The 115,343-nt window shown below is 49.5% G+C and carries 103 protein-coding genes, 6 tRNA genes and 2 pseudogenes (1 of these 111 running past the window's edge); 51 read left to right on the forward strand and 60 right to left on the reverse strand.

What is annotated here, in order from left to right:
* On the reverse strand, positions 1–964 hold a 964-nt coding region (locus LVQ77_RS16100; protein WP_232904970.1), incomplete at its 3' end, for a retention module-containing protein.
* A 947-nt stretch (positions 965–1,911) separates the two neighbouring features.
* Between LVQ77_RS16100 and LVQ77_RS16105 the strand changes: the two genes are divergently transcribed.
* Entirely contained in the window at positions 1,912–2,709 is a 798-nt protein-coding gene (locus LVQ77_RS16105; RefSeq protein ID WP_232865929.1) for a MipA/OmpV family protein, read from the forward strand.
* Positions 2,710–2,762: 53 nt separating this feature from the next.
* Here LVQ77_RS16105 and LVQ77_RS22485 read toward each other — a convergent pair.
* Together LVQ77_RS22485 and LVQ77_RS16110 are read right to left on the reverse strand one after the other, a co-directional pair.
* A pseudogene (locus tag LVQ77_RS22485) lies at positions 2,763–2,828 on the reverse strand (multiple stress resistance protein BhsA); the annotation flags it as partial.
* 84 nt (positions 2,829–2,912) lie between these two features.
* Positions 2,913–4,115, reverse strand: coding sequence for a multidrug effflux MFS transporter (locus tag LVQ77_RS16110; protein ID WP_232904972.1), 1,203 nt, complete (start codon positions 4,113–4,115; stop codon positions 2,913–2,915).
* Between the two features lie 206 nt (positions 4,116–4,321).
* Here LVQ77_RS16110 and LVQ77_RS16115 point away from each other — a divergent pair, with 206 nt between their 5' ends.
* Complete coding sequence (locus tag LVQ77_RS16115; RefSeq protein ID WP_232865927.1) at positions 4,322–5,230, forward strand: SDR family oxidoreductase; 909 nt, start codon at positions 4,322–4,324, stop codon at positions 5,228–5,230.
* Positions 5,231–5,273: 43 nt separating this feature from the next.
* Here LVQ77_RS16115 and LVQ77_RS16120 read toward each other — a convergent pair whose 3' ends face one another.
* Genes LVQ77_RS16120 through LVQ77_RS16135 form a run of 4 tightly spaced genes read right to left on the reverse strand, consistent with a single transcriptional unit; the run spans position 5,274 to position 8,654 of the window.
* Positions 5,274–5,720, reverse strand: coding sequence for a DUF421 domain-containing protein (locus LVQ77_RS16120; protein ID WP_232865926.1), 447 nt, complete (start codon positions 5,718–5,720; stop codon positions 5,274–5,276).
* 12 nt (positions 5,721–5,732) lie between these two features.
* Positions 5,733–6,284, reverse strand: a complete 552-nt coding sequence (locus LVQ77_RS16125) for a hypothetical protein (protein WP_232904973.1) — start codon at positions 6,282–6,284, stop codon at positions 5,733–5,735.
* A gap of 55 nt (positions 6,285–6,339) precedes the next feature.
* Entirely contained in the window at positions 6,340–7,107 is a 768-nt protein-coding gene (locus tag LVQ77_RS16130; protein ID WP_232904974.1) for a LamB/YcsF family protein, read from the reverse strand.
* Between the two features lie 47 nt (positions 7,108–7,154).
* Positions 7,155–8,654 (reverse strand): MDR family MFS transporter, encoded by a 1,500-nt coding sequence (locus tag LVQ77_RS16135; protein WP_232865923.1) that lies wholly within the window; start codon positions 8,652–8,654, stop codon positions 7,155–7,157.
* 82 nt (positions 8,655–8,736) lie between these two features.
* Between LVQ77_RS16135 and LVQ77_RS16140 the strand changes: the two genes are divergently transcribed.
* The 3 genes and pseudogenes from LVQ77_RS16140 (at position 8,737) to ypdK (ending at position 10,197) form a co-directional block, all read left to right on the forward strand.
* A complete protein-coding gene (locus tag LVQ77_RS16140; RefSeq protein WP_232865922.1) occupies positions 8,737–9,432 on the forward strand; it encodes a TetR/AcrR family transcriptional regulator in 696 nt (231 codons plus the stop codon).
* 148 nt (positions 9,433–9,580) lie between these two features.
* A pseudogene (locus LVQ77_RS16145) lies at positions 9,581–9,760 on the forward strand (hypothetical protein); the annotation flags it as partial.
* Positions 9,761–10,122: 362 nt separating this feature from the next.
* On the forward strand, positions 10,123–10,197 hold the full coding sequence (ypdK, locus tag LVQ77_RS22385) for a membrane protein YpdK (RefSeq protein WP_115631778.1): 75 nt from the start codon (positions 10,123–10,125) through the stop codon (positions 10,195–10,197).
* 52 nt (positions 10,198–10,249) lie between these two features.
* Here ypdK and alaC read toward each other — a convergent pair whose 3' ends face one another.
* On the reverse strand, positions 10,250–11,488 hold the full coding sequence (gene alaC / locus LVQ77_RS16150) for an alanine transaminase (protein WP_232865920.1): 1,239 nt from the start codon (positions 11,486–11,488) through the stop codon (positions 10,250–10,252).
* Between the two features lie 242 nt (positions 11,489–11,730).
* On the opposite strand from alaC, the gene LVQ77_RS16155 reads away from it, so the two are divergent.
* From LVQ77_RS16155 to LVQ77_RS16165, 3 genes are all read left to right on the forward strand, one after another.
* Positions 11,731–12,972, forward strand: a complete 1,242-nt coding sequence (locus tag LVQ77_RS16155) for a DUF1479 domain-containing protein (RefSeq protein ID WP_232904975.1) — start codon at positions 11,731–11,733, stop codon at positions 12,970–12,972.
* 111 nt (positions 12,973–13,083) lie between these two features.
* Positions 13,084–14,790, forward strand: coding sequence for a LytS/YhcK type 5TM receptor domain-containing protein (locus LVQ77_RS16160; protein ID WP_232904976.1), 1,707 nt, complete (start codon positions 13,084–13,086; stop codon positions 14,788–14,790).
* A complete protein-coding gene (locus LVQ77_RS16165) occupies positions 14,787–15,518 on the forward strand; it encodes a LytR/AlgR family response regulator transcription factor (RefSeq protein ID WP_232865918.1) in 732 nt (243 codons plus the stop codon). The genes LVQ77_RS16160 and LVQ77_RS16165 overlap by 4 nt, the downstream gene beginning before the upstream one ends.
* Before the next feature lie 30 nt (positions 15,519–15,548).
* Here the strand turns inward: LVQ77_RS16165 and glk are convergent, their stop codons facing one another.
* Positions 15,549–16,514, reverse strand: a complete 966-nt coding sequence (glk, locus tag LVQ77_RS16170) for a glucokinase (protein ID WP_232904977.1) — start codon at positions 16,512–16,514, stop codon at positions 15,549–15,551.
* A 222-nt stretch (positions 16,515–16,736) separates the two neighbouring features.
* Here glk and LVQ77_RS16175 point away from each other — a divergent pair, with 222 nt between their 5' ends.
* Positions 16,737–17,972, forward strand: a complete 1,236-nt coding sequence (locus LVQ77_RS16175; protein ID WP_232904978.1) for an ion channel protein — start codon at positions 16,737–16,739, stop codon at positions 17,970–17,972.
* Here the strand turns inward: LVQ77_RS16175 and LVQ77_RS16180 are convergent.
* Complete coding sequence (locus LVQ77_RS16180) at positions 17,969–19,627, reverse strand: alpha-keto acid decarboxylase family protein (protein WP_232904979.1); 1,659 nt, start codon at positions 19,625–19,627, stop codon at positions 17,969–17,971. The two genes, LVQ77_RS16175 and LVQ77_RS16180, sit on opposite strands and share 4 nt — an antisense overlap.
* Positions 19,628–19,809: 182 nt before the next feature.
* Between LVQ77_RS16180 and mgrA the strand changes: the two genes are divergently transcribed.
* A complete protein-coding gene (gene mgrA / locus LVQ77_RS16185; RefSeq protein ID WP_232865914.1) occupies positions 19,810–20,799 on the forward strand; it encodes an L-glyceraldehyde 3-phosphate reductase in 990 nt (329 codons plus the stop codon).
* Between the two features lie 152 nt (positions 20,800–20,951).
* The gene (locus LVQ77_RS16190) at positions 20,952–21,308 is read left to right on the forward strand and encodes a DUF2502 domain-containing protein (protein ID WP_151995189.1); all 357 of its coding nucleotides are present in this window, start codon (positions 20,952–20,954) and stop codon (positions 21,306–21,308) included.
* A gap of 41 nt (positions 21,309–21,349) precedes the next feature.
* Here the strand turns inward: LVQ77_RS16190 and LVQ77_RS16195 are convergent, their stop codons facing one another.
* From LVQ77_RS16195 to LVQ77_RS22490, 5 genes are all read right to left on the reverse strand, one after another.
* Complete coding sequence (locus tag LVQ77_RS16195) at positions 21,350–22,189, reverse strand: bestrophin family protein (protein WP_232865913.1); 840 nt, start codon at positions 22,187–22,189, stop codon at positions 21,350–21,352.
* Between the two features lie 56 nt (positions 22,190–22,245).
* Positions 22,246–22,665 (reverse strand): hypothetical protein, encoded by a 420-nt coding sequence (locus LVQ77_RS16200; RefSeq protein WP_151995191.1) that lies wholly within the window; start codon positions 22,663–22,665, stop codon positions 22,246–22,248.
* A 76-nt stretch (positions 22,666–22,741) separates the two neighbouring features.
* Positions 22,742–23,647 carry a LysR family transcriptional regulator gene (locus tag LVQ77_RS16205; protein ID WP_151995192.1) on the reverse strand — a complete coding sequence of 302 codons (906 nt, stop codon included), beginning with the start codon at positions 23,645–23,647 and terminating at the stop codon, positions 22,742–22,744.
* 479 nt (positions 23,648–24,126) lie between these two features.
* A complete protein-coding gene (locus LVQ77_RS16210) occupies positions 24,127–25,365 on the reverse strand; it encodes an Nramp family divalent metal transporter (RefSeq protein WP_151995193.1) in 1,239 nt (412 codons plus the stop codon).
* On the reverse strand, positions 25,346–25,435 hold the full coding sequence (locus tag LVQ77_RS22490) for a hypothetical protein (RefSeq protein ID WP_420535613.1): 90 nt from the start codon (positions 25,433–25,435) through the stop codon (positions 25,346–25,348). Before LVQ77_RS22490 ends, LVQ77_RS16210 begins: the two co-directional genes overlap by 20 nt.
* 289 nt (positions 25,436–25,724) lie before the next feature.
* On the opposite strand from LVQ77_RS22490, the gene LVQ77_RS16215 reads away from it, so the two are divergent.
* Complete coding sequence (locus LVQ77_RS16215) at positions 25,725–26,912, forward strand: NupC/NupG family nucleoside CNT transporter (RefSeq protein ID WP_232865911.1); 1,188 nt, start codon at positions 25,725–25,727, stop codon at positions 26,910–26,912.
* Between the two features lie 69 nt (positions 26,913–26,981).
* Here the strand turns inward: LVQ77_RS16215 and LVQ77_RS16220 are convergent, their stop codons facing one another.
* From LVQ77_RS16220 to LVQ77_RS16235, 4 genes are all read right to left on the reverse strand, one after another.
* A complete protein-coding gene (locus LVQ77_RS16220; RefSeq protein WP_232865910.1) occupies positions 26,982–28,622 on the reverse strand; it encodes a diguanylate cyclase in 1,641 nt (546 codons plus the stop codon).
* Between the two features lie 36 nt (positions 28,623–28,658).
* Complete coding sequence (locus tag LVQ77_RS16225) at positions 28,659–30,893, reverse strand: EAL domain-containing protein (RefSeq protein WP_370645050.1); 2,235 nt, start codon at positions 30,891–30,893, stop codon at positions 28,659–28,661.
* Between the two features lie 247 nt (positions 30,894–31,140).
* A tRNA-Ala gene (locus LVQ77_RS16230) sits at positions 31,141–31,216 on the reverse strand.
* A 46-nt stretch (positions 31,217–31,262) separates the two neighbouring features.
* A tRNA-Ala gene (locus tag LVQ77_RS16235) sits at positions 31,263–31,338 on the reverse strand.
* A gap of 220 nt (positions 31,339–31,558) precedes the next feature.
* On the opposite strand from LVQ77_RS16235, the gene LVQ77_RS16240 reads away from it, so the two are divergent.
* The gene (locus LVQ77_RS16240; protein ID WP_064512886.1) at positions 31,559–31,912 is read left to right on the forward strand and encodes a YfeC-like transcriptional regulator; all 354 of its coding nucleotides are present in this window, start codon (positions 31,559–31,561) and stop codon (positions 31,910–31,912) included.
* Positions 31,913–31,975: 63 nt separating this feature from the next.
* Here the strand turns inward: LVQ77_RS16240 and gltX are convergent, their stop codons facing one another.
* The gene (gltX, locus tag LVQ77_RS16245) at positions 31,976–33,391 is read right to left on the reverse strand and encodes a glutamate--tRNA ligase (protein WP_232865908.1); all 1,416 of its coding nucleotides are present in this window, start codon (positions 33,389–33,391) and stop codon (positions 31,976–31,978) included.
* Positions 33,392–33,651: 260 nt separating this feature from the next.
* On the opposite strand from gltX, the gene LVQ77_RS16250 reads away from it, so the two are divergent.
* The 6 genes from LVQ77_RS16250 (at position 33,652) to LVQ77_RS16275 (ending at position 35,676) form a co-directional block, all read left to right on the forward strand.
* Positions 33,652–33,727 (forward strand) — tRNA-Val (locus LVQ77_RS16250).
* Positions 33,728–33,770: 43 nt separating this feature from the next.
* Positions 33,771–33,846, forward strand: a tRNA-Val gene (locus LVQ77_RS16255).
* 33 nt (positions 33,847–33,879) lie between these two features.
* Positions 33,880–33,955: transfer RNA gene (locus LVQ77_RS16260), tRNA-Val, on the forward strand.
* A 3-nt stretch (positions 33,956–33,958) separates the two neighbouring features.
* A tRNA-Lys gene (locus tag LVQ77_RS16265) sits at positions 33,959–34,034 on the forward strand.
* 428 nt (positions 34,035–34,462) lie between these two features.
* Positions 34,463–35,230, forward strand: coding sequence for a nucleoside-specific channel-forming Tsx family protein (locus LVQ77_RS16270; protein WP_232904981.1), 768 nt, complete (start codon positions 34,463–34,465; stop codon positions 35,228–35,230).
* 101 nt (positions 35,231–35,331) lie between these two features.
* Positions 35,332–35,676, forward strand: coding sequence for a FlxA-like family protein (locus LVQ77_RS16275; protein WP_232904982.1), 345 nt, complete (start codon positions 35,332–35,334; stop codon positions 35,674–35,676).
* On the opposite strand, the gene LVQ77_RS16280 is transcribed toward LVQ77_RS16275, so the two are convergent.
* Positions 35,673–36,602, reverse strand: coding sequence for a LysR family transcriptional regulator (locus LVQ77_RS16280; RefSeq protein ID WP_232904983.1), 930 nt, complete (start codon positions 36,600–36,602; stop codon positions 35,673–35,675). The two genes, LVQ77_RS16275 and LVQ77_RS16280, sit on opposite strands and share 4 nt — an antisense overlap.
* Before the next feature lie 90 nt (positions 36,603–36,692).
* Here LVQ77_RS16280 and LVQ77_RS16285 point away from each other — a divergent pair, with 90 nt between their 5' ends.
* Complete coding sequence (locus tag LVQ77_RS16285) at positions 36,693–37,682, forward strand: bile acid:sodium symporter family protein (protein ID WP_232865904.1); 990 nt, start codon at positions 36,693–36,695, stop codon at positions 37,680–37,682.
* Here the strand turns inward: LVQ77_RS16285 and LVQ77_RS16290 are convergent, their stop codons facing one another.
* The 3 genes from LVQ77_RS16290 to zipA all read right to left on the reverse strand — a co-directional run bounded on the left by LVQ77_RS16290 (position 37,683) and on the right by zipA (position 40,973).
* Complete coding sequence (locus LVQ77_RS16290) at positions 37,683–37,898, reverse strand: DUF3820 family protein (protein ID WP_034459012.1); 216 nt, start codon at positions 37,896–37,898, stop codon at positions 37,683–37,685. It lies immediately after the preceding gene.
* A 1-nt stretch (position 37,899) separates the two neighbouring features.
* Complete coding sequence (ligA, locus tag LVQ77_RS16295; protein WP_232904984.1) at positions 37,900–39,918, reverse strand: NAD-dependent DNA ligase LigA; 2,019 nt, start codon at positions 39,916–39,918, stop codon at positions 37,900–37,902.
* 68 nt (positions 39,919–39,986) lie between these two features.
* A complete protein-coding gene (gene zipA / locus LVQ77_RS16300; protein ID WP_232904985.1) occupies positions 39,987–40,973 on the reverse strand; it encodes a cell division protein ZipA in 987 nt (328 codons plus the stop codon).
* 230 nt (positions 40,974–41,203) lie between these two features.
* On the opposite strand from zipA, the gene cysZ reads away from it, so the two are divergent.
* From cysZ to crr, 5 genes are all read left to right on the forward strand, one after another.
* Positions 41,204–41,965 (forward strand): sulfate transporter CysZ, encoded by a 762-nt coding sequence (gene cysZ, locus LVQ77_RS16305; RefSeq protein WP_232865901.1) that lies wholly within the window; start codon positions 41,204–41,206, stop codon positions 41,963–41,965.
* A 152-nt stretch (positions 41,966–42,117) separates the two neighbouring features.
* Positions 42,118–43,089: a cysteine synthase A gene (cysK, locus tag LVQ77_RS16310; RefSeq protein WP_232904986.1), complete on the forward strand. Its 972-nt coding sequence runs from the start codon at positions 42,118–42,120 to the stop codon at positions 43,087–43,089.
* 395 nt (positions 43,090–43,484) lie between these two features.
* A complete protein-coding gene (ptsH, locus tag LVQ77_RS16315) occupies positions 43,485–43,742 on the forward strand; it encodes a phosphocarrier protein Hpr (protein WP_034459025.1) in 258 nt (85 codons plus the stop codon).
* Positions 43,743–43,786: 44 nt separating this feature from the next.
* Entirely contained in the window at positions 43,787–45,514 is a 1,728-nt protein-coding gene (gene ptsI, locus LVQ77_RS16320; RefSeq protein WP_151995202.1) for a phosphoenolpyruvate-protein phosphotransferase PtsI, read from the forward strand.
* 40 nt (positions 45,515–45,554) lie between these two features.
* Complete coding sequence (gene crr, locus LVQ77_RS16325) at positions 45,555–46,064, forward strand: PTS glucose transporter subunit IIA (RefSeq protein ID WP_034459029.1); 510 nt, start codon at positions 45,555–45,557, stop codon at positions 46,062–46,064.
* 62 nt (positions 46,065–46,126) lie between these two features.
* Here crr and cysM read toward each other — a convergent pair whose 3' ends face one another.
* The 9 genes from cysM to LVQ77_RS16370 form a co-directional block, all read right to left on the reverse strand.
* Positions 46,127–47,038, reverse strand: a complete 912-nt coding sequence (cysM, locus tag LVQ77_RS16330; RefSeq protein WP_232866677.1) for a cysteine synthase CysM — start codon at positions 47,036–47,038, stop codon at positions 46,127–46,129.
* Between the two features lie 71 nt (positions 47,039–47,109).
* Positions 47,110–48,195 carry a sulfate/thiosulfate ABC transporter ATP-binding protein CysA gene (gene cysA, locus LVQ77_RS16335; RefSeq protein ID WP_151995204.1) on the reverse strand — a complete coding sequence of 362 codons (1,086 nt, stop codon included), beginning with the start codon at positions 48,193–48,195 and terminating at the stop codon, positions 47,110–47,112.
* Positions 48,185–49,060, reverse strand: coding sequence for a sulfate/thiosulfate ABC transporter permease CysW (gene cysW, locus LVQ77_RS16340; protein ID WP_151995205.1), 876 nt, complete (start codon positions 49,058–49,060; stop codon positions 48,185–48,187). The genes cysA and cysW overlap by 11 nt, the downstream gene beginning before the upstream one ends.
* Positions 49,060–49,893, reverse strand: a complete 834-nt coding sequence (gene cysT / locus LVQ77_RS16345) for a sulfate/thiosulfate ABC transporter permease CysT (RefSeq protein WP_034497495.1) — start codon at positions 49,891–49,893, stop codon at positions 49,060–49,062. Before cysT ends, cysW begins: the two co-directional genes overlap by 1 nt.
* On the reverse strand, positions 49,893–50,909 hold the full coding sequence (locus LVQ77_RS16350) for a sulfate ABC transporter substrate-binding protein (protein WP_232866681.1): 1,017 nt from the start codon (positions 50,907–50,909) through the stop codon (positions 49,893–49,895). The genes cysT and LVQ77_RS16350 overlap by 1 nt, the downstream gene beginning before the upstream one ends.
* A gap of 444 nt (positions 50,910–51,353) precedes the next feature.
* Positions 51,354–52,253 carry a Dyp-type peroxidase gene (locus LVQ77_RS16355; protein WP_232904987.1) on the reverse strand — a complete coding sequence of 300 codons (900 nt, stop codon included), beginning with the start codon at positions 52,251–52,253 and terminating at the stop codon, positions 51,354–51,356.
* A 103-nt stretch (positions 52,254–52,356) separates the two neighbouring features.
* Positions 52,357–52,932, reverse strand: coding sequence for an RpoE-regulated lipoprotein (locus tag LVQ77_RS16360; RefSeq protein WP_232904988.1), 576 nt, complete (start codon positions 52,930–52,932; stop codon positions 52,357–52,359).
* Positions 52,933–52,996: 64 nt separating this feature from the next.
* On the reverse strand, positions 52,997–53,443 hold the full coding sequence (locus LVQ77_RS16365; protein WP_232904989.1) for a DUF2919 domain-containing protein: 447 nt from the start codon (positions 53,441–53,443) through the stop codon (positions 52,997–52,999).
* On the reverse strand, positions 53,443–53,868 hold the full coding sequence (locus LVQ77_RS16370) for a GNAT family acetyltransferase (protein WP_034459050.1): 426 nt from the start codon (positions 53,866–53,868) through the stop codon (positions 53,443–53,445). Before LVQ77_RS16370 ends, LVQ77_RS16365 begins: the two co-directional genes overlap by 1 nt.
* Before the next feature lie 206 nt (positions 53,869–54,074).
* Here LVQ77_RS16370 and amiA point away from each other — a divergent pair, with 206 nt between their 5' ends.
* On the forward strand, positions 54,075–54,947 hold the full coding sequence (gene amiA / locus LVQ77_RS16375; RefSeq protein ID WP_232866691.1) for an N-acetylmuramoyl-L-alanine amidase AmiA: 873 nt from the start codon (positions 54,075–54,077) through the stop codon (positions 54,945–54,947).
* Positions 54,948–54,952: 5 nt separating this feature from the next.
* Positions 54,953–55,858, forward strand: coding sequence for an oxygen-dependent coproporphyrinogen oxidase (gene hemF / locus LVQ77_RS16380; protein ID WP_232904990.1), 906 nt, complete (start codon positions 54,953–54,955; stop codon positions 55,856–55,858).
* Position 55,859: 1 nt separating this feature from the next.
* Here the strand turns inward: hemF and maeB are convergent, their stop codons facing one another.
* Positions 55,860–58,139 carry an NADP-dependent oxaloacetate-decarboxylating malate dehydrogenase gene (gene maeB, locus LVQ77_RS16385; protein WP_034459057.1) on the reverse strand — a complete coding sequence of 760 codons (2,280 nt, stop codon included), beginning with the start codon at positions 58,137–58,139 and terminating at the stop codon, positions 55,860–55,862.
* Between the two features lie 280 nt (positions 58,140–58,419).
* On the opposite strand from maeB, the gene tal reads away from it, so the two are divergent.
* Together tal and tkt are read left to right on the forward strand one after the other, a co-directional pair.
* Positions 58,420–59,370: a transaldolase gene (gene tal, locus LVQ77_RS16390; RefSeq protein ID WP_232866695.1), complete on the forward strand. Its 951-nt coding sequence runs from the start codon at positions 58,420–58,422 to the stop codon at positions 59,368–59,370.
* 21 nt (positions 59,371–59,391) lie between these two features.
* On the forward strand, positions 59,392–61,389 hold the full coding sequence (gene tkt / locus LVQ77_RS16395; RefSeq protein ID WP_232904991.1) for a transketolase: 1,998 nt from the start codon (positions 59,392–59,394) through the stop codon (positions 61,387–61,389).
* Positions 61,390–61,537: 148 nt separating this feature from the next.
* On the opposite strand, the gene LVQ77_RS16400 is transcribed toward tkt, so the two are convergent.
* From LVQ77_RS16400 to aegA, 8 genes are all read right to left on the reverse strand, one after another.
* Positions 61,538–62,581 carry a DUF1176 domain-containing protein gene (locus tag LVQ77_RS16400; protein WP_232904992.1) on the reverse strand — a complete coding sequence of 348 codons (1,044 nt, stop codon included), beginning with the start codon at positions 62,579–62,581 and terminating at the stop codon, positions 61,538–61,540.
* A 272-nt stretch (positions 62,582–62,853) separates the two neighbouring features.
* A complete protein-coding gene (gene nudK, locus LVQ77_RS16405) occupies positions 62,854–63,429 on the reverse strand; it encodes a GDP-mannose pyrophosphatase NudK (protein WP_232904993.1) in 576 nt (191 codons plus the stop codon).
* Between the two features lie 206 nt (positions 63,430–63,635).
* Positions 63,636–64,238, reverse strand: a complete 603-nt coding sequence (napC, locus tag LVQ77_RS16410) for a cytochrome c-type protein NapC (protein WP_232904994.1) — start codon at positions 64,236–64,238, stop codon at positions 63,636–63,638.
* Positions 64,239–64,246: 8 nt separating this feature from the next.
* The gene (napB, locus tag LVQ77_RS16415; protein WP_151995217.1) at positions 64,247–64,684 is read right to left on the reverse strand and encodes a nitrate reductase cytochrome c-type subunit; all 438 of its coding nucleotides are present in this window, start codon (positions 64,682–64,684) and stop codon (positions 64,247–64,249) included.
* Between the two features lie 10 nt (positions 64,685–64,694).
* Positions 64,695–67,181, reverse strand: coding sequence for a nitrate reductase catalytic subunit NapA (gene napA / locus LVQ77_RS16420; protein ID WP_232904995.1), 2,487 nt, complete (start codon positions 67,179–67,181; stop codon positions 64,695–64,697).
* Complete coding sequence (napD, locus tag LVQ77_RS16425; RefSeq protein WP_232904996.1) at positions 67,178–67,441, reverse strand: chaperone NapD; 264 nt, start codon at positions 67,439–67,441, stop codon at positions 67,178–67,180. Before napD ends, napA begins: the two co-directional genes overlap by 4 nt.
* A complete protein-coding gene (gene napF, locus LVQ77_RS16430) occupies positions 67,431–67,922 on the reverse strand; it encodes a ferredoxin-type protein NapF (RefSeq protein ID WP_232904997.1) in 492 nt (163 codons plus the stop codon). Before napF ends, napD begins: the two co-directional genes overlap by 11 nt.
* Before the next feature lie 229 nt (positions 67,923–68,151).
* Positions 68,152–70,149 carry a formate-dependent uric acid utilization protein AegA gene (gene aegA, locus LVQ77_RS16435; protein ID WP_232904998.1) on the reverse strand — a complete coding sequence of 666 codons (1,998 nt, stop codon included), beginning with the start codon at positions 70,147–70,149 and terminating at the stop codon, positions 68,152–68,154.
* 324 nt (positions 70,150–70,473) lie between these two features.
* Between aegA and narQ the strand changes: the two genes are divergently transcribed.
* From narQ to acrD, 3 genes are all read left to right on the forward strand, one after another.
* Positions 70,474–72,189, forward strand: a complete 1,716-nt coding sequence (gene narQ / locus LVQ77_RS16440; RefSeq protein WP_232904999.1) for a nitrate/nitrite two-component system sensor histidine kinase NarQ — start codon at positions 70,474–70,476, stop codon at positions 72,187–72,189.
* Positions 72,190–72,221: 32 nt separating this feature from the next.
* On the forward strand, positions 72,222–72,866 hold the full coding sequence (narP, locus tag LVQ77_RS16445; protein WP_232905000.1) for a nitrate/nitrite response regulator protein NarP: 645 nt from the start codon (positions 72,222–72,224) through the stop codon (positions 72,864–72,866).
* Positions 72,867–73,002: 136 nt separating this feature from the next.
* A complete protein-coding gene (gene acrD, locus LVQ77_RS16450) occupies positions 73,003–76,119 on the forward strand; it encodes a multidrug efflux RND transporter permease AcrD (protein WP_232905001.1) in 3,117 nt (1,038 codons plus the stop codon).
* A 100-nt stretch (positions 76,120–76,219) separates the two neighbouring features.
* Here the strand turns inward: acrD and ypfM are convergent, their stop codons facing one another.
* Positions 76,220–76,279 carry a protein YpfM gene (gene ypfM / locus LVQ77_RS16455; RefSeq protein WP_087867655.1) on the reverse strand — a complete coding sequence of 20 codons (60 nt, stop codon included), beginning with the start codon at positions 76,277–76,279 and terminating at the stop codon, positions 76,220–76,222.
* 411 nt (positions 76,280–76,690) lie between these two features.
* On the opposite strand from ypfM, the gene LVQ77_RS16460 reads away from it, so the two are divergent.
* From LVQ77_RS16460 to LVQ77_RS16470, 3 genes are all read left to right on the forward strand, one after another.
* Positions 76,691–77,047: an ArsC family reductase gene (locus LVQ77_RS16460; RefSeq protein ID WP_232905002.1), complete on the forward strand. Its 357-nt coding sequence runs from the start codon at positions 76,691–76,693 to the stop codon at positions 77,045–77,047.
* Positions 77,048–77,051: 4 nt separating this feature from the next.
* Entirely contained in the window at positions 77,052–78,179 is a 1,128-nt protein-coding gene (dapE, locus tag LVQ77_RS16465) for a succinyl-diaminopimelate desuccinylase (RefSeq protein ID WP_034459089.1), read from the forward strand.
* 146 nt (positions 78,180–78,325) lie between these two features.
* A complete protein-coding gene (locus LVQ77_RS16470; RefSeq protein ID WP_034459091.1) occupies positions 78,326–78,517 on the forward strand; it encodes a YpfN family protein in 192 nt (63 codons plus the stop codon).
* A 175-nt stretch (positions 78,518–78,692) separates the two neighbouring features.
* Here LVQ77_RS16470 and LVQ77_RS16475 read toward each other — a convergent pair whose 3' ends face one another.
* Positions 78,693–79,211 (reverse strand): phosphoribosyltransferase, encoded by a 519-nt coding sequence (locus LVQ77_RS16475; RefSeq protein ID WP_232866735.1) that lies wholly within the window; start codon positions 79,209–79,211, stop codon positions 78,693–78,695.
* Between the two features lie 320 nt (positions 79,212–79,531).
* On the opposite strand from LVQ77_RS16475, the gene LVQ77_RS16480 reads away from it, so the two are divergent.
* Positions 79,532–80,332, forward strand: coding sequence for a Cof-type HAD-IIB family hydrolase (locus LVQ77_RS16480; protein ID WP_232905003.1), 801 nt, complete (start codon positions 79,532–79,534; stop codon positions 80,330–80,332).
* A 62-nt stretch (positions 80,333–80,394) separates the two neighbouring features.
* Here the strand turns inward: LVQ77_RS16480 and LVQ77_RS16485 are convergent, their stop codons facing one another.
* The 7 genes from LVQ77_RS16485 to dapA form a co-directional block, all read right to left on the reverse strand.
* A complete protein-coding gene (locus LVQ77_RS16485) occupies positions 80,395–81,159 on the reverse strand; it encodes a DeoR/GlpR family DNA-binding transcription regulator (RefSeq protein ID WP_232866740.1) in 765 nt (254 codons plus the stop codon).
* Between the two features lie 154 nt (positions 81,160–81,313).
* Positions 81,314–82,012, reverse strand: coding sequence for an esterase (gene ypfH, locus LVQ77_RS16490; RefSeq protein ID WP_232905004.1), 699 nt, complete (start codon positions 82,010–82,012; stop codon positions 81,314–81,316).
* A gap of 74 nt (positions 82,013–82,086) precedes the next feature.
* Positions 82,087–84,102: a tRNA(Met) cytidine acetyltransferase TmcA gene (locus tag LVQ77_RS16495; RefSeq protein WP_232905005.1), complete on the reverse strand. Its 2,016-nt coding sequence runs from the start codon at positions 84,100–84,102 to the stop codon at positions 82,087–82,089.
* A 24-nt stretch (positions 84,103–84,126) separates the two neighbouring features.
* A complete protein-coding gene (gene ypfJ, locus LVQ77_RS16500) occupies positions 84,127–85,002 on the reverse strand; it encodes a KPN_02809 family neutral zinc metallopeptidase (protein WP_232866761.1) in 876 nt (291 codons plus the stop codon).
* A gap of 131 nt (positions 85,003–85,133) precedes the next feature.
* On the reverse strand, positions 85,134–85,847 hold the full coding sequence (purC, locus tag LVQ77_RS16505; RefSeq protein ID WP_034459103.1) for a phosphoribosylaminoimidazolesuccinocarboxamide synthase: 714 nt from the start codon (positions 85,845–85,847) through the stop codon (positions 85,134–85,136).
* A 107-nt stretch (positions 85,848–85,954) separates the two neighbouring features.
* A complete protein-coding gene (gene bamC, locus LVQ77_RS16510; RefSeq protein WP_232905006.1) occupies positions 85,955–86,989 on the reverse strand; it encodes an outer membrane protein assembly factor BamC in 1,035 nt (344 codons plus the stop codon).
* Positions 86,990–87,005: 16 nt separating this feature from the next.
* Positions 87,006–87,884 carry a 4-hydroxy-tetrahydrodipicolinate synthase gene (gene dapA, locus LVQ77_RS16515; RefSeq protein WP_151995231.1) on the reverse strand — a complete coding sequence of 293 codons (879 nt, stop codon included), beginning with the start codon at positions 87,882–87,884 and terminating at the stop codon, positions 87,006–87,008.
* 145 nt (positions 87,885–88,029) lie between these two features.
* Here dapA and LVQ77_RS16520 point away from each other — a divergent pair, with 145 nt between their 5' ends.
* Together LVQ77_RS16520 and bcp are read left to right on the forward strand one after the other, a co-directional pair.
* Complete coding sequence (locus LVQ77_RS16520) at positions 88,030–88,587, forward strand: glycine cleavage system transcriptional repressor (protein ID WP_226812155.1); 558 nt, start codon at positions 88,030–88,032, stop codon at positions 88,585–88,587.
* A 14-nt stretch (positions 88,588–88,601) separates the two neighbouring features.
* On the forward strand, positions 88,602–89,072 hold the full coding sequence (gene bcp / locus LVQ77_RS16525) for a thioredoxin-dependent thiol peroxidase (RefSeq protein ID WP_064512983.1): 471 nt from the start codon (positions 88,602–88,604) through the stop codon (positions 89,070–89,072).
* Positions 89,073–89,126: 54 nt separating this feature from the next.
* On the opposite strand, the gene LVQ77_RS16530 is transcribed toward bcp, so the two are convergent.
* Positions 89,127–90,197, reverse strand: a complete 1,071-nt coding sequence (locus LVQ77_RS16530; protein WP_151995234.1) for an AI-2E family transporter — start codon at positions 90,195–90,197, stop codon at positions 89,127–89,129.
* 211 nt (positions 90,198–90,408) lie between these two features.
* Between LVQ77_RS16530 and bepA the strand changes: the two genes are divergently transcribed.
* Together bepA and arsC are read left to right on the forward strand one after the other, a co-directional pair.
* Positions 90,409–91,872 (forward strand): beta-barrel assembly-enhancing protease, encoded by a 1,464-nt coding sequence (gene bepA / locus LVQ77_RS16535; RefSeq protein ID WP_232866748.1) that lies wholly within the window; start codon positions 90,409–90,411, stop codon positions 91,870–91,872.
* Positions 91,873–91,883: 11 nt separating this feature from the next.
* A complete protein-coding gene (gene arsC, locus LVQ77_RS16540; protein ID WP_232866751.1) occupies positions 91,884–92,240 on the forward strand; it encodes an arsenate reductase (glutaredoxin) in 357 nt (118 codons plus the stop codon).
* A gap of 40 nt (positions 92,241–92,280) precedes the next feature.
* On the opposite strand, the gene LVQ77_RS16545 is transcribed toward arsC, so the two are convergent.
* The 3 genes from LVQ77_RS16545 to upp form a co-directional block, all read right to left on the reverse strand.
* Positions 92,281–92,982 carry a DnaA inactivator Hda gene (locus LVQ77_RS16545; RefSeq protein WP_226812157.1) on the reverse strand — a complete coding sequence of 234 codons (702 nt, stop codon included), beginning with the start codon at positions 92,980–92,982 and terminating at the stop codon, positions 92,281–92,283.
* A gap of 99 nt (positions 92,983–93,081) precedes the next feature.
* Positions 93,082–94,368 carry a uracil permease gene (gene uraA, locus LVQ77_RS16550; protein WP_232905007.1) on the reverse strand — a complete coding sequence of 429 codons (1,287 nt, stop codon included), beginning with the start codon at positions 94,366–94,368 and terminating at the stop codon, positions 93,082–93,084.
* Positions 94,369–94,451: 83 nt separating this feature from the next.
* The gene (gene upp, locus LVQ77_RS16555) at positions 94,452–95,078 is read right to left on the reverse strand and encodes a uracil phosphoribosyltransferase (protein WP_034459132.1); all 627 of its coding nucleotides are present in this window, start codon (positions 95,076–95,078) and stop codon (positions 94,452–94,454) included.
* A 214-nt stretch (positions 95,079–95,292) separates the two neighbouring features.
* Between upp and purM the strand changes: the two genes are divergently transcribed.
* The 4 genes from purM to ppx all read left to right on the forward strand — a co-directional run bounded on the left by purM (position 95,293) and on the right by ppx (position 100,783).
* On the forward strand, positions 95,293–96,330 hold the full coding sequence (gene purM, locus LVQ77_RS16560; RefSeq protein WP_064512995.1) for a phosphoribosylformylglycinamidine cyclo-ligase: 1,038 nt from the start codon (positions 95,293–95,295) through the stop codon (positions 96,328–96,330).
* Positions 96,330–96,971: a phosphoribosylglycinamide formyltransferase gene (gene purN / locus LVQ77_RS16565; RefSeq protein ID WP_232905008.1), complete on the forward strand. Its 642-nt coding sequence runs from the start codon at positions 96,330–96,332 to the stop codon at positions 96,969–96,971. The genes purM and purN overlap by 1 nt, the downstream gene beginning before the upstream one ends.
* Before the next feature lie 169 nt (positions 96,972–97,140).
* The gene (gene ppk1 / locus LVQ77_RS16570) at positions 97,141–99,201 is read left to right on the forward strand and encodes a polyphosphate kinase 1 (protein WP_232866133.1); all 2,061 of its coding nucleotides are present in this window, start codon (positions 97,141–97,143) and stop codon (positions 99,199–99,201) included.
* A gap of 40 nt (positions 99,202–99,241) precedes the next feature.
* Complete coding sequence (ppx, locus tag LVQ77_RS16575; protein WP_232905009.1) at positions 99,242–100,783, forward strand: exopolyphosphatase; 1,542 nt, start codon at positions 99,242–99,244, stop codon at positions 100,781–100,783.
* 36 nt (positions 100,784–100,819) lie between these two features.
* On the opposite strand, the gene LVQ77_RS16580 is transcribed toward ppx, so the two are convergent.
* On the reverse strand, positions 100,820–103,063 hold the full coding sequence (locus tag LVQ77_RS16580; RefSeq protein WP_232905010.1) for a sensor domain-containing phosphodiesterase: 2,244 nt from the start codon (positions 103,061–103,063) through the stop codon (positions 100,820–100,822).
* 348 nt (positions 103,064–103,411) lie between these two features.
* Between LVQ77_RS16580 and LVQ77_RS16585 the strand changes: the two genes are divergently transcribed.
* Complete coding sequence (locus LVQ77_RS16585) at positions 103,412–103,600, forward strand: YfgG family protein (protein WP_072009456.1); 189 nt, start codon at positions 103,412–103,414, stop codon at positions 103,598–103,600.
* 73 nt (positions 103,601–103,673) lie between these two features.
* Here LVQ77_RS16585 and LVQ77_RS16590 read toward each other — a convergent pair whose 3' ends face one another.
* Positions 103,674–104,585 carry a LysR family transcriptional regulator gene (locus LVQ77_RS16590; protein WP_134184977.1) on the reverse strand — a complete coding sequence of 304 codons (912 nt, stop codon included), beginning with the start codon at positions 104,583–104,585 and terminating at the stop codon, positions 103,674–103,676.
* A 101-nt stretch (positions 104,586–104,686) separates the two neighbouring features.
* Between LVQ77_RS16590 and LVQ77_RS16595 the strand changes: the two genes are divergently transcribed.
* The 3 genes from LVQ77_RS16595 to LVQ77_RS16605 all read left to right on the forward strand — a co-directional run bounded on the left by LVQ77_RS16595 (position 104,687) and on the right by LVQ77_RS16605 (position 107,362).
* Positions 104,687–105,796, forward strand: a complete 1,110-nt coding sequence (locus tag LVQ77_RS16595; RefSeq protein ID WP_232905011.1) for an alkene reductase — start codon at positions 104,687–104,689, stop codon at positions 105,794–105,796.
* A 64-nt stretch (positions 105,797–105,860) separates the two neighbouring features.
* A complete protein-coding gene (locus tag LVQ77_RS16600) occupies positions 105,861–106,421 on the forward strand; it encodes a DsbA family protein (RefSeq protein ID WP_232905012.1) in 561 nt (186 codons plus the stop codon).
* A gap of 38 nt (positions 106,422–106,459) precedes the next feature.
* Positions 106,460–107,362, forward strand: a complete 903-nt coding sequence (locus tag LVQ77_RS16605; protein ID WP_232905013.1) for a DHHA2 domain-containing protein — start codon at positions 106,460–106,462, stop codon at positions 107,360–107,362.
* A 72-nt stretch (positions 107,363–107,434) separates the two neighbouring features.
* Here the strand turns inward: LVQ77_RS16605 and guaA are convergent, their stop codons facing one another.
* Positions 107,435–109,012, reverse strand: a complete 1,578-nt coding sequence (guaA, locus tag LVQ77_RS16610) for a glutamine-hydrolyzing GMP synthase (protein WP_064513022.1) — start codon at positions 109,010–109,012, stop codon at positions 107,435–107,437.
* 192 nt (positions 109,013–109,204) lie between these two features.
* Positions 109,205–110,671 carry an IMP dehydrogenase gene (gene guaB, locus LVQ77_RS16615; protein WP_151995780.1) on the reverse strand — a complete coding sequence of 489 codons (1,467 nt, stop codon included), beginning with the start codon at positions 110,669–110,671 and terminating at the stop codon, positions 109,205–109,207.
* A 169-nt stretch (positions 110,672–110,840) separates the two neighbouring features.
* On the opposite strand from guaB, the gene xseA reads away from it, so the two are divergent.
* Positions 110,841–112,223, forward strand: coding sequence for an exodeoxyribonuclease VII large subunit (xseA, locus tag LVQ77_RS16620; RefSeq protein WP_232905014.1), 1,383 nt, complete (start codon positions 110,841–110,843; stop codon positions 112,221–112,223).
* A gap of 3 nt (positions 112,224–112,226) precedes the next feature.
* Here the strand turns inward: xseA and LVQ77_RS16625 are convergent, their stop codons facing one another.
* On the reverse strand, positions 112,227–112,448 hold the full coding sequence (locus LVQ77_RS16625) for a zinc ribbon domain-containing protein (protein ID WP_232905015.1): 222 nt from the start codon (positions 112,446–112,448) through the stop codon (positions 112,227–112,229).
* Positions 112,449–112,716: 268 nt separating this feature from the next.
* Here LVQ77_RS16625 and eat point away from each other — a divergent pair, with 268 nt between their 5' ends.
* Positions 112,717–114,096 carry an ethanolamine permease gene (gene eat, locus LVQ77_RS16630; protein ID WP_232905016.1) on the forward strand — a complete coding sequence of 460 codons (1,380 nt, stop codon included), beginning with the start codon at positions 112,717–112,719 and terminating at the stop codon, positions 114,094–114,096.
* 9 nt (positions 114,097–114,105) lie between these two features.
* Positions 114,106–115,343, forward strand: the 5' portion of a protein-coding gene (locus tag LVQ77_RS16635) for an ethanolamine ammonia-lyase subunit EutB (RefSeq protein WP_232905017.1). 136 nt of this gene lie beyond the right edge of the window; 1,238 of the gene's 1,374 nt are visible here — the first part of the coding sequence; it begins with the start codon at positions 114,106–114,108; the stop codon falls past the right edge of the window.

Raw genomic sequence — 115,343 nt, forward strand, 5'->3', positions numbered from 1 at the left:
CGGCTGGCGTCAGCGTCGTCTGCGAAATTTCGGCCGGGGTCAACGTCGTCAGTGGAACTTCTGCCGGCGTCAGCGTCGTCTGCGGAATTTCGGCCGACGTCAGCGTGGTCAGCGGAACGTCGGCTGGCGTCAACGTCGTCTGCGGAACGTCGGCCGGGGTCAGCGTCGTCTGCGGAACGTCGGCTGGCGTCAGCGTGGTCAGCGGAACGTCGGCCGGGGTCAACGTCGTCTGCGGAACGTCGGCTGGCGTCAGCGTCGTCTGCGGAACGTCGGTCGGGGTCAGTGTTGTTAGCGGAACTTCTGCTGGCATCAGCTCCGTCGTCGGGATCTCTGACGGTCGGTCGACGTGTGGCGTTTCTACCAGTGGCTGCTCCACCGTTTTCGATGGCGTCAGATCGCCCACCGGTACAGCGTTATTGGTAGGAGTCTGCTGCACCGTTTGCGTCAGGGTAGGATTAGTATTTGTGTCCTGAACATTATCAATCGGAGCAGAGAAAGTATCGAATTCGCGGTTGCCTGATATTTGGGAATTTAAGCTGTTTGTGGCAAAGCCCGAAGTAACATCCAGCACTTCGCCAGTCAGGTCTACTCGCTCAATGAAATGCCCGCCGCCGCCAGTACCGGCTTCAATTGGCGTCTCATTACCAGCAGCAGTTGCTTCCAGTGCTTTAGTCGGGTCAACACCATCTGTAATTGCCTGCTGGAGTGCTGCAACATCATCCGTTGCATGCTCAGTGTTAGCCGCAGCACTTACGCCGCTTTGGTCACTCCAGTGACTATTACGCCCCATATCCATTGTATGACCATCGGATAAGTTCACCGTTAATGCGCCGTTAGCACCGGTTACGATTTCTTCTCCAGCGAAGATTCGATCCCCTTCATGCAATTCACGCTGCGTTCCATCAACAGCTATAGCAAAAACCTGTCCAATGACTACTTTGACGATACCGAGTATGTTGTGCAAACCACTTGCCCCTGAGTATTGATATTACATATACCTTTCATACTTCAAGTTGCATGTGCGTTGGCAATACTCGCTCACCCCAGTCACTTACTTGAGTAAGCTCCCGGGGATTAATGAGAGACTCCTGTCTCTCACCGGAGGCCAGCCTTTGGCTGGTCAAATTCGTTCCCGACGAATTTGTCACTGCGTCGCCGCCTTCCTACAACTCGAATTATTTTGGGTATAGATGCAACAAAATAAGAATTCGATGTGCCACTTTGTCTAAAAATGAACATCTTTCTTTAATTAAAAAATTAATATTAACTTTTTATTTACAATGAAATCTGTATAAGAAAGCTGCCGTTGCCAGATACATAATAACTTACACTAAAAAATAAAGTGAGTAACATCTCAAATAATAAAAAATTCATTTCCCAGAAAGAAACCAGGCTGATTCATATGCAACCCAACTAAAATAAAAAATTTAACATCCACTTTTGAGTAATCATGGCATTTATTATGCAAAAATTGCTCTGACTGCATAAATACCACACAGTGATGTTAGAACTTTGTGTCGATAACATTAAAATTTGTCACTAGCCCAATAATGTCCATTATTCTACATTTCAAATCAAATCCACTCAGATTCATCATAGGCAATAAATTAAATAGTAGTTTTAAAAACCACAAAAAATATAACCAATAAGATATTCATACTGTAATTATCTAATTTAAAAGAGCTTCGTTCACTGCCAATGTTGATGATTATTTCAACACCCGCCGCATAACCTTGATTACAGTATAAATAATTTAGTTCTCTCTCTTGCCAGTGAACTAAACTTTTCAAGAAGCCTGCCCCTCAGCAGATCTGTCATTTACATAATGAAATCAGCTGCAATGATTCGTACGGGACAGACATTTTGACAAGAATGAAAATACCCACGCGCTCACCACTTTTGGGAAATTCGATGAGACCAGACCGACATTTTGCTGCACTCTGCTCCCTGCTGCTGCTAAGTACATCCGCGAAAGCCGAAGTTGATCTAGGCTCCTTAGATTTATTCGCCAAGGACAATGCCACCAGCCCCATCCCCAAAGGCCTGGTATTAGGCGGGGCTGTCATTAGCGGCACACCACGTTACGAAGCGCAGAAAAATGATACCTATATCGTCCCTGGTGCTGTCTATTTTGGCGAACAATTCATGTATCTGGGTGACCGGGCGCGTTATTACTTTCACCTCGACGACAAGGTAGCCGCCTATGCATACGGTCGGTTCCGCTTTGGTAACCTTGATCCCGATGATGAAGATGCATTCGACGGAATGCACAAGCGAAAATCAGAGTTAGAAGCTGGTGTCGGTGGAACGATCATTACCCCTTACGCTCTACTTAGTGCACGAATTAGTTCAGATGTAACAGGCCGTAGCAATGGTCAGGAATTATTGTTGTGGGCTGATTTTCCAATCATTAAGGGAAATTTATTGGTTATGCCTGGCATGGGGATGATGATTCGCAGCGATAAGATGGCAAACTATTACTTCGGCGGTGTTTCGAAAAGCGAAGCAACACCTGAACGCCCGGAATGGGATACCGGTACCACCTTCTCCCCAATGGCGGCGGTAATTACCAGCTATCGTTTCAATTCCAAATGGGTAGGAATGTTTGCTGCCAACTATGAATTTTATGACAAAGATATCGCAGACAGTCCTATCGTTCAGCACAACGGAGAGCTGTATGGGCTCCTTGCCGTCGGCTATATCTGGTAGATATAAATATGCTGAGTCAGGTTCTAATAGATAAACTGACTCAGCAATAGTGTTTACTTATATATCTCAGCAACACCGTGCAATTTATTATCTCCGGTTGCTGATAATATTTTATAAACTTTAGCCTCTCAAATAAATGGTATTACACATCGAGTTTTCAGGGTGAATCATTCAACGCTGAGGGCAGCACAAAGTATTGATATTTACTGGGTGCTTTTCGTGGTCAGTGCCATTACCGCACTGGCCACGGTAAACAACCCAATAATCCAGGCCATCGTCCACGGCGTTCCATCACTGAGCAGCGCCAACAACAACGAAGAGATAATCCCGCTACCGTACTGCAATGACCCCATTAAGGCGGATGCAGAGCCGGCAACGTTTGGCACGGAATCCAGCGCGGCGGCGGTAGAGGTTGCTGCAATAATGCCGTTCATCGATAAGAAGACAAAAACCGCAGCCACAATCAAAATCAGCCCACCGATTTCCAGCTTCGCAGCAGCGGCCAGAACCAGAGCGGCAACGGCAGCAGTCACCACCGCGAATTTCAGCAGTACTTCGAGCGAATAGTGCTGAACCAGACGGCGGTTTATCACGCTCATGCCCATCAGCCCAACAATGTTCAACGCAAATAGCCAACCGTAGTGCTGCGGCTCCACGCCAAAATAAGTGATGTAGACAAATGGCGATCCGGTAATAAACGCGTAGGCCGCGACGTAATAGAAGGTCAGGCACAGGGTAAAACGCATGAAAGTAGTATTCGTTAGTAGCGCGTAGTAGTTACGAAATGCGCTGGGTAACGAGGCTTTTACCCGCTTTTCTTGCGGCAATGTTTCAGGCAACCAGAACAGTGAAACAAACATCACCCCACCAATTACCGCCAATAGCCAAAAAATGGAGTGCCAGGTGGTGAATTTGATCATCTGCCCACCGAGCAGTGGCCCGGCAATGGGTGCAATCGCCATAATGATCATTAACGTAGAAAGCATTTGCGCGGCACGTGTACGGCTAAACAAATCACGGATCATGGCTCGCGCCAGCATCGGTCCGGTGCATGCGCCCAGAGCCTGAAACACGCGCCAGAAAACAATCTGCGAAATGTCGGTGGAAAGTGCGCAGCCCACAGATCCGATCATAAACAGCGCCATACCAATAAATAACAGCAGGCGGCGGCCAAAATGATCGCTTAACGGCCCCCAAATCAGTTGGGCGATACAAAAGCCCATTAAGAACCCCGTGATCGTCAGTTCCGCATCGCCGTGTAGGTCCTGGGCCATTAACGGCATAGCAGGCAAATAAATATCAGTCGATAAAGAAGTGAACGCCATTAACGCGCTAAGAATAATCACGAAGGAGAGGCCAGCCGTTTTACTCGCTGCCGTCTGCACGCGCGCCTGAGAGTCAATCATAGAATTTGGTATCCGAATAAGACAGGCGCTTATAGTAGCGACTGCGCACAAAAAGATAATCCCGCATAATCGGATAGCCATTATGAATCGTGCTCATCAATGGGAGCACCGCCAGGGGAAATCCTGGTTCTCCTGCTCAGGCCCACCGTCTGGCGAGTTTGTCCTATGCTTACTGTCTGCGTTTGAAATGCCAACAGGAGAAAAGTATGAGTGATAACAAAAACATACCTGCAACCCGTAACGAGACACACGCCGATCAATTCCCCACTCCACCCTTTCCCCATCAAAAACAGCCTTTCCCTGGGCTTGCAGGGAAAATGACGCCGCGTCCCGATCACGGCGAAACCTCCTATAAAGGTAGTGGCCGTCTGGCGGGGAAAAAGGCGCTGATAACCGGTGGTGATTCCGGGATTGGTCGCGCGGTGGCTATCGCCTTTGCGCGTGAAGGAGCGGATGTTGCAATTAACTATCTGCCTGAAGAAGAGGACGATGCTAAAGAGGTTATCGAACTGATTCGCGCTGCCGGGCGCAAAGCGGTTGCCATTCCCGGTGATATTCGTGAAGAGTCGTTTTGCCAACAGCTGGTGAAACAGGCTGCGCAACAGCTAGAGGGATTGGATCTGCTGGTGAACAATGCGGGTCGTCAGCAGTATTGCGAGTCGATTAAAGATCTCACTACAGAAGCCTTTGACGCGACGTTCAAAACCAATGTTTACGCCATGTTCTGGATAACTAAAGCCGCGTTAGATTATCTGCCGCGCGGTGCCTCTATTATTAATACCTCGTCGGTTCAGGCATATCTTCCAAGCGAAATTTTGCTCGATTATGCCCAAACCAAAGCCGCCATCGTGGCATTCACTAAGTCACTGGCAAAACAGCTTGGGCCAGAAGGCATCAGGGTAAATGCAGTAGCGCCCGGCCCTTACTGGACTGTTTTGCAGTGTTCCGGCGGCCAGCCACAAGAGAAAATTGAAAAGTTCGGTGAGTCCGCACCACTTGGCAGACCAGGGCAGCCAGCGGAAATTGCCGGACTGTATGTGACACTGGCCTCGCCCGAGTCGAGCTTTACGTCAGGCCAGGTATGGTGTTCAGATGGTGGTACCGGGACGCTATAAAGTGCGGGTACAGAACGGAGATTCTTTTCTCCGTTCTGGAGCTTTATTTGGATTCTGGGACGATGGAGATATGGCCGTTGGTTTCCAGAATCGCAAACTTAATTTCAGCAAGCCGGGTAATGCCGTGGTCAACTCTCGCCATTAACAAAATATCGTCGCAGGAAATATCGGCTTTTTTCATTTTGTCCTGAAAAAGGTAGCCATTTTCCACCAGAATGACCGGTGTTCCATCAAGTAGGTCATCCGCTCCCGGCAGATATTTTTTAATCATGCCAAACAGCATATCCACCACAATTAAAGTGACGATCGTAATCATCGCGCCGGTCACTGAAAAATCATTTCCCAGTAATGCTTGTTGGGTGGCCTCACTTATAATCAGCAGTAATATCAGGTCAAAAGAGGTCATTTGCAGCAAGGCACGCCGGCCGGCAATCTTAAAAACCACCATTAATATCAAGTAAATGGCGAGAGCCCTTAATACCATATCCATTGTCTGGCCACCTCAGGGATAGATAATTTGCCGAAACGTAATATCCGGTCCGCCATCAACCGCTATCGTGCTTTTAATCAGGCCTGCTTTCATCGGGGTAAGACTTAGCCACAGTGTTTGCTGTGCACCAGCTGTAGGTTTGTCATATTCAATGATCATTTCTCCATTGAGGCTGTACATTTTATCCGGCTGCGGTTGCAGAGAATCAACGCGAAAACTCTCCATAAAATCACCGCCAAAAATAATACGGTTGCGATCACCAGGGGATGAGACTGAAACAATTTTCATGTCAGCATCACTCATCAGCCGATTGAATTTTTCATAATGGAGGGAAAGCGAGCCATTGGTATTGGAAAGGTGAGAATCACTCAGATAACCCTTTGAAAATATCCCGCACAAGGCGGCAACAACAATCAGCAATAGCAGGACAAAACCATAGCGCCGCACCTGAAAGTCAAAGTTCAGCCAGAACGGTTTTTCGACAACGGGTGAAGATTTATCGGCGGGCGCGGTTTTCATTGTTTTCATCCGGCAGGAAAGGGGCTGCCGCGAGAATAAGCTCACTGCGACTTTTGAAGTCTAGTCAACGCATTGAAGGTGCGCCACCGTCGCGTTTTGATTAACTGGCAGCGAAAGCTCGAATAGCAATGCCCTTCTCTTCCAGCAGGTTACGAATCTGACGAGCTATTTCGATTGCGCCTGGGCTGTCGCCATGTACACAGATGGAGTCGGCTTTGATAGGGGTAAACTGTCCTTCGATGGATGTCACACCACCCTGGGTAATCAGTTGCAGCATACGCTGCGCTATGAGCTGCGCATCATGCAGTACGGAGCCGGCCTCACGCCGAGAAACCAGCGTACCATTAGCGTGATAGGCGCGGTCGGCAAAGGCTTCAGAAATAGTTCGCAGCCCTTTTTCCTGTGCCAAATCCAGCACCAGGGAACCCGCAAGGCCCACCAGCGGTAAACGAGGGTCAATGGCAAGGATTGCGTCGATGACCGCCAAAGCCTGCCGCTCGTCCTGGGCGATAGTGTTATAGAGCGCACCATGTGGTTTTACATAACGCACTTCGGTGCCCGCCGCTTTCGCCAGGCCTTGCAGTGCGCCAATCTGGTAAATCACATCAGCGATTAATTCATCACAGGCAATGTCCATATTACGACGACCAAACCCCACTAAATCGGGATAGGAGACATGCGCACCAATTGCCACGCCCTGCTGGGCTGCCTCTCGCAGTGTTGATAACAGTGCAGCTGGCGAACCGGCATGGAAACCGCAGGCAACATTGGCGCTGCTGACAAGTTTCAGTATCGCGGCGTCATCACCCATCGTCCACGCGCCAAAACTCTCACCTAAATCGCTATTTAAATCTATCGCCGTGACCATCGATGCCCTCTTCGCCCGCACACTTATCTATTGATAATTAGCATACATTATTTGCGTAGCGGGACATCTTTCATCAGCAATGAGAGCAAAAATGCGAGTACTACAACACACGCCGAAATCATGTACACCGAGTGCAGTGCCGTCCCAAATGCCTGCAAATAATCATTCTGCAGCGCTGCCGGAAGTTCATGTACCGCTTTAGCACCCAGTTGGTGTGGCAGTTGAACATCCGGTGGGATCAACTCAATAAGTTTGTTTTGCAGCACGTTAGTAAAAATCGCACCGAAAGCCGCGACACCTATCGAACCACCAATCTGGCGGAACAGCGTAGTACTGGAGGTCGCAACCCCAATCAGTTTCTGCTCAACGCTATTTTGTACCGCCAGTATCAGCACCTGCATAACCATCCCGAGGCCAAATCCCAGCAACGCGATATACAGATAAAGAATGTGAATCGACGTATCTATTTTCAGCGTACCGAGCAATGCCATGGCAATGAACGTCACCAACGTGCCAAGAATGGGGAAGATACGATAACGCCCAATTTTGCTGATGATGCGCCCGCTAATAATCGAAGTCAGCATGAGTCCGCCCATCAGCGGTAGCAACTGAATCCCCGCTTCCGTCGGCGTGGATGACTTCACCACCTGCAAATAGAGCGGCAGGAAAGTCATAGAACCAAACAGCGACATGCCGATGATAAAACCAATCAGACAACTTAATAGGAAGGTACGATCGCGAAACAGGCCGAGCGGAATGATTGGCTCAAAAGCCCGTTGTTCTTCATAAATAAAGCCACCAAGCGTCACCACGAAGAAAGCAAATATGCACCACAGTTGGGGATCGGACCACGCCATTACCGTGCCGCCCTGGCTGGTAAACAGAATCAAACAGGTGAGCGATGCCGCAAGATAACCCGCACCGAGGAAGTCAATTTGGTGGCGAATGCGCGCCGTTTGCGGTTTCAGCACTGCACCTATGACCAGCAGCGCAAAAATACCCAGCGGCAGGTTGATGTAAAAAATCCAGCGCCAGGAAAAATGCTCAACCAGAAAACCACCAATCAGCGGCCCAATGACTGTAGCAAGCCCAAACACCCCGCCAAATAAGCCCTGATATTTACCGCGGTCAGCCGGAGGGATGACATCACCCACTGCTGCCATTGTCACGACCATCAGGCCACCGCCGCCCAGCCCCTGCAACGCACGCATTAGAATCAGTTGTGTCATATTCTGCGCCAGGCCGCACAATGCCGAGCCAAGTAAGAACAGCACAATAGCGACCTGCAGAACGATTTTTCGCCCAAGCAAGTCGCCAAATTTACCGTATAGCGGCACCACAATTGTTGAAGAGAGCAAATAAGCGGTCACCACCCAGGAGAGTTTTTCCAGCCCACCCAGCTCGCTGACGATCGTCGGCAAGGCGGTAGACACGATGGTCTGGTCGAGTGCCGCAAGCAGCATGACCAGCATCAGCGCGGAAAACAGCAAACGAATCGATGTCGTTTGCTGCTGCGTTTCTGTCTGGGGTGTTTCGGTGACTGTCATTTTATCTATCGGCTTGTAATTAATTAACTGGATAATTAATATAGATGGATTAGTTTCACACGGTCAATGGAGTGCGCACAAAATGTCACCTGAAAACGGCCCTGATAAATCCGAAAATCATATTGATAATGGCCAAAAACGTCGCCGCCCTGGCCGCCCCGCGGGTACCAGTAAGAGCACCGATAAACGTGAGCATTTGATTGATATTGCGCTGAAGCTATTTTCAAATCAGGGGATTGCACAAACCCCTCTGAGCGCCATTGCCTCTGCTGCTGGTGTGACACCTGCCATGCTGCATTACTATTTCAAGACCCGCGAACAATTACTGGATGTATTAATTGATGAGCGTTATATGCCAGCGCGGGCATCAATGGGTGGCGCTTTTGAGCAACACCCAAACGACCCGGTGGGTGCGCTGACCGCATTGACACAGAAATTCATTGATGTCTCTTTGCTGTACCCATGGTTTGCGCCGCTTTGGATAAGAGAAGTACTGAGTGAAACCGGGTTACTGAAGCAACGAATTGATGCCCGTTTTGGCTCCAAAGAAAAACAGTCGGCGGTGAACTGGATTCACAAATGGCAGGATGAAGGACTCTTAAATCCCGATCTTGACCCGGAGTTTTTGTTCATCTCTTTGTTCGGTTTAACGCTAATGCCTGTTGCTCGCCTGCAACAGGAAATTCGTAAAGGTGACACCAACCTGAGTGCTGAAAGGCTTTCACTTCATATTGCCGCACTGCTGAAATCTGGGGTGGGTAATCAGCACGTAGACTAAAAATCAATTATTTCCATCACCATTCATCACCCAAATCAATGATTAGGCTTTTTCTTAGTTTACCCCTATTAAAAATGATGGATTATGCTCGCGCCAGATTATGGCGTTTCGCTTCGGCGGCTTCTTCTCTATTTTGGGTTAAACAGCAATGAAAAAAGTAATGTTGATGTTAGTTATGGCCGCAGCACTGGCTGGTTGTAGCTCTCCGGCACAGCGTATGGCGGAATGCCAGGCGCAGGGAATCAGCAAAGATACCTGCTATCTCGCCGAGCAGAATCGTCAGAATTCCATCAATAGCGTTGCGATGAAACAGGCAATGGAAAATGCCCACGACGCAGTAAAATAAGTCTGATAATCATCGCTAACACAGGCTCGAAAGAGCCTGTTCTTCATCTGATCCCCGCCAGACATAAAAACGTATAACCAATTGAATTTAGTTGACTTTATAACCATTTATTTATGTGAAATGTAAAGTTTAAAAAATGAATGTCTTAGCGGTTTGTTGGCGCTTGTATTTAGCCTGATAGGGGGAGTACATTAGCGCCGGCGAATCAATGAATCGCCATCAAAATGCAATATGAAACGGCTATATCGAGTGAAGTAAATCCCAAAATACCCGAGCTGCGGTTTCATCTTTCTATACTGAATTTTTAGCAAGATTGCGCGGAAACACGCGCGGAGCAATGTAACGTGAAATATTTCATGATGGGCTTATCGTTCATTTTGTTAGTGTGGGTTGGTACGTTTGTGATGATGGTTGAATAACCGGAATATCAAACAATGAGAGACAGGAGCCATAAGGCTCCTGTTTTCGTTTTTATTCGGCTAAATCTGAAGAAGATTTCTGTGTGGTTGGTAATAGGCCGTCCGTACGGAACATCGCTTTAATGCCTCGTACTGCCTGGCGAATGCGGTCGCGGTTTTCAATGAGAGCAAAGCGAACATGCGTGTCGCCGTAATCACCAAACCCAACGCCTGGCGAAACGCATACTTTCGCATCCTGAAGCAGCTTTTTAGCAAACTCCAGTGACCCCATCTGCGCGTACTGCTCAGGGATTTTCGCCCACACATACATTGACGCTTTTGGGCACTCAACCATCCAGCCCGCTTCATGCAACCCCTTAACTAAGACGTCGCGGCGGCGTTTGTACTGCTCGGCGATATCACGTACACACTGCTGGTCCCCTTCGAGTGCCGCAATTGCCGCAACCTGTAGCGGGGTGAATGTGCCGTAGTCATGGTAGCTTTTGATCCTGGCAAGCGCGTTGACTAACTCTTTATTGCCCACCATAAAACCAATGCGCCATCCCGCCATATTGTAGCTTTTCGACAGGGTGAAGAATTCAACGGCCACATCTCGCGCACCTGGGACTTCCATTATTGACGGGGCTTTCCAGCCGTCATAGACGATATCGGCGTAGGCTAAATCATGCACCACTAGCACGTCGTAGCGTTTTGCTAAAGCGACAACCTTTTCGAAAAACTCGAGTTCAACACATTGTGCTGTTGGGTTCGACGGAAAGCCGAGGATCATCATTTTCGGTTTTGGATAGCTTTCGCGAATAGCCCGCTCCAGCTCGGCAAAGAAGTCGACGCCTTCCACCAGCGGCACCGAGCGAACTTGCGCACCGGCGATGACCGCACCGTAAATATGAATCGGGTAACTTGGGTTTGGTACCAACACCATATCGCCATGATCGAGCGTTGCCAGCATCAGGTGCGCCAGTCCTTCTTTCGAGCCAATAGTGACAATCGCTTCGCTTTCAGGGTCAATTTCGACGTCATAGCGGTCTTTGTACCAACGCGAAATCGCGCGGCGCAAGCGTGGTATGCCTCGGGAAGTCGAGTAACCATGGGTATCTTCACGCTGTGCAACGGTACAAAGTTTCTCGACGATGTGCGGCGGTGTTGGGCCATCAGGGTTGCCCATACTGAAATCGATAATATCTTCACCGCGACGACGTGCCGCCATTTTCAGCTCAGCGGTGATGTTAAATACATACGGAGGGAGACGATCGATACGCGAAAAACGACGTTTTGGACTGGAGTCAGCCATAAATTCCTCAGATTAACGTTAGCGCCCGGACCGTCCGAGCGACGCTGCCACATGATGTGGCTTGCTTAGAAAATAGCCTGAATAAAAATCATCTGTCGAGAGGAAAAGCGAAATATTTTTACGACGCACAAAAGAGGATGCTTCACTTGAAGCTAATCCCTATTTTATTTGATGACCATCGATTACATTAACCATGTCGCAACATTCATATAACCTCTTTCCAAAAGACGTGGAGTTTCGCCATGACCCTACACATTGATGACTTACCGCATGCAATCCGTGAGATAAAACAAAAGCTTCGCCATGAATTGCCTGACTACAAAGCTGTATTTGCACAACTCGAAGGCGATATGCAGCGCCAGATTGACGCTATCCGTGATGAGATGGCCCGTGGTGAAAACCCGGTGCCGCAAATTAATGCCGACGATATCGTCAACAATCGTGTCAGTGAGCAACAAAAAGCCCTGATTCGCCAGCGCGGTTGCTGCACTGTAAAAGGTGTATTCCCACAATCCCAGGCTCAAGCCTGGAATGAAGAAGTGGGAAATTACCTGGAGCGGAATAACTTTGTCGAAAAACTAAAGAATGCTGCAGAAGATAACTACTTTGGCAATCTTGCCGCCAGTAAGCCGCAAATTTACGGTATTTACTGGTCTAAACCACAAGTTGAAGCTCGACAGCATGCTCGTATGAAAGCGGTACAGGTTTTCCTGAATAATTTATGGGAAACCGAAAGCAACGGTAAGCAGCATTTCGACCCGGATCGCGTGGTGAGTTACGCCGATCGAACCCGTCGCCGCCCGCCGCGCTCTAACTCTTTGGGTCTATCTCCACATGTCGACGGCGGCTCAGTTGAGCGCTGGCTGGATGAGAATTTCCGCCATGTTTACCGCCATGTGTTTGCAGGTGACTGGCAAAATTACAATCCATTTGCTGCGGAAGGCCGAACCGAAGTACGTGAATTTCCATCCCCAGCAGTGTGCTCCATGTTCCGTACTTTCCAGGGTTGGACGGCACTTAGCCCGCAACGCAAACACGGTGGCACGCTGACTTTGCTGCCCGTAGCGAACGCGATGGCCTATATCTTACTGCGCGCTTTGCAAGACGATGTGCCTGAAGAATCTCTGTGCGAAGCGAAGCCGGGACGCGCTCTTTCTATTAACGAGCAGTGGCATCCCCTTTTATTAACAGGGATTTCCTCAATTCCGGATATGGAAGCAGGCGATACCGTGTTCTGGCACTGCGATGTGATCCATGCCGTTGAAAATGAACACCTTGGAGAATTCGACAGTAACGTGATGTATATAGCTGCGGCTCCGTGGTGCGAGAAAAACGCCGCATACCTCGAGCGCCAGTGGTCAGCATTTATTGAAGGAAAATCACCGCCAGATTTCGCGGCCGATGATTTTGAGATCGATTTTGACGGGCGTGCGACTCCGGCAGATTTGAGTGCGGCTGGACGCGAGCAATTAGGCGGCAAGTAACCACTTCACCCTAACCCTCTCCTCAGGGAGAGGGGATTAACCCACGTTTCTGGTAACCACTCAGTAATTTCCTTATCATTGCCCTTCCATTCTTAGTCACGCGAGTTAACCGTGCACGAAACTTTTGACATGCTGATGGCGGTATTTGACCGCGCGGCGCTGATGCTGATTTGCCTGTTCTTTTTAATTCGCATCCGTCTGTTCCGCGAGCTGCTGCATAAAAACGCCCATACGCCCAAAGAGTTACTAGCGGTCACCGCTATTTTCTCAATGTTTGCCTTGTTCAGCACCTGGTCTGGTGTACACGTCGAAGGCTCGCTGGTGAACGTGCGTATTATCGCGGTAATGGCGGGCGGGATTTTATTTGGCCCTTGGGTGGGCATCATTACCGGGATTATCGCCGGGCTACATCGCTATTTGATTGATGTGGATGGGATTACTGCCGTCCCCTGCCTAATTACCAGTATTGTTGCCGGGATTATCTCCGGGTTAATCAACCGCAAAGTCCCGAAAGAGCAGCACTGGCGGGTCGGTATTTTCGGTGCGATGTTATGTGAAACCATGACCATGATTCTGGTGGTGCTGTGGGCGCCGTCGGTGGATTTAGGAATCGATATCGTCTCGAAAATCGGTATTCCTATGATCCTCGGCACCGTTTCAATCGGCCTGATTGTGGTGCTGGTGCAAAGCGTTGAGAGCGAAAAAGAAGCGAGTGCCGCTCGCCAGGCCAAGTTGGCGCTGGATATCGCCAACAAAACGCTACCTTTATTTCGTAACGTCAACAGCGAATCGCTGCGCCAGGTTTGCAATATTATTCGTGACGATATTAATGCCGATGCCGTAGCTATTACCGATGTCGACAAAGTGTTGGCTTACGTCGGCTTTGGCGAAGACAATTATAAGCAAAACGACGACGGTATCAGCCCAAGAACGCAGCTCGCGATTCGAGAAGGGAAAATCATTATTCGTAATGATGATGAGGCTTATCGCACACCGGAAATTCACTCGCTAATAATTATTCCGTTATGGGAAAAAGGTGTCGTCACCGGCACGCTTAAAATCTATTACCGCCACGCGCACCAGATCACTTCCACATTACAAGAAATGGCGGTCGGGCTTTCGCAGATTATCTCCACTCAACTGGAAGTTTCTCGCGCCGAGCAGTTACGTGAAATGGCAAATAAAGCTGAGTTACGCGCTCTGCAAAGCAAAATTAACCCTCATTTTCTGTTCAACGCACTAAATGCGATTTCATCCTCTATTCGTATGAATCCAGATACCGCCCGCCAGCTTATATATAACCTGTCGCGCTATCTGCGTTACAACATTGAATTAAAAGATGATGAGCAGATCGACATTAAAAAAGAGCTGTATCAAATTAAGGATTACATCGCCATTGAGCAGGCGCGTTTTGGCGATAAGCTAACGGTTATTTATAACATTGATGAAGAGGTTAACTGCCTGATTCCAAGCCTGCTGATTCAGCCACTGGTTGAGAACGCGATAGTTCATGGCGTTCAGCAATGTAAAGGCAAAGGTGTTGTCACCATCAGTGTGGAAGAGAGCGGGAATCGGGTGCGCATTGCGGTACGTGACACCGGGCATGGTATCGATCCGCAAGTTATTGAACGTGTAGAGGCCAACGAGATGCCAGGCAATAAAATTGGTCTGTTAAATGTGCACCATCGCGTAAAATTACTCTATGGCGAGGGGTTGGTTATCCGCCGTCTTGAGCCGGGTACGGAAATCGCGTTTTACATTCATCACGCCGCTACTGTCGTTCCGCCGTTATTGTCGCAGCAAGGAGGAAATGCATGAAAGTTCTCATCGTAGAAGATGAAGTGCTGGCGCAGCAGGAGCTTAACTGGCTGATAAAAGAACATAGTCAGATGGAAGTGGTTGGTACATTTGACGATGGTATGGATGTACTGAAATACCTGCAACATCATGAAGTTGACGCTATTTTTTTAGATATCAACATCCCTTCTTTAGATGGCGTGTTATTGGCGCAAAACATCAGTAAATTTGCCCACAAGCCATTTATTGTGTTTATCACTGCCTGGAAAGAACATGCGGTAGAAGCGTTTGAACTGGAAGCGTTCGACTACATTCTGAAGCCTTACCAGGAATCGCGCATTATCGGCATGCTGCAAAAACTGGAAGCGGCTTACCAGCAACAAAATGCCCCCGCAACATCCGGCACTACTAGCCGTGAAGCGCTGACCATTAACCTGGTAAAAGATGAACGAATTATCGTTACCGATATCAACGATATTTATTACGCCGAAGCGCACGAGAAAATGACGTTTGTTTATACGCGACGTGAAGCCTATGTGATGTCGATGAATATCACCGAGTTTTGCCACAGGTTGCCCGAAAGCCACTTCTTCCGCTGCCACCGTTCATATTGCGTAAACCTGAGTAAAATCCGCGAGATAGAGCCCTGGTTTAACAATACTTATATTTTGCGCCTGCGGGATCTGGATTTTCAGGTGCCAGTGAGTCGCAGCAAGGTAAAAGAGTTTCGTGCGTTGATGCGCTTGTAAGACGGGCGCAAGAATTTGCGCCCGAAGAGATTAAAGCACTTGTCCCAGCGTTTGACGCAGATGTGCGCCAGCGCCCAGCAGCCCCGGCTGATCGTGAACAATCAGATACACGGGGATGCTTTGCACGTACTCTTTAAAACGCCCTTTGTCTTCAAAACCACCACGGAAACCGGATGCTTTAAAGAATTCCAGGAAACGCGGCACAATCCCACCTGCGATGTAAACACCACCGAACGTTCCCAGCGTCAGAGCCAGGTTGCCACCAAAACGCCCCAGGATCACACAGAACAAAGACAGCGCACGACGACAGTCGGTGCAGCTATCTTCCAGCGCTCGTTCAGTAATATCTTTCGGTTTATAGCCCTGCGGCTCGCGGCCATCTGATTTAACAATAGCGCGGTACAGATTCACCAAACCTGGTCCTGACAGCACACGTTCAGCAGAAACGTGGCCGATTTCGGTGCGCAGTTCCTCGAGGATAATCCCCTCTTCTTCACTGTTTGGCGCAAAATCTACATGACCGCCCTCACCCGGTAGGCTAATCCAGCGTTTATCAACGTGAACGAGATGAGCCACACCAAGCCCGGTACCTGCACCATATACCGCAACAGGTTTTCCTTCGATTGGCTCACCGCCACCAAACTTAATCAGGTGCTCATCTTTGATCATCGGAATAGCCATCGAAACAGCAGTGAAGTCGTTAATGATTTCCAGATGTTCAAAGCCAAGATTCTTTTTCATCTCAGCGGTAGAGAATGCCCAGGTATGGTTGGTCATCGCCACCCAGTCACCGGTAATCGGACAAGCAATTGCGATACAACCGTCAGTCACACTAACACTGTGCTCTTTGAGATAATGCACCACAACCGCTTCAAGGCTTGGAAAATCGAGGCCCGAATAGGTTTTCGCCTGAGTGATGTCGCCATTTTCTACGTTGCACAGTGCCAGACGTGCATTGGTACCGCCTACATCTCCTACCAAAGCATATTTTGTCATTCTTCCACTGCTCCGCTAAAGTCAAAATAAGTCCTGGCCACACTGTAAAATTAGCTAGCCTAAACAACAACGACCAGATGAGAAGTGCCTTGGGATTATAGATCTTCGTCACAGATTAGCTTGAGCGTTTCAGCCCTTATTGCTGAAAGGCAAGATGCGTTATCTGGCAGACTGTATGCCGTGACGATTTTGCGTTAAAAAAATTTTAGTTAAGGAAAAATCATGCTCCATCCGCGAGCCAGAACCATGCTGGTTCTTTCCATTCCGGCACTGGTCATTGGGATCTGTTCCAGCCTGGTATTAATTGTGGTGATGAAAGTTGCCGATGTCTTACAAAAGTATTTATGGGTGTCACTGCCCGCCCGATTCGATCTCGACATGAATTCCCCGATGTGGATTTTATTGATGCTGACCTTCACCGGGATTGCAGTTGGGTTGGTGGTTCGCTATATGCCTGGCCATGCAGGCCCTGATCCTGCCACCGAACCGTTGATTGGTGCGCCAGTCAACGTAATGGCGTTGCCGGGTTTGATTATTGCGCTAGTGCTAGGGCTTGCTGGTGGTGTAAGCCTCGGGCCTGAACATCCTATTATGGCGGTAAATATCGCGCTGGCTGTGGCTATTGGCGCACGCTTGTTGCCAAAAGTTGGGGCGCTCGACTGGACGATTCTTGCCGCAGCCGGAACCATTGGCGCATTGTTCGGCACGCCGGTGGCAGCTGCGTTGGTATTTTCCCAGACCCTCAACGGCAGCAATGATGTCCCCTTGTGGGACCGACTTTTTGCACCACTTATGGCAGCAGCAGCCGGAGCAATGACCACAGACTTGTTCTTCCACCCTGATTTCTCTTTGCCTTCTTTGCAATATACCGAACTGCGCCTGGTTGATATTTTCAGTGGCGCCGTAGTGGCAGCTATCGCTATTGCATTGGGCATGGTTGCCGTCTGGTGCCTTCCACGTATGCATCGTTTAATGCACCAGTTAAAACATCCCGTGTTAATTCTTGGTGTTGGTGGCTTCCTGTTAGGCGTGTTAGGGCTGATTGGAGGTGAAGTCACGCTATTTAAGGGGTTGGATGAAATGCGCCAGCTCACCGCTGGGCAGCATTACTCTGTTGCAACATTGCTGATGTTTGCGGTGGTAAAACTGGCGGCATTGGTGATTGCTTCTGCATGTGGATTCCGTGGTGGACGCATATTCCCAGTGGTTTTCGTTGCGGTCGCACTTGGGATGATGCTCCACCAGCATGTTGAAGCAGTTCCGGCTGCCATTACGCTATCTTGCGCCATCCTTGGCCTGGTGTTAGTCGTTACGCGTGATGGTTGGCTCAGCCTGTTTATGGCAATGGCCGTGGTGCCCGACATCAAACTACTCCCATTGCTGTGCATCGTGATGCTGCCAGCCTGGCTGATGCTTGCAGGTAAACCGGTAATGATGGCGGAGAAGCCTAAGGTTTAATCCTTAGCGGCATTGCGCTTAGCAAGCGCTGCCGTAACCGCCTGCAATAGTTCGGGAATATCTTGTTTCGGTAGAACGACTTCCACAAGCGTAAGTCGTTCTGCCAGTGCCGCTTTCTGCATTACTTCTTCAAGCTGCACTTGCTCAGTCACTCGCCAGCATTGCGCAGGGTTGTGAAGATTCATCGCCTGCGGAATTTGCGTCCAGTTCCAGGACGCGATGTCGTTATAGCGCTGCTCGGCGCCATGAATGGCCCGCTCAACGGTGTAACCGTCATTGTTGAGCAAGAAGATCACCGGGCGTTGCCCATCGCGCATCATTGAGCCAATCTCCTGAATCGTAAGCTGCGCCGACCCATCCCCCACCAGCAATACCACGCGACGATTGGGGCAAGCGGTTTGCGCCCCAAAAGCGGCCGGGAGGGTAAAACCTATCGAACCCCACAACGGCTGGCTGATAAAAGTCACCCCGGCGGGTAGGGTCAGTGTCGCCGCGCCAAAAGCGGCGGTTCCCTGGTCTGCCAGAACTATATCTCCCGGGCGTAGGAATTTTTGAATGGATTGCCAGAACGCATGCTGGTCTAGTTTTCCGCTAGTCGCTTCGGGCAGTGCTGGCGGCTTTTGCTCGGACACGGGCCAGCCGGAAACCTGGTGTTTGCACAACTGATGCAAGACCGACACGGCTTGCGCCATTGCAATACCGCTGAACCAGCGTTCGCCGATTCGGGTAGCATTCGGTTGAATGTCGATAGTCTGCTGAAGAGTAAGATGCTGCGTGAACCCGGCAGTAAGCGTATCGGTAAACTTAACGCCCACGCAGATAACCAGTTCGGCCATTTCAATCGCCTGTATCACCGTTGCGTCGCTGGCAGCGGCGCTGTAAGTGCCTACAAACCCCTGCTGACCTTCATCAAATAACCCTTTGCCCATTAGCAACGTTGCATGAGGCATCGGAGTGTCATCCATCCACTGTTGTAACGCTTTTTGCTGTCCAAAACGTAACGCCAGAAAATCCGCCAATAAGGCCACAGTGCGGCTTTCAGCCAGGCGTTCTTGTACACAGGCACGAAATTCCGCCAGTAAGGCGGGATCGGTTGACTGTTGCGAAGTAAGTAACGATTTTGTTGGGCGAGTAGCTGGGGCCTGAGAGACGTCGCCAGGTAATAACAAATAACCGGGACGGCGTTGGGTCAAAGCTTGTTGCAAAACGCGGTCGATTTCATAACAGGCATTTTCTACAGTGAGGGAAGCCTGGGCTACTGTTACTTCCTGTGCCATTCGCGCAAAGTGCCGGAAATCACCGTCGCCTAATGTGTGGTGCATTAACTCGCCGCGCTGTTGTGCCCCAAGGCATGGCGCGCCGACTACATGGATAACCGGTAAATATTCAGCGTAACTCCCAGCGATGCCATTAATGGCACTGAGCTCTCCAACCCCAAAGGTAGTGAGCACCGCAGCCGCTCCATTACAGCGAGCATAACCATCAGCAGCATATGCAGCATTCAGCTCGTTGGCACACCCCACCCAGGCAAGGGTCGGGTTATTAATCACATTGTCCAGAAACTGTAAGTTGTAGTCACCGGGAACACCAAACAGATGGGTAATTCCAGCCTCGGTGAATCGGTCCAGAAGATAGTCTGCGACAGTGTAAGACATAACTCATTCCTTCTCAGAGGGCTTACTGTGAGTATTGGGCATATGTGATCGCTGTCGAGGATCAATGAGAATAAGGGTGTGGAAAGAGGGATTTACACGTAACTGCGGTGTAGTCTGAAGCCCGTAATGTTGTGAAAACGTATACACTAAGTTGGGCATTATTCACTTACCGGGAAACTAATATGGTCTATCAGGCAAATCCTGCGCGTTATGAATCAATGGAATATCGTCGTTGTGGGCGCAGCGGACTCAAACTACCCGCCATTTCTCTGGGTTTATGGCACAATTTTGGCGACAGCACGTTACTGGACAACAGCCGTCAGTTGTTGCACCGCGCATTTGATTCCGGGATTACCCATCTGGATCTGGCCAATAACTATGGGCCACCTCCGGGCTCTGCCGAAGAAAACTTTGGCCGTATCCTGCGTGAAGATTTCCTTCCATATCGTGATGAGCTGATTATTTCGTCCAAAGCGGGTTACACCATGTGGGATGGGCCGTATGGTGATTGGGGATCGCGTAAGTATTTAATTTCAAGCCTTGATCAAAGCCTGAAGCGTATGGGATTGGAGTATGTTGACATCTTCTATCACCATCGCCCGGATCCAGAAACACCCCTTGAAGAAACTATGCGCGCACTGGATACCGTGGTGCGTCAAGGTAAAGCACTGTACGTTGGCGTCTCAAATTACCCAGCCGAACTCGCCGCTCAAGCCATTGATATTTTGAATGACCTTGGTACTCCATGCCTTATCCACCAACCACGTTACTCGATGTTTGAGCGTTGGGTTGAAGGCGGTTTACTGGCCGTTCTGCAAGAAAAAGGCGTGGGTAGCATTGCCTTTTCACCACTGGCTGGCGGCCAACTGACCGATCGCTATCTTGATGGGATTCCTGCTGATTCCCGTGCCGCAAGCGGCAGCAAGTTCCTTAATGCTGACCAGCTCACAGAGGAAAAACTGCAAAAAGTTCGTAAATTGAATGCCATAGCGCAACGTCGCGGGCAGAAACTTTCCCAAATGGCATTGGCATGGGTGCTGCGTGGTGACAAAGTCACATCAGTGCTGATTGGCGCCAGTAAAACCAGCCAGATTGATGATGCAGTCGGCATGTTAGCCAATCGTCACTTTACGGCGGCAGAACTGGCAGAAATTGAAGCTATTTTAGTGTAACCGCTATCACCAACTGGTTTAATTACGAACTAAATTAGCAAAAAGTGCTCTCCTCTGCGAATTAGGAGTTGTGGCGATGAAACACTTAGTTACCACAACTTACTATACCGCTAACAAGCCGCTCTGGCGGTTACCGTGTAAGGGGAGAGAGTATGTTCAGGACACTGATTCTTGCGATTGCATTACTGGCATCTGCACCAATGATGGCGAATGCGGGCGAAATCACCCTGCTGCCGTCAGTTAAGCTTCAAATTGGCGATCAGGATTATCGCGGTAATTACTGGGATGGCGGCGGCTGGCGCGACCGTGATTACTGGCATCGTAATTATGAATGGCGTGACCGTGGCTGGCACCGCCATGATAACGGCTACCATCGTGGCTGGTATAAAGACCGTGGCCGTAGCAGCTTTGAGAAAGGTTATCGCGCGGGCTGGAACGATCGTGACGATCATCGTGGTCGAGGCCGTGGTGATCACGGACGTGGGCACGGCGGTGGTCATCGCCATTGAGGCTAATGATTTAAAAATGGGAGCTAAGGCTCCCATTTTTATTACAGCAATCGATAGTTTTTATCTGGGGTGATTTTTCCAGGAAGCCTCCCATCATGGATCATTTCCCGTAAATCAATTTCAATGGTGTTGCAGATAGCATTCAAGGGTAAATCATTATCTTCACGACCAAAGGGATCCTCAAGCTCAGTAGCAATCGCATCAAGCGCAAGCAATGCATATGTGGTAAATAATGAAAACAACAGAGAAAGAAACCCAAAGCTGTCGATGATCAGCAATGGATAAATCGCACAATAGATATAAATAGTGCGATGTAAAATTAAAGAATATGCAAACGGAATTGGCGTATTACTGATACGTTCACACCCCCCCTGAATGGTACTGATATTATTGAGGTAATGATTAAAGTTCTGGTAATCCAGGGAATTTCGCTTATAGCGAAAAAGCCATTTGCCAATCTCCTGAAGCAAAGCATTACATGGAGTGGCAACATTTAGCCTCTCAAGCATAAATGGGGCTTGCGATGTGACCTCCACAGGCATTTTTTCGTGCCGCAGCATCGATTTTAATATGTTGCAATAACATACGATAAAATTGAGCACGACTTTCATCTCATCCTGACTAGCTTCTGTTGTGCTTTTTATTTCCCGCATTAAAGATCGAGTGGTAATCAACAAGTCTCCCCAAAGCTTTCTGGCCTCAGAATAGCGGAGCCACGCTGCATTGTTACGGAAGCCAAGAAATATCGAAATGGATATCCCAATAAAACCAATTGGATTTTCTTTTGCTTCAATACCATGCAAATGCAAAAGCGGGAGTAGAAATAGATAAGCCATATTCAACATAGCGAAAAAGAGCAACTGGCGAGAAATTTTCCTCATAATAGACCCTCTCCATGAGAACAATCTTCTAAACCAGTGTTGCTCAGGCCTGACTATCATTCTTTATCCTTTACACATAAATTTGCCATATGTGCATAAACGGGAACCAATTTATGTAAGTAATGCTCAAAAACCTGTTTTTTATCAGAAAGAGGAATCACTCCGTCAAGGAGGCCCTGTTGATTAATATATGAAGAGGGTATGTCTATAATGCTCTCTCCTTGTATAAGAGGATGATAGCTAATCATAATAGGGCCTAAAAAACCGGTGCGGATAATGTTTAGCTGCATCGAACCAAAAAGCTTTATAGACAAATTATTACTTTGGCAAATTGCTACCTGGTGATGGTATAAACGTTCAGTTAATGTAATATTCTTTAGCAAAACCAATGTGTAGTTATTCCATAAACTATCCATACTTGTTTTTTTACTATGAATATCAGAAGCGTACTCTTTTAAAGATAGGTATTGCGGCATACAATAATCTCTCCCACTTAAAATTGAGATTAAATATAGATAATAAAAAACAGAAAAGTAATGAATGATGAATTAACTAGTCAGTATTTCCATTTTTGCTCAGTGCTTTGATGGCATCACTATGAAGAATAAAATCAATGTAATTACGCAATGTCAAAGTGTTATTTTTATTACTGGGGTAAATCATCCACAATTCTATTTTCTGCACACTCCAGTCGGGAAGAGCAATTTTAAGCTGACCATTTTTTAGATAGGGATCCACAATGTACTCGGGCAAAATTGCCATCCCTGTACCTTGTAAAGCTTGTTGCAATATATAAGTCAGATTATCGCTGGTATGCCGAGAATTCATGACCAATTTATAGCTGCTAGCTTCTTGAGAAAGAGTGACGCTTTTCCATGTTTTATGGGTAATTAAATCACATGTAAGCAATTCATCAGGTGAACTGACATTATGCTTTTCTGCATACTCCGGCGTCGCAACAATAAATCGATTAAAGGTTCCCAGGAAACGCCCAATGAAAGAGTCATCGGAAGGCTTACCTATTCTGTAAGCGACATCAAAAGTATCGTTAACCGAACCAAAGAATGAGTCAGCCGTAACCAGTTCAAGTTCAACCTGAGGATTTGCTTTCAAAAACTCATGGTGAGGTGCAGGTAAGGCACTGTACATGAACCCCGGAGGCGCTATTATTCTTAATTTCCCATTTGGGCTTTCACGTAATAACTGAATGAGCTCATCAGCTCTGAATGCAACATCTATCACTTCCTGACAGTATCGCAAATAACTTTCACCTGCATATGTCAGCGAGATCTTTCGCGTTGTTCGATTGAGCAAACGTAAACCAAGATATTCTTCGAGTTCACTTATTTGCTGGCTGACGCGAGATTTCGTCATATTCAATTCTTCAGCGGTTCTTGTAAAATTGCCGTTTTTTACCAGCGCGGCAAAAAGAGCCATATGATTAAAGTGCTTGAACATGACAAAACCCTGATATTTCTAAACGTCAGCATAAATCATACATAACATAATGTGGGATGGATAGAGCTGATTGTTCAACAAATCACACCCATTTGTTCTGAAAGTAGTAACTAATCAACAGAGTCTTAATAGGTATGATTGCCTGTGTTCGGCACCAATATACACAGGGTAATTTATAAATAATGTGGACCTCGATAGCGAATCGAAAACTGCTGAGCATTCCGCTTTTTGGAATATTATTGCTCAATACGATTATTGACATTTTCTTAGGTGCTATTGCGTTAGGGCATCACAATTTTATGATTGTCGGTGTATTGGCAATCGCGTTTGCGATTCAGGGAATGTTTATGGTTCGAGTTAGCAGGCATATATTCTGCTAACTCACCAGGGGAAGGGATATAAATAAACGCAAATGCATGAATGAACTTATAAAGATCTAACCCGCGACCACAAGACTGTGCCCGCAGAGCGCTATAAATCTACAACCCCAAAGCCGTACCAACTAGCAACCACAGGTTAAGCGCCACCACTACAGCTACAATCACCCACCCCACTTGTTTTACCAGCCGGGTATTGACTAAATCCCCCATCAATTTTTCATTGCTGGTAAAAATCAGCAGCGGCACCAGAGCCAGTGCGATACCGAAACTGAGCAGTACCTGGCTCATAACAAGAACGCGCGTTGGGTCAAGCCCCATCAGGATGACAATAAATGAAGGTGCCATGGTGACTGAGCGGCGAACCCACAGCGGTATATAGAAGCGCACGAACCCCTGCATCACGACCTGCCCTGCCAGCGTGCCGACAACAGTTGATGACAATCCCGCCGCAACCAAGCTCAATCCGAAGATAGTCGCCGCAGAATGGCTCAAAAGTGGCTCAAGCGTGAGATATGCCTTTTCGAGATCGGCAACACCTGTATGGCCAGAGAAGTGAAACGCTGCGGCGGCCGTTGCCATCATCGCCAGATTAACAAATCCGGCAATCGTCATTGCGATGCCCACATCCCATTTTGTCGCGCTGTAACGCTCGGCGCGATTGCCTTCGTGCATATGCTGGGTCAGCGATGAGTGAAGATAGATAACGTGCGGCATAATAGTCGCACCCAGCACCCCGGCGGCTAAAAATACCGCTTCGCTGGTCGGTAAGCTTGGGATCAACATCCCTTTGCCCAATTCAGCCAATTTAGGCTGTGAGAAAATCAGTTCAACAATGTAAGCCGCGGCCACAAATAACAGCAGTCCACCGATCACTTTTTCGAGCGGTTTTTGCCCGCGCCGTTGCAACATCAGTATCAGGAACGTTGCAATACCGGTAAGTACCGCACCTTGCAGCAATGAGACACCGAGGATTAATTTAAAACCAATCGCAGCACCGATGAATTCGGCCAGATCGGTCGCCATGGCAATGATTTCGGCTTGTATCCAGTACAGCCACACAACCGGACGCGGATAGTGGTCACGAATTTGTTCAGCGAGGTTCTTGCCGGTGGCAATCCCTAGTTTTGCCGACAGAATTTGGATGAGCATCGCCATCAGGTTCGCCCACACCACTACCCATAGCAATTTATAGCCAAAGCTGGCCCCGGCCTGAATGTTGGTAGCAAAGTTACCAGGATCGATATACCCGATAGCAGCGATAAAAGCTGGGCCCATCAACGCCAGGCGTAATCTGCGCGCTGTGCGGGTACCACTGTTGTCAACGCGACTGTTTGTCATCATCTGCCTCTGAGATATAGCCTTTGCTATGTTTCAAGCTATCAAAAATGAGAATGATTATCAAATTCATTTAAGTGAGATAAACTGATTGCTCTGATAGATGAAAACAATGAGGGATTTGGGGTGACGATTTAGCATCGTCCGTTAATTAAAAAAAATACGACAACCACTATGTTAAGGATATGTGCGTTGACGCAACTTTTATCTTCTTTACTTAACATAGCAGAAATGTATGGTTGATCACTAATTTTGAGTTTGGTCACACGACATCACTATAGTGTGCGATTAGTCTCGTTTTCTTATTGCTTGTTTCATAGAATGTGCAACGAAATTAAACCTGCCTCATGTTTGGAGCAAATATGTCCCGCGTTCTTCACTTTGTCTTAGCGCTTGCCGTGGTTGCGCTACTTGCTTTATTGCTGAGTAGCAACCGTAAGCAGATTCGTATTCGCTTTATCGTTCAACTGTTAGTGATTGAACTCATTCTCGCCTGGTTCTTCCTGAACTCAGAAATCGGTCTGGGCTTTGTGAGAGGTTTCTCAGAAATGTTTGAGAAACTGCTGTCGTTCGCTAACGAAGGGACAAACTTTGTATTCGGTAAGATGAATGACGAAGGACTCGCCTTCTTCTTCCTGAAAGTACTCTGCCCAATCGTCTTTATCTCCGCACTGATCGGGATATTGCAGCACATCCGTGTTCTGCCGATTGTTATCCGCTTTATCGGTACCGTTCTGTCTAAAGTGAATGGTATGGGTAAACTGGAATCCTTTAACGCCGTAAGCTCGCTGATTCTGGGACAATCAGAAAACTTTATCGCCTATAAGGATATTCTCGGCAAGATGTCTCGCAACCGCATGTACACCATGTCCGCTACGGCCATGTCTACCGTGTCCATGTCGATTGTCGGTGCATATATGACGATGCTCGAGCCAAAATATGTGGTCGCAGCGCTGGTGTTGAACATGTTCAGTACCTTTATCGTACTGTCGCTGATTAACCCTTACCGCGTTGATGAGAGCGAAGAAAATATCCAGATGTCTAACCTGCACGAAGGGCAAAGCTTCTTCGAAATGCTCGGTGAATACATTCTGGCAGGTTTTAAAGTTGCGATTATCGTTGCCGCAATGCTGATTGGCTTCATTGCCCTGATCGCGGCACTTAACGCACTGTTTGCAGCAATCTTTGGCATCTCTTTCCAGGGCATTCTGGGTTACATCTTCTACCCGATTGCCTGGGTAATGGGTGTTCCTTCCCATGAAGCATTGCAGGTTGGTAGCATCATGGCCACCAAGCTGGTTTCCAACGAATTCGTTGCGATGCTGGATCTGCAAAAACTGGCCGGTACGCTTTCCCCACGTGCGGAAGGTATCCTGTCTGTGTTCCTGGTTTCGTTTGCTAACTTCTCTTCTATCGGGATTATCGCTGGTGCGATTAAAGGCCTGAACGAAGAGCAAGGTAACGTGGTTTCTCGCTTTGGCCTGAAACTGGTTTACGGTGCAACTCTGGTGAGTATTCTGTCAGCATCTATCGCTGGTCTGTTCTTGTAATTCTCACAATAAAAAGCCGGGGCAATTTGCTCCGGCTTTTTTTATGCCTGAAATTCCTGGCGGATTTATCTACGCCTGAATAGCATCGTCATCCTGCCAGCAGACCTGGTTTCTGCCTCGTTCTTTAGCGGTATACATCCGCATATCTGCAAGCGACTGGATTTGATCAAGCGTGTACTCAGGATACTCACTGTGCGAAGCCACACCTAGCGATGCGGTAACAGGTAATTTTCGGCCGTCATCCAGAACCAGTGCCGAAGACTCCAACTCCCATTTAACTCTTGTAGCCACCATAATCCCCGCCTTGAGATCGGAGTTAGGCAGATAAATACAGAACTCCTCACCACCAATACGCCCAAGAATATCCTGGCTGCGTATCGCACGCTGAATGCGCTGAGTCGCATGCATCAGCACATTGTCACCGACCTGATGCCCGTAAACATCGTTCACTTTCTTGAAGTGGTCGAGATCTAATTGCACAAGTGTGTAATCTACGTAATCAGGGCTAATTTGTGATGTTTTCTCAAAGAAGCCACGGCGGTTAAGTGCACCGGTCAACTCATCGTGAAGCGCATGATGCTGCATTTCACGCTGCAAGCTCCCCATATTGCGCACCAGGCGGCAAATCACTCGGTGCGATCCCCAGAGGAACAGCACGAATATCCCCCACATCGCGATCAACAGGATACTGAAACGGCCAAAGTCTTCATGTAAACCCTGACTGAGGGTTTGGGTACTGATCAGTACCGAGCGCGTGCCAACAACTCTGCCAAAAGTGATGAATACAGACCCATCGCGCATCGTGCCGCGCGATGAGACTTCAAGCATCTGGCGAATAGTTTGTAGATGCTTAGCAGTGAGTTGAAATTGATTGGCCGACCCTACGGTACCGGTGAGTGGAATTAGCCGTTCATCAAACAATTGATAAGCACTCTGCGTATCTTCAGGTAATGACGCCGCAAGGAATTTTTGCACTGCATCATTTTCAAACGCTATCCCCAGAAGGCCTATCCATTCGCCACGAAAATCGACAGGAATGGCGGCATTAACCAGAGTGTCATCAGTTTTAGCGATATTCTGCCGTGTCCAGAAAGGTTCTCGCTGTGGATTGAGCAATGGCGAAGCCAGCACGAAACTACCCTGTTCTACATGAGGGTTGTAGCTGCTCACCAATAGCGAGTTCATCTCCTGGGATAGAGAGACAATAAACTCGCCATCACGTGAGATGTAGTACAAATCAGCAGTCAGTTCATTGGCCCCTGTCGCCAACGGGAAAAGACCCTGAATCTTCCGCAATGCGTAGAGTTGCTGGCGGACTTGTAGCGCGTCCTCGCCGTGAAACGCGCTGTCCTCGGTAAGCGTATCGGGCAAAGGCAGCTCGCGGACCCACAATGGTGAATCGCCAACATCGCCTGTAATTTCCGAAGGAACAGTTGCCACACCAGGGAACAACGGATCGTCCATCGCTTCAATAAAAATTCGTTTTAGATAGCGAAGGTTGTCAACTTTGTACTGTGCTTTGCTTTCGATTCTGGCAATTACACTTTCAAGGTGGCTAAGCTGGCTTGTACGGTAGCCATGGCTAAATAGCTGTCCTTGCTGCCAGAATAAAAAAGTAGTCAGCGCAAAAACAAAAATAAAAACCAGATGGATAACCCGGAGTGTTTTTGCCATTGGCAGGCGAAATCTATTCGCTAAAGAAGTGCTCACAAATCAGCCCTTTGATTATATGCTCGCAACATACTGCTACCTTAATGTATGGACTAAGGCCAGAGGTTCTGGCTTGCCTATCAGATACCCTTGTAAAAACTGTACGCCGAGTTCGCATAACAGCTTGCGCTGTTCTTGCGTTTCAACAAACTCTGCAACAACAATCAATTGCTTCGCTCGAGCCATATCACAAATAGATTTAACAATCAGCGGGTCAAGCGAGTCGGTGGTGATGTCTTTGATGAAGCAACCATCAATCTTAATAATGTCTGCTTGCAGCCTTTTCAACCGCTCGTAGTTAGCATAACCGGTACCAAAATCATCAATGGCAATTTTAAACCCATAATCACGCAGTAACGTAATGTTCTGCATTGAAGTTTCTGACTCTGAAAAAGCCTGTTCCTCGGTGACTTCAATTATCACGCTGCTGGTTGGCACCTGGAATTGCGTGAACAATGAAATAATATTCTGCGCAATATCCTTTTGCATCAACGTCAACGGCATAAGATTTACCGAGAAACGCGACTGCTCGCCCTTCTCAGGGTGAAGATACAAATAATTCACCAGCTTCTTCACCACTAACATATCGAAGCGCGTGCTGAGGTTAAACTCGGCAATAACGGGAATAAACTTATCCGGGGTAATTAATTCATCATCAAAAGTGATACGACTCAGTATTTCGTGATATCCATGCCCCATCTTATTCACAATAGGTTGTGCATAGAGAGTGACAGGCTCTTCTTCATTCAAAGCACGTTTGATTTTTTGCAGTAACAAAACACGCTCTGTCGTTTTGTCAGAGACATATTCAACTCGGGTATTCAAGCTGAGTACGCGTAACGATTCACTCGCCTGATCGGAGAGAAAACTTAATTGCCCTAAAGTGCGGTGTAATTCTTCAAGGCTGTTGTCGATAACGCTATAGGATGCGCCGTACTCAATTTCCAGCATGGTGTTATGCCATGTTATTTTTTTGCTATTGAGTAAATCAACAATATGTTCGAGTCGCGCATCGGTATGTTGTCCACGGAGGAAAATTAATAATTCGCTTCCGGGCAACTGAAATACTTGTTCACCTTCATGCAGGAAAGGCGTTATCTGACTGGTAACTATACGCTTACAATGAATTCGCATCATCATGCCGTAATGGCGGCTTAAAAATTCCAGGTTCGACATCCTTAGGCAGCAAAGCGTCCCTTCCGGGTAACATTGCACATGATGTTCCAGGGCACGTAAATTTGGTAATTGTGTTAATGGGTCGGTTAATGCCTGCGAATGATAAATGCGTTTCATCCATTCGTTTTTCTTAAACATCATCGTCATATACAACATACAGACGGAAAAAGAGATGAAAACAGAAAGAATGAATGACAGGGCAAATTCTGTATTAACCCCGTAAAGGAAACCATCGTTATATGTCAGTAGTAGCCATACGGATATAGCCCATAACAGCCCCATTAAACGCGGGCCAAAATGGCGGATACCCAGCGTAAATAGCACAAAGATAGCGGGCACAAGGTAGCCTGAAACCTGCAACAAGCCCCACGATGAGCACAACACCACCAGCAGAGTTATCAGGCATAACAACCAGGTGAAAGAATAAAAACGACGTGGGCCAACGAAATCACGCATCACGCAACGACGCCAGAAGGCTCGGACGTAATTTGGATTCAGGATCATTCTAAGCGGATAGTAAAACAGGAAAGTGAATATCAGCGAGGCGGCAATTAAATTTTGAAAATCCACCACCATAAACATGAGTGAATTGTCACCAAAGTACGCAGCCAATGCTTCTGGAAATTGAATATAGTGCCCCGCCAGATACATCAATAATTTAGTGCTGAAAGGTGCGACAAACCCTAGCCAGAATATCCGAGTCCCCATTCCTTTATCGGTCAAAGCATAGCGCCATCTCGACCCAAGGTAATGACGAGCAATTATACTACAAACTATTATTGGAAATATCAGGCAAAAAACAAACGACGCTAACGCCACAAATGACAGATGAAGTACGCATGAGAATGTCACTACTGATGAAATTATTAGAGGAATAATCGCAGCTCGGCCATAGATAAACACCATGGCTATCAACAAACCCATTGGAAGATATGCGAGATAAACCTGAGCACCATCAATTGTCGTTAACGGTGAAATGTAGCGAGAAAAAGGGACGAGAAAGAGAGATAAAACCAGTGCTGTAACGAATTTCTTGATAGATTTTTGAAAAATCATAAGCCCTGGTCTGAGTATTCTGTAATGGCTTTGCAGCATTATTCGGTGATAAATAATACGTTTATTTGTTGCGCAAATCAAGTTTGCGAATTATTGCAGGTGATTAAATTTATTAGTTTTTTATACAAACCAACAAAGAGAAATAATTTGATATATTCATATTGAGAATACATCGTATTTATATATTCACTGAATTGAGGAAAGTCGTGCTCAAATCACTATTTTGTGACGTTATTCTGGCGCAGAAACGAAAAAACCCCCGCCATTAGGCGAGGGTTTCATATTTTGGTGGAGCTAAGCGGGATCGAACCGCTGACCTCTTGCATGCCATGCAAGCGCTCTCCCAGCTGAGCTATAGCCCCACGAATGGGTTTGGTTTAAACGATTCAAATCTTGCTGGTAAAGATTTGGTGGAGCTAAGCGGGATCGAACCGCTGACCTCTTGCATGCCATGCAAGCGCTCTCCCAGCTGAGCTATAGCCCCGTACCGTGAAACCGTGTCGTATCGACGGGCGGCATCATATGAAACCCATTCGAGAGTGTCAACGTCAAATTCAGCTTCGGCGATTAATCGCCGAAAAAGCAAACAATACAAGTAAAAGCAGAGGCATCTCGTCTTCCTGTAGTTAATCCTGTCACAGTTTCCAGTAAAATGATCCCATAAAATGAACCACTAATAACCCCTTTGGATTTAAGGAAAAACTGTGCTCAAGGAACGTATGACCCCGGAAGAGCTGGCGATGATTACTGGTTATAGTCGCCAAACAATCAACAAATGGGTACGTAAAGAAAGCTGGCTCACCACTCAAAAACCCGGTGTTCAGGGAGGTAAAGCTCGCCTGATTCATGTGGATGAACGTGTACGCGATTTTATTAATAGTGCAAAACGCGTTTCAGAGAAACTCAGCAGTTACCACGTTAATGACACTTCACTGGAAGGGCTTTTGCTCAATTCGATGAAACAGATGTCAATCTCGGAACAAGAAAAAATGTCTGCATTGATTCTGCGAGAAGGCATTGCTGGGGTGTTAAAGCGTTTAGGTATTCGTGATGAGTAAAACGAGTATCAAAAAGCCGGCATAAGCCGGCTTTTTAGTCACAACACTTTATAACGTCAGGCGTTACTGTTGTGCTTCGCGCGTAGCAATGAATTCCAGAGCCTGATTAATACGAGCAATCGAACGTTGTTTACCAATCGCGTGAACAGTGACATCAAGACCAGGTGACTGCCCTGCCCCTGTAACAGCAACACGCAGCGGCATACCAACTTTACCCATGCCTACTTCCAATTCATCAGCGGTTGCCTGAATTGCATTATGCACATTCTCTGCAGTCCAGTCGGTCAATGCTGCCAGTTTGTCGCGCACAACTTCCAGCGGCTGACGAGCAACCGGACGAAGGTGTTTCTTCGCAGCATCTGCGTCAAACTCACTGAAGTCTTCATAGAAGTAGCGGCAAGTTTCAGCCATCTCTTTCAGAGTTTTGCAGCGGTCGCCAAGCAATTTAACCAACTCAGCCAGTTGTGGGCCGTTGCGAGTATCAATGTTTTGCTGCTCGATGTGCCATTGCAGATGGGTCGCAACATATTCAGGAGCAAGGTGGTTAATGTAGTGGTGGTTCAGCCACTGCAATTTTTCAGTATTGAATGCACTGGCCGATTTGCTAACGGAGTCCAGTGTGAACAATTTGATCATCTCTTCACGAGTGAAGATTTCCTGATCGCCATGAGACCAGCCCAAACGCACCAGGTAGTTGAGCAGCGCTTCTGGCAGATAGCCGTCATCGCGATACTGCATGACACTCACTGCGCCATGACGTTTGGACAGTTTTTTACCGTCGTCGCCATTAATCATAGAAACGTGCGCATAAACCGGTACTGGCGCATTCAACGCTTTCAGGATGTTGATCTGACGCGGAGTGTTGTTGATATGGTCTTCGCCACGAACCACGTGGGTGATTTCCATATCCCAGTCATCCACTACAACACAGAAGTTGTAGGTTGGGGATCCATCGGTACGGCGAATGATCAGATCATCCAACTCCTGGTTGCTAAATTCGATTGGGCCACGGATCTGGTCATCAAAAATAACAGAACCTTCTTGCGGGTTGGCAAAACGCACAACACATGGTTCATCAGCAGTATGATGCTCATGGCCATGGCGGCAGCGACCGTCATAACGTGGCTTGTCGCCGTTCGCCATTTGTTCTTCACGCAATGCCTCAAGGCGTTCTTTAGAGCAGTAGCATTTGTACGCTGTACCAGCTTCCAACATCTCGTCGATAACCGCGTTATAGCGGTCAAAGCGCTTGGTCTGATAATACGGACCTTCATCCCACTCAAGGCTCAGCCAGTTCATGCCATCCATAATAGCTTCTATAGCTTCTGGAGTTGAACGCTCAAGGTCGGTGTCTTCTATACGTAGCACGAACTCACCGTCGTGGTTACGAGCAAAAAGCCATGAATAGAGAGCAGTACGAGCACCACCAACGTGCAAATAGCCTGTTGGGCTTGGCGCGAAGCGAGTTTTGATTTTCATTAAACGGCCTTAATTACGCAAAAGTACCGGGGAACCGGCAAATGCCAGGGAATATAGAGTGGGCAACATTCTACCACTGTGTACTGATTCCTCAATGTTGATACCCTTTCTTGTCTTCAATCCACATATTCTGATGACAAATCAATCACCAATGTGCAATTCGCGATCGCATTGTTTATTTTTACGACGAACGAACAAAATCTTTAGAAAAGGCGTTGACTCATTTTCAACTCTCCCTATAATGCGACTCCACACAGCGGGGGTGATTAGCTCAGTTGGTAGAGCACCTCCTTTACACGGAGGGGGTCGGCGGTTCGAGCCCGTCATCACCCACCATTCATTAGTGAGTGATTCCGCAGTGTAGCAAGAGATAAAATTTGGGTGATTAGCTCAGTTGGTAGAGCACCTCCTTTACACGGAGGGGGTCGGCGGTTCGAGCCCGTCATCACCCACCATTATCTACTCTTGCAATAGAAGTACCGAAGTTTGGGTGATTAGCTCAGTTGGTAGAGCACCTCCTTTACACGGAGGGGGTCGGCGGTTCGAGCCCGTCATCACCCACCATTCGGGGCGTTAGCTCAGTTGGTAGAGCAGTTGACTTTTAATCAATTGGTCGCAGGTTCGAATCCTGCACGCCCCACCAAATTTAGACAAAAGCGCCTTCGGGGCGCTTTTGTTGTTTCTAAGGCTCGATCTTTTTCGTGCTGGGTTCGAACCTGCAGCAGGTTCGACAAAATCGTCGGGAACGATTTTGCATCACCGCTTGCGGTGACCCGCAGGGCGAGTCTCAGGATGAGACGAGTGATATCCTGCACGCCCCACCAATGTAGAAAGGCGCCCTAAAGGCGCCTTTTTGCTATGTGCGATTCAGCAGAATTTTGCACGTATTCCCCATACAAAACTCTACTCGTCTTCCCCAGCCAATCAATACTGAAATTGTATCAATCGCACCGAATACAATATTGGTGTTTCCCATTCTTCCCTCGCAATATGCCATCGGCCGACACACTACTTGTTGTCAGCATCTTTCCGGACGGAAATCTCGGATTTAAGGCACAGGGAAAATAAAAAATGAAAAAACACCTCACCACTACACTCGCTTTATTGTCCTCGTTAATGGCTGTTCCTGCCACTCAAGCCGAATTTAAAGGAGGATTCGCTGACATCGGCTTACATTATCTCGACTGGACATCTCGAACCACGCATCGCACCAGTGAAAAATCCCACAAAGACGATTTCGCGTATCTGGAACTCGAAGGCGGTGCAAACTTTACCTGGGGTGAAATGTATGGCTTCTTCGATCTTGAAAACCCGTTGAATAGCCGCCACGATAAACCGGGTTCAGAACAACGCTATACCTTCAAAAACACTAACCGTATTTATCTGGGCGATACCGGCTTAAACCTTTATCTGCACGTCTATGGCACTTACGGTTACCCTAACGCCAATAATTTCCATGACGTGATGGGACTTTACGGTCTGGGTTATAACTATGCGGCTAATGGCTTCTGGTTTAAACCGTTCATTGCTAAACGCTACACCGACCAGACTTACTACACCGGAAATAACGGTTATGTCGCGGGTTGGGTTGCGGGATATAGTTTCTCGCTTTGGGGCGAGAAGCTGATGCTCACCAACTGGAATGAATATGAATTTGACCGCGCCGACAATTACGCTGCCGGCAACGGTGGCAAAGATGGCATAAACGGTGCTGTCGCTTTGTGGTGGACACCCATTCCGAGCATTACCACAGGCATACAATATCGTTATGCCGACAACAAACTGGGCGAAAGCTTCCTGCAAGACGGGTTTATCTATTCGGTAAAATATAACTTCTGATGAATACAGCCATGCCACAAATGGTAGGTTCAGCCCAATTCACTCAAGATTATTCCTTGCTTAGCCGATAACCTTTTATCGGCTCCTTTGAGGGAATTATTATGAGCAACACCATAACAACGTCCACGCCTTCGCTGCAAACTACTGCGAACACTTCTTCATCAAACTCGGGTAACGACCTAGCGTCACAAATCAGCCGTATCACCCAGCAAATCACTAAACTCACTCAGCAAGCGAAAGATATTGCCAATGGCAGCGGCACAACAGAAGAAAAGCAGAAGCAACAAGAGCTCATTCAGGCGCAAATTAAAATGTTACAGGCGCAACTGGCGCAACTCCAGCGTGAGCAAGCTGAACAGGCACAGCAAAAACAGGAACAGCAACAATCCCGAGTAGAAGGTGTGAATAAACCGTCCGAAGAACACCAGATTGATATCTACGTCTAGTCTTTATTAAACAGTGGGTTGCTCAGGCGAGCAGTGGCTAACTGCTGCGCCTGTTGACGAACAACCTGCCAGATAGCCTCAGCAGCACGAGAAAGCGAGCGATTTTTCCGCCGCACCAACATTAATTGCCGATCGACAACGGGAACCAGAGGTCTGACAACCAGAGGGCGCTCTTTAGGTAACGGCAATGCCAGTGCCGGAAGAACGCTAATGCCAATTCCCGCCTCGACCATTGGAAACAGTGTTGCAGGGTGGCCAATCTGCTGAACTATATTCGCCTCAATTCCCTGACGCATTAACGCATCATCGATCAACGGGCGGCTACCTGATGCGTAATCCTGTAGCACCAGGTTTTGACCTTGTAATGCCTGCCACGAAACACGTGACTGAGCGGCAAACTGATGGTCATTACGGCAAAGCAATAAAAACGGCTCGGAAAGCACGACTTCACAATCCAGATCGTTGGCCTGGATAGGGTCGATAACCATGCCGAAATCGACTTCTCCCTGGCGAATGCTTTGCAGCACCCACTGTTGCGGGCGATCATGAAGCACAAAGCGGATCGCGGGAAACTCAAGCGCCGCCGCTGCGATAGATTGCGGCATTAAGTGGGCAGAGATAGTCTGGCTCGCAGCGACACGCACAATTCCGCTTAGTTGATGGCCAACGCTACGTGTATCCAAAAGTGTGCTGGTCAGCTCTTCCAGAAGCCGTTCGAGCCTGGATGCCAGTTGCTGGCCTGCTTCCGTCAACACCACTTCGCGCGTGGTGCGATCCAAAAGCTTCACACCGATTTCGCTCTCAAGCTCTTTTACGCTGTGGCTTACCGCCGACTGGCTCAAGCCAATTTGCTCCCCTGCCCGGCTAAAACTCCCGGCATGAGCTACGGCGACAAACACTTTTAACTGACGCAGTGAATAATTCATCTATTTAATTCATTAATGCATTCAATAAATCAATTTTATTTCTAAAACTAATGAAAGCACAATAGCTCTACAACAGTTTGAGGAATGATGATGAAACTCTTTCGCGTACTCGACCCCTTCACGCTGACGCTAATTGTGACCGTATTACTGGCGTCTTTCTTCCCCGCACAAGGCAGCTTTGTTGGCTTCTTTGAAGGGCTAACGACCGCCGCAATCGCACTTTTATTCTTTATGCACGGCGCAAAACTTTCTCGCGAAGCGATTATTGCTGGCAGCAGCCACTGGCGTTTGCACCTGTGGGTCATGTGCAGCACATTCGTGCTATTCCCTGTGCTGGGTGTATTGTTCGCCTGGTGGGCACCGGTCAATGTCAGCCCTGAGATCTATACAGGATTCTTGTACCTGTGTATTTTGCCTGCCACGGTGCAGTCCGCTATTGCGTTCACCTCGCTTGCAGGAGGCAACGTGGCCGCTGCCGTGTGCGCCGCATCGGCCTCTAGTCTGCTTGGTATATTCCTGTCGCCACTTTTAGTGGGCATGGTGATGCATGTTCATGGCGCGAGTGGCAGCTTGCAGCAGGTCGGCAGCATTATGATGCAGCTTCTGGTGCCGTTTGTGGCGGGCCATCTTTCTCGCCCGTGGATTGGTAATTGGGTAGCAAAACATAAAAAATGGATTGGTAAAACCGATCAGACTTCCATTCTGCTCGTCATTTACACGGCATTTAGCGAAGCGGTCAGGCATGGAATTTGGCACAAAGTCGGCCTGGGCTCGCTACTGTTTATTGTGGTGGTAAGCCTAGTGTTGCTGGCTATTGTCATCAGCATCAACATGTTTGTGGCAAGGCGTCTGGGCTTTAGCAAAGCTGATGAAATTACCATTGTGTTCTGCGGTTCGAAGAAGAGTTTGGCGAATGGGATTCCGATGGCAAATATCTTATTCCCGGTCGCAACCGTCGGGATGATGGTGCTGCCGCTTATGATCTTCCACCAGTTGCAATTGATGATATGCGCGGTGCTAGCCCGCCGTTATCAGAAAGAGACGCAGGTGGCAGCCAAAACCGCCACCGATAACACTTAGTTAATGCCGTTTGAGGGGCTTCACCAGCCCCTCCAACCCTTCGGTCTTAATCAGCAATGTAAGCCTCATCAGCTCACCAAGATGCCCTTGAGGAAATTCATCTTTACGCGCAAACCACAGCAAGTACTCTTCCGGTACGTCAATCAATACACGACCTTTATACTTGCCGAACGGCATTACTGTATTGGCTATCTCAATAAGCTGCTCTTTATCCATCTCATTCACCTAACAAGCGAATCATTTCAGCTTCATCAATCACGTCGATACCCAATTCCTGTGCTTTGACAAGCTTAGAACCAGCCGCCTCGCCCGCAATCACCAGGTCAGTTTTCTTCGATACACTGCCCGCAACTTTCGCGCCTAATGCGACCAGGCGTGCTTTGGCATCGTCACGCGACATCATGCTCAGTGAACCTGTGAGTACCACCGTTTTGCCGGCGAATGGGCTGTCGATCTCCTCTGCTTTAATAATCACCGGTGCAGGCCAGTGAATGCCCGCTTCTTCCGTCAACTGGCGAATCACTTCACGGTTGCTCTCTTCAGCGAAGAAGTTGAACGTATGAGTGGCGACAACAATTCCCACGTCAGGCACTTTTTGCAGCTCTTCGATGCTTGCCGCAATCAGCGCATCCAGCGTACCAAAGTGCGCGGCTAAACCGGCTGCTGTCGCTTCTCCCACTTCGCGAATGCCAAGTGCATAGAGGAAGCGTGCAAACGTTGTCTCTTTAGCTTTCTCAAGCGCATCAACTACGTTTTGAGCAGACTTAGGGCCCATACGGTCAAGCCCGGTAAGTTTACCGGCAGTCAGGCGGAAAAGATCCGCAGGAGTATGAACATATGCTTTTTCAACCAGTTGGTCGATTATCTTATCGCCCATGCCATCGACATCCAGCGCGCGACGAGAGACAAAATGCTTAAGCGCTTCTTTACGCTGTGCACCACAAATCAGGCCGCCGGTACAACGCGCAACCGCTTCGCCTTCAACACGTTCAACGTCAGAGCCACATACCGGACAATGAGTTGGGAAGACAATCTCACAGGTATTCTCCGGACGTTCGGACTCAACCACACCTACGACTTGCGGGATTACATCGCCCGCGCGGCGAATAACCACGCGATCGCCAATTCTTAAACCCAGGCGCTCAATTTCATCAGCATTATGCAATGTGGCATTGCTGACCAGCACACCTGCAACCTGAACCGGCTCCAGACGAGCTACAGGGGTAATAGCACCCGTGCGCCCAACCTGGAACTCAACGTCACGAACAAAAGTCATCTGCTCTTGAGCTGGGAATTTAAACGCCACCGCCCAACGCGGTGCACGGGCAACAAAGCCCAGAGTTTCTTGCAGCGCGAGCGAGTCAACTTTGATAACCACACCGTCGATATCAAAACCTAATTTCGGGCGATCGGCTTCGACCTGGTGATAAAAGGCCAGCACTTCTTCTGGTGTGTTGCACAGACGAATGCGGTCGCTCACCGGCAGCCCCCACTCTTTAAACTGCTGCAAACGTGCATGATGGCTGGCTGGCAATTCACCGCCTTCAAGTAAACCAACGCCGTAGCAGAAGAAGGTTAGCGGGCGTTTTGCGGTAATACGTGGATCAAGTTGACGCAAAGATCCGGCTGCTGCATTACGAGGGTTAGCAAAGATTTTACCGCCTGTACGGCGCGCCTCTTCGTTAATCTTTTCAAAACCAGCCTGCGGCAAGAACACTTCACCACGAACTTCCAGGCGGCGGGGGATATTCTCGCCTCGCAGTTTCAGAGGGATAGAACGAATAGTTCGCACGTTGGCAGTGATATTTTCGCCCGTCGTACCATCGCCACGAGTGGCGGCGCGAACCAGCACTCCATCTTCGTAAAGCAGGCTCACCGCGAGGCCATCTAGTTTCAACTCGCAGCAAAAAGTAATGGCTTCTGCGCTTTTTAAGCGGTCCTGGACTCGCTTGTTAAACGCCAGGTAGCTCGCTTCATCAAAGGCGTTATCGAGCGACAACATCGGTACTTCATGACGAACCTGGGTAAATTCGCTTAAAGGTGCAGCACCTACGCGCTGTGTCGGTGAATCAGGGGTGATGAGTTCAGGATGCGCGCCTTCCAGAGAACGCAATTCAGCCATCAGGCGATCATACTCCGCATCCGGGACTTCTGGAGTATCAAGCACATGATAGAGATATTCATGATGGCGAAGCGTGGTTCGCAGTTGAGTGATTTTTTGTTCGATTGTGTCCATATCGCACCATCAATATAAAAAACCCCCGGAATCCGAGGGTTCAAAGAAAAACATGTTCAGAGCGCGTATCAATGGCTGATGTTAGCTTCAACCACTTCGCGGATACGGTCCTGGTACTCACGCATTTTTTGCGGTGTCATCATACGACGTTGGTCATCCAGCACCACACCACCGACTTCATCGGCAATGTGCTGAGCAGACTGCAGCATCAACTTAAAGTTTTGCGTTGGGTCGCCATATGACGGTACCTGCATGAAAATTGTCACGCCAGGCGTTGCAAAATTCGTCATGCTTTCTGGGTCAAATGAACCAGGCTTAACCATATTAGCAAGACTAAAGAGAACCGGGCCGCTGCCATCAGGGCTGAGATGACGGTGGAAAATGTTCATTTCGCCAAAGATAAAGCCCGCTTGCTGAATACTGTTTAACAGCACATCGCCGTTAATCATGCTGCCAGCATGAGCCGAAACGTTCAGCACAATCACCGTCTCTTTACGACGTGCCGGAGGTTCCGGTGTCGGAGCAGGTTGTACCGCAACTGGCTCAGGCGCAGGTTCAGAATGCTGCACCGGTTGGACCGGCGCTTGCGGTACCACTGGCTGAGGCGGTTGAACAGGCTGTTGTACCGGTTGATGGACAGCAGGTTGCTGTGGCGCTGGCTGATGTGCAGGCGCAACAGGAACTTCCTGACGTGGAATAACCGGTTCAGGCTGACGCACTGGCGCACTCTGACGCGGCTCCGCAGAGGCGTAAGGTGGCTCATACTGATGTTGAGGAGCTTGCGGCTGACGAGGCATTTCTGGCTCGCGAGTCGTTGTTTCTGGCGCAGGATTAACCCGACGCACACGCACCTCACCTACTCCATCATCTTGTTCATCGTCAGCCTCAGCGTCATCCGATTCGTATTCGTCACGCTTAGACTTCAAACGCTTCATTGGACGATCACGAAAAATGGAAGAACGCTCCTTACGACTTGTCCACAGGCCGTGAACCAGTAAGGCTATTATGGCGATCGCGCCAACAATGATTAATATCAGACGCAAATCCTGCATCATTATATTCTCTGTTGTTCTAACACCTTGCCACCACGGCAAACATTTACTCACTAAGAGTATTTGCCCATCTGCTCAAGTGCAAGTCCGCACACTGTTTTCTCAGCATAAAGATGTACCAAAATCGATTTTTCGCTGTTTTTTCGACCATTTCTTAATAAGTTTTTCTCCTGGCACTCAGTTATGATAGCTCTGCACGTCATTGTAATGACCAAAAAGGAGTTCGTTCAGATATGGTTTCAACTTCAGGAGCCGGGCCACGTAGTGGCGTTTATTACTTTTCGCAAGGCTGGAAGCTGGTACATCAGCCTGGAATCAGGCGCTTCGTGCTCTTGCCATTGTTGGTCAATATTTTATTGATGGGTGGAGCATTTTGGTGGTTGTTTACTCGCCTGGATGTTTGGGTTCCCACACTTCTTTCTTACGTTCCAGATTGGTTACAGTGGTTGAGCTATCTCATTTGGCCACTGGCAGTCGTGTCTATCTTGCTGGTATTTGGCTACTTCTTCTCAACCATAGCCAACTGGATTGCTGCCCCCTTTAACGGCTTACTGGCAGAACAGCTCGAAGCTCGTCTGACTGGCGCAACACCACCGGATACCGGCGTGTTAGGTATCATGAAAGATGTTCCACGTATTATGAAACGTGAATGGCAAAAGCTCTCCTGGTATCTACCGCGAGCGCTTGTATTGCTGGTTCTCTACTTTATCCCTGGTATTGGCCAAACCGTCGCGCCAGTTTTATGGTTCTTATTTAGCGCCTGGATGCTGGCTATCCAGTATTGCGATTACCCATTTGATAACCATAAAGTGCCATTTAAAGAAATGCGCATCTCACTGCGTGAGAAGAAAATCATTAACATGCAGTTTGGCTCACTAGTCAGTCTGTTTACGCTTATCCCTTTCCTGAATCTGGTTATCATGCCAGTCGCTGTATGTGGTGCTACCGCCATGTGGGTTGATTGCTATCGCCCTAAACACGCCATGTGGAAGTAAATTTGCAGGAGCGGCTTATGTCGCTCCTTATTCCTTCTGGCTTCTGCTTATTTCCCTTCTACATATAGATATGCGATTTCTTTACTTCCGCATAACTTCTAAGCAGGTATGCTGGAGAGGTTTCCCAAATTTCATACAGTTAAGGACGGGTTATGAGCAAGATCTATGAAGACAACTCTCTGACTATCGGTCATACGCCGCTGGTTCGACTGAACCGCATCGGTAATGGACGCATCCTGGCCAAGGTAGAGTCCCGTAACCCGAGCTTTAGCGTAAAATGCCGTATCGGGGCCAATATGATTTGGGATGCCGAAAAACGCGGTGTGCTGAAGCCCGGTATAGAGTTAGTTGAACCAACCAGTGGTAACACCGGCATTGCACTGGCATATGTCGCCGCAGCACGTGGTTATAAGCTGACGCTGACCATGCCTGAAACCATGAGTATTGAACGCCGTAAGCTGCTCAAAGCACTGGGTGCTAACCTGGTATTGACTGAAGGCGCAAAAGGCATGAAAGGCGCGATTCAGAAAGCAGAAGAAATTGTTGCCAGTAATCCTGAGAAATTCCTGTTACTGCAACAGTTTAGCAATCCAGCAAACCCTGAAATCCATGAAAAAACTACTGGCCCAGAAATCTGGGAAGATACCGATGGTGAAGTGGACGTGTTCATTGCAGGTGTTGGCACCGGTGGTACGTTGACTGGTGTGAGCCGCTATATTAAAAATACCAAGGGCAAAACGGACCTTATCAGTGTGGCCGTTGAGCCAACTGACTCCCCGGTTATTGCTCAGGCATTGGCGGGCGAAGAACTCAAACCTGGTCCGCATAAAATTCAAGGTATCGGTGCTGGTTTTATCCCTGGAAACCTCGATCTGAAACTTATCGACAGAGTCATCGCAATCACTAACGACGAAGCTATTTCTACTGCACGTCGTTTGATGGAAGAAGAAGGTATTCTGGCAGGAATTTCGTCGGGTGCAGCGGTAGCTGCAGCGTTAAAACTTCAGGAAGATGAAGTATTTACCAATAAAAACATTGTGGTTATACTGCCTTCTTCCGGTGAGCGTTACCTGAGTACTGCCCTATTTGCCGATCTTTTCACTGAAAAAGAACTCCAACAGTGATGCCAGGCAGGTAAATCAGTGTAAAAAAGCACCCGAACGGGTGCTTTTTTGTGGCATACGTCAAATTTTTGGCCACCCTGCCATTGCGTCACTTCGCAAGGTCTGGTATCTATCCAGCAAATTATTTTGATGCGCGAAATTAATCGAAAAATGTGATGTGCATCTGCTGAATCGATTTAACGATTTGGTGCAAAATCACATTTCACGGCATAATGATTAATGACGAGCGAGCCGCGAAGCGCATGGTCGATACCAAAGCACATTTCGTGGTTTCAGAAAGCATCCTGTGTCGCGTAGAGTTACAATTAACACGGCGCTAACTATACAGGCTAAAGTTTTGCCACCAGGCTAGACTTTAGTTCCACAACACTAAACCTATAAGTTGGGGAAATACAATGTTCCAGCAAGAAGTTACCATTACCGCTCCAAACGGTCTGCATACCCGCCCTGCTGCTCAGTTTGTAAAAGAAGCTAAAGGCTTCACTTCTGAGATCACTGTGACCTCCAACGGCAAAAGCGCTAGCGCAAAAAGCCTGTTCAAACTGCAAACTCTGGGTCTGACCCAAGGTACTGTTGTGACCATCTCCGCTGAAGGCGAAGATGATCAGAAAGCAGTTGAGCATCTGGTAAAACTGATGGCTGAACTCGAGTAAGTTCTGGGTTCTTCGTAAATATCAGTCACAAGTAAGGTAGGGTTATGATTTCAGGCATTTTAGCATCCCCGGGTATCGCTTTCGGCAAGGCACTTTTGCTGAAGGAAGATGAAATTGTCATCGACCGGAAGAAAATTTCTGCCGACAAAGTTGCGCAGGAAGTTGAACGTTTCTTAAGCGGGCGCGCTAAAGCGTCAGCACAGTTAGAAGCGATCAAAATTAAAGCTGGCGAGACCTTCGGTGAAGAAAAGGAAGCTATCTTCGAAGGCCACATTATGTTGCTGGAAGACGAAGAGCTTGAGCAGGAAATCATAGCCCTTATCACCGATAAGTTAGTGACTGCTGATGCAGCTGCTCACGAAATTATCGAAGGCCAGGCAATCGCGCTGGAAGAATTAGACGATGAATACCTGAAAGAACGTGCGGCTGACGTACGTGATATCGGTAAGCGTCTGCTGCGCAATATCCTTGGTCTGGCAATTATTGACCTTAGCGCCATCCAGGATGAAGTTATCCTTGTCGCTAAAGATTTGACTCCGTCAGAAACCGCACAGCTTAACCTGCAAAAGGTTCTGGGTTTCATCACCGATATCGGTGGCCGTACCTCCCACACCTCCATCATGGCGCGTTCTCTTGAACTGCCTGCGATTGTTGGTACCGGTAGCGTGACCAGCCAGGTGAAGAACGGCGATTACCTGATCCTCGATGCTGTTAACAATAAAGTTTACGTTAACCCAACCAACGAAGAGATCGAAGCTCTGCGTGCTGTACAGCAGCAAGAAGCTTCTGAGAAAGCTGAACTGGCGAAACTGAAAGATCTGCCAGCAATCACTCTCGATGGTCATCAGGTAGAAGTATGCGCAAACATCGGTACTGTTCGTGATGTCGACGGTGCTGAGCGTAATGGTGCAGAAGGTGTAGGTCTGTATCGTACAGAATTCCTGTTCATGGACCGCGATTCACTGCCAACTGAAGATGAGCAGTTCGCGGCGTACAAAGCTGTTGCTGAAGCCTGTGGCTCACAAGCAGTTATCGTACGTACCATGGATATCGGTGGCGACAAAGAGCTGCCGTACATGAACTTCCCGAAAGAAGAGAACCCGTTCCTGGGCTGGCGTGCAGTGCGTATCGCTATGGATCGTAAAGAGATCCTGTACGCTCAGGTTCGCGCTATCCTGCGTGCTTCTGTATTCGGTAAATTACGTATCATGTTCCCAATGATCATCTCTGTTGAAGAAGTGCGTGCACTGAAAGCTGAGATCGAAATCATGAAGGCGCAGCTGCGTGAAGAAGGCAAAGCGTTTGACGAAACTATCGAAGTTGGCGTGATGGTTGAGACTCCGGCTGCGGCCACGATTGCTCGCCATTTGGCTAAAGAAGTCGACTTCTTCAGTATCGGTACCAATGATCTGACGCAGTACACGCTGGCAGTTGACCGTGGTAATGATATGATTTCACATCTTTACCAGCCAATGTCACCGTCTGTACTAACTCTGATTAAGCAAGTTATTGATGCTTCTCATGCAGAAGGTAAATGGACCGGTATGTGTGGTGAGCTTGCAGGCGACGAACGTGCTACACTTCTGTTGCTGGGAATGGGTCTGGACGAATTTAGTATGAGCTCCATTTCTATCCCGCGCATTAAGAAGATTATTCGTAACACGAACTTCGAAGATGCGAAGGTGTTAGCAGAGCAAGCACTTGCTCAACCGACAACGGACGAGTTAATGATGCTGGTTAACAAGTTCATTGAAGAAAAAACAATCTGCTAATCCACCGGATGCGGCCCAATTTACTGCTTAGGAGAAGATCATGGGTTTATTTGATAAACTGAAATCTCTGGTTTCTGATGATAAAAAAGACACCGGAACCATTGAGATTGTTGCCCCACTTTCTGGCGAAATCGTTAACATTGAAGATGTTCCAGATGTGGTTTTCGCCGAGAAGATTGTTGGTGATGGCATTGCAATTAAACCGACTGGCAACAAAATGGTTGCTCCGGTTGACGGCACCATCGGTAAAATCTTCGAAACCAACCATGCTTTCTCTATCGAATCCGATAGCGGCATTGAGTTGTTCGTCCACTTCGGTATCGACACTGTTGAACTGAAAGGCGAAGGCTTCAAACGCATCGCAGAAGAAGGTCAGCGCGTTAAGAAAGGCGACGTAGTTATCGAGTTCGATTTGGCCCTGCTGGAAGAGAAAGCGAAGTCTACCCTGACTCCGGTTGTTATCTCCAACATGGACGAAATCAAAGAGCTGATCAAACTGACTGGTAGCGTGACTGTGGGCGAAACCCCGGTAATCCGCATCAAGAAGTAAGCTATCCGCACAATGGAAAACGGCACCCTCTGAGGTGCCGTTTTTTTTGGTAAATTCCAGGATCAGATTCCAGAGCCTTGCGAATAACTCTCTTCGCCAAACACGCCCGTCGATAAATATCGATCGCCACGGTCGCAGATAATTGCTACGACAACAGCGCCCGGATTTGCCTGTGCAACACGTAATGCGCCTGCAACCGCACCGCCCGAACTCACACCACAGAAAATGCCTTCTTCGCGCGCAAGTTTGCGCATGGTTCTCTCTGCGTCTACTTGAGACATATCAATCACTTCATCAACCAAACTCGGGTTGAAGATCTTCGGTAACCACTCTTCTGGCCAGCGACGAATTCCTGGAATACTGCTGCCATCTTCTGGCTGCAACCCAACAATTTTGACTGCTTTTTCTTGCTCACGCATGAATTGGCTGACGCCGGTTACAGTACCGGTAGTTCCCATACTTGAGACGAAGTGCGTGATTCGCCCTTGCGTCTGGTTCCAGATCTCCGGCCCGGTAGTGCTGTAGTGCGCGTAGGGGTTATCCGGATTATTGAACTGGTCGAGAACCTTCCCCTCACCGCGTTCATCCATCAAACGGGCCATTTCGCGTGCGCCTTCCATGCCCTGTTCTTTGGTCACAAGGATTAACTCAGCGCCATAAGCCTGCATCGCCGCTTTGCGTTCCATACTCATGTTGTCAGGCATTAAAAGCTTCATTCGATAGCCTTTAAGCGCTGCAATCATCGCCAGTGCAATCCCGGTATTGCCACTAGTCGCTTCAATGAGCGTATCTCCTGGGGAGATTTCACCGCGAGCTTCTGCGCGCACAATCATAGAAAGTGCCGCGCGATCTTTAACCGAGCCTGCCGGATTATTCCCCTCAAGCTTCACCCAAATTTCGCTGCCGTTATCAAGGCCGGTGCGTTGTAATTTAACCAGAGGCGTATTACCAATCGTGCTTTCTAAGGTGTTCACTTGCCTGTCCAAAAAATAAGAAAAGCGGCCACGTGGGCCGCCTTTGCGTGTCGTGTTGTTCAGTAAACTTATCAGGCTGATTGAGCCAGGTCTACACCCTGAATTCGGTTGTTGCCTTCATACAAACGCGCATGTTGCAGACCAACGAACAGACGTTCGCCACGTACCGGGACATGATTTTCACGTAGAACAACCGTTAATGGTTCGTCATACCAGCCGATCGGCTGCACAACCAACTGCATATAATGTCCGCGTGGGCTGATTTCCAGCACCTGTACCGGAAGTGGAGAGTCGAGATTCGTACGGCGACTGACATCTACCTCCCATGGGCGTAAGAATAAATCAACAGCCCCCTGATATGCAGGAGTGAAGCCCAGCGGCCAGCGGTGTGCACCTACATGGAACTGGCTGCCGCGAATAGTGCCTTTCATACGGTTCACTTCGCCGAGGAACTCCAGCACAAAGCGAGTCGCGGGTTCGCGCCATACCGCTTCTGGCGTATCAACCTGCTCGATATTCCCCTGGCTCATTACGACAACCCTATCCGCAACTTCCATCGCTTCTTCCTGATCGTGGGTCACGAATACGCTGGTGAATTTCAGCTCTTCATGCAACTGGCGCAACCAGCGGCGCAGTTCTTTACGCACCTGTGCATCCAGCGCGCCAAACGGCTCATCAAGCAGCAGGATTTGCGGCTCAACCGCCAGCGCACGTGCCAGAGCGACACGTTGCTTCTGCCCACCAGAAAGCTGTGCCGGGAAACGATCTGCCAGATGTGATAACTGCACCATCTCCAGCAAACGAGTCACTTTCTGTTTAATAGCCGCAGACGATGGACGTTCACGGCGCGGTAAAACCGTCAGGCCGAAGGCGATATTGTCGAAAACAGTCATATGGCGGAACAGCGCGTAATGCTGGAACACAAATCCCACTTTACGTTCACGCGCGTGAATGCGGCTGACATCGGTGCCATGGAAACTAATGCGCCCGCTGTTCTGGTGCTCAAGACCCGCAATAATACGCAGTAGCGTGGTTTTACCGGAGCCTGACGGCCCCAACAGCGCCACCATTTGACCAGAAGGGATATCCAGAGAGATATCATTCAGCACCTGGGTGCGACCAAAAGATTTCTTAATATTGGTAATATCAATGCTCATGATTCCCCTCCTGTTGCAGGCGTTTTTCCTGGCTATTCAAACGCCACTGCACCGCACTCTTTAAGAACAGCGTAACGATTGCCATCAGGGTCAATAACGCCGCTGCGGTAAACGAACCGACGGTGTTGTAGTCCTGCTGCAATAATTCAATCTGTAACGGCAGCGAGAATGTCTCACCGCGAATAGAACCGGAAACCACCGATACCGCACCAAACTCGCCAATGGCGCGGGCGTTGGTTAACACCACGCCGTACAGCAGAGCCCAGCGGATATTGGGTAATGTGACGCGGCGGAACATCTGCCAACCGGATGCACCGAGTAAAATAGCCGCTTCATCTTCCTGGCTGCCCTGGCTCAACATCACCGGCACCAGCTCACGTACGACAAACGGGCAAGTCACAAATATCGTCACCAGCACCATACCCGGCCAGGCGAACATAATCTGAATGTTGTGCTCGTCCATAAAGCCCGCCAGCGGGCCGTTGGAGCCGTAAAACAGCAGGTAAACTAAACCGGCGACCACCGGCGAAACTGCAAACGGGATATCCAGCAGCGTCAGCAATAACTGGCGTCCAGGGAAATCAAAACGCGTTACCAGCCACGCCAGCAAAATACCGAACACCAGGTTCACCGGCACGGTAATCAGCGCAATCATCACCGTCAGCCAGATGGCATGAAGCATATCCGGGTCGACAATATTCTGTAGCGCAGGCATCAGCCCTTTCGAGAAAGCCTGAGCGAAAATAGAGGCCACCGGTACCACCAGCAGCAAAAATGAAATCAGCACGCCGAGGCCAATCAGTGTCCATTTGCCCCAGTTAAATCCCGTGCGGCGATAGCTTTTCAATTCAGTTACGTCCGTCATCAGTGACCTACCACGCGCCGACCAAAGCGACTTTGCAACGTGTTAATGGTAAACAGCAGCAGCAGTGAAGCGGCAAGGATCACCGAGGCAATCGCGCTGGCTGCCGGGTAATCAAACTCCTGCAAACGCACAAAAATCATCAGTGAGGTGACTTCGGTCTTCCAGGCGATGTTCCCGGCGATAAATATGACCGCGCCAAACTCGCCCAGGCTACGGGTGAAAGAGAGCGCCACACCCGCCATTAATGCCGGTGAAAGCTCCGGTAAAATCACACGGCGGAAACTCTGCCAGCGCGTTGCGCCCAGGGTTTCTGCGGCCTCTTCGTATTCTGGCCCGAGCTCTTCAAGCACGGGTTGGATGGTACGCACCACAAACGGAATGCTGGTAAATGCCATTGCCACGGCAATACCCAGCCAGGTGTAAGTCACTTTGATGCCAAACTGCGCCAACCACTCGCCGTACCAACCGTTAACGGAAAACAGCCCCGCCAGCGTTAAACCTGCAACGGCGGTTGGCAGTGCAAACGGCAAGTCCATCAAAGCATCGAGCAGGCTGCGGCCGGGAAATTGATAACGCGTTAAAATCCACGCCATCAACATGCCAAACGCGCCGTTAAAGATTGAGGCAACCCCCGCCGACAGCAGTGTGACTTTATATGCCGCCACTACCTGCGGGTTGGTGATCACTTCCCAATACTGAGCCAGCGTCATCTCGGAAAGCTGCATTACCAGCGCGCTTAAAGGCAGCAGCAAAATCAGGCAAACAAACAGCAAACTGGTGCCGAGGCTTAAGGTAAAGCCCGGCAGCACCCGTTTAGAAGCAACAGCAAACATTACTCACGCCCCTTGCCGAGCAACTTGTCGAACTCACCGCCACTGGCAAAGTGGGTTTTCATCGCTTCTGGCCAGCCGCCAAATTCGTCTTCGACGCGGAACAGTTCGGTCTGCGGGAATTTATCTTTCAGTTTCGCCATCACTTCCGGGTTATTCACGCGGTAGTAATAGTCAGTAATGATGGTTTGCGCCGCAGGGCTATACAGGAAGTTCAGGTACTCTTTCGCCGCTTTTTCAGTGCCGTTGGCTTTAACGTTTTTATCCACCCAGGCCACCGGGAATTCAGCAAGAATGTTGACCTTAGGCACCACCACTTCGTAGCCATCTTTCTCGTACTGTTTGCTAATGTTGTTAACTTCAGACTCAAAGCTAATCAGCACATCACCCAGGTTACGCTCAACAAATGTCGTGGTTGCGCCACGGCCACCGGTATCAAACACTTCGACGTTTTTCAGGAACTGCGTCATATACTGTTCGGTTTTGGCTTTATCGCCACCGTCAGCTTTGTTTGCCGCACCCCATGCACCTAAGTAGGTGTAACGGGCGTTACCGGAAGTTTTTGGGTTAGGGAAAATAAGTTTTACGTCCGGGCGAACCAGGTCGCTCCAGTCGTGAATATTTTTAGGATTGCCCTTGCGTACCAGGAACGCCATGGTGGAATAGAACGGCGAACTGTTGTTTGGCAAACGGGTCTGCCAGTCGGCTGGAATCAGGTTGCCTTTGTCATGCAGGATCTGCACATCAGAAACCTGGTTATAAGTTACAACGTCTGCTTTTAAGCCCTGCAGAATCGCCAGTGCCTGTTTTGATGACCCGGCATGAGATTGTTTAATCACCAGCTTGTCGCCGTTATTTTCCTCAGCCCACTGCTTCTGGAAGGCAGGATTGAGCGCGGCAAAAAGCTCGCGAGACACATCATAAGAGCTGTTCAGCAGTTCCGTGGCATGAGCTGAACCTGCCAGCAACGCAGAAACAACCAAAGCACTCCAGACTTTTTTAACCGATGTCATTGCCATTGGGTACCCTTATAAATGTTATATACCCATCATATTTCAAGTTGCAGATGCGTTGGCTGCTCTCGTTCACCCGAATCACTTACTTGTGTAAGCTCATCGGGATTAATGAGAGACTCCTGTCTCTCACCGAAGGCCAGCCTCCGGCTGGTCAAATTCGTTCCCGACGAATTTGTCGCTCGTTTGCCGCTTTCCTGCATCTTGAAATATTTTGGGTATTACGGTCTGCTTAATTGTGACCAGTGTATTTATAACGAGTGTCAAAGCTGTAACGGTTTTATATATCGTTTGGTGATTTGCAATAAGAAAGGGGTATAAGCTCAGAAAGGTAGGGCGTTAGCGGCGAAGGCAGTCTGACGACGGCCAGCGCGCAAAAAACGGAGCGTACATGAAGTACGTGGGGATTTTGAGCACTGCCCGGTGCCAGAATGGCGAGTAAGGTAGCCCTTACAGGTTTAGAAGCTTGTCTAAGGACGGCGCGAAATAATATCCACCCGTCACCGGCTTAGTAAAACGCAGCATCCCATCACGCTTTCCGTCGGTTTCGCCAAACATGCTCAGCAGTTGCTGCTCGATGTTATGCAAACGCGCGCAATAAGCGATGAAGTACAGGCCGTGCGGGCCGCTGGCAGTACCGTATGGCAGACTCTGGCGCACAATCTTCAGGCCTTTGCCGTTTTCTTTCAAATCAACACGAGTCAGGTGAGATGTGTCCGGGCGCTCGTCACCGTCAATCTCTTCATTGGCTTCTTTTGTACGGCCAATGATCATCTCCTGCTCGTTCACGCTCATGCGGTTGAGCTGCTTGAGATTATGCTCCCAACGCTGCACGAACACATAGCTGCCACCTGCATCGATGCCATCATTAATGACCGCTACTTCACGGCGAGTCTCTTCGCCCTGCGGGTTTTCGGTGCCATCAACAAAACCGCTCAGATCGCGATCTTCCACCCAGCGAAAACCATGGATTTCTTCTTCAATTTTCAGTGCGTCGCCAAATGCTGCAAGCGCTGCCTGTGCCACAGAGAAATTCACGTCATGGCGTAGAGAAAGAATATGGATCATCACATCATGCTGCGTTGCAGGAGCAAGACCCTTGCCCAATGGAGCAAAGTTTTTCAACTCGGTCGCACCCACACCGCCGCTGAGATCACGCCATAGATCGTGACCAAACGCCACCACCGCACCTAAGTTTGCGTCCGGGAATTTACCCTGCAACTCAGTTAGCGATTGATTAAAGGTTTTGCAGCCCTGGCGAATAGCATCGAAATCGCCCTGAATACTCGCTTCCAGCCAAACGGCGGCGCGACAATGTTCTGGCAAAATGCCAGTTTGAACACGAGACATGAATCCTCCTAAAAAACACACGCCACTCTACGTGGCGTTTATTCCCTTATGATACCCAATTCCGGCAACACCTTCTTGAGAAGGCGCAAGGCCAGGCTAATTTTTATCGACGCCAGATAATTTTACTGATCTTCCAGGCTTTGAGCGTATCGTCAGACGGCATCAACTCCTGCCCTCCATGCCATTCACCGCTAAAAATGTAGCTGATGTGCTGGCTGTCTTTGGCCTTACACTCGACACCGTCACTATCATCTCCAGTCCCTTTGACACACGCGCCAAATGCTTTGTCGTACAGGTCGCTGAAGACGGTGCCAATCTTCACGCCGCTATCAGTTTCGATGTCGCTATCCATAACATCAACGCGGCTTACTGTGCCTTTTTCGCCGTTGACGACAACCATCACGGTTTTGTCATCCATCGCTTCATAGAAGCGAACAATCTCGCCGTTATCGGTTTTCATGCCGCTGCGTAAACGGTAGTTATCATTCAACGCGCTGCTGACGGCCTTTTCATCCATCGGCGTACTGGCGTTTAACTCACCCACGCCCTTCTCGCTGACTTCAATTGACGAACCAAACCAGTTCCACGGATTTGCCGCAGACCAATTGACGGATGACAACGTCGAACAGCCTGCTAACACCAGCGGCAGCCCTAATAACATCAGGCGCAGTTTTTTCATCAGAAATTCCTTTATTAAGCATGGATACGCGCTTTGGAGTGCAAACTTTCCCAAAAGTGCCTGGTTATTCACGATTGATAGTGAAGTAATCCCGTAAACGCCGGCTGGTACACAGCCACCAGAGGGCAAAAATATCGGCAACCAGCAGCGCTAAAGTGACGCCCGTCAGCACTTCGCCCTGCCAAAGCAATATGAGTTGCCAGGCCAAAACGATGAGCTGTGCGGCAATCAATATCCAGCGCCAGGCGGCCCATAATCGAGGGTATAAATGGCGGCGGCCGCTAATCATAAATGCCAGAGCCGCAGGAACGCCAGGCAATAGCCCGAACCAGAAATTGTCGCGGTCAGGATAAAAGACGCCAAGGATAGCATCACCCTGTTGACGGGACGCTGCCGCCAGCACCAGGACAAACCAGGTTCGCGCCTGTAAAAGAAGGGTACACCAGAACAAAAAAGGTGTTTTCAGATTACCGTGGGTATCGTAATCCGAAGGTGGATACAGCACAGGCATTAATATTCCTGATCTTCAATCAATCGCTTGCCGAGTAGCATCACATCTTGCTGCTCATACTCGAGCCGCTCGTACATGCCAATCACAAGGTCGTTTTCTTCACGCACCATGATTTGAATTTTTGGGCAACCGCGTGCGATTAGCTTCTTTTCCAGTCGGCTAAGTAGCGCATTAGCAATGCCGCGACCACGATATTCCGGGTGCACGCCAAGGTAATAAGCTGAACCCCGATGGCCGTCGTAACCACCCATCAGCGAGCCTACGACTTCGCCGCCCACTTCTGCCACTAAGAACAGATCCGCGTCATGATTGAGTTTGCGTTCAATGTCCATCTCAGGATCGTTCCATGGACGCAGTAAGTCGCAACGTTCCCAAAGCGTAATGACTTCTTCGAAATCATCCTGGCGAAAAACACGTATTTCCATGGTATTAGCCACCTGAAAGTCTAAAACAGTGATTATGGCGTTAAGTTTCTGTTTAGCCAATATCTGCCGCAAAACGAGGCAAAAAATGACATACTAGCCACTCATTCATTTTTGGTAATGAAAATCCCAAAAATGCTTGTCGTTTACCCTTTGCCGATACGCTATAAATGCCTATCTGCAATTTTAAAGATAAAAATATTAGCCGCATGAGCAAAATTAAATCACTGACGCATCTGACTACCCGCCGCCAGTTACTGCTTACTGGGTTGGCTGCTTTAACGTTAACGGGCGTAAATAAGGCTTTGGCCAGCCCGGAGACTAAACCTCTTAAAACCACCACAAACCACAGCAAACCGAGCAAAAAATCGGGTGGCCGTCGGGTAGTGATGCTCGACCCAGGCCACGGCGGTATTGATACCGGCGCGATTGGCCATAATGGTTCTAAAGAGAAACATGTCGTACTGGCCATTGCTAAAAATGTACGAAACATTCTTAAAAGCAATGGGATAGAGGCCAAACTCACACGTACCAGCGATGAATTTATTCCGCTGTATGATCGCGTAGAAATCGCCCACAAACACGGGGCCGATCTCTTTATGTCGATTCATGCTGATGGTTTTACGAACCCGTCTGCTGCCGGTGCGTCGGTGTTTGCCCTTTCCAATCGCGGCGCAAGTAGTGCGATGGCGAAATACCTTTCGGATAAAGAAAACGCCGCCGATGATGTCGCAGGCAGCAAGGTCAAACATAAAGACCAGTATCTACAACAGGTACTGTTCGACCTGGTGCAAACTGACACCATCAAAAACAGCCTGACGCTCGGCTCGCACATTCTTAAGCAAATCAAGCCAGTGCACAAACTGCACAGCCGTAACACGGAACAAGCGGCGTTTGTGGTGTTGAAGTCACCGTCGATTCCTTCCGTACTGGTTGAAACGTCATTTATCACCAACCCTGGTGAAGAGAAGTTGCTGGGCACTCCCGCGTTTCGCCAGAAAATTGCTAATGCTATTGCCTCTGGCATCATTAGCTACTTCAATTGGTTTGATAACCAAAAAGCCCACAGTAAGAAACGTTGAACCCTATGAACTTGCCAGATATTCAGTCCGTAAAACAATTCCTGCTGCAATTGCAGGACACCATCTGCCAGCAGCTCAGCAATATTGATGGTGCTGCGTTTGAAGAAGACAGCTGGCAACGCGAAGGCGGTGGTGGCGGGCGCAGCCGGGTGTTACGCGGTGGGAATGTCTTTGAGCAAGCGGGCGTTAACTTCTCCCATGTACATGGCGATGCGATGCCTGCGTCTGCTACAGCGCATCGCCCGGAACTCGCCGGGCGTAGCTTTGAAGCAATGGGCGTCTCTCTGGTGGTGCATCCGCTCAGCCCGTACATTCCCACCAGCCATGCCAACGTGCGCTTTTTCATTGCACAAAAGCCAGGTTGTGACCCGGTATGGTGGTTTGGCGGCGGTTTTGACCTAACGCCGTTTTACGGTTTTGAAGAAGATGCCGTTCACTGGCATAAAACCGCGCAGGAGCTGTGCCAGCCGTTTGGCGATGACGTATTCCCACGATACAAAAAGTGGTGTGATGATTATTTCTTTATTAAACATCGGAATGAACAACGTGGTATTGGCGGCCTGTTCTTCGACGATCTGAACACCCCAGATTTCGACCATTCCTTCAGCTTTATGCAAGCTGTGGGTAATGGTTACCTGGATGCATATCTGCCGATTGTCGAACGCCGTAAAGCGCTGCCATGGGGCGAGCGTGAACGCGACTTCCAGCTTTATCGCCGTGGCCGTTATGTGGAATTTAACCTGGTGTGGGATCGCGGAACGCTGTTTGGTTTGCAGACCGGCGGGCGTACAGAGTCGATCTTAATGTCGATGCCACCACTGGTTCGCTTTGAATATAACTATCAGCCAGAAGAAGGCAGCCCGGAGGCTGCCTTGTATCGTGATTTCTTACCGGTTAAGGATTGGGTTTAAATCACAGCGGAACGGTCTGCGCTTCAACAACTGCCAGCGCCACCATATTCACAATACGACGAACAGACGCAATCGGTGTTAACACATGCACCGGTTTCGCCACGCCCATCAATACTGGCCCGACTGTCACCCCTTCGGAACTGGAAACACGCAACAAGTTGTAGCTAATGCGTGCCGCTTCGACGTTTGGCATGATCAAGATATTTGCAGAACCTTTCAGTGGGCTGTCAGGCATACGCTCGTTACGAATGCTCTCCACCAGCGCCGCATCACCGTGCATTTCACCGTCAATTTCCAGCTCTGGTGCACGTTCGCGTACCATCTCCAGCGTTTTACGCATCTTGCATGCCGCTTTCGAATCGGAGGAACCATAGTTGGAATGCGACAACAACGCGACTTTTGGCTCGATACCAAAGCGACGCACAGTTTCCGCAGCTAACAAGGTTATTTCTGTCAGCTCTTCCGGCGACGGATCGTCATTCACATAGGTATCAGCAATGAAGGTGTTACCGCTTGGCAACAACAGCGCATTCATTGCCCCAGCCGCTTTCACGCCTTCACGATACCCGAACAACTTTTCCACCACGGAGAAGTGCTCGTGATACTCACCGATAGTGCCGCAAATCATGGCATCCGCTTCACCACGGTGCACCATAATTGCACCGATCACCGTGGTGTTGCTGATCACGGCACGCTGCGCCTGTTCTTGCGTAATACCGCGGCGTTTCATGATGTTGTAGTACTCATTCCAGTACTCTTTGAAACGCGGATCGGATTCGTTATTCACGATCTCAAAATCGCGCCCGGCTTGCATTTGCAGGCCGAGTTTCTTCAGGCGCATTTCGATAACCGCCGGGCGACCAATCAGAATCGGTTTCGCCAAACCAAGTGTAATCAGCTCCTGAGTCGCATGTAGCACACGCGCCTCTTCACCTTCTGTCAGCACCACACGTTTTGGATCTTTGCGGGCCTGAGAGAAGATTGGCTTCATAAACAGGTTAGTTTTGTAGACGAACTCGGTCAGTTTTTCGCGATAAGCGTCGAAATCCTGAATCGGACGCGTTGCCACACCGGTTTCCATTGCCGCTTTTGCCACTGCTGGTGCGATTTGCACGATAAGACGCGGATCGAATGGTTTTGGAATCAGGTAATCAGGGCCGAAAGTCAGCTCTTCTTCGCCGTAGGCGGATGCCACTACATCGCTCTGCTCGGCGTGAGCCAGTTCGGCAATCGCGTGAACCGCAGCCAGTTTCATCTCTTCGTTAATCGCCGTTGCGCCAACATCCAGCGCGCCGCGGAAGATGAACGGGAAGCACAGCACGTTGTTAACCTGGTTAGGGAAGTCAGAACGACCGGTACAAATAATTGCATCCGGGCGCACTTCTTTTGCCAGCGGAGGCAGAATTTCCGGCTCAGGGTTTGCCAGCGCAAGAATCAATGGCGCGCGCGCCATCTTCTTGACCATCTCCTGGCTCATGGCTTTCGGGCCAGAACAGCCGAGGAAAATATCCGCGCCTTCAATCACTTCGTCGAGCGTGCGCTTACCGTTATCTTCCACCGCGTAAGCCGCTTTGGTTTCAGCCATGTTCTCTTCACGGCCCTTGTAGATAACGCCTTTCGAATCGCACACAACGATGTTGTGTTTCTGGATGCCCAGTTGTACCAGCAGGTTCATACAGGCGATAGCCGATGCACCCGCGCCAGAAACTACTAAACGCACATCAGAGATATTCTTCTCAACTACACGCAGGCCGTTAAGCACCGCAGCAGTACAGATGATGGCCGTACCATGCTGATCGTCATGGAACACAGGAATGTTCATGCGCTCGCGCAGTTTTTTCTCAATGTAGAAGCACTCTGGCGCTTTGATGTCTTCCAGGTTAATGCCGCCAAACGTTGGCTCAAGTGCAGCAATCACCTCAATCAGTTTGTCCGGGTCCATTTCATCGACTTCGATATCGAACACGTCAATACCGGCAAATTTCTTAAACAGAACGCCCTTACCTTCCATCACTGGCTTGCCCGCCAGTGCGCCAATATTACCCAGACCCAGCACCGCGGTGCCGTTGGAAATCACGCCGACCAGGTTGCCACGCGCGGTGTATTTGTAAGCAGCAAGTGGGTCTTTTTCAATCTCAAGACAAGGTGCCGCAACGCCCGGAGAGTAGGCCAATGCTAAGTCACGCTGGGTCGCCAGCGGTTTGGTTGGCGAAACCTGAATTTTACCGGGGACTGGGAATTCATGAAAATCGAGGGCACTTTGTCTTAGTTGTTCGTCCATTTCTTCGTTCCTTTTTTATCACTCTCAAGGGTCGTAAGGTCACGTTAAGATCGCTTTAGGGCCACGTAGTATCACGCTTGCGCGCGTTCTAAACTTTGAACATCGCCATACTATCAGCAACGTCTTGCAAAAATGTTAGAAAATCAGAGCCATTATGTTACCTGGCATTAACAACAATGCCATGCCTATCTGCTATGCTTTTTAGTTATGCCAACGATGAATTTTCATCGTGAGTGACATGGAACACTCAAATTAGACTTTGCATTTCAAGGAGATAGTCATGAATCAGTTAGATAGTATCAAGAAATTTACCACCGTTGTTGCCGACAGCGGTGACATTGAATCTATCCGCAATTACCAGCCTATCGATGCGACGACCAACCCCTCGCTATTACTGAAGGCAGCAGGTTTAGCGCACTATCAAACACTCATTGATGATGCCATTGCTTACGGTAAACAGCGCGGCGACACGCGAGAAGCCCAGGTCGCGCAAGCCTGTGACAAACTTGCGGTCAATTTCGGTGCGGAAATTCTGAAAAGCATTCCTGGACGAGTCTCAACAGAAGTGGATGCCCGTCTCTCGTTTGATAAAGAAAAAAGCATCGCGAAAGCCCGCCATTTGATCGCTCTTTATGAAGAGCTGGGCATTGATAAGTCGCGAGTTCTCATCAAGCTTGCTTCAACCTGGGAAGGTATTCGTGCCGCCGAAGAACTGCAAAAAGAGGGAATCGATTGTAACCTGACGCTGCTGTTCTCTTTTGCTCAGGCACGAGCCTGTGCGGAAGCTGGCGTGTTCCTGATCTCACCGTTTGTCGGGCGTATCTACGACTGGTATCAGGCTCGCAAACCGATGGACCCATATGTGGTTGAAGAAGATCCGGGCGTCAAATCGGTGCGCAATATCTATGATTACTTTAAGCAGCACAACTACAGCACCATCGTGATGGGCGCGAGCTTCCGCCGCACCGAACAAATTCTTGCGCTAGTAGGCTGTGATCGCCTGACTATCGCCCCTAACCTGCTGCAACAGTTGCAGGAAAGCGAAGAGCCAGTGGTACGCAAACTGGTGCCGATGTCCCAGGGCTTCCGTCGCCCGGAACCCATCAGCGAGGCAGATTTCCGTTGGGAGCATAATCAGGATCCAATGGCGGTAGAAAAACTGGCAGAGGGCATCCGCCTGTTCGCCATCGATCAACGAAAACTGGAAGATTTGCTCGCCGCTAAACTTTGAACGACAACCACGGAGTGAAACATGTCATCTCGTAAAGAGCTTGCTAATGCCATTCGTGCCCTGAGTATGGACGCGGTACAAAAAGCGAATTCGGGCCACCCTGGCGCACCGATGGGGATGGCAGATATTGCCGAAGTGTTATGGAACGAATTCCTGCACCACAACCCGACGAACCCCACATGGGCTGACCGTGACCGCTTTATTCTCTCTAACGGCCACGCCTCGATGTTGCTCTACAGCCTTTTGCATCTGAGCGGGTATGACTTGCCGATGGAAGAGTTAAAAAACTTCCGTCAGCTTCACTCCAAAACCCCCGGCCATCCGGAAATTGGTTATACACCCGGTGTTGAAACCACCACCGGGCCGCTTGGCCAGGGGTTAGCAAATGCGGTCGGCATGGCGATTGCTGAACGCACGTTAGGGGCGCAATTTAACCGTCCCGACCATGAAATTGTCGATCACTTTACCTACGTATTTATGGGGGATGGCTGCCTGATGGAAGGCATCTCTCATGAAGTGTGCTCGCTTGCCGGCACCCTCGGTCTTGGCAAGCTTATCGGCTTCTATGACCACAACGGCATCTCAATTGATGGTGAAACTAAAGGCTGGTTTACCGACGACACCGCGAAACGCTTCGAGGCTTATCACTGGCATGTGGTGCATGAAATTGATGGCCACGACCCGGAAGCAGTGAAGAAAGCGATTCAAGAAGCGCAAAGTGTGAAAGATAAACCGTCACTGATTATCTGCCGCACCATCATTGGCTTTGGCTCGCCAAACAAAGCGGGCAAAGAAGAGGCCCATGGCGCGGCACTCGGCGAGCAGGAAGTGGCTCTCGCCCGTAAACAACTGGGCTGGAACTACCCGGCGTTTGAAATCCCGAAAGAGATTTATCAAGCCTGGGATGCCAAAGAAAAAGGCGAGAAAGCAGAAACGTCCTGGAACGATAAGTTTGCCGCTTACGCCAAAGCTCATCCAGAACTAGCCGCTGAGTTTAACCGCCGCATGCACGGTGAAATGCCGGAGGATTGGCAGGAACTCACTCAGCAGTACATTGATAAATTGCAGGCCAACCCAGAGAAAATTGCCACCCGTAAGGCCTCACAAAACACGTTAAATGCCTATGGCCCAAGCCTGCCTGAATTGCTCGGCGGCTCGGCTGACTTAGCGCCAAGTAACCTGACCATCTGGAAAGAATCCAAATCTATCAAAGAGGATCTCGCCGGGAATTACATTCACTACGGCGTGCGCGAATTCGGTATGACCGCCATCGCTAATGGGATTGCCCATCACGGTGGATTTGTGCCATACACCGCGACATTCCTGATGTTTGTGGAATATGCGAGAAATGCCGCACGAATGGCGGCGCTGATGAAAGCGCGGCAAATTATGGTTTATACCCACGATTCCATCGGCCTTGGCGAAGATGGCCCAACCCATCAGGCGGTAGAACAACTCGCCAGCCTGCGTATGACGCCAAACTTCAGTACCTGGCGCCCGTGCGATCAGGTTGAAGCTGCTGTAGCCTGGAAAGCGGCAATCGAGCGGCACAACGGCCCAACGGCACTCATTCTTTCGCGCCAGAACCTCGCACAAATGGAACGCACGCCGGAGCAAGTCAAAGCGATTAGCCGTGGTGGTTATGTTCTGAAAGACGGCGGCGGTACGCCAGATGTGATTCTGATAGCCACAGGATCGGAGATGGAAATCACTGTGCTGGCGGCAGATAAACTCACAGCCGAAGGCCACAAAGTACGCGTGGTTTCACTGCCTTCGACCGATATTTTTGATGCTCAGGACGAAGAGTATCGCGAGTCAGTACTACCTTCAGATATTGCTGCGCGAGTGGCGGTGGAGGCAGGTATTGCGGATTACTGGTACAAATATGTCGGCCTGAAAGGCGCGATTGTTGGTATGACGACTTACGGTGAATCAGCGCCTGCTGACAAGCTATTCCCGTTCTTTGGCTTTACCACCGAGAATGTGGTGGCGAAAGCGAAAAAGGTATTGGGTGTTTAATCTTCTTAAAGAAAATTGACGGTAATCCCCTAAATAATTTGAGTTGCAGAAAGGCGGCAAAGGAGTGAATCCCCAGGAGCTTACACAAGTAAGTGACTGGGGTGAACGAAAGCAGCCAACGCCTCTGCAGCTTGAAGTATGACGGGGATTATTTGGTGACCCAGAGTGTGGGCCACGACGCATTGCTGTTCCACGCATCACACGTCGGCTCTTCGGCGTAACGCACCAGGCGGAAGCGCTGCCCATCAAAACGCCAGCGCGTCGCCACGCCGCAGTCGCCCACTCCGCGTCCTTTGGCCAACGTCGTCAGCTCTTTATTAGTTTCGTCATAACCGGCATTCATCAGCTCAAGCTCGGTGGTTCCGCTTCCCGGTGTAAACGGCAGTTTTAAGCGAATCTGCCGGGCGGCAAAGGGCTTCTGGCGCGACACAACCCAGGCGAGATCTACCACGTTGTAAGCACCCGCTTCACAACCGGTCATTAGCAAGGCTTTATCATCACTGAGCGCAAACACACGCACTTCGCGGCGAGCGGGATCGAGCGAACACTGGCTGTTGTTCATGCGCCAGGTGCCGTAATCGAGCAGGTCGCTGAGTTCTGGTTGCGTGAGTGGCGTCGGAGTGGGGTTAGTCAGCGCGACTTCTTTAAGTGCAGGCGCTGGCGGCACGCTCAGCGGCGGATCGTCACCTTTCTTAATCCAGGCGGTTTCACTTCCCACGCGCTGCTGTTGACTATCAATAAACAGCATTGAGGCTTTCAGGCCCGCAAGCGAAATATTTCCCTGCCCTTTCGCCAGCGTAATCGCATCGGCGTTGGCGACTCTTTCGAGGAAAGTGTTAATCGCGTCGGCATCACTGGTTTTGAGATGGTGCGGTGTTTCCTGCCATTTCGCTAAGTCCAGCGTCAACGGTTCACCATCAACAAGCAGGCGCGGCGCAATTGGCGGCGCTTTAGGTTCTGCGATGGTCATATTACCGAAATCAATTCTCAGCGTTGCATCAGTACGCGCACCCGCACTGCGGGTTAGCGTCATGACTAATCCTTGATGCAGCCCAGTGTTACGGGCCGCACAAAAATTTTGGTTGTTGCAGGTAACTTGCCAGTCGGAGAAAGACTTTTGTGCAGGTGCCGCGAAAACAGAGCTCGCTATAAAGAATAAAAAGAGAAACAGCGATTTGATCCGCAAAGACATTGGCGACACGTATCCTGAGAAGACGAAGAGAATTTAATGTATACCCAAAATAATTCGAGTTGCATCACGGCGGCAAGGGAACAAGTCCCAGGGAGCTTACATAAGTAAGTGACCTGGGTGAGTGAGCGCAGCCAACAAAGAGGCAACTTGAAGTATGACGGGTATACAAAATATGGCGATATCTTCGTCTGGTTAACGTTTGTGCTCAATCAGAATTATCGGATAGATTTACTTAAAATCGCCTATCCGTAATTCATTGAATAACAATGTTTTTAGTTCATGATTCCGCGTAATTGCAGCTGTTGTAACAGAATAACTGTTTTTCCGTCACGAATTTCACCTGTTGATACCATTTCCATAGCGCGGGTAAACGGTAATTCGAGCACGTCGATGTCTTCATCATCAATGCCACCACCGGCGTTTTCACGCTGGGCATCGCTGTATTCGGCCATGTAAAAGTGAATCACCTCGGTCACACCGCCTGGCGACATATACAGCTCAAAGACTTTTTCGACTTCCCCTACTTCGTAGCCGGTTTCTTCGATAGCTTCTTTGCGGGCGCAAACTTCCGGTTCATCGGCATCCAGCAAACCGGCACAGGTTTCAATCAACATGCCGTCAGCATTACCGTTAACCCACGTAGCCACGCGGAACTGACGCGTCAGCACAACGGTGTTTTTATCGCGGTTATACAGCAGCATGGTTGCGCCGTTACCCCGGTCATAGACTTCACGTTTGTGGCGAATAGCGTCGGATTCGTTACGGTATAGATCGTAGGTGATATTGCGCAGGATGAAGTAATTATCTGAGAGGATTTTATCTTTGATGACTTCGATTTTAATCGACATACCGTCTCCACAGTGAGTTAGGGGAGCCGATTATAATAGGCTTTGATTTAGCGTTTGTCTTGCTCCCCGTCATACTTCAAGCTGCAGATGCGTTGGCTGCAACTGCTCGCCCCAGTCACATAGTTCACTATGCTCCTGGGGTCTTGCAGTCTAGCCGCCTTCCTGCAACTCGAATTATTTAGGGGGATAATAAATCATGAGAAAAACTAAAAACCATTTTTCACTGAATCCATGTCGGGCAGCTTATGCGCAATCCCTTTGTGGCAATCCACGCAGGTTTGCCCATCTTTGACCGCTTTATCATGCATCTTTGCCGCGACGGTTTTCTGAGCGGTGAAATCCATGAAATCAAAGTTATGGCAGTTTCGGCACTCTTGCGAGTTGTTGTTCTTCATTCGCCGCCACTCGTTTTGCGCCATCGCCAGGCGGTGGTCATCAAACTTTTGCGGCGTGTCGATTAAGCCAAACGCTTTGGCATACAACTCTTTGCTGGCCTGAATTTTACGTAAAATTTTGGGCCCCCATTCGTGGGGAACGTGGCAGTCCGGGCAGGTTGCCCGCACGCCGCTGCGGTTGTTGTAGTGCACCGTCTGCATATATTCTTCGTAGACGTTGGCACGCATTTCATGGCAACCGATACAAAACTCCTCGCGGTTGGTCATCTCCATGCCGGTGTTAAAACCGCCCCAGAAAATAATCCCACCAGCGAAACCAATCAGCAGTAATGTGCCCAGCGCCAGGCGGCTCGGGCGACGCCACCACTGCCATATGCGCTTGATGATTCCGGGTTTACGGGTTGATTTATCCATAATGACCTCTAGTTCCCAAAACCTTTAGACGGCGTGAATGTGTTTTCAACAATCGGCGCTGCATCGGTTTGAGGGACATGGCATTGCAGGCAGAAGTAACGACGCGGTGCCACATTAGAAAGCACGTTGCCGTCGCTATCCATAAAGTGTGTGGGACTAACACGCGGCGCCCCCGTGGTACGGTAATGTTCGACACCGTGGCATTGCAGACAACGGTTGGTGTTTTTGGAAACCTGGTAGCCGTCAACACTATGCGGAATCATTGGCGGCTGGTTTACATAGTTCAGCGCCATACGCCCCTGCTGTTTCGGCATTTTGACTGAGCCTTCCGGCGTGCCGGAAACTTCTGGTGACTGCGTGAGATCAACGCTGTTCGCCGCCCACAATGCGCCACTGACCAAAAACACCAACGCCGTCATCCATTTGAATAACATTTTCTTGTTCATGATATCCCCCTTACACCTTCGCCAGTTTTACAGCGCATTTCTTATAATCCGTCTCTTTCGAAAGTGGGTCGGTTGCGTCCAGCGTCAGGTTGTTCACCAGTTGCGCTGCATCGAAGAACGGCATGTACACCAGCCCCTGCGGCGGTTTGTTACGACCGCGTGTTTCGACAATCGAAATCACTTCGCCACGACGGGAGATAACTTTCACTTTGTCACCACGACGCAAATCACGCGCTTTGGCATCAAGTGGATGGATGAACAAAACAGCTTCCGGGAAGGCACGATGCAATTCCGGTACGCGGCGCGTCATGCTGCCGGTATGCCAGTGTTCCAGCACGCGTCCTGTTGACAGCCACAGGTCATACTCCTGGTCCGGAGACTCCGCCGCAGGCTCAAATGGCAACGCGAAGATCACTGCTTTGCCATCTGGTTTACCATAGAACTTGAAGCCCTCACCCGCTTTCACATATGGGTCGTGACCTTCGCTGTAGCGCCAGAGCGTCTCTTTACCGTCGACCACCGGCCAGCGCAGGCCGCGCGCTTTGTGGTAATCATCAAACGGAGCGAGATCGTGCCCGTGACCACGGCCAAATGCGGCGTACTCCTCGAACAACCCTTTTTGCAGGTAGAAACCTAACTCGTGGGATTCGTCATTTAACTGCCCTTCAGCCAGTTCGGTGACCGGGAATTTGCTCACGTTTGAATTCGCAAACAGCACGTCAAACAGCGTTTTGCCCCGGTATTCCGGTTTTTGATCGACCAGTTCCGCAGGCCACACCTCTTCGACTTTGAAGCGTTTCGCAAACTGCACGAGCTGCCACAGATCGGACTTTGCCTCGCCCGGTGCTTTCACCTGCTGACGCCAGAACTGCGTGCGGCGTTCGGCGTTGCCGTAAGCGCCCTCTTTTTCCACCCACATTGCGGTTGGCAGGATCAGATCCGCGCTCAGTGCGCTGATCGTCGGGTACGGATCGGAAACGATGATGAAGTTACGCGGATCGCGCCAGCCCGGCATACGCTCTTCGGTAATGTTCGGCCCGGCCTGCATGTTGTTGTTACACATCACCCAGTAAACGTTGAGCTTGCCATCTTTCAGCGCGCGGTCCTGGGCAACGGCATGTAAACCCACTTTTGCCGGGATGGTGCCTGCTGGCAACTGCCACATGTTTTCGGTGATTTGGCGATGCTTCTCGTTCGTCACCACCATGTCGGCTGGCAGTCGGTGAGAGAAAGTGCCCACTTCACGCGCAGTTCCGCACGCCGATGGTTGGCCGGTTAAGGAGAATGGTCCGCAGCCTGGCTGAGAAATTTTGCCGGTCAACAAGTGGATGTTGTAAACGAGGTTGTTGGCCCACACACCACGCGAGTGTTGGTTGAAGCCCATCGTCCAGTAAGAAATCACTTTTTTGTTCGGGTCGGCGTACAGCTTCGCCAGCGCTTCAAGCTGGTCTTGCGGCACACCGCTCATCTCAGCGGTTTTTTCCAACGTGTACTCGGCAACGAACGCTTTGTAATCTTCAAAGCTCATTGGCTCAGAGGCGTCTGAACCTGGATTTTTCGCCGCTTTTTCTAACGGATGCGTCGGACGCAAACCGTAACCGATATCGGTCACGCCCTTGCGCAGATTCACATGTTGCTTGAAGAACGATTCGTTAATGGCGTTGTTTTGAATGATGTAGTTGGCGATATAGTTCAGGATCGCCAGGTCAGTTTGCGGCGTGAACACCATGCCATTGTCGGCCAGCTCGAAGCTGCGATGCTGGAAGGTCGAAAGCACGGCGACTTCAACGTTTTCATTCGACAGGCGGCGGTTAGTGATGCGCGACCATAAAACCGGGTGCATCTCGGCCATGTTCGAACCCCACAGCACGAACGCGTCGCCCTGCTCGATATCGTCGTAGCAGCCCATCGGCTCGTCCATGCCGAAAGTACGCATGAAGCCCACAACAGCTGAAGCCATGCAGTGGCGTGCGTTCGGGTCAAGGTTGTTGGAACGGAAACCGGCTTTGAATAATTTAGAAGCGGCATAACCTTCCCATACCGTCCACTGGCCGGAGCCAAACATGCCGACCGCTTCCGGCCCTTTCTCTTTCAGGCTGGTCTTGAATTTTTGCTCCATGATGTCGAATGCCTGATCCCAGGTGATGGGAGCAAACTCACCTTCTTTATCATACTGCCCGTCTTTCATGCGCAACAGCGGCTGCGTGAGGCGGTCTTTTCCGTACATGATTTTTGGCAGGAAGTAGCCTTTGATGCAGTTCAGGCCACGGTTAACCGGCGCATCCGGGTCGCCCTGGCTTGCAACAACTCGCCCGTCCTGGGTACCGACTAATACGCCACAACCGGTGCCACAAAAACGGCATGGGGCTTTATCCCATTTAATGGCATCTTGCTTACCGACAACTGCTCGCGCAACGCTCGGTACGCTAAGGCCAGCGGCGGCCGCCGCGGCTGCAATAGCGTTCGCTTTCATAAAGCTACGACGACTGAGTTTCATGGTGTTTCCTCACCTTGCTCATCCTGCTGGTGATAAACCAGCGACACCGCCAGCACGCCCGCAATATTGCGTGCCGACTCGATTTGATTCAGCAGCACGTCACTACGTTCTGCTTCCATAACTACGACCAATTTGCCGTGTTCAGCATCACTTGCCGCGACTTCGCTACCAGGTAGTTCGTTTAATGCGGCACTGACCGCGGGAATATTGTGTGGTTGCGCCTGAACGACCAGGCCTGCGACATGCCAGTTAGCTCGCATTTGCGTGCCTCATCTTGATGGCTGAAACCGGACAACCCGATATACATGCCCCGCAAGCGGTGCAATCGGTGTGATTGAGCAGAGGTTGTGCGATACCCTGCAAAGAAGGGCGAAATGAAATAGCCTGCGTGTCGCAGGTGTCCTGGCAGCTACGGCATTCGATGCTGTTTTTAGCCAGGCAGTTATCGCCAATCGACAGCGTGTGTTCCCACGGGGAAACGTCACGCGCCAGGAAGAGTTGTTCCGGGCAAGCTTGTGCGCAGGCGTAGCAAAAAGTGCATTCACCGTGATCGAAGTTAACTTCGGGGTAGCCGCCCTGGCCGCGTTTCAGAACGCGAGTTTCGCAGGCCGACAAACAGGTATCGCAGCGAGTGCAATCCACAAGGAAATGGTTTTCATCTCCGCTCCAGGGCGGGCGGAAAGCAGTTCCGGAGCGTCGAAAGCTCCCGGTCAATAATCCACGTCGGGAAAAATCAGCCATAAGGCACATCCTTGCATCACAAATGCCAGCCTTCGCAGTGCAGAAGCCGGCAAACACATCTGTGTTATCTCCGTAATTTTCTACGGGTTTTTATAGAGTGATACGTTATGTGACAAAGGGGGAGTAGAGGCATCACCCTTTAGGGGTAAATACAGGGGTAGGATCAAAAAGGAATTCGGTTTGTAAAACAAACACTCACCCCGACTCACAGACGGGGTGAGATTAACGTCTAATTAAGGCGTTGGGGTTGGACTTCAAGATATTCCATGATCCCTGCAGCAGCATGACGCCCTTCCGCCATCGCCGTGACAACCAGATCAGCACCACGGACCGCATCACCACCAGCAAAGATTTTTGGGTTGCTGGTCTGATAGCGTAATTTATCTTCAACGCTGGCAAGGATCCTCCCCCAGCTATCAAGCTTCACACCGTGCTCTTCAAGCCATGGCATACCATGAGGGTGGAAGCCAAATGCCATAATTACAGCATCGGCTGGCATGATAAATTCAGAGCCTTCAATCGGTTCCGGACGACGGCGACCTTGCTCGTCTGGCTCGCCCATTTGGGTACGCAGCATACGGATGCCCATCACTTCCCCACTGTCATCCAGTTCAATATTCAGCGGCTGCACATTGAACTCAAACATCGCCCCTTCTTCCCGCGCGTTTTTGACCTCTTTTTTTGAACCCGGCATGTTGGCTTCATCACGGCGATAGGCACAAGTGACTTGCTGCGCGCCATGTCGCAAAGAAGTGCGCACGCAGTCCATCGCAGTATCACCGCCGCCGAGCACCACCACTTGTTTATCCGCCATATTGATATACGGCTCGTCAGGCAACTCTGGTAATCCCATCACCTGTTTAGTGTTAGCAATCAGGAACGGCAGCGCATCGTAAACACCCGACGCATCTTCGTTCGGCAATCCAGCTTTCATTGAACGATAAGTCCCAACACCAACAAACACCGCGTCAAAATCAGCCAACACCTGTTGTAGAGAAATGTCGCGGCCAATCTCGGTATTGAGTTTGAATTCAATACCCATCGAACTGAAGATTTCACGGCGACGACTTAACAGCGATTTATCCAGCTTGAATGCGGGAATACCAAACGTGAGCAGCCCGCCGATTTCAGGATGGCGGTCGAACACTGTGGCTTTAATCCCATTGCGCGCCAGAATATCCGCGCAGGCAAGGCCGGCAGGCCCAGCACCAATCACGGCAACGCGGCGACTAGTTGGTTTGACATAAGAAAGATCCGGCGTCCAGCCGCTGGCAAAGGCTTTATCGGAAATATAACGCTCGATATTGCCGATAGTGACCGCACCATATTCATCTTTGAGGGTACAGGCACTTTCACATAAACGGTCTTGTGGACACACACGCCCAGTCACTTCTGGCAGGCAGTTTGTCTGGTGCGAAAGCTCCACAGCTTCCAGAATGCGCCCCTCTTTGACCAGTTCAATCCAATGCGGGATATGGTTATGCAGCGGGCAAGTCCACTCGCAAATGCTGTGCTCGCCACATTTCATGCAGCGGTCAGCCTGGTTTTCAGCCTGGTTTTTATCAAAGGTGAGATAGATTTCATCAAAACCTGTTTTGCGCAAAACCAGGTCAATTTTATCAGGGTCCTGCCGTGCAGGAGTGGCGCGCATTTTTTCTACTTTACTTAAATCAGCACTCAGAGAAAGCTGCGGTGCTGTTTGCTGCGCGGTGGTATGCCACGGCTGAGATTCCTGAGCCGCCGAGCGTAAACGCCGGTTTTTTGCCAGGGCGGCAAGCGTCTCGCTATTAATTAATTTCAGCGCCTTGCTGGGACAATTTTCCACGCAAGCCGGGCCATTTTTACGGTCATGGCATAAGTCGCATTTATGGGCATTGGCTTTAACAGAGCGCCCATCATTAATCGGAGTGGTGAGAACCTGCATCGCACCAAACGGGCACGCTACCACACAGGATTTACAGCCAATACACTTGTGTTGATTAACCTGAACACTGTCATTAATGCGTGAAATAGCTTCGTTGGGGCAACTGCTTGCACACGGAGCATCTTCGCAATGACGGCAAGTTACCGCATTGCGCCTTCCCTGATGTTTAATAACAGAGATCCGTGGCTGAAATTGTTGGGTGGTCAGAACATGCTTTTCATCATTGTGAGCCATTACGCAGGCGATTTCGCATGCATGACAACCGATACATTGCTGTGCATTGGCAAGAACAAAACGATTCATTTTTACCCCTTTGCCCGTTATCACAAACAGGAGGCTATTTTTTATGGGGGTATGTTATGACCTGGCAAAGTCTTCGCTGGCAATGGTCATTTGCCCAGTTTAATGCGAAATCTGCCAATAACCTGGTAAGGATCAATTTATTTTCGTGTTTAATGAAACATCGTTTTGCACCAGTTTGTTGTGCAAAGGTTGTGTTTCTGGTGTGCAGTGGTTAATTCTGTAAATTTGTTTTGGAAGGAATGCCGAAATATAGCCAACAAGAATGACTGACATCTTACGTTTCTGATACGTTTCGCTCTCAACTATTTCGATGGGTTATTATAAGTGATAGTAAAACGCTCGCTCTCCACGAGCCTTGCCCGAGCTTTCTTTTACATTATTCTGCTATCGCTGCTTTCAACAGGCATCGCGATGTTAACCCTTGCCAGCAGTTTGCGAGATGCCGAAGCGATTAACGTCGCAGGTTCGTTACGTATGCAGAGCTATCGCCTGGGATATGATTTGCAGGGCGACCGCATCAATCTGGACAAACATCTTGAGCAGTACAGCCAGTCACTGCGCTCTCCAGCCTTGCTTAAAATTGAAAAATTCTGGGTTCCTGCTGAAGTCCGTAACCGTTTCGCAGTGATTAACCATGCCTGGTCCGATATGGAAAACCATATTCGCCAGGGCGATTTGCAGTGGTACAAGGCCAACATTACTGGCTATGTGGCGCAAATTGACCTGTTTGTCCTCGCCCTTCAACATTATGCTGAACGCAAAATGATGCAGGTGGTGATAGCTTCAGTGGTAGGTTTTATTGCCATTTTCACGTTGGTCTTTTTCACCTTACGCCGCTTTCGCCACCAGGTTGTGGCGCCTCTGAACAAACTAATGGAAGCAAGTCGCACTATTGAACGCGGTGAGTTTGATTACCCGCCGCTAAACACACAACTACCAAATGAACTGGGTTTGTTGGCACATACTTTCACGCGCATGTCAGGCGAGTTACATAAACTTTATCGCTCACTTGAAGAGAGCGTGCAGGAAAAAACACTGGACCTGCAGGAAGCCAATCAGACGCTGGAAGTGCTATATGCCTGCTCACAAGCCCTGACGGTCAGTACCATCGATCAGCACTGTTTTGAACGAGTGTTGCAGCAGGTACGCCAGAAAACACCGGTCAATTATCTGGAGATGAAAACGGGTGAAAACTGGAAAATACAGGAAGGCGTTCAACACGATAAGGAAGCATGGCAAACATTGCCGATCGTGCTTGAGAATAAAGAATTAGGTTTGCTCCGCTGGCAGGCTCCAGAAGGTGTGCCGCCGCTGCCATTAATGCAAAGTCTGGCAAATATGTTGGGCCGTGGCCTCTATTTCAACCAGGCGCAAAAACATTATCAGCAATTGTTGCTGATGGAAGAGCGCGCGACGATTGCCCGGGAATTACACGACTCGTTAGCGCAAGTGCTCTCTTATTTACGTATCCAACTCACGTTACTCAAACGTGCGGTACCGGCAGAAAACCAGCCTGCGCAGCGCATTATTGGCGATTTTTCCCAAGCGCTGAACGATGCCTACCGCCAGTTACGTGAGCTATTAACGACCTTCCGCCTGACACTTCAGCAAGCCGATTTACCTTCCGCATTGCAGGAGATGATTGCCCCGCTGCGCAACCAGACTGAAGCCGTTATTACCATGGATTGCGACATACCCACTCAGGCGCTGGATGCCTCACAACAGGTACATTTGCTGCAAATTATCCGTGAAGGCGTTTTAAACGCGATTAAACACGCGCAAGCACATAAAATATCCGTAAGCTGTAATACATCGGTATCAGGGATTCATTCTGTGAATATTCTTGATGACGGAACTGGAATAGCCAGTCTGACGGAACCCGAAGGTCATTACGGCTTAAATATTATGCACGAACGCGCCACACGGTTAGGTGGCGAGCTGACTATTTCCCGCCCAGCAGAAGGCGGGACGTTGATTACGATGACTTTTCGTTCGCCGCCATCAGACCAGGCAACGCGCGAAACGCCGGTGAACCTATAACGATAATAATGTGAACAATATTGGGAGTTGTGATGAGTGAGAAAAATGTCTGCCAGGTATTAATCGTCGATGATCATCCGTTAATGCGTCGTGGCATCCGTCAGTTGCTGGAAATGGATGACAGTTTTAGCGTAGTAGGTGAAGCAAGCAGCGGCGCAGAAGCTATTAGCCTTGCGAATCGCCTGACCCCTGACCTGATTTTGCTCGATCTGAATATGAAAGGTTTGAGCGGGTTAGACACGTTAAACGCCCTGCGCCGTGATGGCGTCAGTGCGCGTATCGTGGTGCTGACAGTTTCAGATTCCCGCAGTGATATTTTCACCCTGATAGATGCCGGAGCAGACGGTTATTTGCTCAAAGACAGCGACCCGGACGTGCTGCTGGAAGATATCCGCCGTGGTGCAACCGAAGGCGAAGCCTACAGCGAGCAAGTGGCTGAATATTTACGCACCCGCAGCACTGATAAACGTAGTGACGATCCTTTTGCGGTCTTAACCGAACGTGAGTTGGATGTATTACAAGAAGTCGCTAAGGGTTTGTCAAACAAACAGATTGCGTCGGGTCTGCATATCTCCGAAGAGACGGTGAAAGTGCATATCCGCAATTTGCTGCGCAAACTCCAGGTGCGATCTCGTGTCGCGGCAACGGTGTTGTTCCTTGAAAGCAGAGGCTTTTGAAGCCTCGCCATACCACAGAGAGCGAAGATAATTTACAATATCTCCTCAATTTCTCCACGTTTGGACTTGCCGTTAAGGCTACAGTGACGACTATCTCAATAATCACAATCTGAAGTACTGACGAGGTTCTGACTGAATGGCGAATTTCTTTATTAATCGCCCCATTTTTGCCTGGGTGCTGGCCATTATTTTGTGCCTCACCGGCGCACTGGCAATTTTTTCACTTCCCGTAGAACAATACCCCGACCTCGCACCGCCAAATGTGCGTATCACTGCAAATTACCCAGGTGCGTCTGCACAAACGCTGGAAAATACGGTTACTCAGGTTATCGAGCAGAATATGACCGGGCTGGACAACATGATGTATATGTCCTCCCAAAGTAGCAGCACCGGTCAGGCGACGATTACGCTGAGCTTTAAAGCCGGAACCGATCCAGACGAAGCAGTGCAGCAGGTGCAAAACCAGTTGCAATCTGCATTACGTAAATTGCCGCAGGCCGTGCAAACCCAGGGCGTAACGGTTAGAAAAACCGGCGATACCAACATTCTAATGGTGGCGTTTGTGTCTACCGACGGCAGCATGGATAAGCAAGATATCGCGGACTACGTCGCCAGTAATATTCAGGATCCTATAAGCCGTATTAACGGCGTAGGTGATGTGGATGCCTACGGTTCGCAATATTCAATGCGTATCTGGCTCGACCCGACCAAACTCACCAGTTTCCAGATGACCACGCAGGATGTGGTGGATGCGATTAAATCGCAGAATGCACAAATTGCGGTCGGGCAGCTAGGTGGAACGCCTTCTGTCGATATGCAGGCGCTGAACGCCACCGTTAATTCTCAGTCACTGCTGCAAACGCCGCAGCAATTCAAAGACATTACGCTGCGTGTAAATCAGGATGGATCTCTGGTTTCGCTGGGTGATGTTGCAGAAGTTGAACTAGGTGCCGAGAAGTACGACTTCCTGAGCCGTTATAACGGGCAAGCAGCGTCAGGCCTGGGAATTAAACTCGCCTCGGGCGCGAACGAGATGGAAACTGATAAACTCGCCCGCGCAAAAATTGAAGAATTATCGCAGTACTTCCCTCATGGCCTGGAAGCGAAGATTGCTTACGAAACCACGCCTTTTGTGAAAGCCTCGATTACTGATGTAGTGAAAACTCTGCTGGAAGCCATCCTACTGGTGTTCCTCGTCATGTATCTTTTCTTACAGAACTTCAGAGCGACGTTAATTCCGACTATCGCCGTGCCGGTAGTATTATTGGGTACCTTCTCCGTCCTGTATGCGTTTGGCTACAGCATTAACACCCTGACGATGTTTGCCATGGTTCTGGCTATCGGTTTGTTAGTTGACGACGCCATCGTGGTGGTCGAAAACGTTGAACGCATCATGAGTGAGGAAGGGTTATCACCCAAAGAAGCGACCCGAAAATCAATGGGCCAGATTCAAGGTGCGTTGGTTGGGATTGCAATGGTGCTGTCAGCGGTGTTTGTACCGATGGCATTTTTTGGCGGCACCACTGGGGCGATATACCGCCAGTTCTCGATAACCATCGTTTCCGCGATGGTGCTATCGGTATTGGTGGCGATGATTCTGACGCCCGCATTGTGTGCCACCATTCTCAAGCCATTGCATAAAGGTGAACATCACGGCCAGAAAGGTTTCTTTGGCTGGTTTAACCGCATGTTTAACCGCAATGCACAGCGCTATGAATCTGCTGTCGGCAAAATTCTGGCGCACAGTCTGCGCTGGATCCTGATTTATGTGCTGCTGATTGGCGGCATGGTGTTCCTGTTCCTGCGCCTGCCAACCTCTTTCCTGCCGCTGGAAGATCAGGGTGTATTCACCACTTCAATACAATTGCCGAGCGGCTCTACGCAGCAGCAAACTACCAAAGTGGTGGAAAAGCTTGAGCAGTATTATCTGACCAAAGAGAAAGATAACGTACTGTCGGTGTTTGCCACTATAGGCTCCGGCCCCGGCGGTAACGGGCAAAACGTGGCGCGCATGTTTGTACGCCTGAAAGACTGGGATGTACGTGACCCGAATACCGCCAGTTCTTTTGCCATTATCGAACGGGCAACAAAAGCCTTCCGTGATATTAAAGAAGCACGTGTGATAGCCAGCAGCCCACCGGCCATCAGCGGTTTAGGTAACGCAGCTGGGTTTGATATGGAATTGCAAGACCACGCAGGTGCCGGGCACGATGCGCTCATGCAGGCGCGCGATCAGTTACTGGATATGGCGAGCGATGAAAAACTGCTGACTCGCGTGCGTCACAACGGTTTAGACGATAGCCCGCAAATGCAGATCGATATCGACCAACGAAAAGCGCAAGCATTGGGCGTATCCATTGACGATATCAATAACACGCTGCAAACCGCCTGGGGTTCCAGCTACGTGAACGATTTTATGGATCGTGGCCGTGTGAAAAAGGTATATGTGCAGGCAGGAGCGAAATATCGCATGCTGCCGGAAGACATTAACCAGTGGTATGTGCGTAACAAAGACGGTGGAATGGTGCCCTTCTCTGCTTTTGCCAGCTCGCACTGGGAAACAGGGTCACCACGCCTCGAACGTTATAACGGTTATTCAGCTTTGGAAATTGTCGGTGAAGCAGCACCTGGTGTAAGTACCGGGACCGCGATGCAGGTGATGGAAACCTTGGTGCAAAAGCTGCCAACAGGTTTTGGCCTGGAATGGACCGGTATGTCTTACCAGGAACGGTTATCAGGCGCGCAGGCTCCGGCGCTATACGCCATCTCTCTATTAGTGGTGTTCCTGTGCCTGGCGGCACTTTATGAAAGCTGGTCAGTGCCATTCTCAGTGATGCTGGTTGTTCCGTTGGGGGTAGTTGGTGCACTGCTGGCAACCTGGATGCGCGGGCTGGAAAACGACGTATATTTCCAGGTGGGGCTGTTAACGGTTATAGGATTGGCGGCCAAGAACGCCATTCTGATTGTTGAGTTCGCCAACGATATGAATGCCCAGGGCCGCGAACTGGTTGCCGCGACGCTTGACGCCTGCCGCCAACGTTTACGCCCGATATTGATGACATCCCTGGCGTTTATCTTCGGCGTGTTGCCAATGGCCACCAGCAGCGGTGCGGGTTCTGGTAGCCAGCATGCGGTGGGTACCGGGGTGATGGGGGGGATGATTTCAGCGACCGTGCTGGCGATATTCTTCGTGCCATTGTTCTTTGTGCTGGTGCGCAGAAGATTCCCGCTCAAGGAACATTCAGATAGCTAACCAACAAAAAAGCGACCTTAAAGGGGTCGCTTTTTGTATGGCTCAAAGGATATTGAGAATAAGAACATCATGTTCCCGTTGTATTTTTTACCCGGTTAGATCATTTACGAAGCATATCTTCAATGAAATCTTTCCAGTTCCCTAGTTCGTGCTCAATCATAACCGCCTCTCTTATAATTGCTTTAATTATACGTAATCCCTTCCATGGAGTGAAGCGGCATTACTTTGCAGCTTCACTGGCTATCTATCATCAAATATTGAGAGTCGACTGCGTATGGACTTAATTATTAGCTCAATAGGTATTTAATAATGTGACGAAACACTTGAAATAAAATGTTTCAGTTACTCAGCAGCTCTGCAAGCCACGAAAATAGGACTTTTCGTAGCAATCAAAGACTCTGAACTCTCTACACGCCAAACGGCGATAAATTAATCAAAGCAGAAAAAGAATCTCTATTACCTAACTTTTAGATTAGCAATTGAGTTATATTTTTCCTTGCAACTTTTTTATCATTTTATTTATTCTAAATTCCTGCATAAATAATCACTGCCAAAAATAAGGATTTAACCCGTGATAATTCTCTACGGTATTAAAAACTGCGACACCATCAAGAAAGCACGCCGCTGGTTGGAGACTCAAGGTGTGGAATATCAATTCCATGACTATCGTGTAGATGGGTTAAATGCCGAATTATTGAACAGTTTTATTGCCGCATTAGGTTGGGAAGCACTGCTGAATACGCGAGGAACGACCTGGCGCAAACTCGACGAAGCACATCGAGCAAGTATTACTGACGCCCAAACTGCAGCAGCGCTAATGCTCGAAATGCCAGCAATCATCAAACGCCCATTGCTCTACGCGCCCGGTCAGCCTATGCTGCTGGGTTTCAATGAATCGAACTATACGATGTTTATAAACGAGGTGTAGAGCTATGTCTTGCCCGGTTATTGAGCTGACGCAACAGCTTATCCGCCGCCCTTCTCTTAGCCCTGACGACGCTGGCTGCCAGGCGCTGATGATTGAGCGACTACGTGCCATTGGTTTCACTATCGAGCACATGGATTTTGGCGACACGCAAAACTTCTGGGCATGGAGAGGAAAAGGCGAAACGCTGGCGTTTGCTGGCCATACCGACGTCGTGCCTTCAGGTGATGCCGACCGTTGGATTAACCCTCCGTTTGAACCGACTATCCGTGATGGCATGCTTTTTGGTCGTGGTGCTGCAGATATGAAAGGGTCGCTTGCCGCGATGGTGGTTGCTGCAGAACGTTTTGTGGCACAGAACCCGCGCCATAAAGGCCGCCTTGCATTTCTCATCACGTCTGATGAAGAAGCCAGTGCCAAAAATGGCACTGTGAAAGTAGTCGAAACATTAATGGCACGCCATGAAAGGCTCGATTACTGCCTGGTAGGTGAACCTTCCAGCACTGAAGTTGTAGGCGATGTGGTGAAAAACGGCCGCCGTGGCTCGTTGACCTGTAACCTGACCGTTCACGGTGTGCAGGGGCACGTTGCTTACCCGCATCTGGCTGATAACCCTGTTCATCGTGCAGCACCAATGCTGAATGAGCTGGTCAATATTGAGTGGGACAAAGGTAACGAGTTCTTCCCTGCCACCAGCATGCAGATTGCCAACGTTCAGGCCGGCACCGGCAGTAATAACGTAATTCCAGGCGATCTGTATGTGCAGTTCAACTTCCGCTTCAGCACCGAACTGACTGATGAAGACATCAAGCAACGCGTTATTGCCCTGCTCGATAAGTATGAATTGCGTTATACCCTCGACTGGTGGCTTTCCGGCCAACCGTTCCTTACGTCACGCGGGAAGCTGGTCGATGCGGTAGTGAATGCAGTTGAGCACTATAATGAGATCAGACCGCAGCTATTGACCACCGGCGGCACATCCGATGGGCGCTTTATCGCACGCATGGGGGCGCAGGTGGTGGAACTTGGGCCAGTGAACGCGACTATTCATAAAATTAATGAGTGTGTTAATGCCGCTGACCTGCAGATGTTGGCCCGTATGTATCAACGCATTATGGAGCAGCTTGTCGCCTGACAGGCCGCAATAAACATCAATCATAGCCAGATTAATTGGTGTTGTGGCACAGCAGCCTGGGAGCTTACTTGAGTAATTGATTCGGGTAAGTGAGTACAGGAAACGCCGCCACAACGTCAAGTAACAAGGCGAAAGAGGTTATACGCATGGAATGGCTATCGCATTATTGGTGGATCATCGTACTGGTGCTGCTTCTGGGCATTTTCCTTAATGTGATTAAGGATCTGAAGCGTATTGATCCGAAGAAATATATGGCGAATAAACCTGAGCTTCCTCCTCATCGTGACTTTAACGATAAGTGGGATGACGAAGACGATTTCCCAAAGAAAAAGCCTTAACTGACAAATGAGCGGGGTATTCCCGCTTTTCAAAATGCTGATAGTAATGGCGACCGGCCTTCGGTCGCCATGATGAAGAACGAGCATTCTCTGCCGAACCCCTGCAGTTTTCTGGCATTCAGGCCAGTATCTGAAAGCAAACAGCTAATAATAAGATAAGAAATGCAGTCAAAACTTAACGTTTTAATTTGGCTACATAAGGCAGATTTCTGTACTTATTTTCCCATGGCATGCCATATCCAATCAATAAGTCATCATTTTCCATCTCATACGCATAATATTGTCTGACGGGGATATCTACCCGACCCGGTTTGACAAAAAGAACAGCAACGCAGACCGATTTTGGCGTGTAGTTTTCTAAGATAAATTGAACAAGACGCTTCATCGTTCCGCCTGACTCAATGGCATCATCGATGATGATGACATCCCGACCGCTGATATCTATATTCTGATGGAAAACTATCGCTGAATTATTATGTCTGTCGCCTGGAGTATGCGGGCAGGCAATATAATCCATATTAATATCAAACTCTAACTGCCGAGTCAGGTCCGCAGTGAAGAGGATCCCGCCCGGTACAACCGTAATAATGACTGCGTCATTAAAATGCTGGTTGAGTTGTGCAGCAACTTTCGTCACGCCCTCAGCAATAGCCGATTCACTAATTATGATTTCACCAACATGTTCATGTTTCATAAAAATTTCTCTTTAGTTATCAGAGCAATCAACACATTCAGAATTTGTAAAACCCTTACTGACCAGAGACTCGTTACCCCGGCAAGCTCTTGCCCACTTATACCTCTAACAGCATATGTTCTGAAAATAAATCTATCACAAACTATCACCATGGCGATTTTTTAGATCTAAATATTGCACAAAAATACACTAACGAGCATCATCAAGCAGGACCAGATCATCATAAAGTGTGCATAATGTCGCACAACTCAACATGCTTTATGAGATTCGAATATCAACTGTCGTCGTCAAAAACTCCAACACATAGAGGCTCTGACCTAATGATTAAACTTATTATTACTGACCTGGATGGCACATTTCTGAATAGTAACGGCGATTATGACAGGGAGTTATTCATGGAGGTCAGCGCACTAATGGCTGCAAAGGGTGTTCACTTCGCAGCCTGTACCGGAAAACAGTGCGACAGGGTTGAGGAGTTGTTTGGAGGGTACAGCAGGAACCTGTGGATTGTGGGAGACAGTGCAACCCGAATCAAACACGACGGACAATTTGTTTATCAGTCACTGATCAAAAATGAGCTGGGCTTACGCATCATTAATACCCTTCAGGAAGTTAACTCTCAACATGTCATCATCGCCTGTACTTCAGAAGGGGCAGTGATCCGCGCTGACCTTGCGCAAAGGCTGAAGGATAAGGTACGAAATTCGTATTCCAGTATGATTGAAGTAGACGACCTGAGTGCGCTGACATCTGATTTTGTTAAAATTACAGTGTATGACGAGGAAGGTCATTGCCCAAAGACCCGGCCTCACCTGTCCACTTTCGAAAATGAAGTTTACATTGTGGTGTCAGAAGCGGCGTGGATTGATATTGCGGACTATGGTGTTCACAAAGGAACCACCATACAAAAGCTCCAGGAACTGCTTGGTGTCAGTAAGCACGAAACCATGGCTTTCGGCGATGGCTACAACGATATTGAGTTGCTCGCAATGGCCGAATACAGTTTTGCAATGCGCAATGCCTTCGAGGAAACCAAGGCGGTTGCAAATTTTATCACTGGATATAATGACGCAAATGCAGTCCAGGAAACAATCAAACGAATGTTGGCCCTTCAATCCTAACATCTGCTTGCGCAAGCCATCAGTGAAGGTTCACTCCAGCCTTCACTGATGTGGATTTGATGCTAATCAACAATCTCGATGCGAAGATTTTCGCTACTGAAATCCTGCACTCGGGTTTCACGGCTCACCACGACAATATCAATAGCATCACAGGTAGCAACTTTGTATCTCGCCACCTGACACATCTTATCTGCAATGACCGCGGCAATAACTTCATTACTCTGAGCGATGACTTCTTTTTTAAAACAGGCATCTTCGTAGTATACGGCTGTGAGCCCAGCCTGTGGGTCGAGGCCACAAACACCGATAAATGTCTGGTCAAAAATCATATTACGGACCTGGTTTACGGTATCTAAACCTAAAGTGCTCCCTGTTTTGGGACTCACCTTTCCTCCCAACAGAATCAACTCCCCTGACTGTCTACTGCTTAATGCAGAGGCAATTTGTGGCGAATTTGTCACGATGGTGAGTTCAAAAGTCTCAGGGATAAAATCCACCATCGCCAGATACGTTGAACCAGCGTCGATGAAAATACAGGTATCCGGCTTTATCAACTCAGCGCATCGTCTGGCAACATCTGACTTCTCAGAAACACTCTGTGCCACACGGGTTTCAAAGCTTGCTGATTGCTGAAGCTGACAGACAGCCCCTCCGTAGACTTTTTTACATAAACCTTTGCGGGCCAGAACCTGAAGATCACGGCGAATGGTATGTTCTGAAACACCGAGTTGGCGGGCAATATCGGCACCAATCACCCTGCCAGTTTTAGTAAGCATTTGATGAATAAGATCCTGCCGCTGCTCAGGGAAAGCATCATAATCGATCACGAAAAACCTCAATCAAACACAACATTGCATGAAGCATAACATGGATAAATTATCTCAGCAGGAACGTGACGTTCTGGTGTGCCTTTAGACTCCTCCTGTGTTCAAAATCCAGAAGGAGTCTATAGGCAGGAGGGACTTCACTCAGACCGGGTTTTCAAAGAAACTCAACAATATCATCGTTGTTTGGTTTACCGCCGCTGAGCGCCTCATCGAAATAGTGCTTCGGCACGGTATAACGCAGGTGATCGAGCGCAATCTGAATACTGCGGTCATCTATCGCATGGCCCAAATCGTCAATCACATCCAGCGTCACATCACCACCCAGTTGCGTTAACTGTTCATGAGCATCAAAGGCATGCTTCACATCAATCACTTTATCAACGTCGCCATGAATCAAATGAATAGTGGTTGAAGTTGAGGCACTTTGCGGAGGTTGTGCATAACGGCCATTAAAAGCCACCACGCGAGAAGCCAGTTCTGACTGTGCTTTCACGCCCTCAAGCGCCATGATTGCCCCTTGCGAGAAACCAATCAGAGCTGTGGCATTCGCAGGCACGCCACTGTCTTTTTGCAAGTCACGCACCACCTGGACAAATGTTGGCATGATGGCATCAACTCGTGCCTGGCGGTTTTCTTCCGTGACTCCCGCAACGGAAAACCACTCACGGCCTTGATACGGGCCGCTGGGTGCCGGGCCACCAATGCTGACCACCAGCGCTTCCGGGAAATGTGGCGCAAACCAGCTACCAATTTCCCCCATTGCTACCGGGTTATCGCCAACACCATGAAACAACAAAATCAGTTGCTTAGCCGGGCTGGCTGGGCTTTGAACTACAAAATGGTCGTGTTTCATGGTGCTCTCCTTTAGTTTCTGGAGATGACTATACGCCGGGATTCCATGATGACCATACCGTTTGACTGAATGAGTTAGTGGAAAAATTGCAATTGCATAAGCGTATTTTTCAGCTCAATACACTGTTGCTCATCGAGTTTTTCCAGCGCCTTTTGCACTTCCTGCCGCATCACAATTAACAATGCTTTACGTCCGGAAATGCGTAATTGCTGGCAAAGTGACTCCACACTTAGACATTGTTGTACTCGGCCACGTAGCGCGTTAAGGGGTAAATCACTGGTGAGCAGCAAACGATTCAAAGAGCCCAGGCAGGCCTCCACAGGTCGATGCCCAAAGGCGAACCCTGCCAACTCCAGCCAATCATCACTGTTTAGCGCAGCCTTTTCATCAGGAATAACAGGTAAGGATTGGTCAATCCACGGTTGCAACCACCTAATATCGCGCTGTAGCCGCTGCTGCTCATGGCCAGTCAAAACCTCACCTTGCTTAGTTAACGGCAATAACGCCATCGCCGTATAGCAGCCACTGCTAGCCTCCCGGTGACTTCCTACACGCACCAACCGAAAGCCACAGCTTTCCCAAAAGCGCCATAACTCGTTGGTAAAACCAAAACTCACCGAAAGATAATCAGCAGCAAACGTTGCGTGAGCTTTCACTTTGGCAATCATCTGTTGGCCGATTTGCTGACGCTGGCGTAGTGGATGCACAGCAATACGGCTGACGCGCAATCCTTTAAGCGTTGCGGCTAATGGACTACCGCCATGGGCTGCCAGCGATTGCGCCACTAAATTGCCACGTGGGCGCCGAAATCCAGCCCATACAGCCCGACTGAGATCCTCATGAAGCCCACCCTCCTCCACAAGCCAGGTTGCTCCAATCGTTTCCCCACGACTGATTGCAGCAATGAAATGCTGCCCCGGAGCATCCAGCATCCGACGCCAGTCCAGTGGTGAAGTACGATAATGTGCGCCAGACAGTAAACGGTACATCTGTTGTAGTTGTTGCGATGGTTTTAACGCGCTGGCGCGTTCAATGACCTGCAAAGAAATCGTACCTTGCGGCGCTGTTGTTATGTCGATTTCATCAAATAGCAAAACAGCGTCCATTAACTTTTCCAGCGGATCATTTGCAGCCCAACGGATGGGAGTTGAAAGGGTGTAGCGCGTCAGTTCGTCGAGACTTGCGCAGAACTTGAGTACAAACCCGCGCCCTGTCCCTTCGTAACCCTGAACCGTAGTGGTGAGTAAAGCCCGTGGGAAATGGGAAATTAGCTGGCGTAGCTGGGGTGCAGGAAGAGCTGCAGCCTCATCAATAATTAGCCAGTCGGCCTGAAATGCATCGGGGTTGGCAAGCAGTGCGTCAGGCGCAACAAAGTTAAAGCGATCGCCTGCATGCTCAGCGAGTACATCTGTCGCCGCTTTTCCGGGAGCGGTTACCAGCCCTTTGCCTGGAATCCTTTGCAATAACATCCCTGCCAACGCAGATTTACCACGCCCTCTCGGTGCGGTAACCACCGCAACGCCCGCAGACATATTTAGCATTTCGGCCAGAATCGCGGCTTGTTCATCGAAAGGCGCACCATTGGCAGCATGCCATTGTGGACGTGGCGAGAAATCAGGGATTTGCAGCGGCTGATGTTGCTGCCAGAGCACGCATTCGTTATCAACGCTGATACAGTGCTGTAGATGAGCGATAAAATGTGGTGTGGGAATCGCTTCCGGCTGCTCACTCCAGCGGTTTGAATCGCAATCTGGCTGCATCGACCAATTGTCCCATTCGGGAGCCAGCAGAACCAACCAACTGCCCGCTTTAAGCGTTCCCGCAAGGGCTGCCAGCGATTCAGCATCCAGCCCTTCTCTTGCATCAAAGACTGCATGCAGAAACTCACGACCCAATAGAGTGCGCATTGCCGACGTTGCACAATAAAGCGGCAATTCCGGTGCGGCCCCAACCCATAGCCAGTCACCGGGTAATTGCCGGGTAAGAGATTGTACCTGCTGACTACTCCAGGTTTTCTCGCCCGCCATGATAATCATACGGCGAATACCAGCATCAGCCATACTGGCGGTTGCTTGCCTTAGCAGCTCCATGGCTTGCGTCCTTGTCACATCTCGTTATTTGGCGGTATTACCGAAGGTATTGCACTGCGCCGGATCGCCGCTATCGAAACCGCGTTTGAACCAGGTATAGCGCTGTTCTGAAGTGCCATGGGTGAAGCTGTCGGGAACTACGCGTCCCTGACTCTGTTGTTGCAGTTTATCATCGCCAATCGCTTCAGCTGCATTCAACGCTTCCTGCAAATCTCCGGCATCCAACACTTCTTGTTTTTGCATGCTGTTACCCCAGACACCCGCGAAGCAATCAGCCTGCAATTCCATTTTTACAGAAAGACGATTGCCCTCCGCCTGGCTTACCCCCTGCTGGAGCTGGCGGACTTTCGGTTCAATCCCTAACAATTTCTGCACGTGGTGTCCGACTTCATGAGCAATGACATAGCCTTGAGCGAAATCACCATCAGCGCCCAGTTTGCTTTTCATTTCATCATAGAAAGAGAGATCGATATACACCGTGCTGTCAGCCGGGCAGTAGAAAGGCCCCATGATTGACTGACCAGTGCCACAACCAGTACGCGTACTGCCGCGATACATCACCAGTTTTGGTGGTTGATAAGTGCGCCCCATCTTCTGGAAAACTTCTCCCCAGGAGTCCTCGGTCGTTGCCAGAATAACCCGGGTAAATTTAGCGGCTTCATCATCGTTAGGACTGATGGATCGTTGCGTAGACTGCTGTTGCGGAACGGGCTGCCCACCGAGCATTGAGGTGAGATCGACACCATAATAGCTCGCCACAACGACCACTATTAATAAGATGACACCGCCTTTACCGCCGGGTAAGCGGAATCCACCACCGCCGCCTCCGAAGCTTGGGCCAGAAGAGTTGTTTCGTCTGTCTTCAACATTGTCGCTTTCGCGACGACCTTGCCAGCGCATAGTCGACCTCATTATTCACAACTTGTAATAAGTAGATCGTAGGTGGTTAATTCCAGGATTACCATAGGAAACAAGACGTGAAAAAGCCGAATGTGAAAACACATTCGGCTTCATAAGAATCGTGCGAGATTTTAGTCTAATTGAACGCCAAGACGACGAGCGACTTCTTCATAAGCTTCAATCAGGCCACCAAGGCTCTGGCGGAAACGGTCTTTGTCCATCTTGTCGAGGGTTTCTTTGTCCCACAAGCGGCTACCGTCTGGGGAAAACTCATCACCCAGTACAACCTCGCCGTTGAACAAACCAAATTCCAGCTTGAAATCGACCAGGATAAGACCCGCGTCATCAAACAGTTTGCTCAGAACATCGTTAGCTTTGTAGCTCAACTCACGCATACGAGCCAAATTCTCTTTGTTCACCCAACCAAAGGTTTCACAGTAAGATTCATTGACCATCGGGTCATGCATCGCATCGTTTTTCAGGAACAGGTCAAACAGCGGTGGATTCAGCTCAATGCCTTCTTCAATACCGAGGCGTTTAACCAGTGAGCCAGCCGCACGGTTACGAATTACACACTCAACCGGCACCATATCCAGCTTTTTCACCAGCACTTCGTTGTCGGAGAGCAGAGCTTCCATTTGCGTAGGAATGCCCGCCTCTTCCAGTTTAGTCATAATGAAATGGTTGAACTTATTGTTCACCATGCCTTTACGGTCAAACTGTTCAATACGAGCACCGTCTCCTGCTGAAGTATCATTGCGGAATTCGAGCACCAACAGATCCGGATTTTCCGTGCTGTATACGGTTTTCGCTTTGCCACGATACAACTCAGCTTGCTTTTGCATCTTTCTTACTCCAGGTGTGATTTAACTAAAAATTCCGCTATCTGTGTCTACGCACACGTTTGCGTAGCCTAACAGAAAAAAGGCCAGAGAGCTCTGGCCTTTAAATGTTACTTGCTGAATGCCGCCTGGAATGCAGCTACCAGAGCATCGTTCTGAGACTGCGTCAGCGTGTGACCTTTTGGATCGATGAACTGCAGACTGCTGCGGTTATCGAGGTCGCCCACTTGCAGTTTATAGTCGCCACTGGACAGACCCGGGTCTTTCGCCCCTAAATCTTGCCATGCGCTGTCAGACAATGGTTTGTATGTTACAGCCATGCTGCCTGTTGAACGCGTAGAGTCAGTGACTTTCATGCCCACTTTCTCAAGCGTTGCCGGTAAACGGTTCCATACGACGTTGAATGGACCACGCACCACCAGCATTGGCAGGCCAGTGTCATCAGCGGCACTTTGAACATCAAGCTGCGTTGCTGCACGGCTTTCTTTGGCGTTTTGCAGATCGGTCTGGGTTTTATCCAGTGCCGCACTGATGCTGTTAAGCATTTCTGCACTATAACGTTGCATAGATGCCGCATCAGAAATTGGCTTTCCGGCCTGTTCCAGATTCAGCAGCTTAACCACCACAGCTTGTTGATAGCCCTGAGGTTTCGCACTGATTTGATAGCGTCCACGGTACTGCTGATCTTCATCAGCACGGTTCCATTGGACCCAGTCAGTGGTCAGCGTTTGGCTTGCGTCATCACGTTTATCAATGCCGTAATTTTTCGCCTCTACAGCGCTTACGACCTGTGGCCACAGCGTTGCACCACGCGCACTTTCAACCATCAGAGTTGCGGTGTCCCCAGTAAACTGAGTACGTGCGCCACTGACTAATGCCAGAGGTTGAGCCGGCGGACGGATATCCAGCTGTTTGCCTACTGCGCCGCTGCCGTTGGTGACCGGAATATTGTATTCACCATTCTGCACCGGCAGGATCATCCCCGCCGGGGAGTGGATTTCCGCGAGGGGTGCTGCATCCAGATAGGATTCGTCACCACTAACCTGGCGCTTATAACGCTGGTCGGTGCTACATGCTGCTAACAGCATGGCTAACGAAACCACTGCAACTTTCGCCACCGTCGACTTCTGTACTGAGTAAGCCATCAAATCTCCCTAAACTTTACAGCAAACCGGCATGCTTGAGCGCGCTAACAATCACCGGACGACTGGCTTCAGTCAGCGGTGTCATTGGCAGGCGTAAGGTATCGGTTGCCACAAGTCCCAACTCCCTACATGCCCATTTGACTGGGATAGGGTTGGGTTCAACAAATAATTTATTGTGCAGCGGCATCAAACGTTCGTTGATAACGCGCGCTTGCGCATATTGCCCATTGGCGGCCAGTTTACACACTTCTGCCATTTCTCGCGCGGCTACGTTTGCCGTCACAGAAATCACACCGTGGCCACCCAATTGCATAAAGTCCAGCGCACTCGCGTCATCGCCGCTAACCAGGATGAAGTCATCTTCAACCAGCTCTTTGATCTGGTTTACTCGTGTTAAGTTCCCGGTCGCTTCTTTGATACCAATAATATTTTTAATCTTCGCCAAACGGCCTACTGTTTCAGGCAGCATGTCGCAACCGGTACGAGATGGCACATTGTACAGCATCTGCGGCAGGTCTGTACTTCCAGCGATGGCTTTGAAGTGCTGATATAGCCCTTCCTGGGTTGGGCGATTGTAGTATGGAGTTACCGTCAGGCAGCCCACAATTCCGCTGTTTTCGAAACGCTTTGTCAGCGAGATAGCTTCAGAGGTGGCATTAGCGCCAGTCCCCGCGATAATCGGAATACGGCCATCGGCCAGTTCCAGCGTCATCAGTACCACATCACCGTGCTCGTCATGGCTCAACGTAGCAGACTCTCCGGTCGTACCTACCGAGACAATCGCCGAGGTCCCGCTGGCGACATGGTAATCAATCAGTTTTTTCAGGCTTGACCGGCAGACATTACCTTTCTCATCCATCGGCGTCACAAGCGCGACAATACTTCCAGTGAACATTGGCCATCCTCTGTGCTAACAAGTGTCTCAATGGTACGTTTGGTGCAGGATCAAAAGCAAGTCACCAGGTGACGCTACACGGTTGTACGCAACTTTTTTTTATGCTTTCCTTATGATATCTCACCGATTCACAGGAAGAACACGTTTGACACTCTCACCACACCATTATTTGGTCATTACGGCCCTTGGGGCGGACAGACCTGGTATTGTTAATACCATCACCCGCCATGTGAGCAGTTGCGGCTGTAATATTGAAGACAGTCGCCTCGCTATGCTCGGTGAAGAGTTCACGTTTATTATGCTGCTATCGGGCAGTTGGAATGCCATAACCCTGATTGAATCAACGCTACCGCTGAAAGGTGCTGAGCTAGATTTATTAATCGTTATGAAACGTACCGCAGCGCAAGAGCGCCCAGCAATGCCAGCAACAGTCTGGGTGCAGGTAGAAGTGACCGACTCGCCTCATTTAATCGAGCGTTTCACCCATCTGTTTGATGCCCATCACATGAATATTGCGGAATTGAGTTCACGTACCCAGCCGGCTCAGGATGGCAATCCACCCCAGCTGTATATTCAGATAACAGCTCATAGTCCGGCAGGTCAGGATGCGAATGTTATTGAAGATGAATTCAAGGCCCTCTGTACAGAACTTAAAGCACAAGGCAGTATTAACGTTGTGAATTATCCACAGCAAGATGATTAAGACGGAGAGTTGTAATGAGCCCACTGAAAGCCGGTGACAGTGCACCGAAATTTAGCTTGCCTGATCAAGACGGCGAGCAGATAAATTTAACCGACTTCCAGGGACAGCGCGTTCTGGTTTATTTTTATCCTAAAGCGATGACACCAGGCTGCACCGTGCAAGCATGTGGCTTGCGCGACAACATGGATGCGTTGAAAAAAAGTGGTGTGGAAGTGCTGGGTATTAGCACCGACAAGCCAGAGAAACTTTCACGTTTTGCCGAAAAAGAGTTACTCAACTTCACCCTGCTTTCTGATGAAGACCACCAGGTCTGTGAGCAATTTGGGGTTTGGGGCGAGAAGTCATTTATGGGTAAAACCTACGACGGCATCCATCGCATTAGCTTCTTGTTGGATGGTGAAGGGAAAGTTGAAAAAGTGTTTGATGATTTCAAAACCAGCAACCATCACGACATTGTGGTGAACTGGCTGAAAGAAAACGCTTAATAGCTACGCTAAAAATATTAAAAAAGCCGACTTTATGTCGGCTTTTTACTTTCTCTAGTTTGGCTTATCGTCTATCAACACGCTATCCGGCCAGGCATGCACCACCGCTTTAATCAGGGTAGCAAGTGGAATCGCGAAGAAGACCCCCCAGAACCCCCACAGACCGCCAAAAATAACTACCGACAAAATGATGACCAATGGATGCAGGTTAACCGCTTCGGAAAATAATACCGGTACCAACAGATTGCCATCTAATGCCTGAATAATTAAATACACGGCAAATAGCGTCCAGAACTCTGGCCCCACTCCAAATTGGAATAACGCCACGCACACCACTGGGATTGTCACGACAAACGCGCCAATATATGGAATCAGCACAGAGAATCCGACCAGCACCGCCAGCAGCAGAGAGTAATTCAGGCCAAAAATCACAAAACCAATATAGGTCACCACACCCACAACCAGCATTTCCAGCACTTTGCCGCGAATGTAGTTCGTAATTTGCTGATTCATCTCCAGCCATACCTGCCCCGCAAGCCCACGGTTTCGAGGTAAAACCCGGCGAACAGCATTAAGCATCTGTTCTTTGTCTTTGACGAGGAAGAACACCATCAGCGGCACTAACACCAGATAAATTGCCAGCGTTAACAGCCCAACTAATGAAGCCAATGAATATTTCACCACTTGATCGCCCATACCCATCATGCGCCCACGCATGTTCTCGGCGATGGCATCAATGATGCCTGCATCAACCAGTGCCGGGTAACGTCTTGGCAGAGTGGCCGCATAATCAGAAAGTTTATTCAGCATTCCCGGCATGTCACGTATCAGATAGATACCCTGCTGCCAGGCAACTGGCGCAACCACCAGCACCATCAACAGCAAAATGCCGACAAACAGCACCAATACAATCGTTGCAGCCCAGGTTCGTGAACATCCGATACGCTGAAGCCGTGCGGTTGGCCACTCCAGTAAATAAGCCAGCACAATTGCCACCAACAGCGGCGCTAACAGTCCGTGGAAGAAGAACAGAATGACAAATCCTGCAACCAGAATGACTAGCAGTGCGATAGCCTCCGGATCGCTAAACCGTCGTCGATACCACTGCAACAACATTTCAAGCATACATCCCTTCCCTGACAGTATTGTGCGAGGAGAGATTGTATCTAAATGTCACTGTAAAGACTTTGCTTTTTATCTCCGTTCAATGGCGGTTTAAAATTGTCGCAGATAAGATAGGTCTCAGTCATGCGGTGGGCTACAGTTCATTTTTGTATGCGAACAAATTCACGTAATACATGTCGAAGATTAACTTTGATTAAACAGGACAGGACGTATGTTCAAGCAGTTGAAAAAATCGCTGGTTGCAACACTGATGGCAGCTTTGCTTGCGGGTCCAGTAACTCCAGCCTTTGCGGACGTTAGCGACCAACTGCCAGATATGGGAACTTCAGCAGGTAATACTCTGTCAATTGGCCAGGAAATGCAGATGGGCGACTTTTATGTTCGTCAGCTGCGAGGCAGCGCCCCATTAATCAATGACCCTTTGCTCGTGCAGTACATCAACAAACTGGGTATGCGTCTGGTTAGCCATGCCAACTCAGTTAAGACCCCATTCCATTTCTTTCTGATCAATAACGACGAAATCAACGCCTTTGCTTTCTTCGGCGGCAACGTGGTGCTGCACTCTGCGCTATTCCGTTATGCCGATAATGAAAGCCAGCTCGCGTCGGTTATGGCGCACGAAATCTCTCACGTCACACAACGTCACCTGGCGCGAGCCATGGAAGATCAGAAAAAAAATGCCCCGCTAACCTGGGTGGGTGCATTAGGTTCTATTTTACTGGCGATGGCCAGCCCACAAGCGGGTATGGCAGCGTTAAGTGGAACACTCGCCGGCACACAACAGGGCATGATCAGCTTCACGCAACAAAACGAGCAGGAAGCAGACCGCATCGGTATTCAGGTGTTACAGCGCTCCGGTTTCGATCCACAAGCGATGCCAACCTTCCTTGAGAAACTACTCGACCAGTCGCGTTATTCATCTCGCCCACCGGAAATTTTGCTCACCCACCCATTGCCTGAAAGCCGTTTGGCAGATGCGCGCAACCGCGCCAACCAAATGCGGCCGGTGGTGACACAATCTTCAGAAGATTTTTACATGGCAAAAGCCCGTACGTTGGGTATGTACAACTCCGGACGTAACCAACTAACCAGTGATTTATTGGATAGCTGGTCCAAGGGAAATATTCGCGAACAGCACGCAGCAGCATATGGTCGTGCGCTTCAGGCGATGGGCGGTAATAAATGGGATGAGGCCCGTAAGCTTTTGCAACCACTGCTTACCGCACAACCTACAAATGCGTGGTATCTCGATTTATCTACCGATATTGACCTTGGGCAAAATAAATTCGCAGACGCTATCAATCGACTGAAAAACGCGCCTGATTTGAAACAGAACCCGGTATTACAACTTAACCTTGCTAACGCCTATGTTCAGGCAAAACAACCAGAGCAGGCAGCAGCAATTCTCAATCGTTATACCTTCGCTCACCCTGATGATAGCAATGCCTGGGATTTGTTAGCGCAAACCGAGGCAGATTTAGGCAATCGTGATCAAGAACTCGCTGCACGTGCTGAGGTTATGGCACTCGTTGGGCGTCTCGACCAGGCTATTTCGCTGCTCAGTAGTGCCAGCGCTCAGGTGAAATTGGGTAGCTTGCAGCAAGCCCGTTATGATGCGCGAATCGATCAGTTCCGCGAATTGCAAAAACGCTTCCTTCCGTATTCTAAGATGTAACAGGAGTTACGATGTCTACAGCCGTTTCTATTTATCACAATCCGCGCTGCTCTAAGAGCCGTGAAACGTTAAGTCTGCTAAAAGCAAATGGCGTAGAACCCGAAGTGGTGCTGTACCTGGAAACCCCTCCGGATGCGGCAACCATCAAAACGTTGCTCAGCCAATTGGGTTTTGCCAGCGCACGCGAGTTAATGCGTCAGAAAGAGGATTTGTACAAGGAGTTGAATCTGGTAGATAGCGCATTAAGCGAAGAGCAATTGATTCAGGCGATGGTCGATAATCCAAAGCTGATTGAGCGCCCGATAGTACTGGCTAATGGCCAAGCCCGTATTGGTCGCCCGCCTGAGTCGGTGCTAGAAATTTTGTAGTGATAATGGCGGATGCCGCGCTGGGTATCCGCCAAACGAATTAAAGACTCAGAATCTCTTTCACAAACGGGATCGTCAGTTTACGTTGCGCCGTGATAGAAGCATGATCCAGCTGATCGAGCGTCATAAACAGCGTACGCATTTCGCGATCCAGGCGTTTTAACAGGAAGCGCCCCACATCTTCTGGCAGCTCAAAACCGCGCAGTCGTGAACGCAGTTGCAGGGCCTGAAGTTTGTCTTCGTCGGAAAGCGGTTGCAGCTTATAGATTTGGCCCCAGTCAAGGCGCGATGCGAGGTCGGGAAGTTGCAAATTGAGCTGGCGCGGAGGACGATCGCCGGTAATCAGCAGACGGGTTTTTCCTGATTCAAGAATGCGGTTATAGAGATTAAAGATCGCCATTTCCCACAGTTCGTCGCCCGCTACACACTCGATATTGTCGATACACACAAGCGAAAGCTGTTCCATACCGTCCAATACTTCCGGGACAAACCAGGTACGCTTATCAAGTGGCACGTAGCCAACCGCTTCGCCACGTTGTGACAGTTCCGCACAGGCGGCATGCAGCAAATGGCTGCGCCCTCCTCCCTCTCGCGACCAGAAATAGATGTATCCGCTGTGATCCTGACGGAGCACGGATTGAAGTGCGGCGAGTAAAGAAGGGTTATCACCCGGCCAGAAACTCGCAAAAGTTTCGTCATCAGGCAAATAGAGTGGCAGTGATAGCTGTGCCGGCGTATTCAGAATTACCTCAACCATAACAGGCAGAAAAACGCAGAGAGTCTAACACAGAAATGAGGATCAATAGAACCGGGCGAACGCACCGCCCGGCTTAAGGCAAAACTACGATTTTACGTCGTTTTCTTCAGCATCCAGCACCACTTCTTCCGGGCGCAGCACGCTGATAAGTTTGAAGATCAGGCTCAGGCTCACGCCAACGACTGTAGCTAGTGCCATACCTTTGAGCTCAGCCGCGCCAATGTGCACTTTCGCGCCGCTCACACCGATAATCAGGATAACGGAGGTGAGGATCAGGTTTTGCGTTTTGTTGTAATCGACTTTTGACTCGATCAACACGCGAATACCGGATGCACCGATCACGCCGTACAGCAGCAAGGAAACACCACCAATCACCGGTACCGGGATAATCTGGATCGCCGCCGCCAGTTTACCAACGCAAGAAAGCAGAATTGCCAGAATCGCCGCGCCACCGATAACCCAGGTGGAATAAACACGGGTAATGGCCATAACGCCGATGTTCTCACCATAAGTGGTGTTTGGTGTCGAACCAAAGAAACCGGAGAAAATCGTCGAAATACCGTTGGCCAACATTGAACGATGCAGGCCTGGGTCGCGAATCAAATCTTTCTTCACGATATTTGCCGTTACGACCAGGTGACCCACGTGTTCCGCAATCACTACCAACGCTGCAGGCAGAATTGTGAAGATCGCAAACCACTCAAAACGCGGGGTGTAGAAGGTTGGCAGTGCGAACCAGTGCGCGTTAATAATTGGCGTGACATCGACCACGCCCATGGCGAAGGAGAGCGCATAACCCGCCAGCACACCGATAAGAATCGGGATAATCGCCAGGAAGCCGCGGAACAGAACCGAACCAAAGATGGTTACCCCAAGCGTAACCAGCGAAATAATAATGGTGGTTGAGTCAGGAGAAGTGCCATCAGCAGGTAGAAGACCGGCCATATTCGCAGCCACGCCCGCCAGTTCAAGGCCGATAACCGCGACAATCGCGCCCATCGCCGCAGGAGGGAACATCACATCCAGCCAGCCAGTACCGGCCTTTTTAACAATCAAAGCCACGATACAGAACAACACGCCACACATGATAAAACCGCCCAGAGCCACTTCATAACCCAGAGGCAGGAGTAGCAGCACCGGTGAAATAAACGCAAAGCTCGAACCGAGATAGGCCGGGATTTTACCTTTACAGATAAAGAGATACAGCAGTGTCCCGATCCCGTTAAATAGCAGCACCGTCGCCGGGTTGATGTGGAACAGGATTGGTACCAGAACGGTGGCACCAAACATCGCGAACAGGTGTTGCAAGCTTAACGGTATCGTTTGCAGCAGGGGTGGTCTTTCGCTCACTCCAATAGCGCGGCGTGTCATCTTTATTTCCTCTGAGGATGGTGTTGTTGTGTTTTAGCCAAAAAAAAGCCGACTCTCAAAGTCGGCTAATTTTATTGAATCAATTATTTAGTACCGAAAATCTTATCACCAGCATCGCCGAGGCCCGGAATAATGTATCCGTGCTCGTTCAGACCCTGATCGATAGAAGCGGTGAACAGCTCTACGTCCGGGTGCGCTTTTTCCAGCGCTGCGATACCTTCAGGTGCTGCGACCAGAACCAACACTTTAATGCTGGTACAACCGGCGTTTTTCAGCAGGTCGATGGTTGCGATCATAGAACCGCCGGTTGCCAGCATTGGGTCAACCACCAGCGCCATACGTTCTTCAATGTTAGAAACCAGTTTCTGGAAATAAGGAACAGGTTCCAGGGTTTCTTCGTTACGGTAAATACCCACAACGCTGATACGCGCGCTTGGAACGTTTTCCAACACGCCTTCCATCATGCCCAGACCGGCACGCAGAATTGGCACAACGGTAATCTTCTTACCTTTGATTTGATCAATCTCTACCGGGCCGTTCCAGCCTTCGATAGTGACTTTTTCAGTTTCCAGATCCGCCGTGGCTTCGTAAGTCAGCAAGCTGCCAACTTCTGAGGCGAGTTCACGAAAGCGTTTGGTGCTAATGTCGTTCTCACGCATCAGGCCCAGCTTGTGTTTGACGAGTGGGTGTTTGACTTCCACGATCTTCATACTCTTTCTCCCCGAGATAGTTGGCCACCATAAAAAAAATCGCCGGATTATACCGCTTTTTTAACACCGCGCCACCGCTTCGAGATCAAGTTGGGTGAAATGAGTATAGATTGATAATAATTACATCCCGCTGAATAAGAGGCTCGCAAACGTTTGCCTGCACTGTTAGAATTGCGGCGTTTTTTATTTCTAACCCATCCGCGGGGACTAAGCAGTGACCGACAAAACCTCTCTTAGCTATAAAGATGCCGGTGTTGATATTGATGCTGGTAACGCTCTGGTCGATAAAATCAAAGGTGTAGTGAAAAAGACTCGCCGCCCGGAAGTCATGGGTGGGCTGGGCGGTTTCGGTGCGTTGTGCGCGTTACCTCAAAAGTATCGTGAGCCTGTGCTGGTTTCCGGCACCGACGGTGTGGGTACTAAATTACGTCTGGCGATGGATTTAAAGCGCCACGACACTATCGGCATCGATCTGGTCGCTATGTGTGTCAATGACCTGATTGTTCAAGGTGCTGAGCCGCTGTTTTTCCTTGATTATTATGCAACAGGAAAACTTGAAGTAGAGACTGCTGCGAGCGTTATTTCTGGTATTGCCGAAGGTTGTCTGCAATCTGGCTGTGCATTAGTTGGCGGTGAAACGGCTGAAATGCCGGGCATGTACCATGGCGAAGATTACGACGTTGCTGGCTTCTGTGTTGGCGTGGTCGAAAAATCTGAAATCATCGATGGTTCTAAAGTCACCGACGGCGATGTGCTGATTGCCCTGGCATCAAGTGGCCCGCATTCCAACGGTTATTCTCTGGTACGTAAAGTACTGGAAGTGAGCGGTACTGACCCGCTGACGACAGAGCTTGAAGGCAAACCGCTGGCAGATCATTTACTGGAACCGACTCGCATTTATGTGAAGTCTATTCTGGAATTGATTGAAAATGTTGACGTTCATGCGATTGCACACCTGACCGGCGGTGGCTTCTGGGAAAATATCCCTCGCGTTCTGCCAGACAACACGCAGGCTATTATTGCTGAATCTTCATGGCAGTGGCCTGCGGTATTCAACTGGTTGCAAAAAGCCGGGAATATCAGCCGTCACGAAATGTACCGCACCTTTAACTGCGGTGTAGGCATGCTGATTGCCCTGCCTGCGTCAGAAGCTGAAAAAGCGATAGAATTTTTGAATGCAAAAGGTGAAAACGCCTGGAAAATCGGTAGTATCAAAGCTTCTGATTCCTCCGAGCGCGTGGTTATTGAGTAATGAGACGTATAGTGGTGCTAATTTCCGGTAACGGAAGCAATCTTCAGGCAATTATCGATGCCTGTAAGCTGAAAAAGATTAATGCCACCGTGGCGGCTGTATTCAGTAATAAAACCGATGCCTTTGGTCTTGAGCGAGCGCGTGCTGCGGAAATTCCTGCTCACGCGTTAACGGCTAGCCAATTCGCTGACCGCGCAGCGTTCGATCGTGAGCTAATGCTTGAGATCGATGCCTACGCCCCCGATCTGGTGGTGCTAGCCGGTTATATGCGCATTCTTAGCCCGGAGTTTGTCGGTCATTACGCAGGGCGACTGATCAACATCCACCCTTCTCTGCTGCCAAAATATCCTGGCCTCAATACGCATAGCCAGGTGTTGGAAAACGGCGATGAAGTGCATGGAACATCCGTGCATTTTGTCACTGAGGAGCTAGATGGTGGGCCGGTTATTCTTCAGGCCAAAGTACCTGTTTTTGAAGGAGATGATGAAGAAGACATCACCGCCCGCGTGCAGAATCAGGAACACGCTATTTATCCGTTAGTTGTCTCCTGGTTTGTCGAAGGACGCCTGGAAATGCGTGAAAATAGCGCCTGGCTGGATGGCAACAAATTACCACCGCAGGGTCATGCTGCAGACGAATAAAACTTAGGGGCTACGGCCCCTTTTTCACGCCTCCGCCCTACAACGCTTATTAAACTTCATCACGATTTGTCATACTTTACGGCCATCGTTGGACATTCCACGGCAAAGCTCGCCATAATGACAGACGTGACGGCATTTTAACGTCCACGAAAACGGAGTGTGAGGGCTAATGGGTCAGGATAAGCTGTATATCGAAAAAGAACTGAGCTGGTTGTCTTTTAACGAACGTGTGCTCCAGGAAGCAGCGGATAAAATTAACCCGCTGATTGAGAGAATGCGTTTTCTCGGCATCTATTCGAATAACCTTGATGAATTTTACAAAGTTCGTTTCGCCGAACTAAAACGGCGCATTCTGATCAGCGAAGAACAAGGTACGGCTCCTAACTCGCGCCATTTGCTCAACAAAATTCAGGCGCGTGTTCTTAAGGCCGATCAAGAATTTGATGGGCTATATAACGATCTGCTGCTGGAAATGGCGCGTAACCAGATCTTCTTGATCAATGAACGCCAGCTTTCCCCGAATCAGCAAAACTGGCTGCGACATTACTTTAAACACTATTTGCGCCAGCACATCACACCGATCCTGATTAACCACGACACCGACCTGGTGCAGTTTCTTAAAGATGATTACACCTATCTGGCGGTGGAGATTATTCAGGGCGACGATATTCGCTATGCGCTGCTAGAAATTCCATCAGATAAAGTGCCGCGCTTTGTGAATTTGCCGCCGGAAGCCCCGCGCCGCCGCAAACCGATGATCCTGCTAGATAACATTCTGCGTTATTGCCTGGACGATATTTTCAAAGGCTTCTTCGATTACGATTCGTTGAACGCCTACTCAATGAAAATGACCCGCGACGCAGAATACGATCTGGTAACGGAAATGGAATCGAGTTTGTTGGAACTGATGTCATCAAGCCTGAAACAGCGTTTGACCGCTGAGCCTGTGCGTTTTGTGTATCAACGTGATATGCCTGATGCGATGGTTGAAATGCTGCGTAACAAGCTGACCATCACCAACTACGACTCCATTATTCCCGGTGGCCGTTACCACAATTTTAAAGACTTCATTAACTTTCCGAATGTCGGCAAAGCCAATTTAATCAACAAGCCACTGCCGCGCTTGCGTCATATCTGGTTCGATAAATTCCGTAACGGCTTTGATGCGATACGTAATCGTGACGTGCTGCTCTACTATCCGTATCACACCTTTGAGCACGTACTGGAATTGTTGCGCCAGGCGTCGTTCGACCCAAGCGTGCTGGCGATTAAAATCAATATTTATCGCGTGGCAAAAGACTCGCGCATTATCGAATCGATGATTCATGCTGCGCACAACGGTAAGAAAGTCACCGTGGTAGTTGAGCTGCAAGCGCGCTTTGACGAAGAAGCCAATATACATTGGGCTAAACGCCTGACTGAAGCGGGCGTACACGTTATTTTCTCAGCCCCGGGTCTGAAAATTCACGCCAAACTGTTCCTGATTTCCCGTAAAGAAGGTGAAGAGGTGGTGCGTTATGCCCACATCGGTACCGGTAACTTTAACGAGAAAACCGCACGTCTTTATACCGACTATTCGTTACTGACCTGCGATGCACGCATCACCAACGAAGTACGCCGCGTATTTAACTTTATCGAAAACCCTTATCGCCCGGTGACATTCGAGCATCTGATGGTTTCACCACAGAACTCACGCCGCCTGCTTTACGATTTGGTCGATAAAGAAATCGCTAATGCACAAAACGGCGAGCCATCTGGCATCACGCTGAAACTGAACAACCTGGTCGATAAAGGGCTGGTAGACCGCCTGTATGCGGCTTCTAGCTCAGGTGTAAAAGTAAATCTGCTGATCCGTGGCATGTGCTCGCTTATCCCGAATCTGGAAGGTATCAGCGACAATATCCGCGTAATCAGTATCGTTGACCGCTATCTCGAGCACGATCGCGTCTATGTGTTTGAAAATGGCGGCGACAAAAAAGTGTATCTCTCCTCTGCCGATTGGATGACGCGCAACATTGATTACCGCATCGAGGTGGCCGTCGCTATTCTCGACCCGCGCCTGAAACAACGGGTGCTGGATATCATTGAAATACTGTTCAGTGATACGGTAAAAGCGCGCTACATCGACAAAGAACTGAGTAATCGCTATGTACCGCGCGGCAACCGCCGTAAGGTACGCTCGCAACTGGCGATTTACGATTACATTAAATCTCTTGAACAACCTGAATAACGCACTATGTCGACTATAAAACTATGTTGATGATAAAAACATGCCGATAAAAAAACATGCTCCACGGCCGCAAGAGTTCGCAGCGGTAGACCTTGGCTCGAACAGTTTCCACATGGTTATCGCACGTGTGGTAGATGGCGCAATGCAAATCATTGGTCGTCTGAAACAACGCGTCCATTTGGCCGATGGTCTGAATGCTGAAAACGAGTTAAGCGAAGAAGCAATGGAACGTGGGTTGTCGTGCCTTGCGTTATTTGCTGAACGTCTTCAGGGGTTCTCTGCGGAAAACGTCTGTATCGTGGGTACTCACAGTTTACGCCTGGCCGTAAACGCCGAAGAGTTTCTTAAGCGTGCCGAACAGGTTATCCCCTACCCAATTGAAATTATCTCCGGTAACGAAGAAGCGCGTCTGATTTTCATGGGTGTAGAACATACCCAGCCGGAAAAAGGCCGCAAGCTGGTGATTGATATTGGAGGCGGATCAACCGAACTGGTCATTGGTGAGGATTTCGAGCCAATGCTGGTCGAAAGCCGCCGCATGGGCTGTGTGAGCTTCGCACAAAACTTTTTCCCAAAAGGGAATATCACCCCAGAAAACTTTAAACGCGCTCGCCTCGCAGCTGTACAGAAGCTGGAAAACCTCTCCTGGCAGTACCGCTTACAGGGCTGGAATGTGGCGATGGGGGCCTCTGGCACCATCAAAGCGGCGCATGAAGTGCTGGTCAACATGGGCGAAAAGGACGGGATTATCACCCCTGAACGCCTGGAAATGCTGCGTGATGAAGTGCTGAAGTATAAGAGTTTCAGCACTATGAGCCTTCCGGGGCTATCGGAAGAGCGTAAAGCGGTGTTTGTGCCCGGTCTTGCGATTCTCTGCGGTGTTTTCGACTCGCTGGCCATTCGAGAGTTACGTCTGTCTGACGGGGCTCTGCGCGAAGGTGTGCTGTATGAAATGGAGGGCCGCTTCCGCCATCAGGATATTCGTATCCGTACCGCACAGAGTCTGGCAAACCAGTACCATATTGACAGCGATCAGGCTAAACGCGTACTGACAACGACTGAGCATATCTATCAGCAGTGGGAACTACAAAACCCAAAACAAGCTAATCCGCAAATGGCCGCGCTGTTGAAATGGTCAGCGATGTTGCACGAAGTTGGACTGAATATTAACCATAGTGGGCTACACCGCCACTCGGCTTATATCCTGCAACACAGCAACTTGCCTGGCTTTAATCAAGAGCAACAGATGCTCATCGCTTCTCTGGTACGTTATCATCGCAAAGCGGTAAAAATTGATGACCTACCACGATTTACGCTGTTTAAGAAAAAGCAGTTCCTACCGCTAATTCAAATTCTGCGCCTGGGCGTGTTACTGAATAACCAACGTCAAGCAACAACCACTCCGCCGACATTGGTGCTAGAAACTGACGAGCACCAATGGACACTGCGTTTCCCACACGACTGGTTCAGCCTGAACACTTTGGTATTGCTCGATTTAGAGCGCGAACAGCAGTATTGGGATAATACGCCAGGCTGGAAGCTTAAGATTGAAGAAGAAGCTAGCCCGAACACTACCGCCTGATTGTTTACACAACCAAACGCCCATCAGGGCGTTTGGTTACTCGGTATCTCGATTTTCCTGAATGACAAGCTTCTCAAGCAAAAGTGGTCGTCCAACCAAATACCCTTGTATGTAATCAATCCCCAGACTTTGCACCGCTGCTTTGACCGCCTCGCTTTCAACATACTCGGCAACCAACTGCATCTTTTTCATCCGTGCCAACTGGCAGATTGAATCAACAATTTGATAATCCAGACTACTGGTCAGGACATTCCGGATAAAACTACCGTCAATTTTCAGGATATCCGCGCTAATATCTTTCAGCCGCGCATAACTGGCATATCCCGTACCAAAATCATCAATAGCAATCCGACAGCCCATATTTTGCAACATAGTCAAGGTCGCGTTAGCTTGCTCAAGATTGGTTAATGAGTTGCTTTCGGTGACTTCGAAAATAAGCTGCCAGGGTTCAATTTTGTAACGCTCCAGTAGACGTTTCACTTCGCTCGCAAACTGCAAACGCCCTACAGAAGCGGGGGTGAGGTTAATTGAGAAACGGCTACCAGGAAGCTGTTTACGATAATTATTCATAAACTTAAGCGTCGCTTCTAATACCCATTTATCGATTTTAGAAGACAAGCCAAACTCATGTGCCACAGGCAAAAACGCATCGGGCATAAACATCGCATCCCCTTCGTTATCCCCTTTCATGCGTAGCAAGATTTCATGGTAAGAGTCGCCACGAATCCCTTCAATACGTTGCGCCATCAAGATGAAATTCCCTGAATCAATGGCGACTTGCAGGCGGTTCATCATCTCCACTTTCTTTCTCACCGCATTCTGCACTTGGTTTGTGCCTTGCTGCTGCAAGCTTTCAGGCTTTGATGTCGAAAGTGACAAATCAGCCATGGTGCTGAGCTCGCCTAGCAGGAAGTAAATATGGGTGACAGGCTGGCGTACATAACAAAAGCTGATACCCACTTGTGGCTGCATCGGCATACCATCCCACATAAAGCGGAACTGCTTAACACGATGGTCAAGGGCGTCGATACGCTCATGATAAGAGTCATAGTTCAACCGAACAGCCAGCTCATGCCCAGACAAGTGATAGACACGTTCGCTGGCGGTTAATATCGGATTCAGATATTCATTGAGTTGCTGCTTGTATTGAATACGAAGTTGCACCCCGTAATTACGACCTAAAAGCTCAAGTTCAGGCACGCGTAGAAAAGCCAGCGCTGAACAAGGATAACGAGATAAGTCACGATTAAGCGCGCGCAAATTGGGCATTTGAACGATGGGGTCGATAAAAGCAACACGCCGCGCCTTGCTATGCAAAAAACGCTGGCGAGTAGTGACAACAGCCATCAAATAGATGGTGATAGAAAACACTGCGTAACAGGATGAGGCTATGGCCAGATGGAGTTGAAAGCCCATATATGGCGGCAAATAGTTATGAAAACCGCTGCACAGGATCGTCAGTATCACCGTCCATGACGTGGTGATAAACAGAAAACCAAAGCGCATCGCTCCCCACAACATTAGCGGTAGAATCAGCGTTAATGTGTAATCCGTAGTGAAAATGGTGCTGAAATCATTGAAGGGCAATAACAGCAGGCTTACCAGTACGATGACCAACACAGCCCATAGCGTAATCTCGACTTTGGTCACGCCCGACTGCATTTGAGCTTTCATCCGCGAGAAAAATGAAAACATAAAACGTGGATTTCGGAACATACGAATGACGGAGTAAAAGAAAGGCATCCCCGTCAAACAACCAATCAGCACCGCCTGAAAATTAATGAGTGTCCGGGTGTGGAGAGGGTTTTCTGCACCGATATTGTTGGATACATCATACCAACCGAAGAAAACCCCTATCTGGTAGATAACTAGAAATGTTGCAGCGTTAACTAACACCAACCACAGCATGCGTTGAGCTGTAAGTTTGATAGCACCAAACATCACTGAGCCACGCCGTGGAACGAAAATACGGTAGCCACCCCAACTAATCGTGATAGGGACGATAAAGTGAACTACTGCCAGTAATGCAGCAATTTCACCTTTTAGAGGGACATATCGGAGGAGTAACGCAACAATAATTCCCGGCAGTGCTGCCCAACCGAAAACCATCAAAAACGCTGTCATTAACCCAAGTGGCATATAGACGAGGAATACGCGCCCTCCGTCCATGACGGTATTGGCATTACACCATTCGGCTATAGGGAAAAGTAGACTCGGCAGCACCAGAGGCAGTGCCCACCATTGATTTTTATACTTGTTATACCAGCTTGCCAGATACATTAGTTATCGCCAAGAACCCTGTCGTCCAGCTCGGGTAAGTTTCGAACAGGCTTCCAACCTGGCCGATAAAACCATATCGCTATGGAATAGAGTGCAGATTCTAGTTAGGGATTGAGTTACGAAGATGATCTAAATCAATTTCTTGATGGAGATTAAAGTCCAATAGTGAATAATTCACAAAAATAACTGTAGATATACTAATCAACTAATATTAAGAAATGTTTATATAACAGGGAGAAATGATTTAGTACGTTATTCACCGATGACCCGGAATTGACCTTGGGGCATCACTGTGTATAAATATCACCGTCGCCCGCGGTTGACGGGTAAACATCAAGGATCATTTGCGTGACACAGGTTACGAGTATGCGAAGACGACATAAGTTTAACAATCGTATGACCCGCATTATTCTGCTCATCAGTTTTCTCTTCCTTTTCGGCCGTTTTGTCTATTCTGCCATCGGTGCCTGGTACCATCATCAGGACAAAGTAGAAGCACAACAAAGTAGCCTATCAGTGGATAGCACTAACCGGTAACGCCTTATTTTAATTAAAAATTATAACACTGATAACCGCCAGTGGGATTTGTCACGCCTATTACCCGGCCGATTTATTCGTTATCCAACCAGTTGATGAAAAATTCGCTGAACATGGAAACCTGTAATGGCTGAAAGCGGCGCTGTGGGTAAACAAACTGTAGCCCCACTTGTTTTTTGTCGTGCCTGCTAAAGCCAATGAAACTGTCTGCCAACAACACTTTCAGCCGCCCTTGTTCAACATCGCGTTTAACATCCCACCAGGATTTACTGGCAATACCGGCCCCGGCCAGCACCCACTGGCGCAAAAGTGCACCGTCGTCGCACACCATGGCAGGTGTAACGCGTGCACTTTGCATTTCCCCTTCAGCCTCAAAGCGCCATTCATTCATCAGCGTTCCACGACGCTCCATCACCAGGCAGCGATGTCCGGCCAGATCTTGCACTGAATGCGGTTCCCCATGGGTATGAAGGTAAGCCGGAGATGCCACCAGCACGCGATAGTTCTGCCTGATGACTTTCGTTACCAGATTGCTGTCCGGCAGGTTACCAAAGCGAATGCTCATATCGAGCCGCAAAGAGATCAGATCCACCACATCTTCGCTCAGATACAACGAACTTTTAACTTCCGGATGCTGGCGAGAAAAATCGAGTAACGCAGGTGATAGATACTGACGCCCAAAATCAGATGGTGCTGCAATCCGTAACGTGCCACTCAGAATGCCCTCTTTCTGCATCAGTTTCGATTCGGCCAGTTCCACTTCCTCAAGCACACGCAGAGCGGCGTAGTAAAACTCTTCACCGCTACGAGTCAATGCAATAGCCCGTGTTGAACGGTTAAAAAAGCGCGTCTGATAGCGTTCCTCTAATGCTTTTAGTCGCGCAGTCATGGTCGCAGGCGACAAATTCATCCGCCTACCCGCCGCCGCCAGTCCACCGGCATCAACCACGGCAACCAGCAGAGTCATATCTTCGAGCTTACCCATTATTCTAATTTCCTGAATAGACAATCAGATTTCAATGCCATTATCAAAACGGCAAGCAGGACGTAAAGTCAAGGCGTCATAATTATCTCGGAGTCGAATAAATGAAATCACGTCACCTGTTTGAGGCCTCTCGTGTAGGAGCAGTTGAAACCCGTAGCCGTATTGTTATGGCGCCAATGACGCGTTCTCGTTCCGCGCAGCCAGGTAATATCCCTACCGCGATGATGGCAAAGTATTACCAACAACGTGCCAGTGCCGGACTTATCATTACCGAAGCCACGCAAATTTCGCCACAAGGTCAGGGTTATTCCTGGACGCCGGGTATCCACTCTCCGGAGCAGATTACCGGCTGGCGCCTGGTGACGGATGCGGTTCATCAGGTGGGCGGGAAAATCTTCTCGCAGCTGTGGCACGTTGGCCGCATGTCCCATGAAAGTTTCCATGCGGACGGCAAGCCGGTCGCGCCCTCAGCATTAGCGCCGGATGCACAAGTTTGGGTCGTGGGCGAAGACGGCAAAGGTCGAATGGTGGACTGCCCCGTTCCGCGCGAATTAACGCACGACGATATTGGCCAGGTGATTGCCGATTATCGCCAGGCGGCGCTCAATGCCATTGACGCCGGTTTCGACGGCGTAGAAGTTCATGGTGGCAACGGATATTTGATTGACCAGTTCCTGCGCCGCAGCTCCAACAAACGCACCGACGAATACGGCGGTAGCCTGGCGAACCGCGTGCGTTTTGCGCAAGAAGTGCTGGAAGCCATTAGCGATGCCATTGGTGCAGACAGAACCGGTATTCGCCTGGCTCCGTTTATTACCCAACGTGGTATGGACGACCCGCAGGCTATTGAAGCGATTCTGGCACTGGCGGCATGGTGTGAGCAAAAAGGCATTGCCTTTATCCATCTGGCGGAAGCCGACTGGGATGACGCACCTCAGGTACCGTATGAATTCCGTGAAACGCTACGGGCGACTTTCAGCGGTGCCATTATCGTGGCGGGGAATTACACTCAGGAGAAAGCAGAAAAGTATCTGGCAGCGAGTATCGTCGATTTAGTTGCTTTTGGACGCCCGTTTGTTGCCAACCCTGATTTCCCGCGCCGCCTTGAGGCAAACTTGCCGCTGGCACCTATTAGCAATCACGCTGCACTGTTTGGCGGCAAAGAAGCGGGTTATACCGACTATCCGGTCTGGTCTTCAGACGAAGTATAAATCCGTTCAATATCTGATAAGTTGTTTCGCATACCAATGCTGAAAACACAATAAAGGGATCGCTATGAGTCAAAACGAAAAACCGAATGCCCAGCCACTTGTCTTGGGTCATGGTCCACGTACATTTGAAGTTTTTCTTGAGCCGACCTGCCCATTCTCAGTTCGCGCTTTCAATAAGCTCGGCGCACTGTTGGAAAAAGTGGGTGAAGATAACGTCACGGTGAAAATTCGCCTTCAGTCGCAACCATGGCACATGTTTTCAGGTGTGATTGTGCGCTGTATTCTGGCGGCATCCACCCTGCCAGAAGGCCGGGAAGCGGCGCTTAAAGTGATGCAAGCCGTTGCCGATCATCGTGAGGAATTTGAGTTTACCGATCATTGCAGCGGGCCAAATATGGATGCTACTCCGCAGCAGATTATTGACCGTATCGAACGTTATAGCGGCGTGCAGTTGGCGCAGGCATTTGCTCATCCGGCATTGCAGAATGATATTAAGTGGCACAGTAAATATGCCCGCCAGAATGGGATTCATGTTTCACCGACCTTCATGGTGAATGGCCTGGTGCAGGCCGATCTCGGCAGCGGTGATGATATAAGCGTCTGGGCAGAACGAATTTTAGCTTAAGCCGCGAAGCACATAGAATTGTGAGCAGGAGAGATTAAATGATACATGTCTTTGGCCATTTAAATCCGGACAGCGATACCATCTGCACGGCCTATGTGGCTGCGCGTTGGCTAACGATTAAAGGGCAACATGCTCAGGCGTTTCGCCTCGGTGAGTTAAATAGAGAAACAGTCTACATTTTCCGCCATGCTGACCTGACGCCCCCGCCACTGCTTAATGATTCTCTTGCCGGCAAAGATGTCTGGCTGGTTGATTTCACCGAACCCGCACAAGGGCCGGCCTCGCTCAATGAAAGCAATGTCGTCGGAATTATCGACCACCACCGTCTTGGCGGCCTGATCACTCAACTCCCTCCTGAAGTCTGGATTAAACCTGTCGGCAGCAGTGCGACATTGTTATGGCAGTTGATGGTTCCCGCTCATCGCCGTGAGATATCCCCTGGTGAAGCCATTTTGCTATTGGGTGCCGTATTAAGTGATACCGTCGCACTTCGATCACCGACCACCACTGAAGACGACCACCTGGCCGTTGATGAGCTCTGTGCTCTCGCAAAAATTGAGCGTGAGGATTTCATTCGTGATTTGCTGACGGCCAAGACAGATATCATCGGCTTGAGCGCGGATGAGTTGCTCAACAAAGACAGTAAAATGTTCGATATTTTGGGGAATAAAGTCCTCGCCGCACAACTCGAATTATATTCTCTTGAGCAGGCGGAGCCGCTGATTGATGAGCTTAAATCAGCCATGGATCTGCGGGTCACCACATCAGGGGCCGGGTTGGTTGTTTTGATGCTGACCGATATCAGCACGGAGTGCTCAAGGCTCTATTTTGCTGGCCCGGCACTTGCCGATAACGCGCCCGTTACCATCGCCGGAATGTTAAGTCGCAAAAAACAGCTGCTCCCCTGGCTGCACACTCGACTCAGCCAGACTGCACCATAAAAAAAAGCCCATTAAAAAATGGGCTTTAATTCAATGAAGAAACGACAGTTATTATTGTTACCTAACGACTGATTATTCCCACTCGATAGTTGCTGGCGGTTTGCCAGAAATATCGTAAACCACGCGGGAAATGCCGTTAACTTCGTTGATAATGCGGTTGGAGACACGGCCAAGGAAATCATATGGCAGGTGCGCCCAATGCGCTGTCATAAAGTCGATGGTTTCAACTGCACGCAGTGATACAACCCAATCGTATTTACGGCCATCTCCCATCACGCCAACAGAGCGCACCGGCAAGAACACAGTGAACGCCTGGCTCACTTTGTTGTAGAGATCTGCTTTATGCAGTTCTTCAATAAAGATCGCATCAGCACGACGCAGCAGGTCGCAATACTCTTTCTTCACTTCGCCCAGCACACGCACGCCAAGGCCTGGGCCCGGGAACGGATGACGGTACAGCATGTCGTAAGGCAGGCCGAGTTCCAGGCCGATTTTACGCACTTCGTCTTTGAACAGTTCACGCAACGGCTCAACCAGCCCCATCTTCATCTCTTTCGGCAAGCCGCCCACGTTGTGGTGAGATTTGATGACGTGTGCTTTACCGGTGGCAGAAGCCGCTGATTCGATAACGTCAGGGTAAATGGTGCCCTGAGCCAACCACTTCACATCTTCCAGTTTCAGTGCTTCTTCATCGAACACTTCAACGAACACACGGCCGATGATTTTACGTTTCGCTTCTGGATCGTTCTCGCCTTTCAACGCGGACAGGAAACGCTCTTCGCCTTTAACGTGAATAATATTCAGGCCAAAGTGGTCGCCAAACATATCCATCACTTGCTCTGCTTCATTCAAACGCAGCAGGCCGTTATCTACGAACACGCAAGTCAGACGGTCGCCAATCGCGCGGTGCAGCAGCATTGCGGTAACGGATGAATCCACGCCACCGGACAGGCCAAGAATCACCTTGTCGTTGCCGACTTGTTCACGCAGGCGAACAATCGCATCTTCGATAATTTTTGCCGGAGTCCACAGCGCTTCGCAACCGCAGATATCCAGAACAAAACGCTCCAGCAGACGCTGGCCCTGGCGGGTATGGGTCACTTCCGGGTGGAACTGCACGCCATAAAAACGTTTTTCTTCGTTTGCCATAATTGCAAACGGGCAAGTCTCAGTACTGGCAACGGTCACGAAGTCCGAAGGAATCGCGGTGACTTTATCGCCGTGGCTCATCCAGACATCCAGCAGTGGCTTACCATCTGCACTCAGGGAGTCTTCAATACCACGAACCAGCGCGCTGTCAGTTTTCACTTCAACTTGCGCGTAACCGAACTCACGTTCGTTGGAGCCTTCAACATGGCCACCAAGTTGCATCGCCATGGTCTGCATGCCGTAGCACACACCAAACACGGGTACACCTGCGGTAAAGACATATTCAGGCGCACGTGGGCTGTTCAGCTCAGTGGTACTTTCCGGGCCACCAGAAAGGATGATACCGCTTGGATTGAATTCACGAATCTGTGCTTCCGTGACATCCCATGCCCACAGCTCACAGTAAACGCCCAACTCACGCACACGGCGCGCAACCAGTTGGGTGTACTGAGAACCGAAATCAAGGATAAGTATGCGATGTTTATGGATATTTTCCGTCATTGACGCTTATTCCGAGGCAAGTGAAACAGATAAAGTAAATCGCCCTAAACATTGGCTCTAAATAATTCGAGTTGCAAAAAGGCGGCAAGCTCGTGAATCCCCAGGAGCTTACAAAAGTAAGTGACTGGGGTGAGCGAGTGCAGCCAACGCATTTGCAGCTCGAAGTATGACGAGCAATCAGGTCGAAAAGAATTAAGAGCCCATGCGGTAATTTGGGGACTCTTTAGTGATCGTCACATCGTGCACATGACTTTCCTGAATGCCCGCACCACTGATGCGTACAAATTCCGCTTTGGTACGCAGGTCGTCGATGGTAGCACAGCCGGTCAGGCCCATACAGGAACGCAGGCCGCCCATCTGCTGATGAACGATCGCTTTCAGGTGACCTTTGTACGCCACACGACCTTCGATACCTTCCGGTACCAGTTTGTCGGCTGCGTTGTCAGTCTGGAAGTAACGGTCAGAAGAGCCTTTGGACATCGCGCCCAGAGAACCCATACCGCGGTAGGATTTGAAAGAACGGCCCTGGTAAAGTTCGATTTCACCTGGAGATTCTTCAGTCCCTGCCAACATGCCGCCAACCATTACCGCAGATGCACCAGCAGCGATAGCTTTAGCAATATCACCAGAGAAACGGATACCGCCGTCAGCGATAACAGGAATACCCGTCCCTTCCAGTGCTTCAACAGCATCAGCAACCGCAGTAATTTGCGGAACACCTACGCCGGTAACGATACGAGTGGTACAGATTGAACCTGGACCGATACCCACTTTAACCGCACTCACACCGGCATCAGCCAGAGCGCGAGCGCCAGCAGCAGTCGCGACGTTACCGCCGATGATTTGCAGGTCAGGATATTTAGCACGAGTATCACGAATACGTTGTAGAACGCCTTCGGAATGGCCATGAGAGGAGTCAATCAGTAAAACATCGACACCAGCGGCCACCAGAGCGTCGATACGCTCTTCGTTGCCTGCACCTGCGCCAACGGCTGCCCCAACACGCAGACGGCCCTGGTCGTCCTTACAGGCGTTAGGTTTACGTTCTGCTTTCTGGAAGTCTTTTACGGTGATCATGCCGAGCAGATGGAAATTGCTGTCTACAACCAGCGCTTTCTCAACACGTTTTTCGTGCATCTTGGATAACACGACATCACGCGCTTCGCCTTCTTTCACGGTAACCAGACGCTCTTTCGGAGTCATGTACACGCTAACAGGCTGGCTCAGGTCGGTAACGAAACGAATATCACGGCCAGTAATAATACCAACCAGTTCGTTACCTTCGGTCACGACAGGGTAACCCGCAAAGCCGTTACGCTCGGTGAGTTCTTTAATTTCGTGCAGGGTGGTTGTCGGCAACACGGTCTGTGGGTCAGTAACAACACCACTTTCGTGTTTTTTCACGCGTTTGACTTCAGAAGCCTGGCGTTCAATCGACATGTTTTTGTGAATGAAACCAAGTCCACCTTCCTGAGCCAATGCAATGGCCAGACGGGCTTCCGTTACGGTATCCATGGCTGCGGACAGCATAGGGATATTCAAACGAATAGTTTTGGTCAGTTGGGTGCTGAGATCGGCCGTGTTAGGCAGAACTGTAGAGTGAGCTGGAACGAGGAGAACGTCATCAAACGTCAGTGCTTCTTTAGCGATTCGTAGCATGGCAATATCTCAACCTGGGGTGAATGAGAACAGATAAAATATTGCCGCGGCATTATACAGAGCGGAATCGATTGCATCCACACTTTTTTCAGAAAACTCCTTGCCAAGTACGATATGAAAGATACTATTGACCGAATAACCCGCTGATTTAAAATTTGATCTGGCTCACATGTCATCGATAAATTCCCCTTCAATTTTTACCGTCAGCCGTCTGAATCAGACGGTCCGCATGCTGCTGGAACAAGAGATGGGGCAAGTCTGGATCAGCGGTGAAATTTCCAACTTTACCCAACCGGCTTCCGGTCACTGGTACTTCACACTTAAAGACGATACAGCTCAGATTCGCGGAGCAATGTTTCGCAACAGTAATCGGCGAGTGACTTTCCGCCCGCAACATGGGCAGCAGGTTTTGGTGCGTGCCACCATCACGCTTTATGAACCGCGTGGCGATTACCAGATAATCGTTGAAAGTATGCAGCCTGCCGGTGAAGGGCTGTTGCAGCAGCAATATGAAGAATTAAAACAGCGCCTCACCGTTGAAGGTTTGTTCGACCAAATTCACAAGCAGCCATTGCCGGCGCCTGCCCGTCAGGTTGGCATCATCACGTCAAAAACCGGTGCTGCACTGCATGATATTTTGCATGTGCTAAAACGTCGTGATCCCTCGCTGCCGGTGATCATTTACCCGACTGCGGTGCAGGGTAACGATGCGCCAATGCAAATTGTTCGCGCCATCGAACTTGCGAACCTGCGCAAAGAGTGTGATGTGCTGATTGTTGGGCGCGGCGGCGGTTCACTGGAAGACTTGTGGAGCTTTAACGATGAGCGCGTTGCCAGGGCTATTTTCGCAAGTAAGATCCCGGTCGTTAGCGCCGTAGGGCATGAAACTGACGTCACGATCGCCGATTTTGTGGCAGATGTTCGCGCCCCTACTCCTTCTGCTGCCGCAGAGATTATCAGCCGTAACCAGCTTGAATTATTGCGCCAGATTCAGTCCCACCAGCAGCGTATGGAAATGGCGATGGATTACTATCTCGCCCAACGCACGCAGCGTTTCACTCGTTTGTATCACCGTTTACAACAGCAACATCCGCAACTGCGTTTAGCACGCCAGCAAACCACGCTTGAGCGTTTACAGCAACGCTTGACCGTCGCAATGGACGCAAAGCTGCGCCGCGGTACCCAACTGCAGCAACGCCTGATGCAGCGTTTGAATCAGCAACAACCGCAGCCAAGAATCCATCGTGCGCAGACTCGCCTGCAACAGCTTGAATATCGTTTATCGCAGGTTGTTACCGCACAGCTGAACAATACCCGGCAGCGCTTTGGCACCGCTATCGCTCAGCTTGAAGCTGTCAGCCCGCTGGCAACGCTCGCTCGTGGCTATAGCGTAACAACGGCGACAGACGGCAAAGTGCTGAAGAAAACCAAACAGGTGCATTCCGGGGATACGCTCACTACGCGTCTTGAAGATGGCTGGGTGGAAAGCCAGGTCACCGGCATTACACCGATGAAACCTGTTCGCAAACGTAAAATTGCGGCGAAAAGTTAGAACTTAGTCAGCAACGGGCACGAATTCGACGCGTTTTTTTGAAATCAACCCGTGGCCGTTCTGGCAGAAATAGTCGACGGCCCCACAAGCTTTTAAGACTTCCAACAGTTTGTGGCAATCCGGGCAGCGGGCCTCCAGGTGAAATTCCTGCTGGCATCTTTCGCAGTGCGCACCTGAGTCTGTTTGCTGTAGCAGTTGTTCACACACTGGGCATTTAATTTCCATCATCACTCCTTACAACACTTCAATGAAAGCCTGAGCCTGTTGTCTTCGATGATAAAGACAAACAGGCGAATAAGCATCATTAACGCTCTTTGTCGCCTACTCTCCCAAATGTAACAATATCGCACCCCAAAACAGTGCAACACACTTCAACACTTCCCGTCTTGTTCATCCAGACATCACTATCTATATGATTAATTTTAATTTTATATTCTGGCATCCTGTTTGCATCGCCTTACAAATACTGTGACTAATGGCGAGGCAGTAAATAATGACAACGCAAACAACAACACTAAAAAGAACACTGGGCAGCTTCCGTCTTTGGGGAATTGCTGTAGGGCTGGTGATATCCGGGGAGTATTTCGGCTGGAGTTATGGCTGGGCTCAGGCGGGAACGATGGGGTTCCTGATTGTCGCAATCGCGATTGCCGCAATGTACTGCGCGTTTATCTTTAGCTTCACCGAACTAACTACGGCAATTCCTCATGCCGGTGGGCCGTTTGCTTACGCTTACCGGGCATTTGGGCCTACCGGAGGATTCATTGCTGGTTTCGCGACGCTTATCGAATTTGTTTTCGCACCGCCCGCCATTGCCATGGCAATTGGCGCCTATCTCAATGTTCAATTCCCGGCGATTGATCCTAAGTGGATAGCCTGCGGCGCGTATCTCATCTTTATGACGCTCAATATTCTTGGCGTCGGTATTGCCGCCACCTTTGAATTAATTGTCACGCTGCTGGCTATCTTCGAGTTGCTGGTATTTATGGGCGTGGTAGCACCGGGTTTCTCGTGGGAGAATTTCACGGCCAATGGCTGGGCTGGCTCAAATAGTTTCAGCGAGCTGGCATTACCTGGGATGTTTGCCGCAATTCCCTTTGCTATCTGGTTTTTCCTCGCCATTGAAGGCGCTTCAATGGCGGCAGAAGAAGCAAAAGACCCACAACGCACCATTCCACGCGCACTTGGCGGCGGTATTATCACTCTGACTGTTCTGGCCATTGGCGTGATGGTTTTCGCTGGCGGCGTCGGCGACTGGCGTACGCTAGCTAACATTAACGACCCGCTACCGCAGGCAATGAAAGTGGTAGTTGGCAGTAACAGCGGTTGGTTGCATATGTTGGTTTGGCTGGGATTGTTCGGCTTAGTTGCCTCGTTCCACGGCATTATTATGGGCTATTCCCGCCAAATTTATTCTCTGGCACGAGCGGGCTATCTACCGGCAAGGCTCGCCAAACTTAATAGCCGGACTCGCACGCCGACGCTGGCAATTCTTGCAGGCGGTGTTGTCGGGATCGCAGCTATTTTCTCTGACTCACTTATCACCATCAGTGGAATGCCGCTCACCGCTTGTATTGTAACAATGTCAGTATTTGGCGCGATTGTTATGTACATCACATCGATGGCGGCACTGTTTAAATTGCGCCGCAGCGAGCCAAATCTCATCCGCCCGTTCAGAGCCCCACTCTTCCCGTTTGCCCCTGCCTTTGCCCTGGCGATGGCCGTCTTGTGTCTGGCTGCGATGGTATACTACAACACATTACTGGCGATGATTTTCGCCGCCATGATGTTGGCAGGTTATATCTGGTTCAGAACCACAGCGAGTGCACGAGAGCGTGCGGCATTGGATCCACAACTTCGGGCAATCTCCTGAGGAGGAGAAATGTATAACACCACTCTGGCGCATCGCAGTTATCGGTTCGCCAGCCTCAAGGCGCTAATGGCTAAAGCATCCCCGGCGAGATCCGGGGATAACCTGGCAGGAATCGCAGCAGAATCAGCTGAAGAGCGGATGGCCGCAAAAATAGCGTTGGCTGACGTACCATTGCGTGAAATTCTCGATAACCCGCTAATTGCATACGAAGATGACGAAGTCACCCGCCTGATTATTGATACTCACGATAAAACTGCTTTCAAGACCATCAGCCATTTAACCGTAGGTGATTTTCGTGACTGGCTGCTTGATGACACCACCGATAGCGAGACCTTACGCAGCGTCGCAAAAGGCATCACACCGGAAATGGCAGCAGCAGTAAGTAAGTTGATGCGCAACCAGGATTTGATCCTGGCAGCGAGCAAATGCCAGGTGACGACAAAATTTCGCAATACCATCGGATTACCTGGCCGGCTCAGCGTACGTTTGCAACCCAATCACCCAACCGATGATTTGAAAGGTATAGCTGCCAGTATGCTCGATGGGTTGCTGTACGGTGCAGGTGATGCGGTGGTGGGTATTAATCCGGCAAGCGATAGCCTGCCCGTGCTTGAACGACTGAACTACATGATGGATGACATCATCAGCCGTTTTGCTATTCCGACTCAGTCCTGCGTATTAACTCATGTGACTAACACATTGCAGCTGATTGAACGTGGTGCCCCCGTAGATTTAGTTTTTCAGTCTGTAGCGGGAACCGAAGCCGCCAACAGTGGTTTTGGAATTAATCTGGCGCTGTTGCAAGAGGCTTACGATGCAGCGTTAAGTTTAAATCGCGGTACGCTCGGCACTAACGTGATGTATTTCGAAACCGGCCAGGGCAGTTGTCTGTCTTCTAATGCGCATCATGGTGTTGATCAGCAAACTTGCGAAGCCCGCGCCTATTCTGTCGCACGTCATTTCAATCCGTTGCTGGTAAACACAGTCGTAGGATTTATTGGCCCTGAATATCTGTATGACGGTAAACAAATTATTCGTGCCGGCCTGGAGGATCATTTCTGTGGCAAGTTGATGGGGCTGCCGTTGGGTTGTGATGTTTGCTACACCAATCACGCCGAAGCGGACCAGGATGATATGGATACCTTGCTTACTCTGCTGTGCAACGCCGGGCTCACCTTTTTAATCGGTGTGCCGGATGCTGATGACATCATGCTCAACTATCAAAGCACTTCATTCCACGACGCCCT

The sequence above is a fragment of the Buttiauxella cochleicola genome (assembly GCF_021282435.1).
GTDB classification, from domain to species: Bacteria; Pseudomonadota; Gammaproteobacteria; order Enterobacterales; family Enterobacteriaceae; genus Buttiauxella; species Buttiauxella massiliensis.

Bases quoted from the DNA above. Each gene is read 5' to 3' on its own strand.
- uraA (WP_232905007.1), bottom strand. From the start codon at position 94,368: ATGACACGCCGCGCTATTGGAGTGAGCGAAAGACCACCCCTGCTGCAA.
- LVQ77_RS16275 (WP_232904982.1), top strand. From the start codon at position 35,332: ATGAGCAACACCATAACAACGTCCACGCCTTCGCTGCAAACTACTGCG.
- LVQ77_RS16165 (WP_232865918.1), top strand. From the start codon at position 14,787: ATGAAAGTTCTCATCGTAGAAGATGAAGTGCTGGCGCAGCAGGAGCTT.
- xseA (WP_232905014.1), top strand. From the start codon at position 110,841: ATGTCATCGATAAATTCCCCTTCAATTTTTACCGTCAGCCGTCTGAAT.
- amiA (WP_232866691.1), top strand. From the start codon at position 54,075: ATGAGCAAAATTAAATCACTGACGCATCTGACTACCCGCCGCCAGTTA.
- LVQ77_RS16605 (WP_232905013.1), top strand. From the start codon at position 106,460: ATGATACATGTCTTTGGCCATTTAAATCCGGACAGCGATACCATCTGC.
- napA (WP_232904995.1), bottom strand. From the start codon at position 67,181: ATGAAACTCAGTCGTCGTAGCTTTATGAAAGCGAACGCTATTGCAGCC.
- glk (WP_232904977.1), bottom strand. From the start codon at position 16,514: ATGACAAAATATGCTTTGGTAGGAGATGTAGGCGGTACCAATGCACGT.
- cysZ (WP_232865901.1), top strand. From the start codon at position 41,204: ATGGTTTCAACTTCAGGAGCCGGGCCACGTAGTGGCGTTTATTACTTT.
- LVQ77_RS16365 (WP_232904989.1), bottom strand. From the start codon at position 53,443: ATGCCTGTGCTGTATCCACCTTCGGATTACGATACCCACGGTAATCTG.
- LVQ77_RS16115 (WP_232865927.1), top strand. From the start codon at position 4,322: ATGAGTGATAACAAAAACATACCTGCAACCCGTAACGAGACACACGCC.
- cysW (WP_151995205.1), bottom strand. From the start codon at position 49,060: ATGACGGACGTAACTGAATTGAAAAGCTATCGCCGCACGGGATTTAAC.
- LVQ77_RS16285 (WP_232865904.1), top strand. From the start codon at position 36,693: ATGAAACTCTTTCGCGTACTCGACCCCTTCACGCTGACGCTAATTGTG.
- upp (WP_034459132.1), bottom strand. From the start codon at position 95,078: ATGAAGATCGTGGAAGTCAAACACCCACTCGTCAAACACAAGCTGGGC.
- napF (WP_232904997.1), bottom strand. From the start codon at position 67,922: ATGGCTGATTTTTCCCGACGTGGATTATTGACCGGGAGCTTTCGACGC.
- ppx (WP_232905009.1), top strand. From the start codon at position 99,242: ATGCCGATAAAAAAACATGCTCCACGGCCGCAAGAGTTCGCAGCGGTA.
- LVQ77_RS16355 (WP_232904987.1), bottom strand. From the start codon at position 52,253: ATGTCTCGTGTTCAAACTGGCATTTTGCCAGAACATTGTCGCGCCGCC.
- LVQ77_RS16590 (WP_134184977.1), bottom strand. From the start codon at position 104,585: ATGGGTAAGCTCGAAGATATGACTCTGCTGGTTGCCGTGGTTGATGCC.
- LVQ77_RS16290 (WP_034459012.1), bottom strand. From the start codon at position 37,898: ATGGATAAAGAGCAGCTTATTGAGATAGCCAATACAGTAATGCCGTTC.
- LVQ77_RS22490 (WP_420535613.1), bottom strand. From the start codon at position 25,435: ATGAATTTGATAATCATTCTCATTTTTGATAGCTTGAAACATAGCAAA.
- LVQ77_RS16270 (WP_232904981.1), top strand. From the start codon at position 34,463: ATGAAAAAACACCTCACCACTACACTCGCTTTATTGTCCTCGTTAATG.
- LVQ77_RS16225 (WP_370645050.1), bottom strand. From the start codon at position 30,893: ATGCTGCAAAGCCATTACAGAATACTCAGACCAGGGCTTATGATTTTT.
- eat (WP_232905016.1), top strand. From the start codon at position 112,717: ATGACAACGCAAACAACAACACTAAAAAGAACACTGGGCAGCTTCCGT.
- napC (WP_232904994.1), bottom strand. From the start codon at position 64,238: ATGGATAAATCAACCCGTAAACCCGGAATCATCAAGCGCATATGGCAG.
- LVQ77_RS16135 (WP_232865923.1), bottom strand. From the start codon at position 8,654: ATGACAGTCACCGAAACACCCCAGACAGAAACGCAGCAGCAAACGACA.
- dapE (WP_034459089.1), top strand. From the start codon at position 77,052: ATGTCTTGCCCGGTTATTGAGCTGACGCAACAGCTTATCCGCCGCCCT.
- narP (WP_232905000.1), top strand. From the start codon at position 72,222: ATGAGTGAGAAAAATGTCTGCCAGGTATTAATCGTCGATGATCATCCG.
- cysK (WP_232904986.1), top strand. From the start codon at position 42,118: ATGAGCAAGATCTATGAAGACAACTCTCTGACTATCGGTCATACGCCG.
- LVQ77_RS16195 (WP_232865913.1), bottom strand. From the start codon at position 22,189: ATGAGGAAAATTTCTCGCCAGTTGCTCTTTTTCGCTATGTTGAATATG.
- guaA (WP_064513022.1), bottom strand. From the start codon at position 109,012: ATGACGGAAAATATCCATAAACATCGCATACTTATCCTTGATTTCGGT.
- LVQ77_RS16120 (WP_232865926.1), bottom strand. From the start codon at position 5,720: ATGGATATGGTATTAAGGGCTCTCGCCATTTACTTGATATTAATGGTG.
- LVQ77_RS16625 (WP_232905015.1), bottom strand. From the start codon at position 112,448: ATGGAAATTAAATGCCCAGTGTGTGAACAACTGCTACAGCAAACAGAC.
- dapA (WP_151995231.1), bottom strand. From the start codon at position 87,884: ATGTTCACTGGAAGTATTGTCGCGCTTGTGACGCCGATGGATGAGAAA.
- LVQ77_RS16480 (WP_232905003.1), top strand. From the start codon at position 79,532: ATGATTAAACTTATTATTACTGACCTGGATGGCACATTTCTGAATAGT.
- LVQ77_RS16475 (WP_232866735.1), bottom strand. From the start codon at position 79,211: ATGAAACATGAACATGTTGGTGAAATCATAATTAGTGAATCGGCTATT.
- LVQ77_RS16280 (WP_232904983.1), bottom strand. From the start codon at position 36,602: ATGAATTATTCACTGCGTCAGTTAAAAGTGTTTGTCGCCGTAGCTCAT.
- LVQ77_RS16215 (WP_232865911.1), top strand. From the start codon at position 25,725: ATGTCCCGCGTTCTTCACTTTGTCTTAGCGCTTGCCGTGGTTGCGCTA.
- bepA (WP_232866748.1), top strand. From the start codon at position 90,409: ATGTTCAAGCAGTTGAAAAAATCGCTGGTTGCAACACTGATGGCAGCT.
- LVQ77_RS16140 (WP_232865922.1), top strand. From the start codon at position 8,737: ATGTCACCTGAAAACGGCCCTGATAAATCCGAAAATCATATTGATAAT.
- napB (WP_151995217.1), bottom strand. From the start codon at position 64,684: ATGAACAAGAAAATGTTATTCAAATGGATGACGGCGTTGGTGTTTTTG.
- tal (WP_232866695.1), top strand. From the start codon at position 58,420: ATGAATCAGTTAGATAGTATCAAGAAATTTACCACCGTTGTTGCCGAC.
- LVQ77_RS16580 (WP_232905010.1), bottom strand. From the start codon at position 103,063: ATGTATCTGGCAAGCTGGTATAACAAGTATAAAAATCAATGGTGGGCA.
- purN (WP_232905008.1), top strand. From the start codon at position 96,330: ATGAGACGTATAGTGGTGCTAATTTCCGGTAACGGAAGCAATCTTCAG.
- guaB (WP_151995780.1), bottom strand. From the start codon at position 110,671: ATGCTACGAATCGCTAAAGAAGCACTGACGTTTGATGACGTTCTCCTC.
- LVQ77_RS16175 (WP_232904978.1), top strand. From the start codon at position 16,737: ATGCTCCATCCGCGAGCCAGAACCATGCTGGTTCTTTCCATTCCGGCA.
- ypfJ (WP_232866761.1), bottom strand. From the start codon at position 85,002: ATGCGCTGGCAAGGTCGTCGCGAAAGCGACAATGTTGAAGACAGACGA.
- LVQ77_RS16600 (WP_232905012.1), top strand. From the start codon at position 105,861: ATGAGTCAAAACGAAAAACCGAATGCCCAGCCACTTGTCTTGGGTCAT.
- napD (WP_232904996.1), bottom strand. From the start codon at position 67,441: ATGCGAGCTAACTGGCATGTCGCAGGCCTGGTCGTTCAGGCGCAACCA.
- maeB (WP_034459057.1), bottom strand. From the start codon at position 58,139: ATGGACGAACAACTAAGACAAAGTGCCCTCGATTTTCATGAATTCCCA.
- ligA (WP_232904984.1), bottom strand. From the start codon at position 39,918: ATGGACACAATCGAACAAAAAATCACTCAACTGCGAACCACGCTTCGC.
- LVQ77_RS16200 (WP_151995191.1), bottom strand. From the start codon at position 22,665: ATGCCGCAATACCTATCTTTAAAAGAGTACGCTTCTGATATTCATAGT.
- hemF (WP_232904990.1), top strand. From the start codon at position 54,953: ATGAACTTGCCAGATATTCAGTCCGTAAAACAATTCCTGCTGCAATTG.
- ptsI (WP_151995202.1), top strand. From the start codon at position 43,787: ATGATTTCAGGCATTTTAGCATCCCCGGGTATCGCTTTCGGCAAGGCA.
- LVQ77_RS16210 (WP_151995193.1), bottom strand. From the start codon at position 25,365: ATGACAAACAGTCGCGTTGACAACAGTGGTACCCGCACAGCGCGCAGA.
- LVQ77_RS16190 (WP_151995189.1), top strand. From the start codon at position 20,952: ATGTTCAGGACACTGATTCTTGCGATTGCATTACTGGCATCTGCACCA.
- cysT (WP_034497495.1), bottom strand. From the start codon at position 49,893: ATGTTTGCTGTTGCTTCTAAACGGGTGCTGCCGGGCTTTACCTTAAGC.
- LVQ77_RS16595 (WP_232905011.1), top strand. From the start codon at position 104,687: ATGAAATCACGTCACCTGTTTGAGGCCTCTCGTGTAGGAGCAGTTGAA.
- gltX (WP_232865908.1), bottom strand. From the start codon at position 33,391: ATGAAAATCAAAACTCGCTTCGCGCCAAGCCCAACAGGCTATTTGCAC.
- LVQ77_RS16370 (WP_034459050.1), bottom strand. From the start codon at position 53,868: ATGGAAATACGTGTTTTTCGCCAGGATGATTTCGAAGAAGTCATTACG.
- bamC (WP_232905006.1), bottom strand. From the start codon at position 86,989: ATGGCTTACTCAGTACAGAAGTCGACGGTGGCGAAAGTTGCAGTGGTT.
- ypfH (WP_232905004.1), bottom strand. From the start codon at position 82,012: ATGAAACACGACCATTTTGTAGTTCAAAGCCCAGCCAGCCCGGCTAAG.
- mgrA (WP_232865914.1), top strand. From the start codon at position 19,810: ATGGTCTATCAGGCAAATCCTGCGCGTTATGAATCAATGGAATATCGT.
- LVQ77_RS16130 (WP_232904974.1), bottom strand. From the start codon at position 7,107: ATGGTCACGGCGATAGATTTAAATAGCGATTTAGGTGAGAGTTTTGGC.
- LVQ77_RS16495 (WP_232905005.1), bottom strand. From the start codon at position 84,102: ATGGAGCTGCTAAGGCAAGCAACCGCCAGTATGGCTGATGCTGGTATT.
- LVQ77_RS16205 (WP_151995192.1), bottom strand. From the start codon at position 23,647: ATGTTCAAGCACTTTAATCATATGGCTCTTTTTGCCGCGCTGGTAAAA.
- LVQ77_RS16360 (WP_232904988.1), bottom strand. From the start codon at position 52,932: ATGAAAAAACTGCGCCTGATGTTATTAGGGCTGCCGCTGGTGTTAGCA.
- alaC (WP_232865920.1), bottom strand. From the start codon at position 11,488: ATGGCTGACTCCAGTCCAAAACGTCGTTTTTCGCGTATCGATCGTCTC.
- LVQ77_RS16155 (WP_232904975.1), top strand. From the start codon at position 11,731: ATGACCCTACACATTGATGACTTACCGCATGCAATCCGTGAGATAAAA.
- ptsH (WP_034459025.1), top strand. From the start codon at position 43,485: ATGTTCCAGCAAGAAGTTACCATTACCGCTCCAAACGGTCTGCATACC.
- tkt (WP_232904991.1), top strand. From the start codon at position 59,392: ATGTCATCTCGTAAAGAGCTTGCTAATGCCATTCGTGCCCTGAGTATG.
- bcp (WP_064512983.1), top strand. From the start codon at position 88,602: ATGAGCCCACTGAAAGCCGGTGACAGTGCACCGAAATTTAGCTTGCCT.
- LVQ77_RS16110 (WP_232904972.1), bottom strand. From the start codon at position 4,115: ATGATTGACTCTCAGGCGCGCGTGCAGACGGCAGCGAGTAAAACGGCT.
- crr (WP_034459029.1), top strand. From the start codon at position 45,555: ATGGGTTTATTTGATAAACTGAAATCTCTGGTTTCTGATGATAAAAAA.
- zipA (WP_232904985.1), bottom strand. From the start codon at position 40,973: ATGATGCAGGATTTGCGTCTGATATTAATCATTGTTGGCGCGATCGCC.
- nudK (WP_232904993.1), bottom strand. From the start codon at position 63,429: ATGTCGATTAAAATCGAAGTCATCAAAGATAAAATCCTCTCAGATAAT.
- LVQ77_RS16400 (WP_232904992.1), bottom strand. From the start codon at position 62,581: ATGTCTTTGCGGATCAAATCGCTGTTTCTCTTTTTATTCTTTATAGCG.
- cysA (WP_151995204.1), bottom strand. From the start codon at position 48,195: ATGAGCATTGATATTACCAATATTAAGAAATCTTTTGGTCGCACCCAG.
- purC (WP_034459103.1), bottom strand. From the start codon at position 85,847: ATGCAAAAGCAAGCTGAGTTGTATCGTGGCAAAGCGAAAACCGTATAC.
- LVQ77_RS16180 (WP_232904979.1), bottom strand. From the start codon at position 19,627: ATGTCTTACACTGTCGCAGACTATCTTCTGGACCGATTCACCGAGGCT.
- LVQ77_RS16470 (WP_034459091.1), top strand. From the start codon at position 78,326: ATGGAATGGCTATCGCATTATTGGTGGATCATCGTACTGGTGCTGCTT.
- arsC (WP_232866751.1), top strand. From the start codon at position 91,884: ATGTCTACAGCCGTTTCTATTTATCACAATCCGCGCTGCTCTAAGAGC.
- LVQ77_RS16350 (WP_232866681.1), bottom strand. From the start codon at position 50,909: ATGGCAATGACATCGGTTAAAAAAGTCTGGAGTGCTTTGGTTGTTTCT.
- acrD (WP_232905001.1), top strand. From the start codon at position 73,003: ATGGCGAATTTCTTTATTAATCGCCCCATTTTTGCCTGGGTGCTGGCC.
- ppk1 (WP_232866133.1), top strand. From the start codon at position 97,141: ATGGGTCAGGATAAGCTGTATATCGAAAAAGAACTGAGCTGGTTGTCT.
- LVQ77_RS16105 (WP_232865929.1), top strand. From the start codon at position 1,912: ATGAGACCAGACCGACATTTTGCTGCACTCTGCTCCCTGCTGCTGCTA.
- aegA (WP_232904998.1), bottom strand. From the start codon at position 70,149: ATGAATCGTTTTGTTCTTGCCAATGCACAGCAATGTATCGGTTGTCAT.
- LVQ77_RS16530 (WP_151995234.1), bottom strand. From the start codon at position 90,197: ATGCTTGAAATGTTGTTGCAGTGGTATCGACGACGGTTTAGCGATCCG.